This window comes from Halomonas bluephagenesis, from assembly GCF_054790765.1.
Map to the genome: position 1 here is coordinate 691586 of NZ_CP133631.1, position 115343 is coordinate 806928.

General features: G+C 54.2%; 94 protein-coding genes, 3 tRNA genes and 2 pseudogenes (1 of these 99 cut by a window edge). 29 read left to right on the forward strand and 70 right to left on the reverse strand.

Features of this window, described 5'->3' with window-relative positions; genetic code table 11:
- Positions 1-504, forward strand: the 3' portion of a protein-coding gene (locus REH51_RS03090) for an EAL domain-containing protein (RefSeq protein ID WP_498936822.1). It extends 1404 nt beyond the left edge of the window; 504 of the gene's 1908 nt are visible here — the last part of the coding sequence; its start codon lies off the left edge, out of view; the stop codon is at positions 502-504.
- 53 nt (positions 505-557) lie between these two features.
- Here the strand turns inward: REH51_RS03090 and REH51_RS03095 are convergent, their stop codons facing one another.
- The 22 genes and pseudogenes from REH51_RS03095 to REH51_RS03200 form a co-directional block, all read right to left on the reverse strand.
- Positions 558-881 (reverse strand): hypothetical protein, encoded by a 324-nt coding sequence (locus REH51_RS03095; protein WP_009721723.1) that lies wholly within the window; start codon positions 879-881, stop codon positions 558-560.
- A 102-nt stretch (positions 882-983) separates the two neighbouring features.
- Entirely contained in the window at positions 984-9566 is an 8583-nt protein-coding gene (locus REH51_RS03100) for an immunoglobulin-like domain-containing protein (protein ID WP_498936824.1), read from the reverse strand.
- Complete coding sequence (locus REH51_RS03105) at positions 9557-10207, reverse strand: immunoglobulin-like domain-containing protein (RefSeq protein WP_498936826.1); 651 nt, start codon at positions 10205-10207, stop codon at positions 9557-9559. The genes REH51_RS03100 and REH51_RS03105 overlap by 10 nt, the downstream gene beginning before the upstream one ends.
- Positions 10198-11490 carry an immunoglobulin-like domain-containing protein gene (locus tag REH51_RS03110; RefSeq protein WP_498936828.1) on the reverse strand — a complete coding sequence of 431 codons (1293 nt, stop codon included), beginning with the start codon at positions 11488-11490 and terminating at the stop codon, positions 10198-10200. The genes REH51_RS03105 and REH51_RS03110 overlap by 10 nt, the downstream gene beginning before the upstream one ends.
- Positions 11481-12773 (reverse strand): immunoglobulin-like domain-containing protein, encoded by a 1293-nt coding sequence (locus REH51_RS03115; RefSeq protein ID WP_498936828.1) that lies wholly within the window; start codon positions 12771-12773, stop codon positions 11481-11483. The genes REH51_RS03110 and REH51_RS03115 overlap by 10 nt, the downstream gene beginning before the upstream one ends.
- Positions 12676-13416, reverse strand: a complete 741-nt coding sequence (locus REH51_RS03120) for an immunoglobulin-like domain-containing protein (protein WP_498936830.1) — start codon at positions 13414-13416, stop codon at positions 12676-12678. The genes REH51_RS03115 and REH51_RS03120 overlap by 98 nt, the downstream gene beginning before the upstream one ends.
- Positions 13407-13925, reverse strand: coding sequence for an immunoglobulin-like domain-containing protein (locus REH51_RS03125; RefSeq protein WP_498937699.1), 519 nt, complete (start codon positions 13923-13925; stop codon positions 13407-13409). The genes REH51_RS03120 and REH51_RS03125 overlap by 10 nt, the downstream gene beginning before the upstream one ends.
- A gap of 56 nt (positions 13926-13981) precedes the next feature.
- Positions 13982-14056, reverse strand: a pseudogene (locus REH51_RS03130) (immunoglobulin-like domain-containing protein); the annotation flags it as partial.
- 76 nt (positions 14057-14132) lie between these two features.
- A pseudogene (locus tag REH51_RS03135) lies at positions 14133-14420 on the reverse strand (immunoglobulin-like domain-containing protein); the annotation flags it as partial.
- Positions 14360-14698, reverse strand: coding sequence for an immunoglobulin-like domain-containing protein (locus tag REH51_RS03140; RefSeq protein WP_498936832.1), 339 nt, complete (start codon positions 14696-14698; stop codon positions 14360-14362). The gene REH51_RS03140 and the pseudogene REH51_RS03135, both read right to left, overlap by 61 nt.
- Positions 14689-15339 carry an immunoglobulin-like domain-containing protein gene (locus REH51_RS03145; protein ID WP_498936826.1) on the reverse strand — a complete coding sequence of 217 codons (651 nt, stop codon included), beginning with the start codon at positions 15337-15339 and terminating at the stop codon, positions 14689-14691. Before REH51_RS03145 ends, REH51_RS03140 begins: the two co-directional genes overlap by 10 nt.
- Positions 15330-18548 (reverse strand): beta strand repeat-containing protein, encoded by a 3219-nt coding sequence (locus REH51_RS03150; RefSeq protein ID WP_498936834.1) that lies wholly within the window; start codon positions 18546-18548, stop codon positions 15330-15332. The genes REH51_RS03145 and REH51_RS03150 overlap by 10 nt, the downstream gene beginning before the upstream one ends.
- On the reverse strand, positions 18539-24409 hold the full coding sequence (locus REH51_RS03155) for an immunoglobulin-like domain-containing protein (RefSeq protein ID WP_498936836.1): 5871 nt from the start codon (positions 24407-24409) through the stop codon (positions 18539-18541). The genes REH51_RS03150 and REH51_RS03155 overlap by 10 nt, the downstream gene beginning before the upstream one ends.
- Before the next feature lie 190 nt (positions 24410-24599).
- A complete protein-coding gene (locus REH51_RS03160) occupies positions 24600-26423 on the reverse strand; it encodes an ABC transporter ATP-binding protein (protein ID WP_498936838.1) in 1824 nt (607 codons plus the stop codon).
- Complete coding sequence (locus REH51_RS03165) at positions 26420-27442, reverse strand: hypothetical protein (RefSeq protein ID WP_009721719.1); 1023 nt, start codon at positions 27440-27442, stop codon at positions 26420-26422. The genes REH51_RS03160 and REH51_RS03165 overlap by 4 nt, the downstream gene beginning before the upstream one ends.
- Complete coding sequence (locus tag REH51_RS03170; RefSeq protein WP_009721718.1) at positions 27435-30626, reverse strand: UDP-N-acetylmuramoyl-tripeptide--D-alanyl-D-alanine ligase; 3192 nt, start codon at positions 30624-30626, stop codon at positions 27435-27437. Before REH51_RS03170 ends, REH51_RS03165 begins: the two co-directional genes overlap by 8 nt.
- A 95-nt stretch (positions 30627-30721) precedes the next feature.
- Positions 30722-31354 carry a response regulator transcription factor gene (locus tag REH51_RS03175; RefSeq protein WP_009721717.1) on the reverse strand — a complete coding sequence of 211 codons (633 nt, stop codon included), beginning with the start codon at positions 31352-31354 and terminating at the stop codon, positions 30722-30724.
- The gene (locus tag REH51_RS03180; RefSeq protein WP_009721716.1) at positions 31354-32784 is read right to left on the reverse strand and encodes an HlyD family type I secretion periplasmic adaptor subunit; all 1431 of its coding nucleotides are present in this window, start codon (positions 32782-32784) and stop codon (positions 31354-31356) included. Before REH51_RS03180 ends, REH51_RS03175 begins: the two co-directional genes overlap by 1 nt.
- On the reverse strand, positions 32784-34961 hold the full coding sequence (locus REH51_RS03185) for a type I secretion system permease/ATPase (RefSeq protein ID WP_009721715.1): 2178 nt from the start codon (positions 34959-34961) through the stop codon (positions 32784-32786). The genes REH51_RS03180 and REH51_RS03185 overlap by 1 nt, the downstream gene beginning before the upstream one ends.
- A 106-nt stretch (positions 34962-35067) precedes the next feature.
- Positions 35068-36534 (reverse strand): TolC family outer membrane protein, encoded by a 1467-nt coding sequence (locus tag REH51_RS03190; protein WP_498936840.1) that lies wholly within the window; start codon positions 36532-36534, stop codon positions 35068-35070.
- 271 nt (positions 36535-36805) lie between these two features.
- Positions 36806-37684, reverse strand: a complete 879-nt coding sequence (locus tag REH51_RS03195; protein WP_009721713.1) for a DMT family transporter — start codon at positions 37682-37684, stop codon at positions 36806-36808.
- Complete coding sequence (locus tag REH51_RS03200; RefSeq protein WP_009721712.1) at positions 37681-37950, reverse strand: Rdx family protein; 270 nt, start codon at positions 37948-37950, stop codon at positions 37681-37683. The genes REH51_RS03195 and REH51_RS03200 overlap by 4 nt, the downstream gene beginning before the upstream one ends.
- Positions 37951-38031: 81 nt before the next feature.
- Between REH51_RS03200 and REH51_RS03205 the strand changes: the two genes are divergently transcribed.
- The 4 genes from REH51_RS03205 to ettA all read left to right on the forward strand — a co-directional run bounded on the left by REH51_RS03205 (position 38032) and on the right by ettA (position 42215).
- The gene (locus REH51_RS03205; protein WP_009721711.1) at positions 38032-39345 is read left to right on the forward strand and encodes an MFS transporter; all 1314 of its coding nucleotides are present in this window, start codon (positions 38032-38034) and stop codon (positions 39343-39345) included.
- A 173-nt stretch (positions 39346-39518) separates the two neighbouring features.
- Positions 39519-39956, forward strand: coding sequence for a PAS domain S-box protein (locus REH51_RS03210; RefSeq protein ID WP_009721710.1), 438 nt, complete (start codon positions 39519-39521; stop codon positions 39954-39956).
- Between the two features lie 164 nt (positions 39957-40120).
- On the forward strand, positions 40121-40333 hold the full coding sequence (locus tag REH51_RS03215; RefSeq protein ID WP_009721709.1) for a PA3496 family putative envelope integrity protein: 213 nt from the start codon (positions 40121-40123) through the stop codon (positions 40331-40333).
- A gap of 220 nt (positions 40334-40553) precedes the next feature.
- The gene (gene ettA, locus REH51_RS03220; protein WP_009721708.1) at positions 40554-42215 is read left to right on the forward strand and encodes an energy-dependent translational throttle protein EttA; all 1662 of its coding nucleotides are present in this window, start codon (positions 40554-40556) and stop codon (positions 42213-42215) included.
- Between the two features lie 96 nt (positions 42216-42311).
- Here ettA and REH51_RS03225 read toward each other — a convergent pair whose 3' ends face one another.
- The 5 genes from REH51_RS03225 to phaR all read right to left on the reverse strand — a co-directional run bounded on the left by REH51_RS03225 (position 42312) and on the right by phaR (position 45922).
- Complete coding sequence (locus tag REH51_RS03225) at positions 42312-42653, reverse strand: histidine triad nucleotide-binding protein (protein WP_009721707.1); 342 nt, start codon at positions 42651-42653, stop codon at positions 42312-42314.
- Positions 42654-42696: 43 nt separating this feature from the next.
- Positions 42697-43569, reverse strand: a complete 873-nt coding sequence (locus REH51_RS03230) for a phosphoribulokinase (protein ID WP_009721706.1) — start codon at positions 43567-43569, stop codon at positions 42697-42699.
- Positions 43569-44021, reverse strand: coding sequence for an acyl-CoA thioesterase (locus REH51_RS03235; RefSeq protein WP_009721705.1), 453 nt, complete (start codon positions 44019-44021; stop codon positions 43569-43571). The genes REH51_RS03230 and REH51_RS03235 overlap by 1 nt, the downstream gene beginning before the upstream one ends.
- Positions 44022-44073: 52 nt before the next feature.
- Positions 44074-45360, reverse strand: coding sequence for a phosphoribosylamine--glycine ligase (gene purD, locus REH51_RS03240; RefSeq protein ID WP_009721704.1), 1287 nt, complete (start codon positions 45358-45360; stop codon positions 44074-44076).
- Positions 45361-45457: 97 nt separating this feature from the next.
- Positions 45458-45922: a polyhydroxyalkanoate synthesis repressor PhaR gene (gene phaR, locus REH51_RS03245; RefSeq protein ID WP_009721703.1), complete on the reverse strand. Its 465-nt coding sequence runs from the start codon at positions 45920-45922 to the stop codon at positions 45458-45460.
- A gap of 134 nt (positions 45923-46056) precedes the next feature.
- Between phaR and REH51_RS03250 the strand changes: the two genes are divergently transcribed.
- Positions 46057-46767, forward strand: a complete 711-nt coding sequence (locus REH51_RS03250) for a 16S rRNA (uracil(1498)-N(3))-methyltransferase (protein ID WP_009721702.1) — start codon at positions 46057-46059, stop codon at positions 46765-46767.
- Positions 46768-46795: 28 nt separating this feature from the next.
- Here REH51_RS03250 and rloA3 read toward each other — a convergent pair whose 3' ends face one another.
- The 13 genes from rloA3 to hemH form a co-directional block, all read right to left on the reverse strand.
- A complete protein-coding gene (rloA3, locus tag REH51_RS03255; RefSeq protein ID WP_009721701.1) occupies positions 46796-47350 on the reverse strand; it encodes a retropepsin-like aspartic peptidase RloA3 in 555 nt (184 codons plus the stop codon).
- A 76-nt stretch (positions 47351-47426) separates the two neighbouring features.
- Entirely contained in the window at positions 47427-48683 is a 1257-nt protein-coding gene (locus REH51_RS03260) for a lytic murein transglycosylase (RefSeq protein WP_009721700.1), read from the reverse strand.
- 68 nt (positions 48684-48751) lie between these two features.
- Positions 48752-49198 (reverse strand): DUF3429 domain-containing protein, encoded by a 447-nt coding sequence (locus REH51_RS03265; RefSeq protein ID WP_009721699.1) that lies wholly within the window; start codon positions 49196-49198, stop codon positions 48752-48754.
- Between the two features lie 49 nt (positions 49199-49247).
- A complete protein-coding gene (locus REH51_RS03270; protein ID WP_498936842.1) occupies positions 49248-50669 on the reverse strand; it encodes a DASH family cryptochrome in 1422 nt (473 codons plus the stop codon).
- Complete coding sequence (locus REH51_RS03275; protein WP_009721697.1) at positions 50653-50829, reverse strand: DUF2256 domain-containing protein; 177 nt, start codon at positions 50827-50829, stop codon at positions 50653-50655. Before REH51_RS03275 ends, REH51_RS03270 begins: the two co-directional genes overlap by 17 nt.
- A 299-nt stretch (positions 50830-51128) precedes the next feature.
- Positions 51129-51533, reverse strand: a complete 405-nt coding sequence (gene mnhG / locus REH51_RS03280) for a monovalent cation/H(+) antiporter subunit G (protein WP_009721696.1) — start codon at positions 51531-51533, stop codon at positions 51129-51131.
- On the reverse strand, positions 51526-51795 hold the full coding sequence (locus tag REH51_RS03285; RefSeq protein ID WP_498936844.1) for an MrpF/PhaF family protein: 270 nt from the start codon (positions 51793-51795) through the stop codon (positions 51526-51528). The genes mnhG and REH51_RS03285 overlap by 8 nt, the downstream gene beginning before the upstream one ends.
- Complete coding sequence (locus REH51_RS03290) at positions 51795-52268, reverse strand: Na+/H+ antiporter subunit E (protein WP_009721694.1); 474 nt, start codon at positions 52266-52268, stop codon at positions 51795-51797. Before REH51_RS03290 ends, REH51_RS03285 begins: the two co-directional genes overlap by 1 nt.
- A complete protein-coding gene (locus REH51_RS03295) occupies positions 52265-53866 on the reverse strand; it encodes a Na+/H+ antiporter subunit D (RefSeq protein WP_009721693.1) in 1602 nt (533 codons plus the stop codon). The genes REH51_RS03290 and REH51_RS03295 overlap by 4 nt, the downstream gene beginning before the upstream one ends.
- Positions 53863-54210 carry a Na+/H+ antiporter subunit C gene (locus REH51_RS03300; protein WP_009721692.1) on the reverse strand — a complete coding sequence of 116 codons (348 nt, stop codon included), beginning with the start codon at positions 54208-54210 and terminating at the stop codon, positions 53863-53865. The genes REH51_RS03295 and REH51_RS03300 overlap by 4 nt, the downstream gene beginning before the upstream one ends.
- Positions 54211-54228: 18 nt before the next feature.
- A complete protein-coding gene (locus REH51_RS03305) occupies positions 54229-54660 on the reverse strand; it encodes a Na+/H+ antiporter subunit B (RefSeq protein WP_009721691.1) in 432 nt (143 codons plus the stop codon).
- Positions 54653-57001: a putative monovalent cation/H+ antiporter subunit A gene (locus REH51_RS03310; RefSeq protein ID WP_498936846.1), complete on the reverse strand. Its 2349-nt coding sequence runs from the start codon at positions 56999-57001 to the stop codon at positions 54653-54655. The genes REH51_RS03305 and REH51_RS03310 overlap by 8 nt, the downstream gene beginning before the upstream one ends.
- Positions 57002-57193: 192 nt before the next feature.
- Positions 57194-58276 carry a ferrochelatase gene (hemH, locus tag REH51_RS03315; RefSeq protein ID WP_009721689.1) on the reverse strand — a complete coding sequence of 361 codons (1083 nt, stop codon included), beginning with the start codon at positions 58274-58276 and terminating at the stop codon, positions 57194-57196.
- Positions 58277-58388: 112 nt separating this feature from the next.
- On the opposite strand from hemH, the gene REH51_RS03320 reads away from it, so the two are divergent.
- The gene (locus REH51_RS03320) at positions 58389-59969 is read left to right on the forward strand and encodes a cryptochrome/photolyase family protein (protein ID WP_009721688.1); all 1581 of its coding nucleotides are present in this window, start codon (positions 58389-58391) and stop codon (positions 59967-59969) included.
- Positions 59966-60364, forward strand: coding sequence for a thiol-disulfide oxidoreductase DCC family protein (locus REH51_RS03325; RefSeq protein ID WP_009721687.1), 399 nt, complete (start codon positions 59966-59968; stop codon positions 60362-60364). The genes REH51_RS03320 and REH51_RS03325 overlap by 4 nt, the downstream gene beginning before the upstream one ends.
- Positions 60365-60392: 28 nt before the next feature.
- Here REH51_RS03325 and REH51_RS03330 read toward each other — a convergent pair whose 3' ends face one another.
- The 9 genes from REH51_RS03330 to rnr form a co-directional block, all read right to left on the reverse strand.
- The gene (locus REH51_RS03330; protein ID WP_009721686.1) at positions 60393-60695 is read right to left on the reverse strand and encodes a DUF6482 family protein; all 303 of its coding nucleotides are present in this window, start codon (positions 60693-60695) and stop codon (positions 60393-60395) included.
- Positions 60696-60835: 140 nt separating this feature from the next.
- Complete coding sequence (locus tag REH51_RS03335; protein ID WP_498936848.1) at positions 60836-61129, reverse strand: hypothetical protein; 294 nt, start codon at positions 61127-61129, stop codon at positions 60836-60838.
- 66 nt (positions 61130-61195) lie between these two features.
- Positions 61196-62584, reverse strand: a complete 1389-nt coding sequence (gene dnaB, locus REH51_RS03340) for a replicative DNA helicase (protein ID WP_009721684.1) — start codon at positions 62582-62584, stop codon at positions 61196-61198.
- 332 nt (positions 62585-62916) lie between these two features.
- The gene (gene rplI, locus REH51_RS03345) at positions 62917-63363 is read right to left on the reverse strand and encodes a 50S ribosomal protein L9 (RefSeq protein ID WP_498936850.1); all 447 of its coding nucleotides are present in this window, start codon (positions 63361-63363) and stop codon (positions 62917-62919) included.
- Between the two features lie 15 nt (positions 63364-63378).
- Positions 63379-64230, reverse strand: a complete 852-nt coding sequence (locus REH51_RS03350) for a hypothetical protein (RefSeq protein ID WP_498937701.1) — start codon at positions 64228-64230, stop codon at positions 63379-63381.
- Positions 64231-64242: 12 nt separating this feature from the next.
- Positions 64243-64470: a 30S ribosomal protein S18 gene (gene rpsR / locus REH51_RS03355; protein WP_009097135.1), complete on the reverse strand. Its 228-nt coding sequence runs from the start codon at positions 64468-64470 to the stop codon at positions 64243-64245.
- A gap of 33 nt (positions 64471-64503) precedes the next feature.
- Positions 64504-64887 carry a 30S ribosomal protein S6 gene (gene rpsF, locus REH51_RS03360; RefSeq protein WP_009721681.1) on the reverse strand — a complete coding sequence of 128 codons (384 nt, stop codon included), beginning with the start codon at positions 64885-64887 and terminating at the stop codon, positions 64504-64506.
- A gap of 212 nt (positions 64888-65099) precedes the next feature.
- Positions 65100-65897: a 23S rRNA (guanosine(2251)-2'-O)-methyltransferase RlmB gene (rlmB, locus tag REH51_RS03365; protein WP_498936852.1), complete on the reverse strand. Its 798-nt coding sequence runs from the start codon at positions 65895-65897 to the stop codon at positions 65100-65102.
- 2 nt (positions 65898-65899) lie between these two features.
- On the reverse strand, positions 65900-68305 hold the full coding sequence (rnr, locus tag REH51_RS03370; RefSeq protein ID WP_009721678.1) for a ribonuclease R: 2406 nt from the start codon (positions 68303-68305) through the stop codon (positions 65900-65902).
- Positions 68306-68550: 245 nt separating this feature from the next.
- Between rnr and REH51_RS03375 the strand changes: the two genes are divergently transcribed.
- The 3 genes from REH51_RS03375 to REH51_RS03385 all read left to right on the forward strand — a co-directional run bounded on the left by REH51_RS03375 (position 68551) and on the right by REH51_RS03385 (position 68982).
- Positions 68551-68637 (forward strand) — tRNA-Leu (locus REH51_RS03375).
- A 129-nt stretch (positions 68638-68766) separates the two neighbouring features.
- Positions 68767-68853: transfer RNA gene (locus REH51_RS03380), tRNA-Leu, on the forward strand.
- Positions 68854-68895: 42 nt separating this feature from the next.
- Positions 68896-68982, forward strand: a tRNA-Leu gene (locus REH51_RS03385).
- A gap of 177 nt (positions 68983-69159) precedes the next feature.
- Here the strand turns inward: REH51_RS03385 and REH51_RS03390 are convergent.
- The gene (locus tag REH51_RS03390; RefSeq protein ID WP_009721676.1) at positions 69160-70023 is read right to left on the reverse strand and encodes a DNA/RNA non-specific endonuclease; all 864 of its coding nucleotides are present in this window, start codon (positions 70021-70023) and stop codon (positions 69160-69162) included.
- A 60-nt stretch (positions 70024-70083) separates the two neighbouring features.
- A complete protein-coding gene (locus tag REH51_RS03395) occupies positions 70084-70359 on the reverse strand; it encodes an Lrp/AsnC family transcriptional regulator (RefSeq protein WP_009721675.1) in 276 nt (91 codons plus the stop codon).
- A gap of 258 nt (positions 70360-70617) precedes the next feature.
- Between REH51_RS03395 and REH51_RS03400 the strand changes: the two genes are divergently transcribed.
- Complete coding sequence (locus tag REH51_RS03400; protein WP_009721674.1) at positions 70618-70932, forward strand: high-potential iron-sulfur protein; 315 nt, start codon at positions 70618-70620, stop codon at positions 70930-70932.
- Between the two features lie 80 nt (positions 70933-71012).
- On the opposite strand, the gene REH51_RS03405 is transcribed toward REH51_RS03400, so the two are convergent.
- The 5 genes from REH51_RS03405 to REH51_RS03425 all read right to left on the reverse strand — a co-directional run bounded on the left by REH51_RS03405 (position 71013) and on the right by REH51_RS03425 (position 79327).
- Positions 71013-72575 (reverse strand): SpoVR family protein, encoded by a 1563-nt coding sequence (locus tag REH51_RS03405; protein ID WP_009721673.1) that lies wholly within the window; start codon positions 72573-72575, stop codon positions 71013-71015.
- Between the two features lie 20 nt (positions 72576-72595).
- Positions 72596-73885, reverse strand: a complete 1290-nt coding sequence (locus REH51_RS03410; RefSeq protein WP_009721672.1) for a YeaH/YhbH family protein — start codon at positions 73883-73885, stop codon at positions 72596-72598.
- A gap of 18 nt (positions 73886-73903) precedes the next feature.
- Positions 73904-75826 (reverse strand): PrkA family serine protein kinase, encoded by a 1923-nt coding sequence (locus tag REH51_RS03415; RefSeq protein WP_498936854.1) that lies wholly within the window; start codon positions 75824-75826, stop codon positions 73904-73906.
- Between the two features lie 279 nt (positions 75827-76105).
- Entirely contained in the window at positions 76106-77149 is a 1044-nt protein-coding gene (locus REH51_RS03420; RefSeq protein ID WP_498936856.1) for a threonine aldolase family protein, read from the reverse strand.
- A gap of 156 nt (positions 77150-77305) precedes the next feature.
- Positions 77306-79327 (reverse strand): oxidoreductase, encoded by a 2022-nt coding sequence (locus REH51_RS03425; protein WP_498936858.1) that lies wholly within the window; start codon positions 79325-79327, stop codon positions 77306-77308.
- Between the two features lie 192 nt (positions 79328-79519).
- On the opposite strand from REH51_RS03425, the gene REH51_RS03430 reads away from it, so the two are divergent.
- Positions 79520-80437, forward strand: a complete 918-nt coding sequence (locus tag REH51_RS03430; RefSeq protein WP_009721668.1) for a DMT family transporter — start codon at positions 79520-79522, stop codon at positions 80435-80437.
- A 42-nt stretch (positions 80438-80479) separates the two neighbouring features.
- Positions 80480-82048 (forward strand): carbon-nitrogen hydrolase family protein, encoded by a 1569-nt coding sequence (locus tag REH51_RS03435; RefSeq protein WP_009721667.1) that lies wholly within the window; start codon positions 80480-80482, stop codon positions 82046-82048.
- 50 nt (positions 82049-82098) lie between these two features.
- On the opposite strand, the gene REH51_RS03440 is transcribed toward REH51_RS03435, so the two are convergent.
- The 4 genes from REH51_RS03440 to REH51_RS03455 all read right to left on the reverse strand — a co-directional run bounded on the left by REH51_RS03440 (position 82099) and on the right by REH51_RS03455 (position 85205).
- The gene (locus tag REH51_RS03440) at positions 82099-82398 is read right to left on the reverse strand and encodes an MGMT family protein (protein WP_009721666.1); all 300 of its coding nucleotides are present in this window, start codon (positions 82396-82398) and stop codon (positions 82099-82101) included.
- Positions 82399-82425: 27 nt separating this feature from the next.
- Positions 82426-83031 (reverse strand): FMN-dependent NADH-azoreductase, encoded by a 606-nt coding sequence (locus tag REH51_RS03445; protein WP_009721665.1) that lies wholly within the window; start codon positions 83029-83031, stop codon positions 82426-82428.
- 180 nt (positions 83032-83211) lie between these two features.
- Complete coding sequence (locus tag REH51_RS03450) at positions 83212-84663, reverse strand: alanine/glycine:cation symporter family protein (protein ID WP_498936860.1); 1452 nt, start codon at positions 84661-84663, stop codon at positions 83212-83214.
- 122 nt (positions 84664-84785) lie between these two features.
- Positions 84786-85205, reverse strand: coding sequence for a secondary thiamine-phosphate synthase enzyme YjbQ (locus tag REH51_RS03455; protein ID WP_009721663.1), 420 nt, complete (start codon positions 85203-85205; stop codon positions 84786-84788).
- Between the two features lie 171 nt (positions 85206-85376).
- Between REH51_RS03455 and REH51_RS03460 the strand changes: the two genes are divergently transcribed.
- Both REH51_RS03460 and REH51_RS03465 read left to right on the forward strand, forming a co-directional pair.
- A complete protein-coding gene (locus REH51_RS03460; protein ID WP_009721662.1) occupies positions 85377-85946 on the forward strand; it encodes a lipocalin family protein in 570 nt (189 codons plus the stop codon).
- A 17-nt stretch (positions 85947-85963) separates the two neighbouring features.
- A complete protein-coding gene (locus REH51_RS03465) occupies positions 85964-87037 on the forward strand; it encodes a tartrate dehydrogenase (RefSeq protein ID WP_009721661.1) in 1074 nt (357 codons plus the stop codon).
- A gap of 61 nt (positions 87038-87098) precedes the next feature.
- Here REH51_RS03465 and wrbA read toward each other — a convergent pair whose 3' ends face one another.
- Complete coding sequence (wrbA, locus tag REH51_RS03470; RefSeq protein ID WP_009721660.1) at positions 87099-87698, reverse strand: NAD(P)H:quinone oxidoreductase; 600 nt, start codon at positions 87696-87698, stop codon at positions 87099-87101.
- 331 nt (positions 87699-88029) lie between these two features.
- Between wrbA and REH51_RS03475 the strand changes: the two genes are divergently transcribed.
- The 6 genes from REH51_RS03475 (at position 88030) to REH51_RS03500 (ending at position 93048) form a co-directional block, all read left to right on the forward strand.
- Positions 88030-88470 (forward strand): hemerythrin domain-containing protein, encoded by a 441-nt coding sequence (locus REH51_RS03475; RefSeq protein WP_009721659.1) that lies wholly within the window; start codon positions 88030-88032, stop codon positions 88468-88470.
- 193 nt (positions 88471-88663) lie between these two features.
- A complete protein-coding gene (locus REH51_RS03480; RefSeq protein WP_009721658.1) occupies positions 88664-89647 on the forward strand; it encodes a succinylglutamate desuccinylase in 984 nt (327 codons plus the stop codon).
- Positions 89648-89888: 241 nt separating this feature from the next.
- The gene (locus REH51_RS03485; RefSeq protein WP_009721657.1) at positions 89889-90659 is read left to right on the forward strand and encodes an ABC transporter ATP-binding protein; all 771 of its coding nucleotides are present in this window, start codon (positions 89889-89891) and stop codon (positions 90657-90659) included.
- A 15-nt stretch (positions 90660-90674) separates the two neighbouring features.
- On the forward strand, positions 90675-91376 hold the full coding sequence (locus tag REH51_RS03490; protein WP_498936862.1) for an ABC transporter permease: 702 nt from the start codon (positions 90675-90677) through the stop codon (positions 91374-91376).
- 1 nt (position 91377) lies between these two features.
- Positions 91378-92109 carry an ABC transporter permease gene (locus REH51_RS03495; RefSeq protein ID WP_009721655.1) on the forward strand — a complete coding sequence of 244 codons (732 nt, stop codon included), beginning with the start codon at positions 91378-91380 and terminating at the stop codon, positions 92107-92109.
- A 168-nt stretch (positions 92110-92277) separates the two neighbouring features.
- Entirely contained in the window at positions 92278-93048 is a 771-nt protein-coding gene (locus REH51_RS03500; protein ID WP_498936864.1) for a transporter substrate-binding domain-containing protein, read from the forward strand.
- 58 nt (positions 93049-93106) lie between these two features.
- On the opposite strand, the gene REH51_RS03505 is transcribed toward REH51_RS03500, so the two are convergent.
- Positions 93107-93256, reverse strand: a complete 150-nt coding sequence (locus REH51_RS03505; RefSeq protein WP_009721653.1) for a hypothetical protein — start codon at positions 93254-93256, stop codon at positions 93107-93109.
- A gap of 142 nt (positions 93257-93398) precedes the next feature.
- Between REH51_RS03505 and REH51_RS03510 the strand changes: the two genes are divergently transcribed.
- From REH51_RS03510 to REH51_RS03520, 3 genes are all read left to right on the forward strand, one after another.
- Positions 93399-94196 (forward strand): transporter substrate-binding domain-containing protein, encoded by a 798-nt coding sequence (locus tag REH51_RS03510; protein ID WP_498936866.1) that lies wholly within the window; start codon positions 93399-93401, stop codon positions 94194-94196.
- 79 nt (positions 94197-94275) lie between these two features.
- Entirely contained in the window at positions 94276-95424 is a 1149-nt protein-coding gene (iadA, locus tag REH51_RS03515; RefSeq protein WP_009721651.1) for a beta-aspartyl-peptidase, read from the forward strand.
- 108 nt (positions 95425-95532) lie between these two features.
- On the forward strand, positions 95533-96357 hold the full coding sequence (locus tag REH51_RS03520; RefSeq protein WP_009721650.1) for a TraX family protein: 825 nt from the start codon (positions 95533-95535) through the stop codon (positions 96355-96357).
- Here the strand turns inward: REH51_RS03520 and REH51_RS03525 are convergent.
- From REH51_RS03525 to purE, 4 genes are all read right to left on the reverse strand, one after another.
- Positions 96335-97138 (reverse strand): diguanylate cyclase domain-containing protein, encoded by an 804-nt coding sequence (locus tag REH51_RS03525; RefSeq protein ID WP_498936867.1) that lies wholly within the window; start codon positions 97136-97138, stop codon positions 96335-96337. The genes REH51_RS03520 and REH51_RS03525 overlap by 23 nt on opposite strands.
- A gap of 3 nt (positions 97139-97141) precedes the next feature.
- Positions 97142-97978, reverse strand: coding sequence for a PAS domain S-box protein (locus REH51_RS03530; protein WP_498936868.1), 837 nt, complete (start codon positions 97976-97978; stop codon positions 97142-97144).
- 158 nt (positions 97979-98136) lie between these two features.
- Complete coding sequence (locus REH51_RS03535; protein WP_009721648.1) at positions 98137-99276, reverse strand: 5-(carboxyamino)imidazole ribonucleotide synthase; 1140 nt, start codon at positions 99274-99276, stop codon at positions 98137-98139.
- Between the two features lie 12 nt (positions 99277-99288).
- Positions 99289-99801 (reverse strand): 5-(carboxyamino)imidazole ribonucleotide mutase, encoded by a 513-nt coding sequence (purE, locus tag REH51_RS03540; protein WP_009721647.1) that lies wholly within the window; start codon positions 99799-99801, stop codon positions 99289-99291.
- Positions 99802-100019: 218 nt separating this feature from the next.
- On the opposite strand from purE, the gene REH51_RS03545 reads away from it, so the two are divergent.
- Positions 100020-100292, forward strand: a complete 273-nt coding sequence (locus tag REH51_RS03545) for an XRE family transcriptional regulator (RefSeq protein WP_009721646.1) — start codon at positions 100020-100022, stop codon at positions 100290-100292.
- 93 nt (positions 100293-100385) lie between these two features.
- Here the strand turns inward: REH51_RS03545 and chrA are convergent, their stop codons facing one another.
- Together chrA and ilvD are read right to left on the reverse strand one after the other, a co-directional pair.
- Entirely contained in the window at positions 100386-101585 is a 1200-nt protein-coding gene (gene chrA / locus REH51_RS03550; RefSeq protein ID WP_009721645.1) for a chromate efflux transporter, read from the reverse strand.
- 530 nt (positions 101586-102115) lie between these two features.
- The gene (gene ilvD / locus REH51_RS03555) at positions 102116-103792 is read right to left on the reverse strand and encodes a dihydroxy-acid dehydratase (protein WP_234667721.1); all 1677 of its coding nucleotides are present in this window, start codon (positions 103790-103792) and stop codon (positions 102116-102118) included.
- 152 nt (positions 103793-103944) lie between these two features.
- Here ilvD and recC point away from each other — a divergent pair, with 152 nt between their 5' ends.
- Genes recC through recD form a run of 3 tightly spaced genes read left to right on the forward strand, consistent with a single transcriptional unit; the run spans position 103945 to position 113665 of the window.
- Positions 103945-107577: an exodeoxyribonuclease V subunit gamma gene (recC, locus tag REH51_RS03560; RefSeq protein WP_498936870.1), complete on the forward strand. Its 3633-nt coding sequence runs from the start codon at positions 103945-103947 to the stop codon at positions 107575-107577.
- Positions 107574-111305: an exodeoxyribonuclease V subunit beta gene (recB, locus tag REH51_RS03565; protein ID WP_498936871.1), complete on the forward strand. Its 3732-nt coding sequence runs from the start codon at positions 107574-107576 to the stop codon at positions 111303-111305. Before recC ends, recB begins: the two co-directional genes overlap by 4 nt.
- Positions 111302-113665 (forward strand): exodeoxyribonuclease V subunit alpha, encoded by a 2364-nt coding sequence (recD, locus tag REH51_RS03570; protein WP_498936873.1) that lies wholly within the window; start codon positions 111302-111304, stop codon positions 113663-113665. Before recB ends, recD begins: the two co-directional genes overlap by 4 nt.
- A gap of 149 nt (positions 113666-113814) precedes the next feature.
- On the opposite strand, the gene REH51_RS03575 is transcribed toward recD, so the two are convergent.
- Positions 113815-113982, reverse strand: a complete 168-nt coding sequence (locus tag REH51_RS03575) for a hypothetical protein (protein ID WP_498936875.1) — start codon at positions 113980-113982, stop codon at positions 113815-113817.
- 376 nt (positions 113983-114358) lie between these two features.
- Complete coding sequence (locus REH51_RS03580) at positions 114359-115219, reverse strand: DUF4365 domain-containing protein (protein WP_009721637.1); 861 nt, start codon at positions 115217-115219, stop codon at positions 114359-114361.
- Positions 115220-115343 lie beyond the last annotated feature (124 nt).

Below are 115343 nucleotides of genomic sequence, written 5' to 3' on the forward strand. Positions count from 1 at the left end.
GCTGTGGTTAAGAAAGCCCTTGAGCAACTTGCTGGCAACCCCGCACAAACCCTTGGTATTAACCTTTCAATTGCCTCCATCACCAATGCTGAATTTGTGATTGAGCTAAGAATGCTACTCGAAAAACAACCTCAACTAGCCAAACAGCTGTGCTTTGAAGTACCCGCTATTTTGAATACCCATGCTATTGGCAGCCTTCGCGGCTTATGTACGGCGCTAAGGCCGTTAGGTTGTCAGTTCGGAATTGAACATGTCGGCGCAGAATTTACCAAACTTGCCGATTTACACGACATCGGCCTTGCCTACCTAAAAATAGACAGTAGCTTGATTGGTGGGATTCATACGTCTTATGAACAGCAAACCATCGTGCGAGGAATGGCCACGCTATGCCACTCCCTCGGCATTCAGGTGATTGCGGAAGGTGTGACTGAACAAGCCGAATTGGAGAGTCTCTTCGGCGTGGGCGTAGACGGAGCCACCGGACCAGGCGTGCGCCTGAACTAAAGAGTAGTAGTTTTGTAACTGCCAGCAAACGGCGCGTCTAACGACGCGCCGTATTAAATCAGTTCATCTTCATCGCCTAGCAAATTAATATCGTTCTTCGCCCGCAACGACTTACGCTCCATCACCTTTCTTTGTGCCGCCGCAGGCAAGTCAGTAAAACTCAGCAAGCCCTTCTCTAGCAGCACTTCCAGCATATCTTCCACCACCCGCACAAAGGCCAAGTCAGACGCAATAAACTGCGCCGACTGCCCTGTTTGCTCAGCTAAAAAAGCAAACACCTCCGGCGAATCTTCATTAATAGTGTCATTACACTCAGGCGATGGCTCTTTGCTGAGCATCACGATCTCCCCTTCGGCATTGCGTTTGATGTAAAGCATAGCGGCTTCCTCTGTAGGTAAAAGCGCTTGAGTATAGCGAAATGGCGTTCAGAGTGGATATAACAAGGCCGCCCGTAGGCGGCCTGTTTGGGTGGGTGAAGGTTATTCGATATCTAGCTTGCCTGTATTAATCATGTGCTGGATAACATCTTCTGGGCTTCCACCGTCAAAGTCAGCGAAGCTCTTACCTTCTAACCGAATAACTTGATCGGCGTTATCTTTGTCACCCGCTAAATCACCTTTAGAGTTAAGGTACAGCACTGTGTCGTCACCGTCCTCTTCTGCAACAATATAAGCATCTAGCGAGTCACCGTTTTCATAATCCAATAGCTCACCAATATCCAGTTTATCGCCTTCACCCGAATTGAAGTCCATCACTGTATCAATGGCGGGACTATCCGCAGTACCTTGGTCATTTAACTCCCACTTAAAGGTGTCAGCGCCTAGGCCACCGAAGAGCAGATCGTTACCTTCGCCACCAACCAGCAGATCATCACCGCCTTGGCCGTAGAGAATATCGTTTCCTTTACCACCATACAGCTCATCATTTCCGCCGCGCGTATCGCCCTCGACATTGAACTCAGCGTGACCGGCCTTGATGTAGTCATACAACTGCTGTTCGGTGGGCGCCTCCCCACCATTAGTGACTTTTAAATATTCTCTTAATGCAGCCATGCCTGAGCCAGCAGGTAACTCTCGACCCTCCCAGTCCAAGGCATCGGTGTTAATGGCGTCGCCAAAGATGATGTCGTTGCCATCGCCACCATTCACAACGTCATTGCCCAACTCAGCCAGTTCTGTGTTGGTCGAGCCACTTACTAGAGCGGCATTTAGCTCGTCGGCACTATTGACGATATTTACTTCGCCTTGTGGCACATAAGGCGTGAGTTTTATGTCGTCAATATAAAGCGTGGCATCACCATATGTAGTCGCGTTATTGACGCTATACACAATACGGTATTCGCCTTGCTCTAGCGCGCTGCTCGCAGCTGATCTCCAATTATATGAGAAACCTAACTCTCCCCCCTGGCCTTCAACATCAGTCCAGCTGTTACCATCCAGCTTTTGCAGTTTCCACGCTGCACTATCGAAATAGTCACGCATAATGTAGGAGAAAGAAATACCTGCATACTCCCCTGTACCAACATCAAACTGGGGGGTAGCAACTGTATAAGCAACATTGTTCACCGACGTATCACTAATTTCCATATAGCGATTCGAGCTTCCTTCTCGGCTCAACGTGCCGCCTGATGAAGGCGTGCTCCAGCTGTTGGCATTATTCCAACCACCGTTGTTACTAAAATCGGCTAATACCTCCTCCGGAATCCCGTAAGGTGCCTTAACTAAGCTCACCTTGTCCGTGTTATCGAAGTACTTAAGATTATTAACGGTAACGCCATCGCCAATACCAATGGCATGTACCGAGCTTACCCCACTCAAAGGAACGAAGGCTTCAATAGCATCCCGCATATCCTTCTCGTCCGTGACATTTCCAGCGCCGTTATTACCACTATTACTAAATGTTGGATCGCCATCCGTCAGGAAGTAGGTTAAGTTTTTATAACCATCACTCTCGCCCGGTTGCAGCGCAAACCAGTTAGAAGCCTCAATAAATGCTCCCTCGTAATTAGTGCCACCAAGACCTTGTAAACCCTCGGTTTTGGTACGGCCAATTGCAGCCAACAGCTCGTCAATGTTTTGCTCTGTGAGATTCTGAATGTTCGCTTTCAGCTCGATATTTGACTCAAAAGCAATCAGCGAAACGTTAATTACGCCATCATGATCTTTAAGCTGTTCAGCCAGCTGCAACAGCGAGTCCTTAACCAATTTCATTCTGGAAGCAGAGTAAACACTGTCATTAATCCCATCAGGATTACTGTTAACGCTGCCTCGTCCATTTAAGTCGTACTGCATAGAACCTGACGTATCGACAACAAGCGCGACATTGTAGTTTTTTCCAGGCTGAACATTGACATCCGCCCCGCCTTCGTCAGCTACAATTATGTCGTCGCCTTGACCACCTTCAACGGTGTTATCTCCGTTATTGCCGGTCTCAAGCCCACCTTTATACAGAGTGAGACTAGTGGGAACGTCTACGTTCTCGAAGTTACCATTAACCTCGATAACTTCAGCAGTAAGATCAGTGTCACCATCTGTTGTAACGCTAACCGAGCCCTTACCGTTCACATCCAATTTGACTACGTGTTCCTGACCATCAATCAATACTATTGCTGTCGGGAAGTCATCCCCAGTGAAGGTATATTGACTTGCATCCGGTGGGTTGGATGTCTCGATATCAAAGATGACCTCAGACGGACCGCTAATACTGGTCGCCTCACCATTCATTACCTCTTTATAGGCAATTGAGTGAATTAGATAGTCATCATCAAAACCAACTGCTGTGAACTCGGCTCTGCTAAACGCTTCTTCACTTCCTGGCTTAAAGGTATATGCGTTATCAACCCGATCAGACCCGCCAGGTGCATTCTCACTTTTCGTGAAGTTGCCCGCAGCATCGTAGTAAGTCACTAAAGCATCCGTTGACGTACCACCACCCGATACAACTGCCGAGCCAACCGAGTTTCCATCCTTATCGAAGAATTCAACCTTGGCTTTTTCGTTGTTGTTTCTCCAAGCAAACTGAACATCAAAGCTTTTCACTTCGTTGTTAAAGTCAACGACGATTGCCTCACTTCCTACGCCTGTAACGTAGCCTAGCTCGGTGTCATCAGCACCACCAGAAGTACTGCCTGCCACGCCAAACCCATCATGGTTTGTGTTGATGACTTTTGTCAGCGTTCCTAATTCACCATCCGCTTTATAAGCAGTCACGGTGAAGCTATCAGTGTTATCAACGTTCCCCACATTGATCACGGAGGTTTTAGTCACAGTGGCATTAATACTGACGGTGGTGGTGTCAATGGTGTCATTCACCGTCACGGTGGCGGTGTCGTCCACGTTGAGGTTTTCGAACTCGTCGCCACCGCTTTGCACACTGGCGTTGACGGTAATGCTTTCACCGTCGATATAAACATCGTCGCCCTGAACAGCGAACTCCGTCGAGGTCGCCGTGGTCATGCCGACACCAAAGGTCAGCGTGGCGCCGTTATCCAGCGCAATCACGAGCGGCTCGTCGGTCGGGGCGCTGCTCAGCGTGCCGCTGAGTGTGGCGGTGCCGGTGCCTTCATTAACCGTGACGTCGTTCAGCGTCAGGGTGGTCTCGGTGTCGTTGTCGGTGACCGTCGTGGTGACGTTGGTGTCGCCGGCCACCTCCAGGTTCTCGAGCGCGCCGGGGGTGCCGGCATTCGCTTCGCTGGCAGTGGCGATGCTGTTGGTGATCGCGTCCGTGACGTAGGCGTCATCGGCCGGCGCGTCAACGGTGATCTCGCCCGCACTGCTGTTGGCCGCAATGGTGATGACTTCCCCATTGGCCAGGGTCACGGTGATGGCGTTATTCGTCGTGACCGGAGCGCCGTTGGCGTCGGTCAGGGTCGCGGTGTAGGTGATCTGGCCGCCTTCGGCGACAGAGGCCGTTGCCGTCAGACCCACGGTCACGGTGTCGACGGTGTCATTCACCGTCACGGTGGCGGTGTCGTCCACGTTGAGGTTTTCGAACTCGTCGCCACCGCTTTGCACACTGGCGTTGACGGTAATGCTTTCACCGTCGATATAAACATCGTCGCCCTGAACAGCGAACTCCGTCGAGGTCGCCGTGGTCATGCCGACACCAAAGGTCAGCGTGGCGCCGTTATCCAGCGCAATCACGAGCGGCTCGTCGGTCGGGGCGCTGCTCAGCGTGCCGCTGAGTGTGGCGGTGCCGGTGCCTTCATTAACCGTGACGTTGTTCAGCGTCAGGGTGGTCTCGGTGTCGTTGTCGGTGACCGTCGTGGTGACGTTGGTGTCGCCGGCCACCTCCAGGTTCTCGAGCGCGCCGGGGGTGCCGGCATTCGCTTCGCTGGCAGTGGCGATGCTGTTGGTGATCGCGTCCGTGACGTAGGCGTCATCGGCCGGCGCGTCAACGGTGATCTCGCCCGCACTGCTGTTGGCCGCAATGGTGATGACTTCCCCATTGGCCAGGGTCACGGTGATGGCGTTATTCGTCGTGACCGGAGCGCCGTTGGCGTCGGTCAGGGTCGCGGTGTAGGTGATCTGGCCGCCTTCGGCGACAGAGGCCGTTGCCGTCAGACCCACGGTCACGGTGTCGACGGTGTCATTCACCGTCACGGTGGCGGTGTCGTCCACGTTGAGGTTTTCGAACTCGTCGCCACCGCTTTGCACACTGGCGTTGACGGTAATGCTTTCACCGTCGATATAAACATCGTCGCCCTGAACAGCGAACTCCGTCGAGGTCGCCGTGGTCATGCCGACACCAAAGGTCAGCGTGGCGCCGTTATCCAGCGCAATCACGAGCGGCTCGTCGGTCGGGGCGCTGCTCAGCGTGCCGCTGAGTGTGGCGGTGCCGGTGCCTTCATTAACCGTGACGTTGTTCAGCGTCAGGGTGGTCTCGGTGTCGTTGTCGGTGACCGTCGTGGTGACGTTGGTGTCGCCGGCCACCTCCAGGTTCTCGAGCGCGCCGGGGGTGCCGGCATTCGCTTCGCTGGCAGTGGCGATGCTGTTGGTGATCGCGTCCGTGACGTAGGCGTCATCGGCCGGCGCGTCAACGGTGATCTCGCCCGCACTGCTGTTGGCCGCAATGGTGATGACTTCCCCATTGGCCAGGGTCACGGTGATGGCGTTATTCGTCGTGACCGGAGCGCCGTTGGCGTCGGTCAGGGTCGCGGTGTAGGTGATCTGGCCGCCTTCGGCGACAGAGGCCGTTGCCGTCAGACCCACGGTCACGGTGTCGACGGTGTCATTCACCGTCACGGTGGCGGTGTCGTCCACGTTGAGGTTTTCGAACTCGTCGCCACCGCTTTGCACACTGGCGTTGACGGTAATGCTTTCACCGTCGATATAAACATCGTCGCCCTGAACAGCGAACTCCGTCGAGGTCGCCGTGGTCATGCCGACACCAAAGGTCAGCGTGGCGCCGTTATCCAGCGCAATCACGAGCGGCTCGTCGGTCGGGGCGCTGCTCAGCGTGCCGCTGAGTGTGGCGGTGCCGGTGCCTTCATTAACCGTGACGTTGTTCAGCGTCAGGGTGGTCTCGGTGTCGTTGTCGGTGACCGTCGTGGTGACGTTGGTGTCGCCGGCCACCTCCAGGTTCTCGAGCGCGCCGGGGGTGCCGGCATTCGCTTCGCTGGCAGTGGCGATGCTGTTGGTGATCGCGTCCGTGACGTAGGCGTCATCGGCCGGCGCGTCAACGGTGATCTCGCCCGCACTGCTGTTGGCCGCAATGGTGATGACTTCCCCATTGGCCAGGGTCACGGTGATGGCGTTATTCGTCGTGACCGGAGCGCCGTTGGCGTCGGTCAGGGTCGCGGTGTAGGTGATCTGGCCGCCTTCGGCGACAGAGGCCGTTGCCGTCAGACCCACGGTCACGGTGTCGACGGTGTCATTCACCGTCACGGTGGCGGTGTCGTCCACGTTGAGGTTTTCGAACTCGTCGCCACCGCTTTGCACACTGGCGTTGACGGTAATGCTTTCACCGTCGATATAAACATCGTCGCCCTGAACAGCGAACTCCGTCGAGGTCGCCGTGGTCATGCCGACACCAAAGGTCAGCGTGGCGCCGTTATCCAGCGCAATCACGAGCGGCTCGTCGGTCGGGGCGCTGCTCAGCGTGCCGCTGAGTGTGGCGGTGCCGGTGCCTTCATTAACCGTGACGTTGTTCAGCGTCAGGGTGGTCTCGGTGTCGTTGTCGGTGACCGTCGTGGTGACGTTGGTGTCGCCGGCCACCTCCAGGTTCTCGAGCGCGCCGGGGGTGCCGGCATTCGCTTCGCTGGCAGTGGCGATGCTGTTGGTGATCGCGTCCGTGACGTAGGCGTCATCGGCCGGCGCGTCAACGGTGATCTCGCCCGCACTGCTGTTGGCCGCAATGGTGATGACTTCCCCATTGGCCAGGGTCACGGTGATGGCGTTATTCGTCGTGACCGGAGCGCCGTTGGCGTCGGTCAGGGTCGCGGTGTAGGTGATCTGGCCGCCTTCGGCGACAGAGGCCGTTGCCGTCAGACCCACGGTCACGGTGTCGACGGTGTCATTCACCGTCACGGTGGCGGTGTCGTCCACGTTGAGGTTTTCGAACTCGTCGCCACCGCTTTGCACACTGGCGTTGACGGTAATGCTTTCACCGTCGATATAAACATCGTCGCCCTGAACAGCGAACTCCGTCGAGGTCGCCGTGGTCATGCCGACACCAAAGGTCAGCGTGGCGCCGTTATCCAGCGCAATCACGAGCGGCTCGTCGGTCGGGGCGCTGCTCAGCGTGCCGCTGAGTGTGGCGGTGCCGGTGCCTTCATTAACCGTGACGTTGTTCAGCGTCAGGGTGGTCTCGGTGTCGTTGTCGGTGACCGTCGTGGTGACGTTGGTGTCGCCGGCCACCTCCAGGTTCTCGAGCGCGCCGGGGGTGCCGGCATTCGCTTCGCTGGCAGTGGCGATGCTGTTGGTGATCGCGTCCGTGACGTAGGCGTCATCGGCCGGCGCGTCAACGGTGATCTCGCCCGCACTGCTGTTGGCCGCAATGGTGATGACTTCCCCATTGGCCAGGGTCACGGTGATGGCGTTATTCGTCGTGACCGGAGCGCCGTTGGCGTCGGTCAGGGTCGCGGTGTAGGTGATCTGGCCGCCTTCGGCGACAGAGGCCGTTGCCGTCAGACCCACGGTCACGGTGTCGACGGTGTCATTCACCGTCACGGTGGCGGTGTCGTCCACGTTGAGGTTTTCGAACTCGTCGCCACCGCTTTGCACACTGGCGTTGACGGTAATGCTTTCACCGTCGATATAAACATCGTCGCCCTGAACAGCGAACTCCGTCGAGGTCGCCGTGGTCATGCCGACACCAAAGGTCAGCGTGGCGCCGTTATCCAGCGCAATCACGAGCGGCTCGTCGGTCGGGGCGCTGCTCAGCGTGCCGCTGAGTGTGGCGGTGCCGGTGCCTTCATTAACCGTGACGTTGTTCAGCGTCAGGGTGGTCTCGGTGTCGTTGTCGGTGACCGTCGTGGTGACGTTGGTGTCGCCGGCCACCTCCAGGTTCTCGAGCGCGCCGGGGGTGCCGGCATTCGCTTCGCTGGCAGTGGCGATGCTGTTGGTGATCGCGTCCGTGACGTAGGCGTCATCGGCCGGCGCGTCAACGGTGATCTCGCCCGCACTGCTGTTGGCCGCAATGGTGATGACTTCCCCATTGGCCAGGGTCACGGTGATGGCGTTATTCGTCGTGACCGGAGCGCCGTTGGCGTCGGTCAGGGTCGCGGTGTAGGTGATCTGGCCGCCTTCGGCGACAGAGGCCGTTGCCGTCAGACCCACGGTCACGGTGTCGACGGTGTCATTCACCGTCACGGTGGCGGTGTCGTCCACGTTGAGGTTTTCGAACTCGTCGCCACCGCTTTGCACACTGGCGTTGACGGTAATGCTTTCACCGTCGATATAAACATCGTCGCCCTGAACAGCGAACTCCGTCGAGGTCGCCGTGGTCATGCCGACACCAAAGGTCAGCGTGGCGCCGTTATCCAGCGCAATCACGAGCGGCTCGTCGGTCGGGGCGCTGCTCAGCGTGCCGCTGAGTGTGGCGGTGCCGGTGCCTTCATTAACCGTGACGTTGTTCAGCGTCAGGGTGGTCTCGGTGTCGTTGTCGGTGACCGTCGTGGTGACGTTGGTGTCGCCGGCCACCTCCAGGTTCTCGAGCGCGCCGGGGGTGCCGGCATTCGCTTCGCTGGCAGTGGCGATGCTGTTGGTGATCGCGTCCGTGACGTAGGCGTCATCGGCCGGCGCGTCAACGGTGATCTCGCCCGCACTGCTGTTGGCCGCAATGGTGATGACTTCCCCATTGGCCAGGGTCACGGTGATGGCGTTATTCGTCGTGACCGGAGCGCCGTTGGCGTCGGTCAGGGTCGCGGTGTAGGTGATCTGGCCGCCTTCGGCGACAGAGGCCGTTGCCGTCAGACCCACGGTCACGGTGTCGACGGTGTCATTCACCGTCACGGTGGCGGTGTCGTCCACGTTGAGGTTTTCGAACTCGTCGCCACCGCTTTGCACACTGGCGTTGACGGTAATGCTTTCACCGTCGATATAAACATCGTCGCCCTGAACAGCGAACTCCGTCGAGGTCGCCGTGGTCATGCCGACACCAAAGGTCAGCGTGGCGCCGTTATCCAGCGCAATCACGAGCGGCTCGTCGGTCGGGGCGCTGCTCAGCGTGCCGCTGAGTGTGGCGGTGCCGGTGCCTTCATTAACCGTGACGTTGTTCAGCGTCAGGGTGGTCTCGGTGTCGTTGTCGGTGACCGTCGTGGTGACGTTGGTGTCGCCGGCCACCTCCAGGTTCTCGAGCGCGCCGGGGGTGCCGGCATTCGCTTCGCTGGCAGTGGCGATGCTGTTGGTGATCGCGTCCGTGACGTAGGCGTCATCGGCCGGCGCGTCAACGGTGATCTCGCCCGCACTGCTGTTGGCCGCAATGGTGATGACTTCCCCATTGGCCAGGGTCACGGTGATGGCGTTATTCGTCGTGACCGGAGCGCCGTTGGCGTCGGTCAGGGTCGCGGTGTAGGTGATCTGGCCGCCTTCGGCGACAGAGGCCGTTGCCGTCAGACCCACGTCACGGTGTCGACGGTGTCATTCACCGTCACGGTGGCGGTGTCGTCCACGTTGAGGTTTTCGAACTCGTCGCCACCGCTTTGCACACTGGCGTTGACGGTAATGCTTTCACCGTCGATATAAACATCGTCGCCCTGAACAGCGAACTCCGTCGAGGTCGCCGTGGTCATGCCGACACCAAAGGTCAGCGTGGCGCCGTTATCCAGCGCAATCACGAGCGGCTCGTCGGTCGGGGCGCTGCTCAGCGTGCCGCTGAGTGTGGCGGTGCCGGTGCCTTCATTAACCGTGACGTTGTTCAGCGTCAGGGTGGTCTCGGTGTCGTTGTCGGTGACCGTCGTGGTGACGTTGGTGTCGCCGGCCACCTCCAGGTTCTCGAGCGCGCCGGGGGTGCCGGCATTCGCTTCGCTGGCAGTGGCGATGCTGTTGGTGATCGCGTCCGTGACGTAGGCGTCATCGGCCGGCGCGTCAACGGTGATCTCGCCCGCACTGCTGTTGGCCGCAATGGTGATGACTTCCCCATTGGCCAGGGTCACGGTGATGGCGTTATTCGTCGTGACCGGAGCGCCGTTGGCGTCGGTCAGGGTCGCGGTGTAGGTGATCTGGCCGCCTTCGGCGACAGAGGCCGTTGCCGTCAGACCCACGTCACGGTGTCGACGGTGTCATTCACCGTCACGGTGGCGGTGTCGTCCACGTTGAGGTTTTCGAACTCGTCGCCACCGCTTTGCACACTGGCGTTGACGGTAATGCTTTCACCGTCGATATAAACATCGTCGCCCTGAACAGCGAACTCCGTCGAGGTCGCCGTGGTCATGCCGACACCAAAGGTCAGCGTGGCGCCGTTATCCAGCGCAATCACGAGCGGCTCGTCGGTCGGGGCGCTGCTCAGCGTGCCGCTGAGTGTGGCGGTGCCGGTGCCTTCATTAACCGTGACGTTGTTCAGCGTCAGGGTGGTCTCGGTGTCGTTGTCGGTGACCGTCGTGGTGACGTTGGTGTCGCCGGCCACCTCCAGGTTCTCGAGCGCGCCGGGGGTGCCGGCATTCGCTTCGCTGGCAGTGGCGATGCTGTTGGTGATCGCGTCCGTGACGTAGGCGTCATCGGCCGGCGCGTCAACGGTGATCTCGCCCGCACTGCTGTTGGCCGCAATGGTGATGACTTCCCCATTGGCCAGGGTCACGGTGATGGCGTTATTCGTCGTGACCGGAGCGCCGTTGGCGTCGGTCAGGGTCGCGGTGTAGGTGATCTGGCCGCCTTCGGCGACAGAGGCCGTTGCCGTCAGACCCACGGTCACGGTGTCGACGGTGTCATTCACCGTCACGGTGGCGGTGTCGTCCACGTTGAGGTTTTCGAACTCGTCGCCACCGCTTTGCACACTGGCGTTGACGGTAATGCTTTCACCGTCGATATAAACATCGTCGCCCTGAACAGCGAACTCCGTCGAGGTCGCCGTGGTCATGCCGACACCAAAGGTCAGCGTGGCGCCGTTATCCAGCGCAATCACGAGCGGCTCGTCGGTCGGGGCGCTGCTCAGCGTGCCGCTGAGTGTGGCGGTGCCGGTGCCTTCATTAACCGTGACGTTGTTCAGCGTCAGGGTGGTCTCGGTGTCGTTGTCGGTGACCGTCGTGGTGACGTTGGTGTCGCCGGCCACCTCCAGGTTCTCGAGCGCGCCGGGGGTGCCGGCATTCGCTTCGCTGGCAGTGGCGATGCTGTTGGTGATCGCGTCCGTGACGTAGGCGTCATCGGCCGGCGCGTCAACGGTGATCTCGCCCGCACTGCTGTTGGCCGCAATGGTGATGACTTCCCCATTGGCCAGGGTCACGGTGATGGCGTTATTCGTCGTGACCGGAGCGCCGTTGGCGTCGGTCAGGGTCGCGGTGTAGGTGATCTGGCCGCCTTCGGCGACAGAGGCCGTTGCCGTCAGACCCACGTCACGGTGTCGACGGTGTCATTCACCGTCACGGTGGCGGTGTCGTCCACGTTGAGGTTTTCGAACTCGTCGCCACCGCTTTGCACACTGGCGTTGACGGTAATGCTTTCACCGTCGATATAAACATCGTCGCCCTGAACAGCGAACTCCGTCGAGGTCGCCGTGGTCATGCCGACACCAAAGGTCAGCGTGGCGCCGTTATCCAGCGCAATCACGAGCGGCTCGTCGGTCGGGGCGCTGCTCAGCGTGCCGCTGAGTGTGGCGGTGCCGGTGCCTTCATTAACCGTGACGTTGTTCAGCGTCAGGGTGGTCTCGGTGTCGTTGTCGGTGACCGTCGTGGTGACGTTGGTGTCGCCGGCCACCTCCAGGTTCTCGAGCGCGCCGGGGGTGCCGGCATTCGCTTCGCTGGCAGTGGCGATGCTGTTGGTGATCGCGTCCGTGACGTAGGCGTCATCGGCCGGCGCGTCAACGGTGATCTCGCCCGCACTGCTGTTGGCCGCAATGGTGATGACTTCCCCATTGGCCAGGGTCACGGTGATGGCGTTATTCGTCGTGACCGGAGCGCCGTTGGCGTCGGTCAGGGTCGCGGTGTAGGTGATCTGGCCGCCTTCGGCGACAGAGGCCGTTGCCGTCAGACCCACGGTCACGGTGTCGACGGTGTCATTCACCGTCACGGTGGCGGTGTCGTCCACGTTGAGGTTTTCGAACTCGTCGCCACCGCTTTGCACACTGGCGTTGACGGTAATGCTTTCACCGTCGATATAAACATCGTCGCCCTGAACAGCGAACTCCGTCGAGGTCGCCGTGGTCATGCCGACACCAAAGGTCAGCGTGGCGCCGTTATCCAGCGCAATCACGAGCGGCTCGTCGGTCGGGGCGCTGCTCAGCGTGCCGCTGAGTGTGGCGGTGCCGGTGCCTTCATTAACCGTGACGTTGTTCAGCGTCAGGGTGGTCTCGGTGTCGTTGTCGGTGACCGTCGTGGTGACGTTGGTGTCGCCGGCCACCTCCAGGTTCTCGAGCGCGCCGGGGGTGCCGGCATTCGCTTCGCTGGCAGTGGCGATGCTGTTGGTGATCGCGTCCGTGACGTAGGCGTCATCGGCCGGCGCGTCAACGGTGATCTCGCCCGCACTGCTGTTGGCCGCAATGGTGATGACTTCCCCATTGGCCAGGGTCACGGTGATGGCGTTATTCGTCGTGACCGGAGCGCCGTTGGCGTCGGTCAGGGTCGCGGTGTAGGTGATCTGGCCGCCTTCGGCGACAGAGGCCGTTGCCGTCAGACCCACACGTCACGGTGTCGACGGTGTCATTCACCGTCACGGTGGCGGTGTCGTCCACGTTGAGGTTTTCGAACTCGTCGCCACCGCTTTGCACACTGGCGTTGACGGTAATGCTTTCACCGTCGATATAAACATCGTCGCCCTGAACAGCGAACTCCGTCGAGGTCGCCGTGGTCATGCCGACACCAAAGGTCAGCGTGGCGCCGTTATCCAGCGCAATCACGAGCGGCTCGTCGGTCGGGGCGCTGCTCAGCGTGCCGCTGAGTGTGGCGGTGCCGGTGCCTTCATTAACCGTGACGTTGTTCAGCGTCAGGGTGGTCTCGGTGTCGTTGTCGGTGACCGTCGTGGTGACGTTGGTGTCGCCGGCCACCTCCAGGTTCTCGAGCGCGCCGGGGGTGCCGGCATTCGCTTCGCTGGCAGTGGCGATGCTGTTGGTGATCGCGTCCGTGACGTAGGCGTCATCGGCCGGCGCGTCAACGGTGATCTCGCCCGCACTGCTGTTGGCCGCAATGGTGATGACTTCCCCATTGGCCAGGGTCACGGTGATGGCGTTATTCGTCGTGACCGGAGCGCCGTTGGCGTCGGTCAGGGTCGCGGTGTAGGTGATCTGGCCGCCTTCGGCGACAGAGGCCGTTGCCGTCAGACCCACGTCACGGTGTCGACGGTGTCATTCACCGTCACGGTGGCGGTGTCGTCCACGTTGAGGTTTTCGAACTCGTCGCCACCGCTTTGCACACTGGCGTTGACGGTAATGCTTTCACCGTCGATATAAACATCGTCGCCCTGAACAGCGAACTCCGTCGAGGTCGCCGTGGTCATGCCGACACCAAAGGTCAGCGTGGCGCCGTTATCCAGCGCAATCACGAGCGGCTCGTCGGTCGGGGCGCTGCTCAGCGTGCCGCTGAGTGTGGCGGTGCCGGTGCCTTCATTAACCGTGACGTTGTTCAGCGTCAGGGTGGTCTCGGTGTCGTTGTCGGTGACCGTCGTGGTGACGTTGGTGTCGCCGGCCACCTCCAGGTTCTCGAGCGCGCCGGGGGTGCCGGCATTCGCTTCGCTGGCAGTGGCGATGCTGTTGGTGATCGCGTCCGTGACGTAGGCGTCATCGGCCGGCGCGTCAACGGTGATCTCGCCCGCACTGCTGTTGGCCGCAATGGTGATGACTTCCCATTGGCCAGGGTCACGGTGATGGCGTTATTCGTCGTGACCGGAGCGCCGTTGGCGTCGGTCAGGGTCGCGGTGTAGGTGATCTGGCCGCCTTCGGCGACAGAGGCCGTTGCCGTCAGACCCACACGTCACGGTGTCGACGGTGTCATTCACCGTCACGGTGGCGGTGTCGTCCACGTTGAGGTTTTCGAACTCGTCGCCACCGCTTTGCACACTGGCGTTGACGGTAATGCTTTCACCGTCGATATAAACATCGTCGCCCTGAACAGCGAACTCCGTCGAGGTCGCCGTGGTCATGCCGACACCAAAGGTCAGCGTGGCGCCGTTATCCAGCGCAATCACGAGCGGCTCGTCGGTCGGGGCGCTGCTCAGCGTGCCGCTGAGTGTGGCGGTGCCGGTGCCTTCATTAACCGTGACGTTGTTCAGCGTCAGGGTGGTCTCGGTGTCGTTGTCGGTGACCGTCGTGGTGACGTTGGTGTCGCCGGCCACCTCCAGGTTCTCGAGCGCGCCGGGGTGCCGGCATTCGCTTCGCTGGCAGTGGCGATGCTGTTGGTGATCGCGTCCGTGACGTAGGCGTCATCGGCCGGCGCGTCAACGGTGATCTCGCCCGCACTGCTGTTGGCCGCAATGGTGATGACTTCCCCATTGGCCAGGGTCACGGTGATGGCGTTATTCGTCGTGACCGGAGCGCCGTTGGCGTCGGTCAGGGTCGCGGTGTAGGTGATCTGGCCGCCTTCGGCGACAGAGGCCGTTGCCGTCAGACCCACGTCACGGTGTCGACGGTGTCATTCACCGTCACGGTGGCGGTGTCGTCCACGTTGAGGTTTTCGAACTCGTCGCCACCGCTTTGCACACTGGCGTTGACGGTAATGCTTTCACCGTCGATATAAACATCGTCGCCCTGAACAGCGAACTCCGTCGAGGTCGCCGTGGTCATGCCGACACCAAAGGTCAGCGTGGCGCCGTTATCCAGCGCAATCACGAGCGGCTCGTCGGTCGGGGCGCTGCTCAGCGTGCCGCTGAGTGTGGCGGTGCCGGTGCCTTCATTAACCGTGACGTTGTTCAGCGTCAGGGTGGTCTCGGTGTCGTTGTCGGTGACCGTCGTGGTGACGTTGGTGTCGCCGGCCACCTCCAGGTTCTCGAGCGCGCCGGGGGTGCCGGCATTCGCTTCGCTGGCAGTGGCGATGCTGTTGGTGATCGCGTCCGTGACGTAGGCGTCATCGGCCGGCGCGTCAACGGTGATCTCGCCCGCACTGCTGTTGGCCGCAATGGTGATGACTTCCCCATTGGCCAGGGTCACGGTGATGGCGTTATTCGTCGTGACCGGAGCGCCGTTGGCGTCGGTCAGGGTCGCGGTGTAGGTGATCTGGCCGCCTTCGGCGACAGAGGCCGTTGCCGTCAGACCCACGTCACGGTGTCGACGGTGTCATTCACCGTCACGGTGGCGGTGTCGTCCACGTTGAGGTTTTCGAACTCGTCGCCACCGCTTTGCACACTGGCGTTGACGGTAATGCTTTCACCGTCGATATAAACATCGTCGCCCTGAACAGCGAACTCCGTCGAGGTCGCCGTGGTCATGCCGACACCAAAGGTCAGCGTGGCGCCGTTATCCAGCGCAATCACGAGCGGCTCGTCGGTCGGGGCGCTGCTCAGCGTGCCGCTGAGTGTGGCGGTGCCGGTGCCTTCATTAACCGTGACGTTGTTCAGCGTCAGGGTGGTCTCGGTGTCGTTGTCGGTGACCGTCGTGGTGACGTTGGTGTCGCCGGCCACCTCCAGGTTCTCGAGCGCGCCGGGGGTGCCGGCATTCGCTTCGCTGGCAGTGGCGATGCTGTTGGTGATCGCGTCCGTGACGTAGGCGTCATCGGCCGGCGCGTCAACGGTGATCTCGCCCGCACTGCTGTTGGCCGCAATGGTGATGACTTCCCCATTGGCCAGGGTCACGGTGATGGCGTTATTCGTCGTGACCGGAGCGCCGTTGGCGTCGGTCAGGGTCGCGGTGTAGGTGATCTGGCCGCCTTCGGCGACAGAGGCCGTTGCCGTCAGACCCACGGTCACGGTGTCGACGGTGTCATTCACCGTCACGGTGGCGGTGTCGTCCACGTTGAGGTTTTCGAACTCGTCGCCACCGCTTTGCACACTGGCGTTGACGGTAATGCTTTCACCGTCGATATAAACATCGTCGCCCTGAACAGCGAACTCCGTCGAGGTCGCCGTGGTCATGCCGACACCAAAGGTCAGCGTGGCGCCGTTATCCAGCGCAATCACGAGCGGCTCGTCGGTCGGGGCGCTGCTCAGCGTGCCGCTGAGTGTGGCGGTGCCGGTGCCTTCATTAACCGTGACGTTGTTCAGCGTCAGGGTGGTCTCGGTGTCGTTGTCGGTGACCGTCGTGGTGACGTTGGTGTCGCCGGCCACCTCCAGGTTCTCGAGCGCGCCGGGGGTGCCGGCATTCGCTTCGCTGGCAGTGGCGATGCTGTTGGTGATCGCGTCCGTGACGTAGGCGTCATCGGCCGGCGCGTCAACGGTGATCTCGCCCGCACTGCTGTTGGCCGCAATGGTGATGACTTCCCCATTGGCCAGGGTCACGGTGATGGCGTTATTCGTCGTGACCGGAGCGCCGTTGGCGTCGGTCAGGGTCGCGGTGTAGGTGATCTGGCCGCCTTCGGCGACAGAGGCCGTTGCCGTCAGACCCACGGTCACGGTGTCGACGGTGTCATTCACCGTCACGGTGGCGGTGTCGTCCACGTTGAGGTTTTCGAACTCGTCGCCACCGCTTTGCACACTGGCGTTGACGGTAATGCTTTCACCGTCGATATAAACATCGTCGCCCTGAACAGCGAACTCCGTCGAGGTCGCCGTGGTCATGCCGACACCAAAGGTCAGCGTGGCGCCGTTATCCAGCGCAATCACGAGCGGCTCGTCGGTCGGGGCGCTGCTCAGCGTGCCGCTGAGTGTGGCGGTGCCGGTGCCTTCATTAACCGTGACGTTGTTCAGCGTCAGGGTGGTCTCGGTGTCGTTGTCGGTGACCGTCGTGGTGACGTTGGTGTCGCCGGCCACCTCCAGGTTCTCGAGCGCGCCGGGGGTGCCGGCATTCGCTTCGCTGGCAGTGGCGATGCTGTTGGTGATCGCGTCCGTGACGTAGGCGTCATCGGCCGGCGCGTCAACGGTGATCTCGCCCGCACTGCTGTTGGCCGCAATGGTGATGACTTCCCCATTGGCCAGGGTCACGGTGATGGCGTTATTCGTCGTGACCGGAGCGCCGTTGGCGTCGGTCAGGGTCGCGGTGTAGGTGATCTGGCCGCCTTCGGCGACAGAGGCCGTTGCCGTCAGACCCACGGTCACGGTGTCGACGGTGTCATTCACCGTCACGGTGGCGGTGTCGTCCACGTTGAGGTTTTCGAACTCGTCGCCACCGCTTTGCACACTGGCGTTGACGGTAATGCTTTCACCGTCGATATAAACATCGTCGCCCTGAACAGCGAACTCCGTCGAGGTCGCCGTGGTCATGCCGACACCAAAGGTCAGCGTGGCGCCGTTATCCAGCGCAATCACGAGCGGCTCGTCGGTCGGGGCGCTGCTCAGCGTGCCGCTGAGTGTGGCGGTGCCGGTGCCTTCATTAACCGTGACGTTGTTCAGCGTCAGGGTGGTCTCGGTGTCGTTGTCGGTGACCGTCGTGGTGACGTTGGTGTCGCCGGCCACCTCCAGGTTCTCGAGCGCGCCGGGGGTGCCGGCATTCGCTTCGCTGGCAGTGGCGATGCTGTTGGTGATCGCGTCCGTGACGTAGGCGTCATCGGCCGGCGCGTCAACGGTGATCTCGCCCGCACTGCTGTTGGCCGCAATGGTGATGACTTCCCCATTGGCCAGGGTCACGGTGATGGCGTTATTCGTCGTGACCGGAGCGCCGTTGGCGTCGGTCAGGGTCGCGGTGTAGGTGATCTGGCCGCCTTCGGCGACAGAGGCCGTTGCCGTCAGACCCACGGTCACGGTGTCGACGGTGTCATTCACCGTCACGGTGGCGGTGTCGTCCACGTTGAGGTTTTCGAACTCGTCGCCACCGCTTTGCACACTGGCGTTGACGGTAATGCTTTCACCGTCGATATAAACATCGTCGCCCTGAACAGCGAACTCCGTCGAGGTCGCCGTGGTCATGCCGACACCAAAGGTCAGCGTGGCGCCGTTATCCAGCGCAATCACGAGCGGCTCGTCGGTCGGGGCGCTGCTCAGCGTGCCGCTGAGTGTGGCGGTGCCGGTGCCTTCATTAACCGTGACGTTGTTCAGCGTCAGGGTGGTCTCGGTGTCGTTGTCGGTGACCGTCGTGGTGACGTTGGTGTCGCCGGCCACCTCCAGGTTCTCGAGCGCGCCGGGGGTGCCGGCATTCGCTTCGCTGGCAGTGGCGATGCTGTTGGTGATCGCGTCCGTGACGTAGGCGTCATCGGCCGGCGCGTCAACGGTGATCTCGCCCGCACTGCTGTTGGCCGCAATGGTGATGACTTCCCCATTGGCCAGGGTCACGGTGATGGCGTTATTCGTCGTGACCGGAGCGCCGTTGGCGTCGGTCAGGGTCGCGGTGTAGGTGATCTGGCCGCCTTCGGCGACAGAGGCCGTTGCCGTCAGACCCACGTCACGGTGTCGACGGTGTCATTCACCGTCACGGTGGCGGTGTCGTCCACGTTGAGGTTTTCGAACTCGTCGCCACCGCTTTGCACACTGGCGTTGACGGTAATGCTTTCACCGTCGATATAAACATCGTCGCCCTGAACAGCGAACTCCGTCGAGGTCGCCGTGGTCATGCCGACACCAAAGGTCAGCGTGGCGCCGTTATCCAGCGCAATCACGAGCGGCTCGTCGGTCGGGGCGCTGCTCAGCGTGCCGCTGAGTGTGGCGGTGCCGGTGCCTTCATTAACCGTGACGTTGTTCAGCGTCAGGGTGGTCTCGGTGTCGTTGTCGGTGACCGTCGTGGTGACGTTGGTGTCGCCGGCCACCTCCAGGTTCTCGAGCGCGCCGGGGGTGCCGGCATTCGCTTCGCTGGCAGTGGCGATGCTGTTGGTGATCGCGTCCGTGACGTAGGCGTCATCGGCCGGCGCGTCAACGGTGATCTCGCCCGCACTGCTGTTGGCCGCAATGGTGATGACTTCCCCATTGGCCAGGGTCACGGTGATGGCGTTATTCGTCGTGACCGGAGCGCCGTTGGCGTCGGTCAGGGTCGCGGTGTAGGTGATCTGGCCGCCTTCGGCGACAGAGGCCGTTGCCGTCAGACCCACGGTCACGGTGTCGACGGTGTCATTCACCGTCACGGTGGCGGTGTCGTCCACGTTGAGGTTTTCGAACTCGTCGCCACCGCTTTGCACACTGGCGTTGACGGTAATGCTTTCACCGTCGATATAAACATCGTCGCCCTGAACAGCGAACTCCGTCGAGGTCGCCGTGGTCATGCCGACACCAAAGGTCAGCGTGGCGCCGTTATCCAGCGCAATCACGAGCGGCTCGTCGGTCGGGGCGCTGCTCAGCGTGCCGCTGAGTGTGGCGGTGCCGGTGCCTTCATTAACCGTGACGTTGTTCAGCGTCAGGGTGGTCTCGGTGTCGTTGTCGGTGACCGTCGTGGTGACGTTGGTGTCGCCGGCCACCTCCAGGTTCTCGAGCGCGCCGGGGGTGCCGGCATTCGCTTCGCTGGCAGTGGCGATGCTGTTGGTGATCGCGTCCGTGACGTAGGCGTCATCGGCCGGCGCGTCAACGGTGATCTCGCCCGCACTGCTGTTGGCCGCAATGGTGATGACTTCCCCATTGGCCAGGGTCACGGTGATGGCGTTATTCGTCGTGACCGGAGCGCCGTTGGCGTCGGTCAGGGTCGCGGTGTAGGTGATCTGGCCGCCTTCGGCGACAGAGGCCGTTGCCGTCAGACCCACAGTCACGGTGTCGACGGTGTCATTCACCGTCACGGTGGCGGTGTCGTCCACGTTGAGGTTTTCGAACTCGTCGCCACCGCTTTGCACACTGGCGTTGACGGTAATGCTTTCACCGTCGATATAAACATCGTCGCCCTGAACAGCGAACTCCGTCGAGGTCGCCGTGGTCATGCCGACACCAAAGGTCAGCGTGGCGCCGTTATCCAGCGCAATCACGAGCGGCTCGTCGGTCGGGGCGCTGCTCAGCGTGCCGCTGAGTGTGGCGGTGCCGGTGCCTTCATTAACCGTGACGTTGTTCAGCGTCAGGGTGGTCTCGGTGTCGTTGTCGGTGACCGTCGTGGTGACGTTGGTGTCGCCGGCCACCTCCAGGTTCTCGAGCGCGCCGGGGGTGCCGGCATTCGCTTCGCTGGCAGTGGCGATGCTGTTGGTGATCGCGTCCGTGACGTAGGCGTCATCGGCCGGCGCGTCAACGGTGATCTCGCCCGCACTGCTGTTGGCCGCAATGGTGATGACTTCCCCATTGGCCAGGGTCACGGTGATGGCGTTATTCGTCGTGACCGGAGCGCCGTTGGCGTCGGTCAGGGTCGCGGTGTAGGTGATCTGGCCGCCTTCGGCGACAGAGGCCGTTGCCGTCAGACCCACGGTCACGGTGTCGACGGTGTCATTCACCGTCACGGTGGCGGTGTCGTCCACGTTGAGGTTTTCGAACTCGTCGCCACCGCTTTGCACACTGGCGTTGACGGTAATGCTTTCACCGTCGATATAAACATCGTCGCCCTGAACAGCGAACTCCGTCGAGGTCGCCGTGGTCATGCCGACACCAAAGGTCAGCGTGGCGCCGTTATCCAGCGCAATCACGAGCGGCTCGTCGGTCGGGGCGCTGCTCAGCGTGCCGCTGAGTGTGGCGGTGCCGGTGCCTTCATTAACCGTGACGTTGTTCAGCGTCAGGGTGGTGACGTCGCTATCATCGACCGTGGTCACCGTAGCGGTGCTAGTCGTGTCGAGGGCTTCGTAGTTGCCACCGTCAGTGTCAGTGATGCTGAGGGTCTGGCTCTCATCGCCTTGCTGGAAGACGTCGTCGCCACGGCTGGCGAACGTGACGCTGCCTTCGGTGGTATTAGCAGCAATGACGATTTCTTCGCCGTTGGAGAGTGTGATCGTCAGGTCGGTGGCCGGGGCGTTGTTCACACGGGCGGTGACGGTGATGTCGTTGCCTTCGGTGACGGTTTCCGGCGCGTCTAGGGTGATGGTGGTGACGTCGTTGTCGTCGACCGTGCTCACCGTGACAGTGCTGCTAGTATCCAGGGCATCGTAGTTGCCGCCGTCCGCACCGGTGATGCTGAGGGTCTGGCTCTGCTCACCTTGCTGGTAGACGTCGTCGACACGGCTGGCGAACGTGACGCTGCCTTCGGTGGTATTAGCGGCAATGACGATTTCTTCGCCGTTGGAGAGTGTGATCGTCAGGTCGGTGGCCGGGGCGTTGTCCACGCGAGCGGTGACGGTGATGTCGTCGCCTTCGGTGACTTGCGCGGGGGCCTCTGGGGTGACAGTAGCCTCTAAGTCGGCATCTGCATCGGCGTCCGCATCGGCGTCGGCGTCGGCGTCCGCATCAGCATCGGCGTCTGCATCGGCGTCTGCATCCGCGTCGGCGTCTGCATCGGCGTCTGCATCGGCGTCTGCATCCGCGTCGGCGTCTGCATCGGCATCTGCGTCTGAATCGGCATCGGCATCGGCATCGGCATCGGCATCGGCATCGGCATCGGCGTCGGCATCGGCGTCGGCATCTGCGTCTGAATCGGCATCAGCATCAGCATCGGCATCGGCATCGGCATCGGCATCGGCATCGGCATCGGCATCGGCATCGGCATCTGCGTCTGCGTCTGAATCGGCGTCTGCGTCGGCATCGGCATCAGCGTCGGCATCTGCATCAGCATCGGCATCGGCATCGGCATCTGCGTCTGCGTCTGAATCGGCGTCTGCGTCGGCATCGGCATCAGCGTCGGCATCGGCATCAGCGTCTGCGTCTGCGTCTGAATCGGCATCAGCATCTGCATCAGCGTCCGCATCAGCATCAGCATCAGCGTCCGCATCAGCGTCCGCATCCGCGTCTGCGTCAGCATCAGCATCAGCATCTGAATCGGCATCAGCATCAGCGTCGGCGTCGGCGTCCGCATCGGCGTCCGCATCGGCGTCGGCATCGGCATCGGCATCGGCATCGGCATCAGCATCAGCATCGGCGTCGGCGTCGGCGTCTGCATCAGCATCAGCATCGGCATCGGCATCGGCATCAGCATCAGCATCAGCATCGGCGTCCGCATCGGCATCCGCGTCGGCGTCGGCGTCCGCATCGGCGTCAGCATCAGCGTCTGCATCGGCATCAGCATCGGCGTCCGCATCCGCATCGGCGTCCGCATCCGCATCCGCATCGGCGTCCGCATCAGCATCGGCGTCCGCATCAGCATCAGCATCAGCATCAGCATCAGCATCAGCATCAGCATCGGCATCCGCGTCGGCATCGGCATCGGCATCGGCATCGGCATCGGCATCGGCATCGGCATCAGCGTCCGCATCGGCGTCCGCATCCGCATCCGCATCGGCGTCCGCATCAGCATCAGCATCAGCATCCGCATCCGCGTCGGCATCGGCGTCCGCATCGGCATCGGCATCGGCATCGGCGTCCGCATCGGCATCCGCATCTGCATCCGCGTCCGCATCTGAATCGGAGTCGGCATCCGCATCTGAATCGGCGTCAGCATCCGCATCCGCATCAGCATCAGCATCTGAATCGGCGTCAGCATCCGCATCGGCGTCAGCGTCAGCGTCGCCATCCGCATCCGCATCTGCATCTGCGTCGGCATCAGCATCTGAATCGGCATCTGCATCTGCATCTGCGTCCGCATCCGCATCTGAATCGGCATCGGCATCGGCATCGGCATCTGCGTCTGAATCGGCGTCTGCGTCGGCATCGGCATCAGCGTCGGCATCTGCATCAGCATCGGCATCGGCATCTGCGTCGGCGTCTGCGTCTGAATCGGCGTCTGCGTCGGCATCGGCATCAGCGTCGGCATCGGCATCAGCGTCTGCGTCTGCGTCTGAATCGGCATCAGCATCTGCATCAGCGTCCGCATCAGCATCAGCATCGGCATCAGCATCAGCATCAGCGTCCGCATCAGCGTCCGCATCCGCGTCTGCGTCAGCGTCTGCATCGGCGTCAGCGTCAGCGTCAGCGTCGGCGTCGGCGTCGGCGTCGGCATCCGCATCCGCGTCGGAATCGGCATCGGCATCGGCGTCGGCGTCAGCATCGGCGTCTGCATCAGCGTCTGCGTCTGAATCGGCATCAGCATCTGCATCAGCGTCCGCATCAGCATCGGCGTCTGCGTCTGCGTCGGCATCTGCGTCGGCGTCCGCATCGGCGTCTGCATCCGCGTCGGCGTCGGCATCCGCATCTGCGTCGGCATCGGCATCGGCATCAGCATCGGCATCGGCATCTGCGTCGGCGTCGGCGTCAGCATCAGCATCGGCGTCTGCGTCTGAATCGGCGTCTGCGTCTGCGTCGGCATCTGCATCAGCGTCCGCATCAGCATCAGCATCGGCGTCCGCATCGGCATCTGCATCCGCATCGGCATCCGCGTCTGCGTCGGCGTCCGCATCCGCATCAGCATCGGCGTCTGCATCAGCATCGGCATCGGCATCGGCATCTGCGTCGGCATCCGCATCTGCGTCCGCATCCGCATCTGCGTCGGCATCAGCGTCTGAATCAGCATCAGCATCAGCATCAGCGTCTGCATCGGCGTCTGCATCAGCATCGGCGTCGGCGTCCGCATCAGCATCGGCGTCTGCATCGGCATCAGCATCGGCGTCGGCGTCGGCGTCCGCATCAGCATCGGCGTCTGCATCAGCATCGGCGTCGGCGTCGGCGTCGGCGTCCGCATCAGCGTCCGCATCAGCGTCCGCATCGGCATCGGCGTCGGCGTCGGCGTCGGCGTCGGCATCAGCATCGGCGTCCGCATCGGCATCGGCATCGGCATCGGCGTCTGCATCGGCGTCGGCGTCCGCATCAGCATCTGAATCCGCATCAGCGTCAGTATCATCTAGACCTGCCGCTGCAACGGCTAAGCCGCCACCATCAAACTCAACGAACTCGGCCCCTTCAAGGCCTCCTTCAGTGCTAAAACTAAGCGGGTCGGTTTCTTCAGCAATACGGGCAAGGCGCACAAAGCTGTTACCGCCGCCACCACCGCCGCCAGCGCCGCCGGCTGCGGTAGCATCCAGCAGATCAAGCAGGTCGCCATCCTCATCATCAAGAGCGGCGAGCAGTGCTTCTAAATCGTCATCTTGGGCGCTGGCATCGGTGGCTACAATCGCGTCAAAATCAAGCTCGGGAGTAACAGCAACTTCTTGGCCGCCCTCGACAACGTTAACGCCTGTTCCGTCGGCAAAGTCTAGTTCTACGCGACCATCCGCAGACGTGATGATCGTTTCACCCTCTTGAAGAACATCGCCAATGCGTAGTTCACGCAGGTTGCCGTCTTCATCACGTGCCCATGCCTGACCTGAAATCGCGATAACTGTTGCCATGTGCTGTATCCCACCCGCTGCTTCATTAAAGAGTTCGCCGCTTTAGTACGAGCCAATGAAAGTAAAATTTCATTAACGGCATTTTGCAGCAAGGCTAGTCTTGATGAAGGCAAATTCATATTGTACCGGTGGACAGTACGAACATAGCGATAGGAAGGAGCTGATGGACACTGAAAACTATAATGGTCTTTTAATACTCAACAGAGCGTTCCACCATGGCTTTATTCTGTTCATCAGCCAGATTGATGGCCTCGCAGGCTTTTACAAGACCGGCCATCATATTAAGTGCGCCCGAATCATTATGAAGGTGACAGCGTTGGCAAAATTCGTGCGCACGTGCAGCCAATGCAACGTAGTTAGCAGCCATGGTTGGTGAATTAAATTCAGACCAGCCTTGCTGAATATCAGTGCTTTCCCACTGACCGCTGATTACCTCAAGCACTTCCGCATGTAGCTTTGCTGATAGTGGCCAGTGTGCTCCCATCGTGTCGTATACCCAGCCCTGCCAGTCTAGTAGAAGCATATGATTGCCTATAACTGCCACGCGGGCGCTACTCGGATTTTGCACCGTCAGAGATTTGGGAAGCCTTTCCATCTCAACAATCATAAGTGGCCATAACTGCATGAAGTGCTCAACTTGAAAGCGTTGATTATCTTCTTGGGTCAGGTATGCAAAATGCGAGGCCTTAATTTTCCTCATGCGTTCAGGTAATGAGGCAAACGTTGCCGCGTATTGGGTGACGACCTTGTTCGACAAAGGGACATGACGCAAGCATTGACGCAGCTCATTCATCCAAGGTTTACGCTCTTCCGAATTTTTCCATTGGGGAGGCTTGTCCCCCAGCTCTAACAGCACAAAAGAGCACCAAGACAAACGACCATTGGCTCGCAAAACAGGCACAGTAGGAATGACACCATAGCAATAGCCACTTACTTCACTCAAAAGCGCGATTTCATGAAGCGCTTCATTTTCTCGAGCAGAGACATAGCACTTGAGCAATACATAGAGAGGGGAGCCATTGCTGTCAGTATCACGAACCAACACGTGTGCTATAGCCCGTCCATAAAGTAGGCGGCACTGAATAATTTCGGGGTCGCGGTGACAATAGTTACACTCACCCAGCCATGGCAATAGCCACAGTTTGAGCGTCGCTTGTTCAAAGCGTTGTACAAAATCTGAGATTGAAAAGAGAGAGACCTGTTGGGAGCGAGGCAAAAGCAGCATATTAATCTGCTGAAAATACTTGATGATGCCCAAGAAATTTACCAACCCATTGACGCTGGCCGCCATTAATTGGCGCATTCCTAGCAGCAGTATGAAGAGTGTCAAAAGTGGGCGCATTGTCCCATTGAGGTAATCCAGGACAATGATTAAAAACCCCAAGGCAAAGCTGACATTGATGACTGTCAGAACGTTGCCTTGCAGCGTATCCTGAATTTTCTGCACCCTTTCAAAGCGATAGTAAAAGCCAACGATCATCACCAATCCCAGCACACAGGAAACTGCCAATAGCGCTAACAGAGGGTGTAGAAAAGCGATCACAAGACAGAAGAGTACGGCAATGACCGTTGATGAGAGGGCTCCTATCACAACACCTAGTACACGCTTGCCAAGTAATCGGTGGTTGGCAACCAATCGGGTTTTATTCAAATGCCCCAGAATTGTGGCAGAAAGATGGGCAATGGCTTTTTTAACTAGCCATTGAAGAAAGGCATAGGCGCAAAAACAGAGTACTGCCAATACTATTAATACCGCTATCTTATTACCGTGGTTATTCACCGCGGGAACCCAACCATCTATGCGACTGCGCCCGGTTATCAACACTTGAAGCAATTGCCAGGGTAGTACCAAGCTTGCCAACAACATGATTTGACTTGCCACCTGCATCAACAGGATAGCCAATACACGCCAGCGAAACGGCCATAACACCGCACGCACCAGCGCCGCCATCAGGTCACGAACTTGATCCCCGTGGACCTCTCCCCTCTCATTGCGAGCCGTCTGGTTGCTCATCGATCAATCTTTGGTTCAATAAGTTGCATAAACACACGTAACTCGTCCGGTTGATCGGCTATCGGCATATACGTTGAAACGGCATGATGCAAAGCGGATAAAATGACCCCATTGTGACGCAGGCTACGCTGTTCAGCCTCCGCCCAACCATACACTGGCCATTGTTCATGATGGGCCAGCGCCGCCCCGGCCTCATTTAGTGAAGTGAAAAGTAACGGCAGAAACGCACTGCCATAAAATTCGCTCACTGCCACTACCTGGCTACCATCATGATAGCGCTTATCTTGAAGCTCCTTCGGGATGGAGCTATCTTCTTTTGAATCAAGCAGATAAAACAATCGCTGCCAAAATGGCGCTGCGCCGTAGCTTGCTTGCATCACCTCTTCAAGCGCCTCAACAGTAGCAGGCAAGGCATACCCCTCTTGCGCATCCCCTCTCAATAATGATTCCGACCAACGGGCCAATCCTTCATACACCCAACCTTGCTTGAACATCATGTGCGCATTTTGATATAAATGAAAAAGCTCATGGGCAGGGGTTAAGTTTCCTGCTGCATTCACTTGACCACCTAGGGCCATGCGAATATGGCAATCAGGCACAGTCGGACTGCGTACAACTTCATCATAAGCTTGTCCGCCACGTGATTGGTCAGCACGTAATATCACCATAATGAAGTCTGCACGCTGATAGCGGGGCATGAGCAAAGGTGGCGCAAGCTCCAATACTTCGCGATAGATTACATCGGCGGCTTTAAGCTGTACTTCCAAGTCATCAAGTCTTGTGGCGCTCAGCGTCCCTCCTTGATCAACGGCCTCGATAAAGAAGTGAACGCTATCTAAATAATCGGCATGATCCGGCTCATTTGCCAGTACATCAAGCGGTGTATCGCGCTGCAGGTAATAACATTCTCCCGCCTCTGAATGCGGCTGAGCAACCACTGGCGTTAGCCAGCCCATCATTGCGCAAAGAATTAGCAGAGCAACCCAGCCCCGCTGGAATGATGATAGGTGTTTAATCATGAGGTGGCTGTGAAAAAAGCGTGTGCAGCCCGGTGCTATGGGATGCCTTAGCAAGTACGCTATCGTGCGACATTAGATGGTCAGGCAGTGCTGACTCAAGAGCGTTGACATCCGCGAAGTGAAACACTCCAGAGGCTTCTCCACCCAATAGCGGCGCCAACGCTTGGCAATGTTGGCCACAGAGCAGAATTTTCCTAACCGATAGCGCAGCAAGAATAGGTGCGAGTTCCTGATGCAGGCTCTCTGCCTCTGACCCAAGCTCAAGCATATCGCCAATGATTAACAGCTTCTTACCTACATCCACAGGGAGTGCGGAGAAAGCCTCCAGCGCCATACGCATCGATAAAGGATTGGCGTTATACGTTTCATCGTACAGGGTGATTGGCATCCCCTGGCAGTCTATGGCCCGCACCTCGCCTCGCCCTGCCACCGCTTGAAAAGATGTCAGGCGGGATATAATGATGTCTAAAGGTAGGTGTTCGTGCCTGGCCACGGCTAATACCGCCATGGCATTCAGCAGCATATGACGCCCAGCAGCAGCCATGCTGAGTTCATATGCAGTGCCATCAAACATAATGCGCCCGCTATTCCCTGCAAACTCCAGCATGCGTATGTCTGCGTCAGGGTGTTCACCAAAACTAATCACCTGTAGGTGATAGCGCCTCGCCTGCTCAGCCAGGTAAGTATACTGAGGCATATCGCGATAGAGAATAGCGACCCCATTGGGAGGCATACTCTGAAAGATAAGCGCTTTCTTGCGGGCAATTTCGTCCAGCGAGCGGTGATACACCAGATGCGATGCCGCAATATTAGTAATAATGGCGACGTCTGGGCGAGCAAGATCCGTATTGCGAGCCATGGAACCGATGGCCATTTCAACCACCCAGTAGCGTGCTTCTTGCGGCATAGTCGCAATGTTCCAGGCAATACCAATCGGCAGGTTGGCACTGCCTTGCGTTTGCCCTACTGCACCGGTGTAGCTTAGTACATGAGCCAGCATCGCCACTGCCGTTGTTTTACCAGCACTACCGGTAATGCCGACAACGCGACCAGCATAACAACGTCGTTGCCACTGCCCTATGGCCAGCGTCGCTGCACGCACATCGGGAACTTGCAACACGGGCACGCCGATATCACGATACGCCTCGCTATCATCGCAAAGCACTGCGGAAGCGCCTTTGCTCACCAGAGATTTCACCGCGGCAAATGGCAAAAAACCTTTATCCATTTCCTTGCCCCGAGCGACAACCACCTGCCCCGGCTGAAAAGATTTTGGCCAGCAGCATAGCCCTTTTGCCAGCCACTCATTAGGCGGCACTGATGCCCATACTCCTCCGGTTGCTGAGGCGATGGCCTTGGCGTCCAGCCGATCCCCTACTCGCGGCTTTACACTGGCATAGCTTGCCTCACGCAGCATCTGCTGGTACGCCACCAGCCCCGATAAGTAGTGCTCTACATCGTCTATCCTTACGCGAAAGCTGTGATGACGAATAAAAAAGCCATCCACGATAGTCGCCGGCGCCTTAAAGTACATAGCAACTTCCGGCCAGAAAAAACCATTCAGAAGATAGTTCGCTCTGGCATGCAGTGCACGGTAAAACGCATTGACATCAAAACCGTTCAGCACATCGGTCAAACCTGGGCGTGTCTCCAGCTTGAGTAACGTTTTATGAAACGCCATCGACAGCTCAAGCAACGTTGGAAACGTAGTGGCCCGCTTGTGAATAAAATCGACATAGCCCGCTATATTGCGTACTGCAAACGCAAAATATTTACGTTCGGGACGATATGCCACCAACTCATTTGAGCAATACGCAAGCCAATGGTCGTGGGCGTTTTCGTGTCCATTAGCAATGAAGTAGTCAAACGCTTTGACCACACACTCCAGCCAACGACTATCGCGGGTATGATCGTAAAGCCGCATTAGGGCAAAGGCGGCTTCGCCATCGTAATAAATGATCCGCGCCTTTTCCTTAACCGATAAATCCTCAGCATTGAGCACATGCACAAAGCTACCATCGGTCTCCTGCATTCTCGAAATACCTAATGCCAGTGCATCCGCCAGACCAGCATAACGATCGTCCCCCGTGACCTGGTGATACTTCACCAATGCAAGAATGGCGACCGCGTTGGCTCCCAGTTTGATAATGTCGCCTGCATCCACCACATAGGCCGCGCCTTGGCGATGGATTACGAACTGGGAACATAAGCCCGAAAGCGCGCTGGCAATCTGCTGGCGTAATACACCGAGCTCCTCGTTACTTAAAAGCCCTTGTTCCGCACAGGCTTCATAACCTTCCAACAAGGCATAAGTACTACTAGCGTGGCGTAATGAATTATAAGTGTTAATGCGGCGGTCAAAACAGGGAAAATAGCCATACACATAGCGGCCATCTTCGTTCACCTGATTACCTAAAAAGCGAGTGGAGCGCGCGATTAGCTCCCCAGTGGATACCGCTGTTAGAGGTGGGACTTTTCGCCTGCCCCAGCATCTCGGCTGAGTATCCAGAGCATGCACGCTAACATTTTCGCCACTAACATCTACAAACACGCCGGTAGTCGAAAAGCTCCACACCGGCATATCATCGGCAAAGTCTGGCATCTGGCTTGAACCATGACGCGCTTTTATATACCGCTCTAGATGAGCTTGGTTGACGTCGGCATGTGCAACCTGATTCCCTGCGTACAAACAGGCATTAGCGTTAAGTTCCATCTCCGTTAGCAAGAGTCGAGGAAGTTTCTTGCCAACATAGGCTAAGCCGCTACGAAAATAGTTGCGCTTATAGCGTTTGATTTCTTGCTTTAGCGCCAGCCAATGCCACTCGCGCACCGCAAAAGGCCACTCTAACCGACACCACACCAAAGGATGCGGGAACTTTCGCTCAAGTCGTTCCAATGCCTCTTTCAACGTGGGGAGTAACGCGGCCCAGTTGCCTGCCTGCAAGCTGCTCACATCAAGCTGCACAGAGGCGACTTGTGCGCGCTCATAGCCATCGCTTGCCGAGATCAGTATTAGCTGAGCAAACTCTGCTGGCTGTGCATGCTTGTTTAACCACATAGGCATCACCGTTTCGCCAATGCCATCCAACGCATGCGCAAGGTCAACCGCCTGTATAGCTTTCCCAGCGCCTTGCTTACTTTGTAGAAGTGGGCCAAGCAGTGAAGAGCTTTTATTATCGGGCATTCAATTGCTCAAAAATATGGGCTAATGCAAAAGCCCGAAGTTTAGCGAATACGTATAAAACCTTTCGAAACACTGCTCACACTCAGACATATCAATTAGAGCCGTTCTGAAAAGCGCTCAGCAACAGGTGCTAACTTGAGTATTAACTGCAGGCGATCACGAACGGATAGCTTCTTAAATATGGCGCTTAGATGGGCTTTTACCGTACGCTCAGTGATGTCTAACTGGCGAGCGACTTCTTTGTTGGTTGCCCCGCGGGCAACCGCTAGCGCCACCCCCCGCTCGCGCTCCGTGAGCAAGTTCAAATATTCACTGTGCTGATGCCCTTCACCGTTCTGGCGGTTTTGCAGTGCCTTAAATGTTCCGCCCATCACTTTCGCAAGCAGCTCTTGCCCCACCCAAACCCCTTGATTGGTAACCACAAGGGCCACTTGGATAAGTACATCGGGTGCCGCCAGTGTGTGCACGTATCCGCGCGCTCCAAGGTCAAGCGCCTTCAGGGCCTCACGATCATTAGGCGCATAGCTGAGCAACACCACAACCGCCTTTTTTGCGATTACCGCCGGAATCAACTCATCCCAGTTTTCGACCATCGTTGTCAGCCATACCACATCACCCGACTGCACCTGATCCAACACTTTATTCGGCGTGGTGGCTACACTTTTAGGAAAAGCACTTTCCCAGCGAGCCTTCAGGCTACCATCCGTTGTTACAAACCAATGTTTCATTAGCGCTCCCCCATGGAATCTCGCCACGCCCTTAAAACAGGTTTTAGTAAGAACTGCATGACCGTTCTTTTTCCTGTCACAATATCTACCTGTGCTGTCATCCCTGGAATCACCTGAAGGCGCTCAGCAATACTTTCATCTTGCAAACTGCGAACACGAACCAAATAAAACGTATTGCCATCATCATCAGTAATCGTATCTGCGCTGATGTGATCAAGCTCAGCCTGCAAGCCACCGTAAATGGCATAGTCATAGGCAGTGAGTTTGATCGTCGCTGGCTGCCCCGGGTGAAGGAAAGCAATATCCTGGGGAGCAATGCGTGCCTCAACGAGTAGCTGGTCATCGCTGGGCACAATATCCAACACTTCTTGGCCTGGCTGGAGTACTCCGCCAATCGTATTGATATGAATACGCTGAATCACACCATCGACAGGTGAGCGTATTTCGGTAAGTCGCACTCTATCTTGAAGACCAGTGCCTGACTGCTGAAGTGCATTTAAGTCTCCTAACGTCTGAGCAAGCTCATTTCGCCACTCACTTCTACGTTCGGCACCTAGCTCAAGTAACTGCCCCTCCGCTTCTTCCACTCCCGCTTCCAGACGTGAAACAGCAGCGGCAGCTTGATTGCGCTCACCAGTGGCACGCGACACTTCACGCTGTAAGCGCAATACCTCAACTTCTGAAACAGCACCTGAGGCGAGTAGTGGGCGAGTTAAGTTAAGCTCTTGCCCTGCCATACTTGCTTCACGCTGGGCAGTATCACGACGTGCCTGCGCTTCCCGAAGTTCTTCTCGACGTTGCCGAATACGATCGTTGAGCACGTTTTCTTGTTCGCGTAGCTCTTCGCGGCGGCTTTCATACACTTCTCGTTCCTGCATCACGATACTAGGCACTTCTTGACGCAGCTCTTCAGAAGGCTCAAATGCAGTTCCAGCAGCTAACGCCCGCAGCCGTTCTGCGCGTGCTTCAAGTGCAAAACGCTGAGCACGGTTTTCGCGAAAATCAGAAACGAACCGCGTTGGGTCAATTTGCATTAACACTTCGCCAGCACTGACCACCTGCCCTTCCCGTACCATGATCTGCTCTATCACACCGCCGTCAAACGACTGAATGCGCTGCAATTGGCTTGCCGGAATAACGCGCCCCGCGCCACGGGTTACTTCGTCGATGGCAGCAACCGATGCCCAAACCACCAGCACAATGATGGTTAATAAAACAGTGTAGAGAAATAGCCGCGCACGAATGGGTTCTTGCTGCATACGCGCCCAGTCAGTATCACTCGCCCAATCACGACTGAGGTGCGCAGATGTGACACGGCGAGCAAAGAGTCGATCCATAAAAGGGCGAAATGGCTTCTGCCCTTTCTCAGAAAATCGGCCAATGGCCTCAAAGCCTTTTTGCTCACTCGTGGAGGTGGTTTTTTTCGCCATTATGACGCCCTCCCGATCTGGCCTTTGCGCAATGCCTCAACTACCGTATCGCGCGGACCATCCGCCACCACTTTCCCAGCATCCATCACAATGATGCGATCCACGAGGGATAGCAGCGATGTACGATGAGTGACAACGAGGATGGTTTTCCCTGGCGCGACATTCGTTAGGTTGGCTTTAAACGCTTCCTCACTGGCGTTGTCCATTGAACTGGTTGGCTCATCAAGCAGTAATATTGGTGGGTCTTGCACCACAGCCCTTGCAATGGCTACCGCTTGCTTTTGCCCGCCTGAAAGCGCCTGTCCTCGCTCACCCACCTCAAGATCAACGCCTTTGGGATGGCTATTAACCAATGATTCTAGACCCGCAATTTCGATCGCTCTGAGTAGCGCCTCGTCATCAACCCGGTCGTTTCCACCACCAGCGACAATATTATCCCGCAGCGTGCCAGCAAACAGGCTGACATCCTGAGGTACATAGCCAATATGACGACGAAGCTGGAGGGGATCTAGCTGACGAATATCAACGCCATCCACCAGCACCGCGCCGGATATGGGCTGATAAAAACCAAGTACCAGCTTATTCAGCGATGATTTTCCACAGCCAATACGGCCGAGCAACGCGACTTTTTCACCGGCTTTGATAGAAATCGAGACATCACGCAATGCCTCTCTTTCTTCATTGGGATAGCGCAAGGTGACTTTCTCTAAGCGGATGCTGCCGGTAAAACTGGGCTTTTCTACGTAAGCCTTGCCTTCATGGCGTTCCACGCTCTTGGCCATCACGCCATTTAAAGATTCCAGGGCAGTTGAGGACTGATGATATTGAGCCAGTAAAGCAGCCGCTTGGCTAACAGGCGCCATCGCTCGAGAAGAAAGCATATAGGCAGCAATCAACCCACCTTGGGTCAAGTTGCCTTCAATAATTTGATAGACCCCGATGATAATGACGCACACAGCTACGCTGTGCTGAGCCCACTGAGCAACGCTTGAAACCGAGGAGCTTACCATTTTGAGCTGAGCCCCGGTTCTGGATAGAAAAGCAGATGCTTTTTCCCAGTGTCGCTGAATACGGCTTTCCGCTCGCAACGCCTTAACGTTTTCTAATTGGGAAACAGACTCCACTAATAAGGCGTTACGTTGAGCACCCACCTCCCAAGTCGTTTGTGAAAGCTCATGCAGCTTGCCTTGTGCTGCAAGGGCATATAAAAGCACGAAAACAATCCCTATGAGCACTGGCAAGACAAGCCAGGGGTTGATCAGTGCAATGATGGCCGCAAAAAGCAGTACAAAGGGCAAATCCACTATGCCAAGAATGGTTGCAGAGCCGATAAACGCCCGCACCGATTCAAACGATTGAAGCGTTGAGGTAAACGAACCTGTTGACGCTGGCCGCTCCTCTAAGCGCAACCCCAACGTTTTCGCCATAATAGACGATGAGAGTTTTACGTCTGCCCGACTGGCTGCTAAATCAACAAAGCTGCTACGCATTAAGCGTAACGCTAGGTCAAAGCACAGTACGATAAAAATACCGATTGCCAGCACCCAGAGTGTTTCAGTGGCCTGGTTGGGTACGACACGGTCATAAACGTTCAGCACAAATAGCGGCATCGCCAGCGCGAACAAATTGATCGCGACTGAACCTAAAACGATGTCGCGATAAAGACGACGATTTTCACGAATAACGCCCCAAAACCAGTGCTGGTCACCGCGTTTTTTAACACCCGGTTCGGAGGCACTATCAACTCGAAATTTTGGACGCACATAGATGGCTTCACCGCTGTAACCAGCGTGAAGTTCTTCTAGTGATACTTCCGTGTCAGCTTCTGACAACTCAGGAAAAATCACTTTTGCTTTTTGCTGCTTGAGATCCAACCCAAGCAACACACAAGCACGCCCCGGCTCCAGCAATAAAATTGCGGGAAATAGGGCAGGATTTAGTCCCGAAAGCTTACTTTTCACAATATGCGCAGTAAGCCCTGCTCGCGAGGCGGCTCGCCCAAAGACAGAAGGAATTAACTTCCCTTGCTCTAAAGGCAGGCCCGCTTTTAAGGCCTCTGATGACACTTCGTGCTGATAATATGAAGCAACTGCCTTTAAACACTCCAGTAACTCATCGTGTTTTTCCTGATCACTGCCGTGGTCAGTCCGAGATACTTCCAGCTTACGTTGCGTCACTGAGGCCTCGTCATCCTAATGAATTGGTCGGAAAAATCATTCACTGAAGTTTCACCAGTGGGCATGCCCACAATGCGGCGACCTAATGGCCGCCGCTCACCAGCCACTAAATGCCACGGGTAAAGTCTTCAAGCGTGAAACCACGCGGCCCATCGACGGCGCACGCCATCTCTGCACGAGAAGAGATGTCTTCATAGCCAAGCTCATCAAGACTAGGAATATCATCACGGGCGACTTGTAGGGTTTGCATTAGCTGCCCCATCGCCGCCAGCGTCCGTGCTTGAGCCAGCGTTAAGTCAAACTGCGCATTCGCATAGGCACGGCTTGCTTCAAAAAACTCGTTCTCACTGTCCAGTACGTCTAAAAGCGTCCGCTGGCCAATATCAAACTGCTGCTGATAAGCACCACGCACACGGTCAATTGACTGCCGGTGTTCGTTTAAGTATTCCAATTGCTCGTTGAGGCGCTGCGTATCGTTATAGGCGATTTGAGTTGTTTGTCTGACATTGGTGCACGCCGTTTCGCGCTGGCTATCAGCCTCTTCAATTCTTGTGGTAGGCGCATTGAAGGCAGCATAGTCAGAGCCACCGCGATAGAGGTTCATGCTCGCGACAAGCTGAATGCTGTGCTCATCACGACGACCACCAACGGCATCATCTTGGTTATTAGTACCTGTGCGCCCTTGAATATCTAAGCGAGGCATAAAGGCAGCACGAGCGCCCTCACGCTCAGCGCGTTGCACGGCAATATTCTCAATCGCCGCATGAAACTCAGGGTTACCCTGGAACGCCAGCTCAATAGCTTGACTGACATCGGTAGGCAACTCAGCGGCAAGAGACGGCGCGGGCGTCATGTTTTGGGCTGGCAGCGCACCAACAATTCGCTGGAAGCGTGCAGTAACATCGTGAAGGTTTGACGCTTCAGACATTAAGTTTGATTCGGCCAACGCTAAGCGGCCACTAATCTGCTCAAGGTCAACCCCCCGCCCTGCACCAGAAAGTGCCCGCTCTTCAATCTGAGCAAATACTCGCTGGTGTTCACGGTAGTTATCCTGCGCTAAGCTTACCAACTCGCGATAGCGCAACACATCTAGATAGGTACGAAAAGCGTCAAGGGCAACTTCTTCACTAGCACCCAAAAGTTCGAAATAGGCGACTAACCGAGCACGATCTAAGCGCTCAACTTCACTGCGAGTGGCAAAGCCATCGAAAACCATTTGGGTTAAGGTCAGCTCAGCAAAATCACTATCGTAACTACCGCGACCATCATTTTGCTGATCTTGCCTGCCGACACCAGCGCTGACATCAATCGAGGGCAAATAGCCGCCCTGGGCAACTCGGATATCACTTCCAGAGGCACTAAAATTAGCCCAGGATGCATTTACCTGTGGATTGGTAACAATAGCTTGTTGAATGGTGCTCGACAGATCGGTGGTACCAGGCGCGTAAAGCGTTGCTGGTAACGACTGAGCCAAAACAGTGAGAGGAAGACAAGCCAGAGTAGTGACCGTAAGCGGTCGAATAGCGCGCTGTAAAAACAAAGTTTTTAGTGTCGTTTTAATACCGTCTTTCATCGCCATAGATCCCTAATGAATATTTACGCTGCTGAAGAAATAGCTGCTAAACGCCACCAACCCTGGGGCACCCTTGACTCTTTTTTACTTCGCCCTCTGGTCAATACCTCATACTAATTAGTATTGATACGACTCAGTGATACGAATTAGCGCATTTACCTAGCTTAATTTAATGGCATTAGCTGCAAAGCCGATGCTATGAAGCCAAAGTTAACAAAATTTTACAATACAAATCCTAAAAAAACATTACTTAGCAGCTTTTTGCTTGGTATCAAATACTAGGCTTCGACTGCAGTTGCTGCAGTGCTAGCCCCAGTAGAATCAGCATTAACCCGACAAACGTGGATGCTAACAGCGGCTCATCGACCACCAAATAGAGCAGCAGCAAGGAAACCGGGGGCGAAAGAAAGATCAGATTAGACACCTTGGCCGTGCGAGACACCTTTCGAACCGCCATTTGCCACAGTATAAACGCCACCCCCATTTCGAAAAGTCCGACGTAGATACCCGCTCCTAGGGCTTGCCAGCCATGCCAGTTGAGTCCGGGGCCAACTAACAGTAGCAACGTTAACACTGGCAAACCGACGCTAAAATTCTGCCATTGGGCGATTAAAGGCGCTCGCTCATCTCGCGCATTCAGCAGCCAGTAGAGCGCCCACAAAAGCGTTGAGACAAGTGCAAACACGACTCCAAGTGGGTCTGCGAAAACAACATTGAAGACATTGCCGCGGGTTGCTATTACCCAAACACCTGCGTAGGCAATAAGTCCTGCAATTACATCCATCCTTGTGAGCCGCTGCCCTAGGATCGGCACCGCCAGAAGCGCCATTGCCAGCGCCCAGGTATAATTCAGTGCCATGGCTTCTTGGCCTGGCAGCCGGTCGTAAGCGGCAAACAGCACCAGATAGTAGGCAACAGGATTCATCAACCCAGCCCAGGCTGCGGTACGCCAGCCATGGCGAAGGGCTTCTTTTAAATGCCCTTGCCTCACCACCAGCACGAACATGAACGCCCAAGACACAAGGGCCGCGAGCCACATCAACTCAAGCGGGCTCATCCAGGTAAGAGCGACCTTAAAAGCGGTAGCAACTGTCGACCATAGCGCTACGGCCCCAAGGCCATACAGCACGGCTTGACGGTCTTGGTTCATCGGTCGATATGCCCCAAATCTCGGGCTGGCTCGATCTTATCCCGCACGCGTTGCTTTAAAACTTTGATATCCGGAAAGCCGCCATCGCGTTTTCTTTCCCACAGCAATGTCTCGTCGCACCATATTTCAAAGGTGCCACCATGGGAGGGGGACAGAGCAACTTCTGCAAGGCTTTCGCCAAAGGTTGAAAGAAGCTCTTGAGCATACCAAGCGCTGCGCAACAACCACTGACACTGTGTGCAGTAACATATTTGAATGCGTGACATACAGGGGTTCCTAAACGTTTTAATGTGGCATCCTTGCTTTTCATTCTGTCACCTTATATTAGCAACTGCCAAGGAGACGCCATGGCCGAGCATCATGTTTCTCAAACCCGCGTGTACGAGTGGCTGACAGGTGATGATGACAGCCGAATGTGCGATGACATTGCCGACGAGGCATGCCATGAACAACCGCGTAATTTTTTTCTGCATCTTTGCGCCTCGTTAGGCAATAAACTCGCGGATGAACTCTCCAGCGCCCGCTTAGTATTGCCTTGGTTAATGGGCATTATTGGCGCCCCAGTATGGATGGTTGGTCTGTTGGTACCCATCCGCGAAGCGGGAGCCCTGTTACCACAACTGTTCGTGGCTGGCTTTATTCGCTTAAAACCAACGCGTAAATGGGTATGGGTAGCAGGCGCGCTGATACAAGCGCTGGCGGCATTAGCGCTAGCCCTGTTAGCGCTAGTGGGCAGCGGCTCCCTAGGGGGCGCGATGGTACTAAGCGCGCTAGTTTTGCTATCGCTAGCGAGGGGACTCTCATCAATAGCAACGAAAGACGTACTGGGTAAAACTATCGCCAAGCGCCGCCGTGGAATTCTGATGGGATGGAGTGGCAGTGTAGCAGGCGCCGCAACCTTGGTGGCTGGTGGTGTTTTAATGTGGTTTGGCGACCAACCCGGCAACGTGGCACTCGCTATCTTACTGGTTGTTGCCGCTGCAGGATGGCTACTCAATGCCGTGAGTGCAGCACGTATCGCGGAAGTGCCCGGCGCGGTTGAAGGCGGGGAGAATGCATGGGATAGCATTAAGTTAGGGCTTTCCTTACTCAAAGAAGATCGCAATTTTCTAAACTTCAATCTGGCTCGTGCCCTGCTTCTCTCCAGCGCACTCGCTCTGCCCTATTTAGCCCTGCTAGGCCAACAGCAAAGTGGCACCAACCTCGGCGGCCTTGGCCTGCTGGTAGTGGTATCGGGCGTTGCTGCGATGGTGGCAAGCCCTGTATGGGGAAAGCGAGCTGACCAATCAAGTCGCCGCGTGATGCGAGATGCGGCTATCGGCACCGTCTTTTGCTGCCTACTGGGCGCAAGTCTGGCTTGGCTACCTGGCCCATGGAGTCAAAGCGTTTGGCCCTATGCGATTATTTACGCCCTTTTGGTTATCGTTCATCACGGCGTACGACTAGGCCGTAAAACCTACTTGGTCGATATTGCCACTCAAGAGAACCGCGCATTGTATGTTGCGTTATCTAACACCTTAACCGGCGTATTGATGCTGGTAGTCGGCGGGATAATCGGTGGGTTGGCTCAGTGGCTTGGTAGCGCCCCGCTGCTGTTAATACTCGCGGGGACAGCATTCTGCGCAATGTTATCGGCCCAACGGTTACCTGAGGCAGAATAGCGCTGTCGATTGCAATGCTTCCCAACGCTCGCCATGATGGTAGGTAATTAGCGGTGATTAGCTGGGTTTTTGCTATTCTACCTTTATTAAGCAACATGAAATGCCGCTTAGCTACGCGTTGATTGACAGCGCCATAGCTACGGAAGAACGAGAGCAGCAACAGGAACCCATTGATGAAACGATCTCCTTTGATCAGCCCTGAGTTACTCGAACGTATTGTTGACGCTTCCGAGGATGGCATCGTCGTTGCAGAGCAAGAAGGCGACGAAAACATCCTTATCTACGTCAACAAAGGGTTCGAACGTCTCACCGGCTACAGTGCAGATGAAATTCTTTATCGCGACTGCCGTTTTTTGCAAAATGAAGACCGTGACCAAGATGCGCTGACCTCTATCCGGGAAGCGTTGAAAGAGGGTCGCCCTTCTCGCGAAGTGCTGCGTAATTACCGCAAAGACGGCACCATGTTCTGGAACGAGCTCTCCATTACACCCGTTTATGACGAAGCTGATAAATTGATGTACTACATCGGCGTACAAAAAGATGTGACTGAACGCGTAGAAGCACAGCAAGCATTAGCAGCGCTTCAAAAGCGCCAAGAACTGGCAGAATAAATAAAAATGTCAATAAAGCATCCGTAGGGGCTTGAACTTCAACCTGAGTGGCGGTATATAGCGGCTAAGCGCATAAAAACGCTAGGCGCTTCTTGTTTCAGCTATCGATTGAAAGAAGAAGCCGTTGTGATGCCGGTGCGCCGGCTTGGGTTGGAGGGCATACCATGAGCCGTGACCCCTTAAATCGTGAATCTTATACCAGTGATGTAATCGATGCTGATGAGTTCGATAACTTAGACGCTGTTAACGATGACCATTACGGTAAAAGCAAGCCCAGCAAAGCAGATACGCTTCGCGCCCGCCGCCAAGTAGAAGCATGGCTTGAGGAGCGCCGTTTGCAGCGCGCTATTGAAGATGATTGGGATGAAGAGGAATAACCTCATCACCTCAACCGCTTTTATTGATTGGCAGCTTAGTTACGACGCCTAATTACTAAAAGTAATTGCCGCGCGCGGAGCATTCACTAGGTTGCTGATCAACATATCAAAAAGACTTGTCTTCTTCGCTTCTGGCCTTTACCCGCGCTGAGCACTATCATCTTAGCCCTACGCCAGCAAACAGCTGCGACTCTTTTCTCCAACAACCTAACGGATTTCCATGGCGCAATACGTATTCACCATGAACCGGGTTGGCAAAGTTGTGCCGCCCAAAAAGCAAATTCTCAAGGATATTTCGCTATCGTTCTTCCCTGGCGCCAAAATTGGCGTGCTGGGCTTGAACGGTTCCGGTAAATCCACACTGCTACGCATTATGGCCGGTGTCGATAAAGAGTTTGAAGGTGAAGCTCGTCCGATGCCTGGCATTAATGTGGGCTACCTACCCCAGGAGCCTCAGCTTGATGACGAAAAGAACGTTCGCGATACGGTAGAAGAAGCCTTAGGCGCCATAAAAGAAGCCCAGGAAAAACTGGATGCGGTGTATGCCGCTTATGCCGAGCCTGATGCAGATTTTGATGCCCTAGCAAGCGAACAAGCACGCCTTGAAAACATTATTGAAGCCGCCGATGCGCATAACCTCGAGCGCAAGCTGGAAGTCGCTGCAGAAGCGCTGCGCCTGCCGCCTTGGGATGCCAAAGTAGGCAACCTCTCTGGGGGCGAGCGCCGCCGTGTGGCATTGTGCCGCCTGCTGCTTTCAAGCCCCGACATGCTCCTACTCGACGAGCCTACTAACCACCTGGATGCTGAATCCGTTGCTTGGCTAGAGCGCTTCTTGCACGATTATAACGGCACCGTCGTGGCCATTACCCACGACCGTTACTTCCTAGACAACGTTGCAGGATGGATTCTGGAGCTTGACCGCGGCCAGGGCATTCCCTTTGAAGGCAACTACTCTCAGTGGTTGGAGCAGAAAGAGCAACGCCTGAACCAGGAAGCCAAACAGGAAGTATCGCGTCAGAAAGCCATCAAGCAAGAGCTTGAGTGGGTACGCAGTAACACCAAAGGACGCCAAGCAAAGAGCAAGGCGCGCCTTAATCGCTTTGAAGAGATGCAGTCTGGCGATTTCCAAAAGCGTAATGAAACGAACGAGATCTATATTCCACCTGGCCCGCGCCTGGGTGACAAGGTCATCGAGTTCCATAACGTGACCAAACGATTTGATGACAAACTACTCTACCAGGATCTCTCTTTTACCATTCCTCAAGGGGCGATTGTAGGGATCGTGGGCGGTAACGGTGCCGGTAAATCGACACTGTTCAAACTAGTTACCGGCCAAGAACAGCCGGATGCTGGCGAAGTAGTGATTGGCGAGACTGTCGATATCGCCTATGTTGAGCAGCTACGTGATGCGCTAGACGACAAGCAAACTGTTTGGGAAGCTGTCTCTGACGGGCAGGATATTCTAAACATTAACGGCTATGAAGTTTCTTCGCGCGCCTATGTTGGTCGCTTTAACTTTAAGGGCAACGATCAGCAGAAACGTCTAGACCAGCTTTCTGGTGGTGAACGCGGTCGCCTTCAGCTTGCCCAAACGCTGAAGCAAGGCGCGAACGTACTGTTGTTAGATGAACCTTCAAATGATCTGGACATTGAGACCCTACGCGCCTTGGAAGAAGCGCTGCTGGCCTTCCCAGGCTGCGCAATGGTGATCTCTCACGACCGTTGGTTCCTCGACCGTATCGCTACGCACATCCTCGCCTTTGAAGGCGATTCAGAAGTCGTCTTCTTCGATGGTAACTACACCGAATACGAAGAAGACCACAAAAAACGCGTGGGTAACGACACGCCTAAGCGGATGAAGTATAAGCGCATCGACGCCTAATCAGCATCGTAGCCACACCGCTAGAAACGCATAAAGCCCCTTGATAGGGGCTTTATGCGTTTAGGTATGCGCGCATAATTCGGCATTCCGCCTCTATCAGCCTGCAGGCCAAGTAAACTGCCGTCCACCCATCAAATGCATGTGAATATGGTAAACGGTTTGGCCACCCATTTCGTTGCAATTCATCACCACACGATAACCGTCTTCTGCGAAGCCTTGCTGCTTAGCCAGTTGTGCAGCAGTATGCTGTAAACGCCCAACCAGTGCTAAGTCTTCTGGGGCAATATCGTTAAGCGTAGCAATATGCTTTTTAGGAATGATCAACTGATGCGTTGGCGCCTGAGGATTAATGTCATTGAACGCCAACACATGCTCATCTTCAAACACAATATCTGCAGGAATTTCGCGGTTTATAATTTTGCAAAACAGGCAATCCATACGGCCTCCTTCATTTTTGTAAGTAGCGAAACATGCTAACTAGCTAGCGAAAACGGCGCTGGGAAAGCAAATGGCGAACCAGAGGCGCTAAAATCAGCTCCATCGCTAGCGACATCCGCGCACCTGGCACAACCAACGTGTGCGGACGAGTCATAAATGAATCTTTTATCATCGCCAATAGCCAAGGAAAATCCACGGTCGATGGATCTCTAAAGCGAATCACCACAAACGATTCCGCATCAGTAGGGATATCCTGAACCTCAAAGGGGTTCGACGTATCGACGGTGGGCACACGCTGGAAATTAATATGGGTACGGGAGAACTGCGGCTGAATGTAGCGCACGTAATCATCCATGCGCCCTAATATGGTATCGATAACCGCTTCCTGGGAATATCCGCGCAGCTTGGTATCACGATCAATTTTTTGAATCCATTCAAGATTCATGGTCGGCGCAACACCCACTAATAAATCTACGTGACGAGCAATATCATACTCTTGTGTCACCAAGCCGCCATGCAGCCCTTCGTAAAAGAGTAGATCAGTACCACAAGGTAGCGACTGCCACTCGGTGAACGTCCCTACCCGATAACCCGCCTCAATTTTTTGCTTATCTTCTGCATGAATATAGTGACGGAACGTACCCGCTCCATGTTCACCGTACTCAATAAAGAGCCCTTCAAGCCGGTCGAGCAGATTGGCTTCTACTGCAAAGTGAGAAAGCTCATCTTTGCGCTCGGGCTCATCACGGAAAATCCGCTGTAGATCATCACGGGTATAGCGGTGAAAGGCATCGCCGTCCACCATGGCAGCGTGCACATCTTCACGCAGAAACATGCGCTCAAAGCTGCGACGCACCGTGGTGGTACCCGCACCTGAAGAACCTGTGATGGCAATTATTGGATATTCCCGCGACATTAAGCACCTCTCTCCTGAGCTATCGCCCGAGCTATCGCCTGCACAACGTCATCAGGCACTTTGACAGGCCGCCCTGAAGAAAGGTCTAAAAGAAGTTGGTTAACCCGAGCCGTTGCCACCACCTTACCGGTTTCTGCATGACAAATACGCTGATAAACCGCCAACGCTTTGCCTTGTGGCTCAGGGACAGCGGTTTCAATCATTAAAGCATCTGGCCATCGCGCCTCGCTCTGGTACTGAACCGCTAAGTCGACAACAACACTCGGGTACCCTTTCATGTCCCACTCAGGCAAACCTAGCGCAGCGAACGCATGCACGCGGGCTTCATGTAGCAGCGATACCAAAGCATCATGCCCCAGGTGGCGGCCGTAATTCATATCCGTGACGCGCACCGTCAAAGGGTGCCGATGAATAATTGCTGCCGTGGGGAAATCCAGCGTGACACGCTCCATGCCTAGCTCCTTGTCGGTGATGGTTCAGCGCCAGCGGGATCACCGCTGATCACTATTTTTCCCGGGCGATAGCACGGAAAGCGATATCACGGCGGAACTCAGCGCCCTCCCAGTGAATCGCTTTGACACCCTGATATGCTTGCTGTTGAGCAGCCGATACCGTGCTGCCTAATGCCGTTACACACAGCACTCGCCCACCTGCGGTTAAGATACTGCCGTCAGCAGCCTGTGTAGTACCTGCATGAAATACCTTGCACTGCGCTTGCTCTGCCTGTTCCAAACCGTGAATGACATCGCCTTTGCGGTAACTGCCGGGATAGCCGCCTGCCGCCATCACAACACCCACTGCCGCGCGGGGGTCCCACTGACACTGCTTATCAGCAAGCTCACCCTTAGCGCCAGCCAGACAAAGCGCGGCTAAATCTGACGTTAACCGCATCATGATCGGCTGAGTTTCAGGGTCACCAAAACGGCAATTATATTCAATAACCTTAGGATTGCCTTCAGTGTCAATCATTAGGCCCGCATACAAAAAGCCAGTGTATGCATTACCCTCTTCTGCCATGCCGCGCACGGTAGGGAGAATAACCTGCTCCATAATACGCGCGTCGACCTCCGGCGTTACCACCGGCGCTGGGGAGTAGGCTCCCATACCACCCGTATTGGGACCAGTGTCGCCGTCATAAGCACGCTTGTGGTCTTGGCTAGTTGCCATGGGCACCACATTTTCGCCATCGACCATGACGATAAAACTAGCTTCTTCGCCTTCCAGGAACTCTTCAATAACAACGCGTGCACCTGCATCGCCAAACGCATTCGCCTCTAACATATCGCGAATAGCCGCTTCAGCTTCAGCTTCACTCATCGCCACAATAACGCCTTTACCTGCCGCCAAGCCATCAGCTTTGATAACGATAGGTGCGCCCATTTCAGCTAAATAAGCCAAGGCAGGCTCTACTGCCGTAAAAGTTTGATATGCAGCTGAAGGAATCTGGTGACGTGCAAGAAAATCTTTAGTAAACGATTTAGAGCCTTCCAATTGTGCAGCGCGTTGAGAAGGGCCAAAAATTGTTAGGCCCGCCGAGTGAAAGCGATCGACAATCCCTTCAACTAACGGCGCTTCTGGCCCCACCACTGTCAGCGCCACTTGCTCGCGCTGGGCAAACGCAACCAACGCGTCCAAATCTGTTGCTTCAATAGTCACGTTGGTCAATTTAGGCTCGGTGGCAGTACCTGCATTACCTGGCGCTACGAACACCTGCTCGACGTCACTAGACTGCGCTAGTTTCCAAGCCAATGCATGCTCGCGGCCACCGCCACCTATCATTAAAACGTTCATTATCATCCTTCTCAAACGGGAGTGCGTAGCTGAGATTAGCTGAGAGCGTAATTAAGTTATCCGGCAATATTATGCCACAACGACTCAACCAGCGACTTCAGGTGCTTTTATCCGGTGTGTCGTCGTCATCTGTTTGATTAGGCTGATTAAGCGTTTTTTGCCAAAAACGCATATTTTCTTCTGCCAGCTCGCGCATAAACTCCATGGGAGAGTGGCGTATCGCTTGTTGCCACTGGCTTTGCATGCGCTTTTGCTGCTCTAGCATAAGCTGGGTACCCTGCTCTAAATAACGTGCCAGCGGTAAAGGCGATGACATATCGTACACACGGATCAGCTGAGCGAGCAGATCATTGGAGAAAACCTCGGCTTCACTATCGGCCTGCTCTTGTTCGATAATGATCGACAGCAAAATGGTCCGTGTTAGGTCTTCACCGCTTTTTGCATCCTCAACGCGGAAGGGCTCTTCTTCGATGATCAAACGCCGCAGATCCTCAAGCGTCACGTAACGACTTTGTTGAGTATCGTATAACCTACGGTTGGCATATTTGCGAATTACGCGCACAGCGCATCTCCTTAAACGCGGTAGAGGCTTTGTCGCCGTTGCTGCTATTGTGCCTGCAACATGCGCCTATGCAAGCCAGCTTAACGGATTAGTACCATTAAGCGTGTCTTCCTTATGACCAATAGACGACAATCATGAATCTTATTCTGCTTGACCCGAGCGAAGTGAAGGGAGCTTATGCTTACCTTACTGACGCACGACGTATCACCCATTTACGCGAGGTACACCGCGCCTGTGTAGGAGACCACTTCACCGTCGGCCTGCAGGGCGGCCAGATGGGGAAAGCGCAGCTAATCGAACTGCATAATACTCAGGCAACGTTTACACTGGAAAGCCTAAATGAGCCGCCCCCGCCGCTCCTGCCAGTCCATTTAGTATTGGCGCTTCCTCGGCCCAGGATGCTGGCACGTACCTTAGAACATGTCACGGCCCTTGGCGTAAAAAATATTACACTGCTTCACACCAAACGGGTGGAAAAAAGCTACTGGCAGTCCCCAGAACTCCGTGCGGAAAAAATTCACCATCACTTAGTATTGGGTCTTGAGCAAGCGCGCGACACACAATTGCCTAGTGTGACGTTGTGCAAAGGCTTTCGCCCTTTTCTAGAAGAACAGTTACCAGAGCAACTAAAAGACCGACGCGGCTTGGTGGCGCACCCTGGCATGCCAAATGCCTGCCCACGAAACATTGACGGACAAATACTGCTCCTTGTTGGACCAGAAGGCGGGTTTATACCCTGGGAAGTTGAAAAACTGCTAGAGGCAGGCTGCGAGGGCATGCATTTAGGCCCTCGCATCTTACGAGTGGAAACTGCCGTCACCGCACTGTTATCGCGACTTTTTTAATCGCCGATTAAACTAGCAAATGGCGTGATTAGGACTGTTCATCTGCTGGGTCGTGGGGGACGTAGGCCGCGTTTTCCCCACACTCAGGGGTTTGAAGAAAGGTATTGCGCACATCTAATAACCCTAAATGGCTAATAGTGCGGCGCCCCAAGAGCAGCGGATAGAGCATCTCTTCACGATCTCGCAGACTAAATTGCTCTTCATACACTGTGTCGCCCATGCAAACGTCCATTAGCACCACCGGACGCTCATCACGACCACCGGCGCCACGCACCTTTTGCTCTCGGTAGAGAGGCCGCTCGATCTGATCACTAAACGTTTCACCGCTCTCTTGATCCTCGAGCTTCAGACGAAATCGAACCCACTCCTCACCATCTTTCTCAAACATTTCAATATTGCGAGCATCTAATGACGAGGTCAGTGCTCCGCTGTCTAGTTTAGCTTTTACGGCGATACCCCACGGCTCAATTGAAGCATTTTCAACCCAACCAAACACCTTATCATCTGCCTGGGCAGCCGTGCTCACTAACAGTGTACTGGCCATTGCGCTAGCAGCCAGTACGCCTAAAAAAGTTTTCCCCATTACATTTCGTCCTTAGTGAGAAATTTGTATAGCCTGAAAAATTTGCATAGCTAAAGAGACTCATCGAAACGAAACATTAGCGCAGTCGTTCTAACAGCGCCTGAGTGGCAAAACCGTCGGGGGTCAACCCCTGATCACGTTGGAAAGCACGCAAGCCTTCACGCGTATTAGGCCCCATGATGCCATCCGCAGTCCCCACGGAGTAACCAGCATTATTTAAGCGCTGCTGCAGGGTACGAACATCATCACGTGTCAGCGGCGCCTGATCTCTGGGCCAAGACTGAGCAATGCCGTCACGACCAGCAATAGCATCCGCCAAGGTAGATACGGCCAAGGCATAACTCGTTGCGTTGTTATAGCGCAGAATTGCCCGGAAATTAGGCCCTACCAAAAATGCTGGGCCGTTTGCTCCTGCGGGCACAATCACCGCAGCGCTATCGAACATAGGGAGTTCACCATTCATTGAGCGCACACCTTGCGCTGCCCATTCAGCGCTGCTGCGCCGTTGTGTTTGTGAATAATCGAAGGAGTCAGGCAAGTTCACTTCAACGCCCCAAGGCTGACCAGCTTGCCACCCTGCCTTCGCAAGGTAGTTAGCCGTAGAAGCCATAACATCAGGAATACTGCCCCAAATGTCTCGACGGCCGTCATTGTCGCCATCCACGGCATACGCTTCAAAACTGCTAGGTATAAACTGCGTGTGCCCCATGGCGCCAGCCCAGGAGCCTTTCATTTGTTCAGCGGCAATGTCACCTTGATCGATAATACGTAGCGCAGCCAACAGCTCGCCCCGTGCAAAATCACGCCGACGCCCGTCGTAGGCAAGTGTTGCCAGCGACTCAAGCGTCGAGAAATCGCCAAAATTGCTGCCATAGTTACTTTCGATACCCCAAATAGCAACGATGATTTCCGCAGGAACACCGTAACGCTGCTGCATTTGTCGCGCAGTATCACGGTGGGCGGCAAGCTTTTCTAGGCCGTTATTGATCCGTGTGCTGGAAACCGCTGTATCTAAGTATTGCCAGATGGGACGAACAAACTCTGGTTGATACCGGTCAAGCTCAATCACCCGTTCCCGGTAGCGAAGCCCATCAAAAGCAGAGGCAAGGGTAGCCTCGCTAATGCCCTGCTGAGCAGCATAGCGGCGAAAATCAGCCAACCACTGATTAAAGTTGGCATAGCTAACTTGTTCTGCCGCTTGAGCATCCACTTCACTCATCAATTGCTGATTAGCAACTGCGCTAGAACTTAGCACCGCACTGCCCGCGGCTAGTGCAAAGGATAAATACAGCGCAGGGCGGATACTCATTGAATCTTTAATTTTCAAAGACATAGCATTAATCTCTTGGCAATCCTTGGCGTGCTTTCGATAATGGCTCAGAAACAGCACAGATGCTAGTCTTACCCGCCTAGCCGAAGTAAAACAATCAGATGAAACGCCACCACTACACCAGTCAGCACACAACGGAGTTTAAGGTACCAATGAGGAAATCCTTCTCGGCCATCACGACTGAGGTCGTAGCCACCAATTAGAATAAAACCTGCCACCAGCACCCACAGCCCGGTAACCACGTCGAACAATAACGCAGGCCAAGCGATTAAACTGGGCACCATCGCAATGATCAAACGTCGGCGGTTTCCTGGACGCGGCACTTGCAGAGCAGCTCCCCAATGGACGCCCCCTAGAAAAGACAAAATAACCGCACTGTAGTAGCTAAACCCATACACCGCCGTTACCTGCCAAACAGAGGGTGCCCACCAGGCGAAGAGCCCCCCGGCAATAAAAGGGATTAAGCCTGCAAGCCCAAGCAGCCAAGCAACGTGGCGGTCATTACTTAACTCACTCATATTGTACAACCCACCTTTTGAGCTCTGTCGTCCATTTTCGAGTGAAACATTACTCATCTGATTCTTGAAGTTCCGTTTTAGCCACTAGCCATCGTTGCCACTCACTTGGCTCTACGTAAGGCGCATCAAACTTAGAAGATGCTACGCGCCAGGGCTGGTGACGCCCCTGCCCTAATGGCAGCGCCTCCAATTCAGGCAGCCAGTACGCAACGTATAGCCCCTGGGGATCGTAATGCCCTGCTTGCTTCAGCACATTAAAGTAACGGTCTTGGCGGGGGGCACGACCAACACCAGCGATATAACGCCAATTGCCCCAGTTACTCGCCACATCGTAATCAATCAGGCAGTGTTCAAACCACCGCGCACCAAGGCGCCAATCGACGTTTAGATCCTTCACTAAGAAACTGGCGACATTTTGGCGCGCTCGGTTGGATATCCATCCGGTATGCTTCAGTTCTAACATGGCAGCGTCTATAAATGGCACGCCGGTTGTAGCATTACGCCACGCGTTGAACGCATTGTTAGCAGGCGGCAACGCTTCACGACCAAATAATACAGCGCCTTCTAACTGAGCCGCTCGGTGAAAGTAATCTCGCCACAATAGTTCAAAAATTATCCAATAACTGGATTCACAGCTTCCGTGAACGGCCTCCCAGTTTTTTACTTCTTGACACGCTTGGCGAGCGGATAAACAACCTCGCGCCAGCCATGGTGAAAAACGTGTGGAAAAATTAGCCCCCAATAAGCCATTACGGGTTTTCTTGTACGATTCCGCGCCGTTTTGCCGCCAGAGATACTGTTGCAAACGATCACTAGCCGCTGACTCACCTCCCACAAATACAAAGCCCTGGCGATTATCAGGCTGCCAGACAGCACTCTCTTCGCATACTGCCTTGAGCGGGGGAAACCCTCTGGGAGCTGATTCAGGCCATGGAGGAAGTGTTATCGGCGCGGGTTGCGGTGCCAGAAACTCACAATGTTTTTCAACACGCCGTCGAAATGCCGAAAAATTAGGCGGCAACTCACTCAATGCAAAGGGAAGATCGTCTGCAGCAATTAAATAGCCACTATCAGCACAAAAAAACTGACACGCAGGCGGGAGTTGTTCAGCGACGCGCGCAATATGCTGTGACTCTTCATACCCCGAATGCGCTGCCACGCGCACTTCTCGTGCACTCAGCATGTCAGCAGTCTCTAGAACAATACTGGCAGGGTCGCCAATGCGAACTAACAAATCACTGCCACGCTGCAGCAGCTCACCACGTAGCTCCATCAAGCTTTGCCATAAAAAGCGTAATCGAGCAGGGCCCAGCCTGGGAGTGTCATCGCCCGCACTCGAAGGCTCAAACCATCGCTGGTCCAGCACATAGAGACAAAGGAGCTGTTCTGGGGGAGCATCAAAATGTAACAAGGGGTTATCAGCTATCCGCAAATTATCCTGAAGCCATACAATATCAGTCGTGCTGTTCATGCACTTGCCTCCTTGGTGTGCTGTGCTGCTTGGCTTCGCGACGGCATCGTTCACTGCAATAGCGCACTTCGTCCCAGCAGCGCGCCCACTTTTTCCGCCAAGTAAAAGGACGCTGGCATTGAACACAGTCTTTTTGCGGTAAATCTTGCTTGCGTTGCATAGAGGTTATCTCGCTGCCCGACACTTACTCGCCACGCGTCAAAAACATGGACACATTATCTTATACAGTATAACTATTGTACATAAATCAGCGTACATGTTTTTGACGTTATGCTTTTCCCCTAACTCCCCCCTGCTCTTTCCCCAGTTTTTTCCGGACTTTTCCCAACGACTTTTCTCACAGCGCTTCAAATAAAAAAAACCATCCAGATGGATGGTTTTTCGAAAAGGCAATGCAACAGCAATGAACAACTATGAAAAAAGTATTAGTCGAAATACAACACAGAAAATTATGGTCAATCAATCAGGGTCTGTGGTTCGTGGATGACGCTTAGCATTTTCATGGGTTTCTAGACCGCTTTTAAGCTCGTGAGTGAGTGGATCATAGTTAGGCCTCAGCTCATCTTTTACTGTACCGCTCCAAAGGCGCGAGCCCACAAAGTAACCTGCCCTACCGATGACATGGGCAGCAATCGGTGCTGTGATTAAAATAAAAACAATAATCGCAAACGAACGCGCAACCACGCCAACTTCAGCAAAGTGCATGGCCGATGCCAGCATAATTAAAATAACCCCTAGCGCTGCAGCCTTAGTGGTCGCGTGCATGCGGGTCAGTAGATCCGGTAGCCGCAGCAAACCGATGGCAGCCAGCAACATAAAGCTCGACCCCGTTATCAACAGCGTGCCTTTGATAAACTCAATCATCTCGCGGCCCCCCACGTTCCAGAAAGCGTGCAAAACCAATCGCCGCTAAAAAGCCCATTAAGGCAATCACGATTGCCGCATCAAGAAAACTCGCGACGCCTGATTGAATAGCATAAACGCCAACCAGCCCCACTACGGTTGTAGAAAACAACTCAAGTGCAACGACGCGATCGGGCAAGCTAGGCCCACGCACGACACGCACAAAGGTCAGTACAAGCGCCAACCCCATAATTATCTGGCTTATCAGAATAACGTTATCCATTAACGAAATAGCTCCAATGCACGGTGCTCCATCTCTTTTAAGTTATTTCGAAGCTCTTCTTCATCATCCAAAAACATAGCGTGGATATAGAGCACCTTTCGATCGTCAGAGACATCAAGGCTCAACGTACCGGGTGTTAGCGAGATCAAATTAGCCACCATGGTAATTTCCATCTCGCTCTGTGCAGAAAGGGGAAATGCAATAACGCCGGGCTTCATATGCCAAGGAGGCGTCAGTATATCGAAGGCGACCCGCAGGTTAGCCTGCACTAGCTCCTTAATAAAAAAACCAACGAATCCAATAATCCGCGGCACACGAGCCGGATAGCCTTTCAACGCTTCGACTTGAGGTTCAATTAACAGCAACGCTATGTAGCCAAAAATCATCCCCACCAGCAGATTGAGGCCGGTAAAATCACCACTCAGCAGTACCCAGGCTAGCCCGAGTAAAAGGTTCCAGATCGCACCGGTCATGGGGAGTCCTCCGCACGGTCACCTATTTGCTCCGCCTGCAACTCAATCGGGTCAATTAGCGCTGCTTCAGCGCTAGCAGACACACCCAGTACGGCCTCAATGTAACCCGATGGAGACATTAGCTGATCACCGATAAGGGTCATCACCTGCATAATAGGCTCAGCAAAAACGCCTATTAATAACGACATCATGGCCAGCACAACGACCGGCGTATACATCATCCACAGGTTTGGTTTTAGTAATCGACCGTCATCACCGACGGAGGTTTGTGAAGCAGGTACATTGTTTTCTTCTGGCAAGGCTTTCCAGAACACTTCGTTCCAAATTTTCACCATGGAGTAAAGCGTCATGAGCCCTACTGCCAGTGCAAACCCTGTCGCCACATACGCCCCAGCTTCCAGGCCAGCACGAACCAGCACAAACTTAGCAAAGAAACCCGATAGAGGCGGAATGCCTGCCAACGAAAACGCTGAAATAAAGAACGCCACGGCTAACCAAGGGCGCTCGCGATAAAGTCCGCCCATTTTTTTAAGCTGATAAGAGCCTTGCAAATGATGGGTAATACCACTGATCAGGAACAGGTTCGTTTTGACAATAATGTTATGCACGATGGCGAACACACCACCCGCAATCGCTAGCGGTGTATACAGCGCCAAGCCAAGGATCATGTAGCCAATCTGGCTCACAATATGAAACGAGAGAATACGCCGGAACTCATACTGAGCAGCGGCACCCAGCACGCCAGTGACCATTGTCAGCACAGCCCCCCATAGCATTATGTCCTGCAAATAGCCCATTGTTTGATCAAAGATAAGGGTGAACACACGGAATAACGAATACACCCCTACTTTTGTCAGCAAACCAGCAAACAGCGCCGATACGGCTACTGGCGGCGTGTGATAGGAAGCAGGCAGCCAGAAAAAGAGCGGAAAGGCGGCGGCTTTAATACCAAAAGCCACCATAAACATAACAGCGAGCACTTCGACCATGCCGCTATGCTCAGCCTCATCCATTCGCAGAGCAATGTCGGCCATGTTTAGCGTGCCTACCGTGCCATACAGTAGCCCCACGGCCGTTAAGAAAATCACTGAAGCCAGCAGGTTCAACGTGACATATTTAATAGCGCCTTCCATCTGGGCTCGCTCACCGCCCAGAATTAACAACGCAAACGACGCCACCAGCATTACTTCAAACCAAACATACAGATTGAAAATGTCGCCAGTTAAAAAGGCACCTGCAACCCCCGCTAACAGCAAATGCATCAGTGGGTAATAGCCAAATTTTTCGTGACCACGCCCCGTGGTGGCCAACGAATAAATGCCCATCGCCAAACCAATGATGCCCGTCATTAAAATCATGACGGCACTCAACATATCGGCAATTAGCGTGATCCCAAATGGAGCCGGCCAACTGCCCATCTGCATGGTGATGTAACCATCAAACAAAACAGCAACAAACAACCATACACACACAAGCAGCAGCGCAACGTTACCCGCTACCGCAATAAAACGTTGGACGGGGCGAGAGCGCCAAAACAGTAATGAAAGAGCCCCAGAAAGCAGTGGCAGCAGGACGGGGAGAGCAACTTCAGGCCTCACGTGTCGGTATCCTTCATTTTGTCCAAATCATCTGCCTTTACAATTTCATAGGCACGGCGAATTAACACGACAGCAAATGCCAGCACCCCAAATGCAATAACAATCGCCGTCAGTACAACGGCTTGGGGCAACGGGTCTGCTACCTCACCTAACGGCTGTAGCATTCCTTCCGGTATTAGCGGTGGCGCTCCGCGCGTCATGCCTGCCGTAGTAAAAATCAGCAAGTTGGCCGCATTCGAAAGCAGCAGCAGGCCAATCACCAATTTCACAATAGAGCGACGTAGCATCATAAAAATAGCGGCGGCGTAGAGTAGCCCAATCGCTAGTGCCATTAGCGGTTCCATACAGGCCCTCCTGATACATTAAGGTTCATCCTTATCCACCTCCATCAGCGCCATCACCATTCCCATCACCGAACCAAGAACGGCAAAGTACACGCCTATATCGAAAATCAGCGGTGTAGACGCTTTGAAATCAATGACAGGAATAGTCCACCACTGAGCGGTTAAAAACGGTTGGCCCATAAACCAGGCAGGCACCACTGAAATCATGCCCAGCAACAGCCCAATCCCAATTAAGTCGCGAGGGTCGACCATGCGCAGCACGTCTTTGGTGGCACTTACCCCAAAGGCAAACAGGTAAAGCGTGAAGGCCCCCGCCGCCACGAGCCCAGCAATAAACCCACCCCCTGGTTCATCGTGTCCACGTAGCAGCAAGAAAATTGAAAACATCAGCTGTAGCGGCATCAAAAACCGCGCTGCCGTATTGAGAATAATCGTGCCTGATTTAACCATCGTACGGCTCCTTAACACTGGGTTTTTCGCCTTCTGTCGCTTTGCTTTCATCTCCGCCGTGGCGCAGTTTAAGCATGGCGATAACCCCAATAGCAGCAAGAGCAAGCACAAACATTTCGCCTAGCGTATCGAGGGCACGATAGTCCACCAAGATGACGTTCACAATGTTGCGACCATAAGCCAGAGGAGCACTATTTTCGATCATATAGGCTGAAATCGGCTCAAACTGATCGATACTCCAAGCGGTCATAATCAGTAGGAAAATTAGAATTCCCATTGTTGCCGCCACGGCACCATCTCGAATACGTTCCAAGTTTGTGGAAAGGTTTGAAAAACGCGGCAAACGGAAGAGCACCAAAACCAACAAGATAACGGTGAGGGTCTCAACTAGCAGTTGGGTAATGCCCAAGTCGGGCGCACTGAAGAGAATGAATATAAGTGCAATCGAGAATCCCATAATGCCGACCGAGACCACTGCACCAAGACGTGAACGAGAAATGGTCGCAAACAACGCTCCCATTACCATGGTGCCAGCGACAATTACCTCATGGAAGCGCACGTCCAGCGTCAGCGCCAGTTGAGGCGCATGGCGCACAAGTATTGAGTTACCAATCAAGGCAATCAGCACCACCAGCATGACGAGAATATAGTTGCGCATATAACCGTTTTGCAGCAGGCGTGTTTGCCATTCAGAAAAGCGCACAATACCGTTCATTAAACCTTCGTAACCCGCTTCGGGGCCATGCCGCATCACTGGTGCCAGCATTGCTAGCTTGCTACGCACACCATCCCAGCGCTTAAACAGTAAAAAGCCTAGTCCAAGACTAACAATCGACATGATGAGCGCCATGTTGATGCCATACCAAAGCGATAATGAAACTGGCAGCGGCTCACCTGCCACCGCCGTCGCGGCCGACGTAAGCAGCGCATCAGCCCCCAACATAGCTGGCGCCAGCCCTAACACAAGCGAACCAAGCGCTAGTACAGCGGGGCCAATCAGCATACTAAACGGCGCTTCATGGGGTATTTTTGGCGTTTCAAGTTGCCGTCCATAGAAGGGCCGGAATGCAATAATGGCAGCCACTGCAATCGTCAAAATAGCGGCCAGAAAAGCAAACAGGACTAACAATATCTTGAAACGCTCGGCCCCAAGCGCCGCCTCCAGCATTAGCTCCTTACCAATGAAGCCGAATAATGGCGGCACGCCCGCCAACGACAGTGTCGCAACACAGGCAATCACCGCAGTAACTGGCATGGCAGATTTCAACCCGCCCATGGCAGTAACGTCCTTGGTGCCTGTCTCATGGTCCAAAATACCGGCGACCATAAACAGCGCCCCTTTGTACATCGAATGGGCAAGCAAGAAAGTAACAAATGCCGTCATGGCGTACTCAGAACCAATGCCCAACAGCATGGTTAACGTGCCAAGCGCCATAATGGTGGAATAAGCCAACAGCTTTTTGATATTGGTGTGATGAATCGCTAAAAAGGCGCCTGTCAGCATCGTGATCGCACCGACAACCGACAGTATTCCTACCCACAGGGCTGTACCACCCAGCTCAGGCTGTAAGCGAGCCATTAAGTAAATACCCGCTTTCACCATAGTGGCCGAGTGCAGGTATGCTGATACAGGCGTTGGCGCCGCCATGGCGTTGGGCAACCAAAAATGAAAAGGGAACTGGGCCGATTTTGTGAATGCTCCCAGCAGCAAGCAAATGAGCATAGGGGCATAAAGCGAATGTTCACGAAGATCGCTCTCCATTTGGCCTATCTCATAAAGCGACCAGCTTCCGCTTGCTACCCCCAATAACACCAGGCCTGCCATCAGCGCCAATCCACCGGCAACTGTCACAAACAAACCCTGACGAGCTGATTTTCTTGCCTCAATATCGGTATGGTTAAAGCCAATTAATAAATAAGACGTGATGCTGGTTAATTCCCAAAATACGAAAAGCGTAAGCAATCCGTCAGCGAGCCCCAGCCCCAACATAGAGGCCATAAAAGCCACAAGCGCTAAATGAAACCGCGCGATATCGGTATGGCCTTTGAGATAACCACCAGCATAGATCAACACGAAAGTGCCGATAACGGTAATCAACAGCCCAAATAACAGTGACAGCCCATCAAGCAGGAAGCTCAGGCTAATGCCTAATGATGGCACCCAAGACCACTCCAACAGAAGCGGCCCCTCACTCATAACAATAGGTGCCTGACTTAACAGCCAAGCAGCCATCAAAGCAGGGAACAGTGCCAGCACTAGGCTTGTCCGTTCTCCAAACCAGCGGTTGAGCAAAGGCGACGACGCTGCCAGCACAAAGCCCATTAACACAGCGAATTGCATCCGGTGGTTTCTCCCTATAAGAACGTTTCAGTTAACCCTAAGGCAGCAGCAAGACCGAACGGCCCTAAGCGTTGAATAAATGTGATTTTTAATGCACAGACCTTATACCAAGGTTGACCAAATTTCTAGAAATCTAGGTCCCATAAAAAAGCCGCCTTAGTTAAGCACCTTGGCGGCTTGTAACAAAACGCATTATTTAGAAGCAGGAAGCCAACCGGCCAACTCATTGTTAACGACCGCTAACAGCGCATCGATGTGGTCGTCACGATCATTCAAGCAGGGAATATAACTAAACGTCTCGCCCCCTGCTTCCATAAAGCTATCGTGAATTTCCTCTTTGATCTCTTCCAGGGTTTCAACACAATCGGAAGAGAAAGCAGGCGACATAATCGCAATATGTTTGTGCCCCTGCTTGGCAAGCTCAGCCACATGATCAACGGTTTGTGGGCCTACCCACTTTTCAGGGCCAAACTGAGATTGGAACGCTGTATCCACTTCCTCTTTGCTCAGCCCCAGTTTTTCACGCATCAAGCGCGTCGTTTTCTGACATTGGCAATGGTAGGGGTCACCTTCTAGTAAGTAACGTTCGGGGACGCCATGGTAGCTTGCTACCAGCTTAGTCGGACGCGTTTCAAAACCGTCGTAAGCTTCTTGCACTGAATTCGCCAGCGCCTGAATATAGGCGGGATGCTCAAAATAAGCGGGCACCGTACGAATATAAGGCTGCCATTTCATTTTCATCAACGTACGAAATGCCTGATCATTTGCCGTTGCGGTCGTAGGCGAGCCGTACTGGGGATAAAGCGGGAAGAAAACAATCCGCTCACAGCCCTTCTCTTTCATGCGGTTGAGGACACTTTCAGTCGACGGATTGCCATAGCGCATACAGAAATCAACTTCGACATTATCGCCATATAGCGCCTTCAAACGCGCAGCCATTTTTTCTGTTTGGGCACGCGTTGTCGTCAGCAAAGGGCTCTCATTCTTTTCATTATTCCAGATGCTTTTATAAGCATTTCCAGATGAAAAGGGCCGCTTAGTCAAAATAATCAGCTGTAAAAGCGGCTGCCACTTCCAGTTGGCGTAATCGACGACACGTTTATCAGACAAAAACTCGCTGAGATAGCGCCGCATAGACCAATAGTCAGTTGCGTCCGGGGTGCCCAAGTTAGCCAACACCACGCCCACTTTTGCAGGGGGAACAGCAGGGTGATCACTTGGAGCATGGGCCAAGCGCCCTTCTCCCGGCTGATCTTTCACAACGCTATCGACCATGTCGCTAACTCCTCGGATACTTTAAATAGTTGGCAAAATCTTAACACTTTTCGGCAAAGTTGCGGCATAAAGTTATACTATCAACATTATTTGTATAACTGCAGGCCAACTCATGTCTAAGCCTTTACTACTCGTTCTTGGTGACCAGCTTTCGCTTTCATTGGCGACCCTGCGCGACGCACCAACTAACGCAGTGGTCGCCCTTTGCGAGGTCGCCGAAGAAGCGCGTTATGTGCCTCACCATATACACAAGATCGGCTTGTTTATGGCCGCCATGCGACACTTTGCTCAGGCGCTGCGCGATAAAGGCTATAACGTTCACTACAGCCGTATTGATGACGCCGATAATACCCAGTCACTCATCGCGGAAGCCGAACGCATTGCGACTCAGTACGGCTGCAATGAAGTGTGCGTGGCAAGACCTGGTGAATGGCGGCTTTGGGATGCCATGCAGCAGCGTCAAGAGGCTTCCTTACCCTGGCGAATAATCGAAGATGACCGTTTTTTCACCTCACCTGATGACTTTTCCAACTGGGCTAAAGGACGTAAACAGCTTCGCTTAGAGTATTTCTATCGAGAGCAGCGCAAACGAACGGGGCTGCTGATGGAAGGCGATACACCCGCAGGTGGTAAATGGAACTTTGATCACGATAACCGTGATCCGATTCATGCATCGCTCAGCTTTCCCTCACTTCCCACCCATTGCCAAGATGCGTTAACCCAGGAAGCGCTCAATGATGCCAAGCACCATTTTAGCGAGCACATGGGGTCTCTGGAGAACTTCAACCTACCCGTCACCCGCCGACAGGCGCTGGTGGATTTAAACCACTTCCTTGATAAGGGGCTGGCCGACTTTGGCCGATATCAGGATGCGATCAGCGACTCAGAACCGTTTCTTTATCACTCCAGGCTGTCGGCGGCGCTCAATATCGGTCTGCTAACACCCCATGAAGTCTGTGAAGCCGCTGAGCAACAGTACCTAGCGGGCCATGCTCCTATCAATGCAGTTGAAGGGTTTATTCGTCAAATACTCGGTTGGCGAGAGTATGTGCGCGGGCTCTATTGGACACAAATGCCGGCTTATAAGCGCGAAAACCAGCTTGGCTTTGAGCGCGAGCTGCCGGCCTTTTATTGGGATGGCAATACCGATATGCGCTGCTTGCAGCGCGCCATTCAAATGACCATCGACAACAGCTACGCTCACCACATACAGCGCTTAATGGTGACCGGCAACTTTGCCCTGCTGTGTGGTGTTAAACCTGAAGCGCTCTGCGACTGGTACTTAGCGGTTTATGCCGATGCCTGCGAGTGGGTTGAGCTGCCTAACACTTTGGGTATGGTGCTGCATGCTGACGGCGGTCTAATGGGCTCCAAGCCTTATTGCGCCTCCGGCAAATATATCGACAAGATGTCTGACCATTGCCAGCACTGTCGCTATTCCCCGAAACAAGTAACTGGCCCAAAAGCGTGCCCATTTAACAGCCTTTACTGGCATTTTCTGGAAACCAACGCTGAACAGCTGAACCGCAACCCACGCATGAAACTGATCTATGGGTCACTCTCACGCATGAAAGATGAAAAGCGTGACGCGATGCGTCAGCAAGCTGAACAGTTTCTTGCCTCACTACCGACCAGCCAAAGCTACGGCCAAGCTCTCCACACGCAAGGCTATTTCTCCAAGGATACTCAATGAGCCGCTTCTCTACGCTTCGTGCAAAGCCACCTGTCACGCTTTACCACGATGGCCACTGCCCTTTTTGCCGCGTGGAAGTCGCGTGGCTTGCAAAGCATCGCCATCAAGAACGCGTCACGCTAGTGGATATTCAGAGTAGTGATTTCAATGCAGCCGATGTAGGACGCAGATTTGACGACATGATGGGGCTGCTGCATGTCAAAGACAGTCAAGGAAATTGGTATATCGGCATGGATGCCAGCCGGGCCCTCTATGCAGTACTGGGCTACCGGTGGCTAGTGTGGCTTTCTTGCTTACCAGGCCTGCGAGGAGTAATGGATGCAGGCTATCGTTTTTTTGCCCGTCGCCGCGTTCGGCTGGGCCAGTGGTGGGATAAGCGTCACGCTAACAAATGAAGACGCCAATGTTAAAGTGCTAACAATGCTAGAACACTAGTGGCATACGCGACGTTAGTGGCGAACTGTAATGAGCATCGCGTCCAATCACTTCATCCTGGGGTACATGCTGCACTAAGTAAGCACGGTGAATACCAGCACGTTTTAGCTCAAGATAAACATCATCTAGTGAGCGAAACAACATTGGCTTACCACGTTGGGTCAGCATATGACGCTCACCCTCAACATCTTCGAGCTCTACTTGGTAAAAGCGGCTACCCGAATGGGTAATAACGCGTATTTCAAAATTATCGTGACCCGCAACAAATTGCTTTAGTTCTTTTAGTTCCATGGTTCCCTCCTATGATTGTTCATCATCATGGGGCACAGCATGACGGTACCCCATGACAATTTTATTACCTTGGCACTAACTGCCTATGACGGCAACATCACAAAAGAGTTCCTGACCAAAACGTCAACTTATTCGTCGAATTATTGATACTCAGACGGGTCGATTGCTTTACCTAACGAGTTGCGGTCTATCCAGTTACCACCTTTAGTTTCCTTGTAACGGAAAACCACTTTATCGCCCACCGTTACCGGCAGCTCTGAATCCTCGGTTTGGTAGCTATATTTTTCCCCTTCAACTACCAGGAAGTAACGATAGAGGTCAGGCATTCCCAACCACTCTTTAAATGGCCCTTCTCGCTCTAGTGACTGCAGTTCCCCACGGCCTTCCAACTTAGGAAGACGCTTACGGTTAACACGTCTAAAACCACCTGCCATTTGCTACTCCTGTCTATCTGCTTCGTCGGGGAGAAGCATTATACGTTCTCCCCCCCAACGCTCAAGTTAATCGCCGAACGCTTCGCCGTAGCTGTCGGGCGCAAGGTCTTCGAAGCGTGTGTATTTACCAATAAATGCCATATGTACCGTACCGATAGGCCCGTTACGCTGTTTACCAATAATCAGCTCAGCAATCCCTTGGTTGTCAGGGTTGTCGGGGTTATACACTTCATCTCGGTAAACAAACGCAATGACGTCGGCATCCTGCTCAATCGCCCCCGACTCCCTCAGATCCGACATGACAGGACGCTTATTGGGGCGCTGCTCCAACGAACGGTTAAGCTGTGAAAGTGCCACAACAGGGCATTGAAACTCTTTTGCCAGCCCTTTCAGCGAGCGTGAAATCTCCGATATCTCACCGGTACGGTTTTCAGAAAAACCAGGAATCTGCATCAGCTGAAGATAGTCAATCATGATCAGCGCCATATTGCCGTGCTCCCGCACCACTCTACGCAAGCGCGAGCGCATTTCGTTAGGTGATAGCGCGGCAGTGTCATCTATAAACAATTGCTTGTCTTTGAGCAGGTTGACCGCCGACGTCAATCGGGGCCAATCTTCATCTTCCAATTGCCCCGAGCGCACTCGGGTTTGATCAATTCGGCCCAGCGAAGAGAGCATACGCAGCATCAGCGATTCCGCAGGCATCTCCATGGAGAACACCATCACAGGCTTATCACTAGCAATAACCGCATGCTCAACCAGGTTCATGGCAAAGGTGGTTTTACCCATTGACGGACGGCCAGCAATAATAACCAAATCTGAGGGCTGTAAGCCTGAGGTCATTTCATCGAGGTCACGAAACCCCGAGGAAAGCCCCGTCATTTCACCTTTTAGATTGAACAGCTCATCAATGCGATCAACGGCTTTGGTGAGTAGCTCGCTCATGCCGATAGGACCACCGGTTTTCGGTCGCTCTTCGGCAATCTGAAATACTAATCGCTCAGCTTCGTTGAGCAGCTCATCAGCAGGCCGACCCTGAGGTGAAAACGCCCCATCAGCAATTTGATTGGCCGCACGGATTAACTTACGCAGCGTCGCCCGTTCGCGAACGATATCGGCATAGGCACGAATATTACTGGCGGAAGGCGTATTGCGAGCCAGCTCAGCTAAGAATGCCAAACCGCCCACGGTATCCAGTTGATCACGGGCTTCTAACGCTTCTGATAGCGTTATAACGTCCAGCGGCTGCCCAGATTCGGCCAAATGAATCATCACATTGAATACCAAGCGATGTTCATAGCGGTAAAAATCATCCGCCACCAACCGCTCCGAGACATTATCCCAGGCCTGGTTATCCAACATTAGCCCACCTAGCACCGACTGCTCCGCCTCAAGAGAATGCGGCGGCAGCTTTATCGCTGCCGTTTCCTGATCAGCAGAAGGCTGGTCCTGCATAGTGAGCTCCTTAATAAAAAAGCGTAGCCAATGACGATGACTATCTTAGCGGGACAATCTCAAACCCACCATAAGCGACTGCCCCACGCCAAGCGACGTTCAAAAAAACTCGACCAACCCTGCAAACATTTTTGACCGATGCTTAGAAACTATATGATTTAAAACGATAAATAATTTAAAAAGAAAAGTAGCTTAAAAGACAAGCTGCTTGAATGACAAAAATCTTAAAAAAGAGAATTTAAAAGACAAGGTTCTTAAAAGACAAGGCTCTTAAAAGACAAAGGGCGCGGGAAAACCCGCGCCCTTTGAGGCGTCAGCGTTGGCGAGAGCGTTTACTCTGCGACAACAACCACGCGGACAACAGCATCTACATCTGCATGCAGGTGTAGAGAGATGTCGTATTCGCCAGTTTGACGAATCGGGCCCTGCGGCATACGTACTTCGCTCTTGGCAACTTCGATGCCAGCAGAGGAAATAGCGTCGGCCAAGTCACGAGGACCGATAGAGCCGAACAGCTTACCTTCATCGCCTGCTTTAGAAACCAACGACAATTCGATGTCGTTAAGCTGCTCAGCACGCGCTTCAGCTTCTGCTTTACGCTCAGCGGCTTTGGCTTCAAGCTCAGCACGCTGGGCTTTGAATGCTTCAACGTTATCTTTGGTTGCCGGCACGGCTAGGCCGTAAGGAACCAAATAGTTACGACCATAACCGGGCTTTACAGTGACTTTGTCACCCAGGCCGCCCAGCTTACCAATGTTGTCGAGCAGAATGACTTCCATCTCGTAAACCTCTTGTCAGTTGCTGCGGGCAAGGCGTGCGCGAACGTTCGCGAATGTATCAATCAGCCCCAACAGCAGCACAATGAGAATCGTGGGCCAGGTCGTGATCAGCAGCACATAAAATGCCACCAGCCACAGCCCGTTCATCCCCTTTATTCCAATAAACCCATGCACTAGCGCAATGCCAGCTACCAGCAGTGGAATCCAACCAAGCATTGCCAAAGCGTGCGCTCCCAACACCATACCCACCACACCAAGCACGACTAAAACAGCGAGCTCTTTGGGCGATAGGCGCAGTGCGTGAAACTCTTCGCGGAAGCCGCCTGGGTTATAAAGCCCAGCTTGCCAGCTTCGCGCCAACGCTAAACACGCAATAGCGGCCAACAGCACCACCAGGCCTGTTACACCACCGATCACCATAGCGGCGAGCGTGGGCGCATCAATACCTTGGTTAGCAAACTCTGTCAGCATGCGATCAATCTCGGTAGAGCTTTCTCGCAGTTGCTCCAGCATTAACTGTGTTCCACCTGGCGGTATAAAAATGCCGAGTTGAACCATACCCGCTGCCGCTAATGTGCCAACGATTAACGCTTCACTCCAACGCATCCTCTCACGCAGGATAACCGCCATCAGAGTTACTAGCAGTACGCTAGCAAGTGGAATGACGTCACCTTGAGACCACCAAAAACCCGCAGGTAGTGCAGCAGCGATGATTACCGGAAGCGCAGGTGCAAAACCTTTGCGTAGGGTAACTAACGCGGCGATGGCTGCCCCTAACCAGAACAGCCAAGGCACTAGCGTCGCTAGCGCCGCCCCGCCAATGGCATAGGGCGTGCTCCGCATGAGCCATCTCGCCAGTGCCAGCATCACGTTAAACGCTTACTGATGGCTATCGGAGTAGGGCAGCAGTGCCAGGTAACGCGAACGCTTGATAGCAGTCGCCAACTGACGCTGATAGCGTGCTTTGGTGCCGGTGATACGGCTCGGAACGATCTTGCCGGTTTCGGTGATGTAAGCCTTCAGCGTGTCGAGATCTTTATAGTCGATCTGCTTGACGCCTTCAGCAGTGAAGCGGCAAAACTTACGGCGACGGAAAAAACGTGCCATGGACTAGCTCCTTAAAACGTGCAGTGGATGGAATTAGGCAGTTTCTTCTTCAGCTTCTTCAGCGCGCGGTTTGTCTTCGCGACGCGGACGCTTTTCTTCTGCCGGCTTCATCATCGGAGAAGCTTCGGTGATCGCTTCTTTGCAGCGAACAACCAAGCTGCGAATGATGGCGTCGTTGAAACGGAAGATGTTCTCGATTTCTTCGAGAGTCTCGCCGGTGCACTCAACGTTCATCAGCACGTAGTGGGCTTTGTGGATCTTGTTGATCGGGTAAGCCAAGTGACGACGGCCCCAATCTTCCAAGCGATGCACAGTGCCACCGTTTTCGGTAACAATGCTGGTGTAGCGCTCGACCATAGCCGGCACTTGCTCGCTCTGATCCGGGTGGACCATAAACACGATTTCGTAATGACGCATGGAATCTCCTTGCGGTTTGGCAGCTTCCGGTGTGTATTGACACAGCTGTATCAATGACGACAGGGAAGCAAGGAGTTAACTGAAATGCCCTTTACTCACCGCGAACGATGTCATTTGGGGCATCAAGCAGAACTGTTTTTCGTATTAACTGTTAACCAATACGAGCGCCCGCTTAAAGTTAAACGGGCGCAGGCATTCTAGTGGGCTAGTGCTTAACTTGCAAGCTGCCGCTGCCGAACGGCTTCAAACAAACATATGCCCGTCGCGACCGATACGTTCAGGCTAGACACCTGCCCTGCCATAGGCAGGTTTGCCAAGTTATCGCAAGCCTCCCTGGTTAATCGACGCATGCCCTTCCCTTCAGCACCCATGACTAACGCCGTAGGGCCGGTCATATCAATTTCAAACAGGCTGGCGTCTGCTTCACCTGCGGTGCCGGTAATCCAGACACCGGCATCTTTTAGCTTGGCCAAAGTACGAGATAGGTTAGTGACTTGGTAAACCGGCACTACCTCAGCGGCACCGCAGGCAACTTTTCGTACAGTTGCATTTAGCGGAGCGGCTTTGTCTTTGGCTACGATCACCCCATGAGCCCCCGCAGCATCAGCACTACGTAGGCACGCACCAAAGTTATGCACATCGGTAACACCATCCAACACCAACAGCAGCGGCGGTGCAGACGCCTGCCAGGCACGCAGCTTTAACCACAACGACTCTTCCCCTTCAGGAACCAGTGGCGGGCAAAATGCCACGACGCCCTGATGAGCTGCACCCTGAGTGAGCTGATCCAGCAGGTCACGGGGCTGCTCTTTAATGCGCGCACCACGGGACTGAGCACTCGCGACCACTTCTTTCAAGCGGTTACCCGCTCCCTGCTGTACCCACAATTCACGGGGCGTTTCGCCCCGCTCAAGTAGGCTTTCCAAGGCGTGAACGCCATACACTTGGTCTAGCCCATCCGGAGTACGAACAGCCGGACGCGAGCTACGTCGAGACGACGACGATTTCATGCTCAACCCTTATTCGGTGATGGTTTACGCGGGCCATTACGCGTGCGTCTTGGCCCACGGCGCGTCGGCTGCTTGTCTGTTGATGCTGCCGCCTTGTCAGCGCCACCTTCTTTTCCAGCACCACCTTCTCCACCACGACGTTTGCGCGGCTGGCGGCGTGGCCGAGGTTTCTCGTCAGCAAGGCCAAAGTCGATCTTACGATCATCCATGTCTACCCGCGCAACCTGAACCGTAAGCCCGTCTCCCAGGCGGTACGTCGTGCCAGTGCGCTCACCTTTGAGACGATGCTTCTCTGCTTCGTAGTGGTAGTAGTCAGAAGGCAGCGAGGTGACATGCACCAACCCTTCGACATAGAAATCATCCAGACGCACAAACAAGCCAAACTGAGTCACCGAGGCGATAGTACCGTCGAAAGTTTCGCCCAGCTTATCGGACATAAACTCACACTTAAGCCAACTTTCAACATCACGAGTTGCTTCATCAGCCCGCCGTTCGGTCATCGAGCAGTGTTCACCCAGCTCAAGCATTTGCTCGAAGGTATAAGGACACCACTTGCTTGGCGGATCAACCGGTGCACCTTCTACCCGGACCACCGTATTGGTTTGGCGCGGCCCACGAATAACCGAGCGAATGGCACGGTGCACCAACAGGTCGGGATAACGACGAATCGGCGAAGTGAAGTGCGCATAGGCCTGGTAAGCCAAGCCAAAGTGTCCCTCATTCTGAGGCGAATAAACCGCCTGATTCATTGAACGCAGCATGACGGTTTGAATGATGTCAGCATCCGGGCGATCAATAATCACTTCCCGTAACGCTTGATAATCCTGGGGCGTCGGCATATCGCCACCGCCAACAGAAAGCCCGAGCTCACTCAAGAACAGACGCAGCTTGTCAAGGCGCTCTGGCGTTGGGCGCTCGTGAATACGATACAGAGCGGGCAAGTCGTGCTTATCCAGGAACCGCGCGGTGGCCACGTTGGCCGCCAGCATACACTCCTCAATTAGCTTATGAGCATCGTTGCGGGTGCGCGGCACAATTTTTTCAATCTTGCGCTCATCATTAAAGATAATCGCCGTTTCGGTGGTATCAAAATCAATCGCACCACGCTCTTCCCGGGCACTACGCAGCAGGCCATAAAGCTCGTGCAGATTTTGCAGCGGCTTCACCAGCGCCTTGTGTTCATTGCGTAGCGCTTCGCCCTCGTCACTCTCGTTATCGAGAATGGCTGCCACCTTGTTATAGGTCAGGCGAGCGTGGGAGTTCATTACCGCTTCATAGAACGAATAGCGGCTAATGGCACCCGTCTTGGAGATATTCATTTCGCAGACCATCACAAGACGATCTACTTGGGGATTTAACGAACACAAGCCATTTGAGAGAAGCTCAGGCAGCATCGGCACAACTTGGCCCGGGAAGTACACCGAGTTACCCCGTGTACGCGCTTCATCATCAAGCGCGGTTCCAGGACGCACATAGTGCGACACATCGGCAATCGCCACCAGCAGCTTCCAACTACCCGACTTGGTCTTCCATGCACACACCGCATCGTCAAAGTCTTTGGCGGACTCATCGTCAATGGTGACCAAAGGAAGCTCACGCAGATCGACTCGGTGTTGCTTATCTTCCTCTAACACTTCTGCTGAAATACCGCTGGTTTGATCAAGCACTTCTGGCGGAAATTCCGCTGGGATATCGTAGCTACGAATCGCGATATCTATTTCCATGCCGGGGTCCATTCGCTCACCCAGCACTTCGATAACTTCGCCGACCGGCTGAACACGCGTAGCCGGTTGCTGGACGATTTTCGCAGATATCACCTGCCCGTCTTTCGCGCCAGCACTCGCGGTATGAGGAATGATAACTTCTTGAGTAATGCGTGGGTTCTCAGGAATCAGCACACCAAACTCAGGTGAGTTGCTACGGTATACACCCACAATCGTTTGCGTGTTTCGCGCAATCACATCAGCGATAGTGGCCTCGTCACGACCACGACGGTCGCGGCCACTAACACGCGCCAGCACATAATCACCGTGAAAAACACGGCGCATCTGACGTGGAGGCAACACTAAGTCCGGTTTTTTGCCATCTTCACGAAGCAAAAACCCAAAGCCATCTCGGTGGCCAAGCACTTTGCCCTTAATCAGATCTAGCTTGTCGATCAGCGCGTAGGCTCCTCGACGATCGCGCAGCACCTGACCATCACGCTCCATGGCAGCCATACGACGACGAACAGCTTCAAGATGATCTTCATCTTCAATGCCGAGCATGCGGCTCATGTTTTCGTGGGTTATTGGCTTGCCGTACGTTTCCAGGGCAGCTAATAAATACTCGCGGCTGGGCGCAGGATTATCATACTTTTGCGCCTCGCGCTCGGCGTGCGGATCATCACTCAACGTCCAGTACTTCATGCGATCAACATCCTTGATAGCGTTTGCGGGAGGCGGACAGCTTGCGCAGGCGCAGTGCGCTGCGGGCGAGGGGATTCAGCCACTGATTGGCTGAAAAACGTCATGTTTTGTTTGGTCATAGCTGCATTATAGCGCTGCCAGTTCAATCACCCAACCACCTAGCGCGGCAATTGTGCGATTTTAGTGATAAAAACAGTAACCGGGTCTTGCATTTAAGCGAGGCCTCGGTATCATACGCGCCACTTGCCCAGATGGCGGAATTGGTAGACGCGCTAGCTTCAGGTGCTAGTGTCCGTATGGACGTGGAGGTTCAAGTCCTCTTCTGGGCACCATCCTATATCGTGTTACCCCCTTTTCATGATGTAAAATGGTGCAGCGGCAAGCAGTAGTATTGGAAGTAGTGCTGAAAAATAGTACTGGACAATAGTACTAAAAAAAGCATCAGCAAAATGTTTGTATTCGCCCAGGTGGCGGAATTGGTAGACGCGCTAGCTTCAGGTGCTAGTGTCCGTATGGACGTGGAGGTTCAAGTCCTCTCCTGGGCACCATACGAATACAAACAGCAGTAAGATCAGTAGCAAAAATGATGTGCCCAGGTGGCGGAATTGGTAGACGCGCTAGCTTCAGGTGCTAGTGTCCGTATGGACGTGGAGGTTCAAGTCCTCTCCTGGGCACCACTTCAATGGTTTAATTCACATCATCTTTGATCAACATCCCACCATCTGCTTTTAGTAATTCATCTGCAATGCTTCCCTCTTAACGTTCTCACTGTTTATCTATAGAAACCCTAGTTTAAAAAATCTTACTTAAAAAACCGCTCAAGCGAATATCTTCGCTCTCACGGTATTTTTGCATTACTGGAAACGCCCAGGACGTCGCGCGACCTCTTCTAGCGCCCAGCCTTGAGTACGCAGTTGCCCTTCCAACACAGCTTCACGCTCTGCCGACAAATCAGGGAAGAAGTTCAGCCCTGTAAGCGACTCGATCTCATCGATAGTAACCAGATAATCGTCTAACGGCTCATTACCACGAACGTCTTGCGGCATGATAAAGGCAAGCGCCAGCGGTGCCTCTTCATTCGGTACAACGATGATCTTATAAAATGCTACTGGCACTTCCACAAAACCAACGCGATTAAATACATTGTCCATGAAGCGCTCTGGAAAAATGGGTCCAGTAATCACCTGCAAACGATCAAAGCGCGGTGCAAAATGATCCATCACTGATTCTTCAAGACGCTGCCACAGCTGGCGATTCAAATTAGGCCGCTGAGGCGTCATATTACTCATCAAGAAGGTATCGATCTGAGCATGACGGCCGTGTACCGCTGCAATGGCGTAGTTAGGTGCTAAGTGCCCGCGATCATAGCCACTGCCGGAATAGCTATCCGTACCTATTGGCCATAACGTGCGCCAGTCAGCTTTAAAATTAGGCCGCGGCCCAATACGAGTATCATCGGACACCGCTTCAACCTGATAACTGACCCAAAGTGGATTTGCCCGTATATCTGACCACCCCGCCAAGAAACCATCGTTTCTTAGCACACGGTGAAACGTTGTTGGATGCAACCCATCCCAAGTAGGCACCCCCATCCATGTATAGTCATCCTGATGTTGACGCCCCTGAAACTCCCAAAGCCCCGTTCCCACAATGACAAAAAGCACAGCGATACCGAGGCGTTTTCCCTGACGACGCCAGCGCGAAAGCGATTTTCCCAACAGTCTTACTCCCTATAGTAATGATTCTGCATCCTGCTTTTATGTCAGGTAATTTATCAGTTACCAGCCCAGGGAAAACATCGTTTCTAGGTCGTGACGGGAGTGCACCTGCATCGCATTCAGCGTTTCGGTATCGCTAATGCCCTCTACAGCGTTTAGACGCTCCGTGACCAGTTCAGCAAGGCTTTCAAAATCAGGGGTACGGGCAATAGCGACCAAATCATAGCGACCACACGTCGAATAGACTTCACTGATACCGTCTACATCAGCAAGGCGCTCAGCGACAGCTTTTACCTGACCTTTTTCAGTATTGATTAAAATCACAGCGTTTTGCATAGCACCCCCAACAACAGCGTTAATAACAATCTAATCGGCAAACCAGAGGCGAGTATAACAGGCTGTTTGCTAGGGCCAAGCTCCGCTCAATGGCGTGGCCAATTGTCGCGCTCCTCATAAGGTTATTCGCACTAATTTTGAGCATGCGCTAGCATGGACTGGAGAACTCCGGTTTATAAGATTTGTCGGAGTATTAGAGGTGGTTCACCACCCAATAACATAAGCAAAAACGTCAAACCGTGACGATAAGGAGACACCATGGCTAATCAGAGCCGTCGTAAGTTCATGCGTAACAGCGTAATGGGCCTCGCCGCCCTGCCATTTGGTGCTGGCATCCTGTCGAAGACTGCTTTTGCCCAGGAACTGCCTCGCCTTGATCCATCTAATTCTACCGCCCAGGCACTTAACTACGTTGAAGTAGCCAGTGACGCAAGCGATCACCCGGCCTATGAGGAAGGCGAACTGTGCTCAAACTGCATGTTTTTTAATGCAGAAAATGAAGGTTGCCAGCTGTTCCCGCAAAATAGCGTCGAGCCTGACGGCTGGTGCCAGTCCTGGACTGCCCAAGGCTGATGTTAATAGCCGACTAATTTTGGCGACACAATCAGGCTTGAACATTACCCCGCGCTTGCCGCGGGGTAATTATTTAGCTCTTAACTAACGTCGTTGCTCTCCTCTTCAATCGGCCACCGGTAACGACGCGTAACACGCCCCTCCTCCATTGAGACCAAGTGCACCGGAAACCCCCATAGCTGCTGCAAATGGCGAATCACCGGATATACGCTGCGACCAAGAGGCCGACGGCTATCTTGTACATGGTGTAAGGTCAACGAACGATCCCCCCGTATAGCCGCCTCGACAACTTGAATATTTGGCTCACGCACCGATAAGGCGTATTGGGTTGAAAGTGCCTCGCGTACTCGCCGATAACCTCGCTCATTATGAATTGCCGCCACTTCCAGTGTTTCCATCTGATCATCATCGACAATTAGGAACAGCTTGAGATCGCGCATCACTTTGGGGGATAAGAACTGCTGTATAAACGACTCATCCTTGAAATTGCGCATAGCAAACTCGACGGTATCGCGCCACGGACTACCGGCAATATCAGGGAACCACTCTCGATCTTCATCGGTTGGCGCGTCACAAATCCGTTTAATGTCCATAAAGATCGCAAAGCCCAGCGCATACGGATTAAGTCCGCTGTAGTGCGGGCTATCAAAGTCTGGCTGATTGATAACCGCTGCATGGGATTGCAAGAACTCCAGCATCAGGCCTTCATTCACCTTGCCTTCATCATATAAGCGGTTCATTAGCGTATAGTGCCAAAAGCAAGCCCACCCTTCGTTCATCACCTGTGTTTGCCGCTGGGGATAAAAATACTGCGCTAGCTTACGCACGATACGCACAATTTCACGCTGCCAGGGAGCCAGAAGCGGCGCGTTTTTTTCAATAAAGTAGAGCAAGTTCTCCTGGGGCTCGGAGGGATAAAGCCCTCCGCTATGCAGGCCAAGCGGATCTTCATCACTATGCAGACTACCCGGTAGTGGAGAAACGCCATTGGGCGCATCAGGAATCGTGCTCCATAACATATTGACCTGGGTTTGCAGGTAAGCCTCGCGCTCTTCTTGGCGCCTTACCTCCTCTTCAGCAGAAATAGGTGAGGGTCGCTTGTAGCGGTCTACACCATAGTTTTGTAGTGCGTGACAGGCATCTAACAATTGCTCGACCGCATGAACACCGTGGCGCTCTTCACACTGGGCAATATACTTACGAGCAAATACTAGGTAATCAACGATGGAATCGGCATCGGTCCAGGCGCGGAACAAGTAATTACCTTTAAAGAAAGAGTTATGCCCATAGCAGGCATGCGCAATGACCAATACCTGCATCATTAACGTGTTCTCTTCCATTAGATAGGCGATACATGGGTTGGAGTTAATCACCAACTCATAGGCGAGGCCCATCTGGCCGCGCTTATAGGCTTGCTCGACGGCAAGAAACTGCTTACCAAACGACCAGTGGTGATAACCTACCGGCATCCCTACGCTCGCGTAGGCATCCATCATCTGTTCGGTGGTAATCACTTCTATCTGATTGGGATAAGTATCTAGACGGTACTCATCGGCGAGCCTGGCGAGTTCTTCATCGAACCGTTCCAACACACTAAAATTCCAGTCGGAACCGGTCGCTATTGGCTTGCGGGCTACACTCATGGCGTACTCCTCGGTTCGCGTTACTGCTCTTGACTCAACCGACGTTTAAACAGTTCACGGAAGACGGGGTAGATATCCCCAGCATCAACAATTTGGCGCATCGCAAACCGTTCAGGAAACTGCGCGGCGACCGTTTCATATTCATGCCACAGCGACTGATGCTCATGAGGAGTAATTTCCACATACGCGTAGTACTGCAACTGCGGCATGAGCTGTTTAACCAGTAAGTCCCGGCAAATGTTCGAGTCATCATCCCAGTTGTCGCCGTCCGATGCCTGGGCGATATAGAGGTTCCACTGCTCGGCGGGGTAGCGTTTTTCGATGATTTTATTTACCAGGGTGAGCGCGCTGGAAACGATAGTGCCACCGGTTTCACGGGAGTAGAAAAACTCCTCCTCGTTTACCTCCCGAGCAGCCGTGTGGTGGCGCACAAACACTAGCTCTACTTTTTCGTAATGCTTTTCCAAAAACAGATAGAGCAATAAGAAAAACCGCTTAGCGATGTCTTTATGGTTTTGAGTCATGGAACCAGAAACGTCCATCACACAGAACATCACCGCTTGGCTCGAAGGCTGAGGCTGGGCCGACAGCTGGTGATAGCGCAGATCATAGGTATCGATAAACGGTACCCCTTCAATGCGCTTCTCCAACCGCTCTATTTCTGCCTTTAGCTCAACAATTCGTGCTGGGTTGCGCAACACCGGATCCTTACGCTCTTCCGCGGCGAGCGCCTCTTGAGCCTCTTTCAACGCACGCTTAATGGGTGCGCGCATAGCGATACGGCGCGCGTAGGCTTCGCGCATTGATCGGGTAATGCTAATTCGTGACGGCACCCCATCACGCGCCAGCCCCGCACGCACCATTTTTATCTCTTCAAGTGACTTCAATGGCTTTCGTTGCAAATGGGGCAACTCAAGACCATCAAACACAAACTCCAAAAACTCCTCGCGGCTTAGGGTGAATGCAAACTCGTCGTCACCTTCTCCTTGATTGGAAGCCCCCCCTTCGCCCGCGCCATCTCCGCCGCCCTGTCCGTTAGGGCGGCGAATTTTATCCCCCTCTAAAAACTCTTTATTCCCCGGCGAGACGATTTGTCGTGCTCCCCCTGGCCCGTGCTGAAACACGGGCTCAGAGATGTCCTTGGTAGGAATAGATACCTTCTCACCCCGCTCCATATCGGTAATGGAGCGGCGGTTAACCGCCTCCTCCACCGAACGCTTTATATGCTTGCGATAACGTTCCAAAAAGCGCTGCCGATTGACCGCGCTTTTATGCTTAGCGTTAGGCCTTCGATCAATAAAGTAGGTCATATGCCCTCCGATTATCCGCTACTGGGACTTGCGCACGCGTAGATACCACTCTGAAAGCAGCCGAACTTGTTTTTCGGTATAGCCACGATCAACCATGCGCGCCACAAAGTCCTCGTGCTTCTTCTGGTCTGACTTCGACGCCTTAGCATTAAACGAAATAACCGGTAACAGCTCTTCAGTATTAGCAAACATCTTATGTTCGATAACGCCTTTGAGCTTTTCATAAGACTGCCAGCTGGGGTTCATGCCATTATTTTGCGCACGCGCCCGCAATACGAAATTAACCACTTCGTGACGGAAGTCTTTCGGGTTAGAGATGCCCGCTGGTTTCTCAATTTTTTCCAGTTCGTCATTCAGCGACTGACGGTTCAACAATTCGCCCGTTTCGGGGTCGCGATACTCCTGATCCTGAATCCAGAAATCCGCATAGGTCACGTAGCGATCAAAGATGTTCTGCCCATACTCGCTGTAGGATTCCAAGTACGCCGTTTGGATTTCCTTACCAATGAAATCGACATAGCGCGGTGCCAGAAACTCTTTGATAAAGCCAATGTAGCGTTCAAACACCTCAGAAGGCAGTTGCTCACGCTCTAGTGCTTGCTCTAGCACATACAGCAAATGCACAGGGTTCGCGGCGACTTCAGTGCCGTCGAAGTTAAACACTTTAGAAAGTATCTTGAAGGCGAAACGAGTAGATAAGCCCTGCATGCCCTCATCTACACCTGCCGCATCACGATACTCCTGGATCGACTTCGCTCTAGGATCGGTATCTTTCAGGTTCTCGCCGTCGTACACACGCATCTTAGAATAGATGCTCGAGTTTTCGGGCACTTTTAGCCGCGAGAGCACTGAGAATTGCGCCAACATACGCAGCGTATCGGGGGCGCAGGGAGCTGCGTTAAGTGAGGAGTCTTCAAGCAATTTCTGGTAAATTTTGATCTCTTCGGAGACCCGCAGGCAGTAAGGCACTTTGACGATATAGACACGATCTAAAAACGCCTCGTTATTGCGGTTGTTGCGAAATGCCTGCCATTCCGATTCGTTAGAGTGGGCTAAAATCACACCGTCAAAAGGAATTGCCCCCATGCCTTCTGTGGGGTTGTAGTTGCCCTCCTGGGTGGCAGTAAGCAGCGGATGCAGCACCTTAATCGGCGCTTTAAACATCTCGACAAATTCCATCAGCCCCTGGTTAGCTCGGCAAAGCCCGCCAGAGAAGCTGTAGGCATCCGGGTCATCTTGAGAGTAAAGCTCTAACTGGCGAATATCGACTTTACCCACTAATGACGAAATGTCCTGATTATTTTCATCGCCAGGCTCGGTTTTAGAGATGGCAATTTGATTCAACCGCGAGGGATAAAGGCGTACCACCCGAAATTGGGAAATATCGCCGCCCGCCTCTTTTAAACGCTTAGCCGCCCAAGGTGACATCACGCTGCGTAGATGACGCTGGGGAATGCCGTATTCCTTCTCTAGCAGTTCGCCATCTTCTTCTGGCGAAAACAGCCCTAGCGGTGACTCGTACACCGGCGAGTCTTTAATGGCATAGAACGGGATACGCTCCATCAGCAACTTCAAACGCTCAGCTAACGACGACTTACCGCCCCCCACTGGCCCGAGTAGATAAAGAATCTGCTTACGCTCTCCCAGCCCCTGAGCCGCGTGACGGAAGTACGCCACAATTTGCTCAATGGCTTCTTCCATACCATGAAACTCAGCAAATGCAGGATAGCGGCGAATCACCTTGTTCGAAAAAATGCGTGATAGACGCGGGGCTTTCGCCGTGTCGATCACTTCAGGCTCGCCAATGGCCTCCAGCATACGCTCTGACGCGCTGGCATAAACCTTTGGGTCACGGCGACAAAGCGCCAGATACTCCTCTAGGCTCATGTCCTCTTGCTGAACGCGGGCAAATCGGTCTTGAACGTGATCAAAGATGCTCATGGAACTCTCCTGTGGCCCATCCCCCAGCAGCTACCGCCAAGCCCAAACATCAAGCGGTGTGCAATACGAGGTGTTGCTCTATCAGCGTAGTCAGCATTAGCAAAAAGTGATGACTAAACCTTCAACGCACAATTTTTAATAATTTGAGCACAGCGGAAGAGATTAAGTTGCGTTGAATACGTGATCATCATAAAAACGCTATTCAAAACGCACAGCGCCGCCTGACAGGCGGCGCAATAGCGGGAAACAACGCATCTAACAGACGTTGCTTAGAAAGTATTACTCCAGCACTTCTTTCACATCTGCCAACAGTTGATCCAGCAATTCAACGGTCGTGTTCCAAGCGCATACAAAACGCGCACCACCCGCTCCAATAAAGGTATAGAAAGTCCATCCTTTGGCTTTCAACGCCTCGATTGCATGAGGAGGAAATTCAACGAAAACACTATTGGCCTGGGTCGGAAACATCAGTGAAACGCCAGGTAGCGCCTGTAACCCTTCTGATAAATAACGCGCCATGGCATTGGCATGTTCAGCGTTGGTTAACCACGCACCGCTTTCCAATAACCCAAGCCACGGGGCGGAAACAAAGCGCATTTTAGAAGCCAACTGGCCTGCCTGCTTGCAGCGATAGGAAAAATCCTCAGCCAAATCGCGGTTAAAAAACAGAATCGCCTCACCAAACGCTAGTCCGTTCTTGGTTCCCGAAAAACACAACGCATCGACGCCTCCCTGCCACGTTAGCTCTGCGGGACTGGCATTGAGACTGGCACAGGCATTTGCGAACCGTGCGCCGTCCATGTGCAGGCGCAAATCATGCTTATCTGCCATAGCGCGTATTGCTAATAACTCTTCCCGAGAGTACACCGTGCCAACTTCTGTCGCTTGGGTAAGCGACACCACCTTAGGCTTGGGATAATGAATATCGCTACGCTTAGTGACCAGCGCTTCAATGCCCTGTGGCGTTAGCTTCCCGTTAGCCCCCGGAGAGGTCAGCAGTTTCGCACCGTTAGAAAAGAACTCAGGGCCACCACATTCATCGGTTTCAATGTGGGCCAATTCATGACAAATAACGCTGTGATAGCTGCGCCCCATTGCGGAAAGTGCCAGTGAGTTTGCTGCAGTACCATTGAACACAAAAAAAACGTCGCAATCGTAGTCAAACATTTCACGAAAACGATCTGCGGCGCGGGCAGTCCAACGATCGTTGCCGTAGGCCAAATCATCGGCTTGATTGGCTTCCAGCAGGTATTCCATTGCCTCTGGGCAGATACCTGAGGTGTTATCACTGGCTAAAAATCGTGGGGTACACTCCGAGGTCATGACGATAGTCCTTTTATCTGACGGTCGTACGGCGCAAGCTGGGTGCCACTCGCGCCTTAAATTGTTAACTGTGGTTAACAGCTACCTTGATCGACCAGTCTATCGCCATTTCAACGTTTACGTCACCCGCCCAACTCGCTTGGTTATATCATTTAACTACAGGGCAGCGGCAAGTCGTGTGCCTTGGTCGATGGCCCGCTTAGCGTCTAGCTCCGCTGCTTCATCGGCACCGCCAATCACATGAAAGCGTGCTCCCGACTGGCTTAAAGGCTCGATAAGCTCGCGAACTGACTCCTGCCCAGCACACACCACGACAGTGTCTACCGCCAGCACTTGTTCTTCACCATCCCGGCGAATGTGCAGCCCCGCATCATCAATTTTCAAATACTCGCAGCCAGTCAGCGTTTTAACGCCCCGCTGCTTTAGTGACGCGCGATGCACCCAGCCCGAGGTTTTGCCCAGGTTCTTACCCGGCTTAGAGCTTTTGCGCTGGAGCATAACAATGTCACGAGTAGAAACCGGCGGCATTGGCGGCTTTAGGCCGCCACGATCGCCCACGGCAAGGTCAACGCCCCACTCATCACACCAAGCTGCTACGTCCATTTCAGGATGCCCCTGATCGGCGAGCAGCTCTGATACATCAAACCCAATACCGCCGGCACCGATCACTGCCACACGCTGGCCCACTCGCTCGGGACGCTCAATGGCCTCAGCGTAGCTAAGCACACTGGCATGATCGGCACCTGGTAGTGCAAGTTCACGGGGGGTAACGCCGGTGGCAATCACTACCTCGTCAAACTCAGCTAATGTATCGTGGCTAGCCGCCGTATTGAGGCGAACGTCCACGGCGTATTTTTCTAGCATCACCCGGAAATAGCGCAGAGTTTCGTTAAATTCCTCTTTACCAGGAATTTTACGGGCGTAATTAAACTGCCCCCCTAGCTCACTGCGTCGCTCAAACAGCACCACATGATGCCCCCGGCTGGCAGCTGCCACAGCGGGAGCAAGCCCCGCTGGGCCACCGCCGACAACCGCTACCCGCTTTGGCGTTTTCGCGGGTTCAAGGGTTAACTCGGTTTCATGGCACGCCCTTGGGTTGACCAAGCATGACGTGAGTTTGCCCATAAAGGTGTGATCTAGGCAGGCTTGGTTACAGGCGATACAGGTATTGATTTCGTCTGAAAGACCCGCCTCAGCTTTACGCACCCATTCAGGGTCAGCCAAAAACGGGCGCGCCATCGACACCATATCCGCATGCCCATCTGCCAGCACGCGCTCGGCAACCTCGGGCATATTGATACGGTTGGTGGTGATCAACGGGATGGATAGTGCTGCTTTAATACGTTTGGTAACTTCGGTAAACGCTGCACGAGGTACGCTGGTTACAATGGTTGGCACCCGGGCTTCGTGCCAGCCAATACCGGTATTGATCACATTCGCGCCCGCGGCTTCAATGGCCTGACCAAGCTGCACCACTTCTTCCCACGTACTACCTTCTTCCACCAGATCAATCATCGACAGGCGAAAAATCATCAAAAAGCGCTCGCCCACTGCCGCGCGAATGCGTTTCACAATTTCAATCGGGAAGCGAATACGTCGCTCAAAATCACCGCCCCACTCATCATCACGCTGATTGGTGCGACGACAAATAAACTGGTTGATTAAGTAACCCTCTGAGCCCATTACCTCAACACCGTCATAGCCCGCCTGCTGGGCAAGCTGCGCGCAGCGTACATAGTCGTCAATCTGTTGCTCAACCTCATCGCCTGAAAGTGCCCGAGGCATAAACGGGTTGATCGGTGCCTGCAACGCAGAAGGGGCTACCAACTCTGGCGAATAGGCATAGCGCCCGGCATGGAGAATCTGCATACACAAATGCCCACCCGCGTCATGAACAGCATCAACAACGCGCTTATGCTCAGCTAGCTGAGACTCATCGGTAAGTGCATTCGCCCCTTGAAACACAGCGCCTTCAGCATTAGGAGCAATACCACCCGTCACAATCAGGCTAACACCCGCGCGAGCACGCTCGGCATAAAAGGCCGCTAGACGCTCAAAACCATTGGGGGCTTCTTCTAAATTGGTGTGCATTGACCCCATCAATACACGATTGGGCAGCGTTAAATGGCCAACGGTCAGCGATCGGAACAGATGCGGGTAAGCGGGCGTCTGGTTCATCACGGTACTCCTTTATATTGTTAAGAACATTCAAACAAGCGTATGACATACGCTGCCCGACGTACAGTCCTTTACACCCCTCAATCTGTCACCTTTTGGCCGCCTTGCAAAACCATTACCCATTGTGGCAAAGCACTTGCTCCTCTTGCGAAAGCACGTCACATTACCAGGCTAACGATAAGGGAACCCGCTATGCCATTGATTTACTTTTTACCTCCACTGGCCACGGTATTGATTTGGTCAGGGAACATGACAATTAACCAATTAACCGTGGGTGCCATTGCCCCCAGCAGTATCGCTTTTCTACGGTGGCTGCTGGCACTGGCAGTAATGACACCGTTTGTACTCCCTGCGGTATTACGTCATCGCGATGAAATACGCCGCCACTGGCCAAAACTGGCGCTGCTGGGATTACTTGGCATGGGGCTGTGGCAAGGGTTGGCCTATGTGGCCGCGGAAACAACGACCGCCACCAATATGGGTATTTTGGCTGCCATGGTGCCGCTTCTCACCGTATTGTTAAGCGCTCTGATCTTGCGCGAGCCGCCTACGCTTGGCGGTGTTGTCGGAGGTGTTTTGGCATTCATTGGCGTCACGGTATTGCTTGGGCGCGGCAACCCTTTGTCTCTGTTGCAATTACAGGTAGCCGCCGGTGACGCATTAATGGTAGTTGCCGCCACCTGCTACGCCCTTTACGGGGTAATGCTAAAGCGCTGGGCGATGAACCTACCCCCTTGGGTAATGCTCTATGCCCAGGTCTGCTTTGCGGTTTTATTCCTATTGCCGCCCTATTTAATGGGTCCCATGACACCGGTAGATAGCCACAATATATGGCTGATCCTTTACGCAGGCATTCCCGCCTCCATCATTACCACTTTTTTATGGATGCGCGCGGTGCGCCAAATCGGCGCGAACCAGTCGAGTATATTTATCAATTTGATGCCGCTATTTAGCGCCCTGATTGCCATGGCGTTTTTAGGGGAGCAGATCGCAGGGTTCCACTTTATGGGTGGGCTACTCATCCTTGCGGGGGTCATCATGGCGCAAACGCTGACACGCCCCCTGGTGCGTACTATCACGGCAGATAAAACGAGCAACGCACAGCAATGATACAATGGGCTAACTTCATTCGACGGCCGGGAACCCCTGAATATGTCCCTAGAAGAACTGCACCTTAATCTTCGCAACCTCACCAGCGATGACTACGAACAGCTCAAAACACTGATGGACGCGGTGTATCACGACATCGGCGGGGCGTGGCCAAAGCACACCATTGACAAGCTCATCCAGGAATTCCCTGATGGCCAAATTGCCATTGAGGACGATGGCATGCTGGTGGGCGTAGCGCTGACGGTACAAGTCGATTATGACGAGTTTTCCAACCCGCATAAATATGACGATCTGATCGGCCATCGCGAAACCATCCTTAACGATCAAGATGGCGATGCCATGTACGGGCTGGATGTGCTTATCCACCCCGACTACCGTGGCTACCGCTTGGGTCGGCGTTTATATGAAGCACGCAAAGAACTGTGCCGCTCGCACAACCTGCGTGCCATTCTGGCGGGTGGCCGCATTCCCGAGTACCACCAGCACGCTCAAGAACTTACCCCAGCAGAGTACATCGAAAAAGTCTCTCGTAAAGAGATTTACGACCCGATTTTATCGTTCCAATTAGCTAACGATTTCCAAGTAAAACGCTTACTGCGTAAGTACCTGCCAGAAGATGAGCAGTCTCGCGGCTATGCCACTCTTTTGGAGTGGAACAACATCCTGTTCGAGCCTGCTGAGAGCGTGCTAGATACCCGCCCGACTCAGGTACGAGTGGGAGCTGTACAGTGGCAGATGCGTGAGTTCGCTTCAGTGGAAGCGGCCCTTCAACAAATTGAGTACTTTGTTGACGCACTATCAGATTATCAAAGTGACTTTGCGGTATTTCCGGAGCTATTTAACGCACCGCTGATGGGTCTACAAGACCGCTCAGCCCAACAGGATCAAATGGGCGCGATTCGCTTTTTAGCGGGCTTCACTGAGCGTTTTAAAACCGAACTGTCGCGGATGGCGGTGTCGTATAACATCAACATCGTCGGTGGCTCCATGATTGAAGTCGGTGACGATGACCGGCTATACAATATTGCCTACCTGTTCCACCGAGACGGCGAAATCGAAAAGCAGTCGAAGCTGCATATCACGCCACAGGAGCGCCGCGACTGGGTAATCGAAGGCGGTGATAACCTCCAGGTCTTCGACACCGACGCAGGCCGCGTGGGCATTTTGATCTGCTACGACGTTGAGTTCCCGGAACTTGGCCGACTGCTAGCCGATCAGGATATGGATATTCTGTTTGTACCGTTCTGGACAGATACCAAAAATGGCTACCTGCGAGTGCGCCACTGCGCCCAAGCGCGTGCCATTGAAAACGAGTGCTATGTGGTGCTGTGCGGCAGCGTCGGCAACTTGCCTTCGATTGAAAACCTGGATATCCAGTATGCACAATCGGCGGTGTTCTCGCCGTCGGACTTCGCATTCCCCCACGATGCAGTGCTGGCGGAAACCACGCCTAACACCGAAATGATTTTCTTCTCGGATCTCGACCTGACCCGCCTCACGGTTGTCCGTGCCGAGGGCTCAGTGACCAACCTGAAAGACCGCCGCAAAGATCTATTTGACCTTCGCTGGCGCGACTGGTCCTGGAAGTCTGGGGCTAATCTGGAAGAGTAAACCAACAACGCCGCCCGAATGGGCGGCGTTGTTTTTAAAGCGCTTCTGGCTCAATCAGGCCACACAAGATGAGCGGGTACTCGCCCTTTACTATCAAACATGACGCCTTCATTACGCAGTTTCTGATGCTGACAATCAGCTCCGCCGTGATCGGCCAGCTTCAGCGAAGCTGCAATCACTCGGTGCCAGGGCAGTTGATGCCCCTCAGGTAAATGACGCATCGCCGAGCCTACCATGCGAGGCGTAGCCCCCTCGGTCATTGCCGCGATACGCCCATAGGTGGTTACCCGCCCAGCAGGAATCTGATCAACAATAGTATAAATCTGTTCGAGCAGTTCTGGGCGTGGCATTGTTATCTCTCATAAATCAACGTTTTACTAGAGTGTTTCGACCAGTTGATCGATGGCTTGGAACGCTTCTTTTAGCGCAGCATCACGCTGAGCGTCGCCCATATTCAATCCTTCCGCAAAGACCACATCCACATCGCTAATGCCCATTAAACCGAGCATGGTTTTTAGATGTGGCGTCTGGCTATCTAATTCAGTCCCCGCGTATTGGCCACCGCGAGCAGCTAAAATAATCGCACGCTTACCTTCAATCAAACCTTGCGGACCGTTTTCAGTGTAGCGGAAGGTTTCACCAGCGCGCAGCACGCGGTCAAACCACGCTTTCAACTGGGAAGGAATACCCAAATTATACAGCGGGACCGCCAATACCAGGACATCATTCGCCCGTAACTCTGCCAACAATTCGTCAGAGTGGGCTGCCAATGCCTGCTGTTCAGTGCTGCGCTCTTCTGCTGGCGTCTGCCATGCACCAAGTTCTTCAATCGCAAGGTGCGGTAACGCGTTAGCTACCACATCACGATGGGTAACCATTACATCGCGCTCTTCCGTTTTAGCTTTAAAATGGTTGGCTAACGCATTGGACTGGCTGTTCTCGCCTAGAATAGAAGAAGTTACAAGCAGTGCACGAGTGGTCATTGAGAATTTCCTAACGTATCAGTGGGAGCAATGAAGGCTATTTTACGGCGCTTTTCAATTAACAAAAGCGCAACGTTTCTCCTATCTCATTCGAAAAAATCGAATTAAAAATAATAAAAAGCCCCGCTCTGCTGTGCTCGCAGTAGCGGGGCTTTCGTCTATCACGTCAAAAAATAGCGCTTATTTCCGCTTTGGCCACGCGTTAGGATCTACCTTGTTTACCAATTTAGGAAATTTACTTGGATCAAATACAGGCTCTTGACCCGCTTTCAATTGAGCGTCGTAATCACGGAACAGTGCGAAGGCAATCGGCGACAGCAGCAGAATAGCCACTAAGTTAATCACTGCCATCATACCCATGGAAAGATCGGCAAAATTCCAGATAGCACCCAAACTGGCAACCGAGCCCACCATCACCATGCCCAGAACTGCCAAACGGTAAATCAGTACGGCAACAGGCGCACGACGGCCTGCCAAGTACTCAATATTAGATTCACCGTAAGAGTAGTTAGCAATTACCGAGGTAAATGCAAACAGCAAGATCGCAACGGCAATAAACATACCGCCCCAGTCACCCACATGGCTAGAGAGTGCCATCTGGGTAAGTTGAATACCGTTGTTTTCCTCGCCAGCTAGCAGTTCAGGCCCGGCCATAATGATGATGGCCGCAGTGGCGGTACAAATGACCAAAGTATCTAAGAACACGCCCAGCATTTGAATAAAACCCTGGGCAGCGGGATGATCTGGCCGTGTACTGGCAGTCGCGGCAGGATTAGGCGCCGAGCCCATGCCGGCCTCGTTGGAAAACAAGCCACGCTGAATACCGTTCATAATGGCTTGGGAAATGGCGTAACCCATTGCGCCACCGGCCGCCTGCTCTAAGCCAAAGGCACTTTTAATAATGGTCATAAAGGCCGCGGGCAAGTCGCTAATATTGAGTGCAACCACCGCCAGTGCTAATACTAAGTACAAGAGTGCCATCAGCGGCACCACTAGCTCGGCCACTTTAGCAATCGACTTTAGGCCGCCAAAGATAATGGGGGCAACTACCGCCATTAGGACTAACCCCATGGCCCAGGTGGGAATGGCAAATGCCTGTTCCATGGCCTGGGCGATGGAGTTGGCCTGTACGCTGTTAAACGCCAACCCAAACGCGATAATCAAGCAGATCGAAAACAGTACTGCCAGCCAACGTAATCCCAAGCCACGCTCAATATAACGGGCAGGACCACCACGGAACGTGTTATCACCGTGATCGACTTTATAAGCCTGTGCCAGAGTGGACTCCACAAAACTTGTCGCCATACCCACCATGGCGGTCATCCACATCCAGAAAATCGCGCCGGGACCACCAAAATAAATCGCTACCGCCACACCAGCTAGGTTACCAGTACCTACCCGTGCTGCCAGGCTGGTGGAAAGTGCCTGGAAGGAAGAAATGCCGCCGTTAGATTGGCGCGAACTGCGCAACAGTTTGAACATGTGCCCGAAATAACGTACTTGGATACCGCGGGTCATGACGGTGAAGTAGAGGCCAGCACCGATTAGCAGGTAAATCAGCACACTGCCCCATAGTAACCCGTTGCCGCGATCAACCATCGCCGTCAACAGGGGGGGAATAGTAAAATCCATAGGTAACACGCCTTTTTTACAGTTATTAAAACAGTGGAGGCGCATCATTCTTCACGGCTGCACCAAAATGGCAAGAAAAATGGAAAAATAGTGTGTTTACTAGGCCTACGTTCGAATTATCACTAGCGACCAGTTAGCGTCACTAAAATGCGGCGCGCACCTCCTTGCTCTCGGTGCTCACCTAACCACAACCCCTGCCAAGTGCCCAGCGCCAAACGGCCATCACGTATGGCTAGCGTAAGCTGAGTACCCAGCAAGCTTGATGCCACATGGGCAGGCATATCGTCTGGCCCTTCCAGCGTATGACGGAAATAGTTCAGCCCTTCGGGCACTAAGCGGCGAATAAAGGCATCTAGGTCGTGACGGGCGTCAGGATCAGAATTTTCATTTAGAGTAAGCGAAGCAGAAGTATGCATTAGCTGCAGGTGCAGTAGTCCTTGACTGCACTCAGCCAAGCACGGCAGTGCCCTGGCTACTTCATTTGTAATCAGATGAAAGCCCCTGGGCATTTCCGGTAAGTGAATCTCTTGTTGATGCCACATAAACACTCCTTTGTTGCCGGGATTGTAAGAGGTTATTGAGTACAGAAATACCATAGCCTATTTCCGCCTACTTCCGGCAAAAGAGACGCCAAAGGCAACCGTTCATAGCGCTTATTTCGCCATACTGATAGATTTAACACTTATATACCATGCTGTAATTAGGAGCGTGCAATGCTCACTTCCGCACGAATATCTGGGAAGAAGGCGGGAAAAGTCGCTGGGTTTATGGCCTTCAGCAGTCTTGTATTAACGGGCTGCACCGGCATTCCTGACGGCACTGAACCCGTCACAGGCTTTGAACTTAACCGCTATTTAGGTCAATGGTATGAAATCGCCCGCCTGGATCACTCCTTTGAGCGTGACTTAGACTGCGTAACGGCTAGCTACAGCCTGCGTGACGACGGCGGCGTGCGCGTTATCAACCGTGGGTACAACCTTACAGAACAAGAATGGAATGAAGCCGAAGGCCGTGCTTACTTTATTGACGATGAAAACGTCGGGCGGTTAAAAGTCAGTTTCTTTGGCCCTTTCTACGGCGGCTACAACATTCTAGAACTGGATAATGACTACCAATGGGCGCTGGTGTCAGGCCCGAACCGCGACTACCTATGGATTCTCTCCCGCACGCCAACCATGGATAGCGCACAGAAAGAGCGCCTGCGCCAACGCGCTACCGAGCTTAACTTCCCCACCGATGAATTGATTGACGTCGTACAAGATCAAACCTGCCCCGAACGCTAATAACAGAAGGAGCCACTATGGCCCACCGCATTGCAGTCATTGCTGGCGACGGTATTGGCACCGAAGTGATGCCCGAAGGCATTCGCGCCCTGGAAGCTGCCGCAAAGCGTTTCAACATTGACCTAGCATTCACAACGTTTGAATTTGGCAGTTGTGACTACTACTTAGAGCACGGCAAAATGCTGCCCGACGACTGGTTCGAGCAGCTCAAGGATTTTGATGCGCTGTTTTACGGTGCTGTCGGCTGGCCCGATAAAGTACCTGACCATATTTCGCTATGGGGCTCGCTACTGCAGTTTCGCCGCCAATTTGACCAGTACATCAACTTGCGCCCCTGCAAACTCATGCCCGGCATCAAAAGCCCATTAGCAGGTCGTGAGCCAGGCGATATCGACTTTTACGTGGTGCGCGAAAACACCGAAGGAGAATATTCAAGTGTCGGTGGCAAGATGTTCGAAGGCACCGAGCGTGAAATTGTCCTTCAAGAGACGGTGATGAGCCGCGTCGGCGTTGATCGGGTGCTGAAATATGCGTTTGACCTTGCTCAAACCCGCCCGCGCAAAAAACTCACCTCAGCCACCAAGTCCAACGGCATCTCAATCACCATGCCCTACTGGGATGAGCGGGTTGCCGAAATGGCTAAGCAGTATCCCGACATTGCAGTGGATAAATTCCACATCGATATTCTGACCGCTAACTTTGTACTCCACCCAGACTGGTTTGATGTGGTGGTCGGCAGCAATCTGTTTGGCGATATTCTTTCAGACCTTGGCCCCGCCTGCACGGGCACCATCGGCATTGCGCCTTCTGCCAATATCAACCCAGAAGGCAAATTCCCCAGCTTGTTTGAACCGGTTCACGGCAGTGCACCAGACATCGCAGGCAAAGGGATTGCCAACCCCATTGGCCAAATCTGGTCAGGTGCCATGATGCTAGAGCACCTGGGCTATCAAGAAGCCGCCGATACGATGGTAAAAGTTATTGAAGATGTATTGAGCGAAGGCAATAACCAAGTGCTCACCCGCGATATTGGCGGGCAAGGTAATACGTTAAGCCTAGGCCAGGCGATTGCTGAACGTATTGGCGGCTAACAAAAATGCCTCACTGTAAAAACAGTGAGGCATTGCGCTTCTAGGGTGTTGGTAGACGGGGTTAGCTCGCCAGCTTCGCAGCAATTTCCGCGACATGCTTACCTTGGAAACGGGCAATTTTCAGTTCGCGATCGTCTGGCTGACGTGAACCGTCGCCGCCAGCTAGCGTGGCAGCGCCATAGGGTGTTCCACCGCTCACCTTGGAGATATCAAACTGCTCTTCAATACCATAGCCAATCGGCACAATGACCATGCCGTGGTGGGCCAGCGTCGTCCAGGTGGAGGTAATAGTCATTTCATCACCGCCGCCGGTCCCGGTAGAGGTAAACACACTAGCCACCTTGCCACGCAGCGCGCCATTGGCCCACAGCCCACCGGTTTGATCTAAGAAAGTACGCATCTGACCCGCCATATTGCCAAACCGCGTAGGGGTGCCGAAAATAACCGCGTCGTAATCCGCAAGCTCCTGAGGAGTCGCCTCTGGCGTAGTGAAGTCCTGCTTACCACCTGCATTTTTGAATGCTTCTTCTGGCATGGTTTCGGGGACACGCTTAACAGTAACCTCAACCCCATCAACGCTTTTCGCGCCCTCCGCCACCGCAGCAGCTAACGTATCTATATGGCCGTACATGGAATAATAAAGAACCAATACCTTTGTCATTACTCACTCCTTGCAGTGTTGTCTAATCATGTTATCTGGTAGTGCTGTTAATAGTGCTAACCATTAGGGCTGTGTCTCACATGTCTTAGGCTTACCGAAGTTTGTTAACAACATAGCTCAGCTCAGCGTAGAAAAAAGCGAATGTTTTCGATGCCCTCCTTCGATTTTGTCGATGGACACCCCCCGTTCTCGCCTTGCGCTTTCAGCGCTTCAGCACTAGCTTTTCTACATCTATCTATTTTGCATTCATCTTGTTCAACAGTTTCCGCTACCAAAACAGCATCGGAGAAAGACCCCGAAGAATCCCCTAAGAGCAGCCACGGAGACAGGCATGACGATTTTCGAAGTATTACGAAAAGATCACGACATCCAGCGGGATTTATTGTCACGCCTGGTAGAAACCCAAGGCGATAGCGAAGAGCGCGATAAGCTCTATCAAAAAGTGCGTGCCGAACTTAAATACCATGCCAACGCCGAAGAACGCTCACTCTATATCCCCATGATGGATATCGATCTAACCCAGGAAAAAGCTCGCCATAGTGTCGCAGAGCACCATGAAATTGATGAAATGTTAGAGCTCCTCGACGATACCGAATACAGCGCAACGAACTGGTTAACCCACGCCAAGCAGTTACAGCATTTAGTCACCCACCATCTGGATGAAGAGGAACAAGAGGTGTTTCAACTGGCAGGCCGTGGCCTAAAAGAACAGCAAAAGTCGTCGCTTGCCACACAATATCAATCAGAAATGAAGCGACAACGCTCAGAATAAACGAATAAATTTAGCAAAAGCTAAACATGAAAACGCTTATGCAATACTGCGCATAAGCGTTTTTTTATCGATGAATTTTCATGTTCGCACCTGCGTTTTTCATGCTATCGACGTCCCCCCCTGTGGTTAAGCTTCATCATGTTAAAGGTACAGCATTACAAAAAGCTGACGCTCCCTGCTCAAGGAAAACTTCATGCTTGGCCAATGGCTTGATTGGACACTCGATGACAAACACCCTTCTCCGCGGTCAGGCCGCTTTGGCAGCGGCACCTACCAATTGCATGCACCGGGTATCTTAGAGATAACTCCGGCAGCCATTCACCCAGCGGCTCACGCCTGCGTGTTTTCAGCCGCGATACACGGTAACGAAACAGCCCCCGTGGAACTACTGGGTAACTGGCTATCTGCGGTAGAGGCAGGCACGGTAACCATTGGAGCCCCCGTGCTAGTGATTTTAGGCAATATTCCTGCCCTAAAGACCCAGCAACGGTTTATTACGACTAACCTCAACCGCCTATTTCAGCGCGAATTGTCCGACACAGGCGAAGAACCTGATCGGGCTCGCGAGCTAATGTCTGCAGTAGATGCCTTTTATGATCGTCATCAGGCACTTCCCAAACTTCACTACGATTTACACACGGCTATTCGCGGCAGCCTCTACACTCGCTTCGTCGTAGAGCCCTACGCGGAAACCGTGATCGACCCAGAGCACTGGGAATGGCTCGCAGCGGCGGATATGCAAGCGGTGCTACACCAGCACCAGCATAGCTGGACGTTTTCTCACTATAGTAAGCACTTCCACGCAGCCCAAGCCTTCACCTTCGAGTTAGGCCGAGTTGCACCGTTTGGAGAAAACGATATGGCTGCATTAGCGCCAATGTTAACGCTTATTAGCGCTCTTAGCGCTGGGGAACAGCCACCTAAAAAGCCTGCTGAAACAATGACGTTTTTCCAAGTTCAACATGAACTAATGCGTCAGGCGGAAACATTTAGTCTCTGTTTTGACGAAGACGTCCCCAATTTCAGCCGCTTTGAGCCGGGCACTTGTCTCGCAAAAGATAGCGTAGCGGGTGATTTTATTGTTGGAGACGCGCCACTGCATGTGGTATTTCCGAATGCAAAGGTAGAAATTGGCGCGCGGGCAGCGCTGCTGGTTGTTCCTACCCACGCCAGCTAACGATTCACACGCTATTACCAAGCAAAAACTGTTAAAAACTGCTTTAACAACAATAACGTAGAGGCTATTCCAGGCTTAGCAATGTGCATTAAAACGAACGTTTTTCTTATTTATCACATAAGGAAAGCACGCAATATGCGCAAGGCCTGATAGAATCGCCCCTTTTTTCGCGCCAGCCGCCTATCAAGCACGTGTTTTAAACCTGTTGCTGCTGCGGCAACCCTGTACTGGAGCCACTGTTATGGCTGATACGCCTACTCCCCTTGAAGTGCGCAATATAAAAAAGCGCTTTGGCGACACAGAAGTCCTTAAAGGCCTCTCTCTCGAAGCCCAAAAGGGTGATGTCATCACTCTGATTGGTGCATCGGGGTCTGGCAAAAGTACCTTCTTGCGCTGTATGAATCTCCTGGAACAGCCCGACGAGGGTGAATTGTTCGTCCATGGCGAACAGATTCGCTTTAAAACGACCAAGCATGGCCGCGAACCTGCTGATTGGAAGCAAGTCGTGCAAATGCGTGCCAAACTGTCGATGGTGTTCCAGAGTTTTAACCTATGGGCTCACATGACGTTGCTTGAGAACATCATCGAAGCGCCTATTCATGTCCTGGGAAAACCCAAAAAAGAAGCCATCGAGCATGCACGTGCACTGCTCGAACGCGTTGGGCTTAGCGCACGCGCCGATGCCTATCCGGCACAAATGTCGGGTGGGCAGCAGCAGCGTGGAGCGATTGCCCGAGCGCTCGCGATGGACCCAGAAGTGATGCTGTTCGATGAACCGACGTCTGCCCTTGACCCAGAATTGGTTGGCGACGTTTTGAAGGTAATGCACGGCTTAGCCGATGAAGGGCGCACCATGGTGGTGGTCACTCACGAGATGAGCTTTGCCCGCGATGTATCCAGCAAAGTGATTTATCTGCACCAAGGTTTGGTAGAAGAAGCTGGCGCGCCTGCTGAAGTGCTAGGCAACCCGCAATCACCGCGCTTAAAGCAGTTCCTAGCCCCCAAATATTGATCAGCGAGGCACACCATGCTTGATTTGCAAGGTTATGGCCCCCGCCTGATCGAAGGGGCGGGCGTTACACTTCAATTAGCAGTTCTGTCGCTTATTCTAGCCATTGTACTTGGCTTGTTAACGGCGACTGCCAAAATGTCACGCAACTGGTTCCTACGGCGCACAGCGACGGTGTACACCACCGTGATTCGCGGCGTGCCGGACTTAGTGCTAATGATGTTGCTATTCTTTGGTGGTCAAATCGGCGTTAACGCCATTAGCGACATGCTCTACTACAACTATGAAATTGATATCTATATCAATTTCAACGCTTTCGCAGCGGGTGTCATCACCATTGGGTTCATTTTCGGTGCCTACATGGGTGAAACCTTCCGCGGTGCTTTCATGGCAGTTGATAACGGCCAGATTGAAGCGGGAAAAGCGTACGGTATGAGTAATGCCTTGTTATTTCGGCGTGTTCGCTTTCCGCAAATGATGCGCCATGCACTCCCCGGCTTATCCAACAACTGGATGGTACTGCTTAAAACGACCGCACTCGTATCAGTAATTGGCTTGACTGATATGGTTCGCGTGGCCGCAGAAGCTTCTCGAGCCACCCATGAGCCCTTTGCTTTTCTACTTCCTGTAGCGGCGGTTTATTTGCTAATTGCCAGCGTATCCGAGTGGATTTTCGTTCGGCTACAAAAACGTTACGACATCGGCTTGGGGGGGCAGTGAGATGCTAGATATTTCTGCGTGGTTCAACGACCTGCTAGCTGGCAACCTGATTTTCACCCCCACCACCTTAGGCTACTACTGGGAAGGGTTAGTCACGACGACCCAACTGGTATTCCTTTCTTTGGTAGCGGGATTAGTGTTGGCAGTACCGCTTGCCATTATGCGCAGCTCGAAGCATAAATGGATTAGCTTACCTATCTACTTTTACACCTATGTCTTTCGTGGCACACCACTACTGATTCAGCTATACATCATTTACTACGGTGTGGTGTTTATCGATGGTATCCAGGAAACATTTTTGTGGCCAATCCTGCGGGAAGCTTTCTACCCTGCCTTGATCGCTTTCACGCTTAACACGGCAGCATATACCACCGAGATTTTCCGAGGGGCGATCAAAGCCACATCCAAAGGGGAAATTGAAGCAGCCAGGGCCTACGGCATGTCACAAAACCTGATGATGCGGCGTATTATTCTGCCCAGCGCCTTCCGGCGCGCTCTGCCCGCCTATGGCAACGAAGTCATCTTTATGCTGCATGCCAGCGCCATTGCCAGTGTTGTCACGCTAATGGATCTGACAGGGGCTGCGCGCTTTGTTTATGCCCGTTTCTATGCACCGTTTGATGCCTTCTTATTTGTAGCAGCGATCTACCTTTGTCTTACGTTTGCTATTCTGTATTTCTTCCGTTTCCTGGAGAAAAAGCTGCTGGCCCACTTACGGCCGCAAAACACCTAGTATCAAAAGTACCTGAAAACAAAAGTATCTAGCGATAAAAGCAGCCTCGTTTGTTGTACCGTCAAACAAACGTTGGTTCATAGCAACGTTCCCTCTTTTCGTAAGCCCCAACCTAGGGTACGTTAAAGGGGATCACATCTAGTGAACCTGTTTCTACGGAGTATAAGAATGAAAAAATTACTAACAGTGTCTGTGCTTGGCTTAGCCATTGCGGCGGGCTCTTCCGCCCCGGCGCGGGGCTACGACAATGTACGCATTGGTGTCGACGTTCCCTACGAACCAATGGAATTCCGCACAGCCGATGGTGAGCTGACCGGTTTTGATATCGACCTTGGCAACGCACTTTGTGAGCGCATCGGTGTAACCTGTGAATGGGTTGAGCAAGAGTGGGACGGCATTATTCCTGGCCTTATGTCGCGTAACTACGATGCCATCATGTCCTCCATGACGATCAACGATGAGCGTCGCGAGCAGGTGTTGTTCTCAGACCCCTACATCACTATGCCGTCTGCCTGGTTCGCACCAAGCGGCCTGGACATCAGTGAAGCCAATGAAGAAACCTTGGCAGGAAAAACTATTGGCGTGCAGCGCGGTACGCTGCAAGATAATTACGTGACCGACAACTTCAACAGCGTTGCCAGCATCAGCCGCTATTCCACCGCTGATGATATGGTGCTGGATATGGAAGCACAGCGTTTGGACATCGTGTTCCTCGACTTCCCTATCGGCCAGTCTACGCTGCTAGAAAGTGAAGAAGCAGAGTACGTTGTGATTGGCGAGCGCATTAGCGAGCCAAAAGAGTATTTCGGTGACGGCTTTGGCATCGCTTTCCGTCAGCGTGACGAAGCACTCGCTGAGAAATTCAATGAAGCCCTTGCTGAGCTTCAAGAAGACGGCACTTACGACGAAATTTTCGCTCGCTACTTTGGCGAAGAGTAAGCGCTAGCAGCATGTGTATGCCTCCCCATCTCGGGGAGGCTTATACCGCGAGAAGCCATCATGCATACACATCACTTTTCAGCGCCAATGCAGTTGCAATTGCCAGCTCTATGCGCGCTCCGCCCAGGTACCAGCGGCGATATCGCTTGCTTTTATCTGAGCGAATGGTTCGACGAATAGCCTTCCCCTCTTGGCACGCCCGTGCCATCTCACGCCCCTGCGCGTGATCTTTGTAATGCGGAAATAACGCATTACGACCCTGCGCTTAGCGCACCCCACATGCTTTAGCTCATAAAAAAATCGCCGCTAGGCATGTTATCAATACCTAAAAATCGCTTCAGGAGACTACTATGCGTTATGCAACGCTTCCCCTTGCCGCTATCTTAGCGGTTGGTTTTTCGACGACTTTTGTTCCTACTGAAGTCGAAGCCCGGGACTACGACGAAATTCGTCTTGGTGTCGACATCCCTTACGAACCCTTTATGTACCGTGAAGCAGACGGCACGCTTACTGGCTTTGAAATCGAGCTGGGTAACGCAGTTTGTGATTACCTAGAAGCAAGCTGCACCTGGGTCGAGCAGGACTGGGACGGCATTATCCCTGGCCTTCTCGCCCGTAATTACGACGCCATTATGTCATCCATGGCGATTACCGATGAACGCGCCCAACGCGTGCTGTTCTCAGAGGCCTACTACACAACGCCCAGCGCTTGGATCACCACGCAAGAGCGTGACATCAACATTGAAGCCCGCGCTAGCCTAGAAGGCCTAACCGTTGGTGTTCAGCGGGCGACGCTGCAGGATAACTACGTCACTGAGCTCTACGGTGACATACTGGAAATCCGTCGCTATACCGGCGTAGACGATGTGGTGACCGACCTTATGGCCGGGCGTTTAGACCTCACCTTTATGGACTACCCGATTGCTGAAGCCGCTATTGAAATTGATACGCCAGAGAGTGATTTCCAACGTATTAGCGACTTTATCAAACAGCCTGAGCATATCTTTGGCAAAGGGGTAGGTGTGGCGTTTCGTCCTCGGGATGAAGCCCTAGCAGAGCGTTTCAATGAAGCATTAAGCGCGCTGAAAGAAGACGGCACCTACGACGAAATTATGAACCGCTACTTCAACTACGATGTGCGCTTATAAGTACAGTTTGTAAGCACAACCTCTGCGCCGACCGATGGTCGGCGCATATTTACCACCTGTTGATTCCCCTGGGAAGCACATGCTGACTCTTGTTAAAAACGCCCAGCTTTTCTCGCCAGAACCCCGCGGCCTGTGCCATCTGCTTATCGCTGACCAGCGTATTGCAGCGGTAATAGATGCGTCTGAACCGGTGAACCTAGGGCCATTAATTACCACCGTCGATCTTGAAGGGCGTCGAGTAATTCCTGGCTTAGTCGACCCCTTGGTACACTATATTGGTGGCGGCGGTGAAGGAGGTTTTGGCAACCGAACGGCAGAACTCAGTTTAGAAGATGCCTGTGCCTCAGGCGTCACAACACTGATTGGCGCCCTAGGCACCGATGCACTAACCCGCACCCCCGCCAATTTAATTGGTAAAGCACGAGAACTCGCCGCTGGCGGTTTAACCGCCTACGCTTACACCGGTTCTTATCAACTTCCCCCGGTAACGCTCACCGGCTCCATTGCCAGCGATATTCTCTATATTCCAGAGTTTATAGGCGTGGGCGAAGTCGCCATTAGCGATCACCGAGGTTCTCAACCGACGACCCAAGAGCTAACGCGGCTTGCCTCCGATGCGCGTACCGCAGGTTTGCTGGCCGGAAAATCAGGGATTGTCTTCATCCACACGGGCGATGCCGACACTCACCTGGAACCGTTGCGCAACGTTGCTAAACAAAGCGCAATTCCGCTTTCACAGTTCTACCCTACCCATATCAACCGTACCGCTGAATTATTTGAAGATGGCCTGCGCTTTGCTCGCGAAGGCGGCTTTATCGACTTCACTACCAGCACGACACCAGAATTATTAGCAGGTGGCGAAGTGCCTGCGTCAGAAGCCGTTGCCAAAGCGCTGAGTGCGCGTATTGACCCGCGTCAGATAAGCCTATCTTCAGATGCCAATGCCTCGCTGCCAGAATTTGACGAACAGCGCCGCTTTGTTGGCTTAAAACCCGGTAGACTAAGCAGCTTGTTCGAGGTACTCGGTGAATGTATCAATGAGCACCATGTCAGTTTTGAACATGCATTAAGATGCGCATCGACAACTGCTGCCGATACGTTAAAACTGCCCCGCAAAGGGCGCCTCGCAGTAGGAACGGACGCCGACTTTATCGTGCTTGCCGATAATCATTGGGCCATTGATCAAGTATGGGCGTTGGGCAAATCTATTTACGATAGTAACGCATGATGTCAAAAAGCCCGGCTAGAGCGCTCTGCAACAACACCTAAACGTATACCGAACTTGCTCAGTCAAACCGAGTCTGTAATCCAGTAAGGAAATTTACAAGGAAGTCTCATGGCTGAACAAACCACTGCAAACGTCTCCTCTGAGGCGGCTTACGCCCGCGATGCACGCCCTTCTTCCCACTGGACTGCCTGGGGGCAATGGCTGGCGCTATTTACCATGACCGTGGATCACCTCACCCGCTATGTGTTGCCGGGTGACTGGGACTTAAGCTGGGCAGGCTCTTCTATTGGCCGCATTGCGTTTCCGTTGTTTGCAGCGATGGTGGCATGGCACGGGCTGTTTAATACTCGCAACCCGCTTCGCTACTCACGCCGCATACTGGTGATTGGCCTAGCAGCTCAGTTGCCTTATATGCTGATGCCGCGCACGTCTGACGACTTTATCCTTAACGTCTGCTTCACACTTGCCTGCGGCCTAGCACTGGGTGCGTTGGTTCGCCAAGGTTGGCAGCACTATCAGCAGCAGACCCTTGGGTTAGCGTGGCTAATGCTTGGCACAGCGGTAGGCGTGACCGTTTGGTATCTGCTGGGTTTCTGGGTGGAGTACGGCCATAACGGTTTGCTGCTGATTCCGCTATTAATGTTTGCCATGCAGGCGCTTAGTGAAACCCGCGATGCGCTGAAATCGCGCTTGTGGGCAGGTTTAGCCGCGTTTCCAGTACTTTGGATAGCCGGTCAAATGAATGCTTCAGATATGGCAAAGTCGTTCACCGTAGGTACCTGCGTGGTGGTGCTAATGCTGGCGGCGGGTGCTGCCCAGCGCGTTCCTCCGGTGGCATTGGCCATGCCACGCCGCCTATGGCTTGCCTGGTATCCAGGGCACTTTGCTTTAATTGCGCTGTGGCTGCTGCTTAGCGGCCAACTGACGGGGTAATTCCTGGCTCCGTGACACGCTTATTCAATTCCTCGCTCATCCAGGGTTGGTAGCGGCGCAGCCGAGCCCGACCCTCGGTTTTTGCTTGGTACATGGCGATATCCGCCTGCTTTAAAACGTCACCATGATCACACTCAGTCGCATTAAAGCAGGTGTACCCCATACTCGGCGTTACCGTTAACCACCGGCTCTCCAGCCGGTACTGTTCTGATAATACCTGCTGTACATTACGCATATAACGCTCAGCTTGCTCATCCAACTGCTCTAAAGAAACCTCTTCAAATAACGCTAGCAGTACGAACTCATCACCGCTTAGTCGGGCTGCCATGTCCTCTTCGTTTAAACATAGCTCTAAGCGCCGTGCCACCTGCACTAATAAATCATCGCCTGCCGCATGACCCATGGTATCGTTAATCAACTTGAAACGATCCATATCTAAAAACATCACCAATCCACAGCGCTGCTCACTGCGCCGCTCATTACACAGGCTTTCTAAGCGTTCAATAAATAGTCGTCGATTAGGTAAATCGGTTAAGGCATCATAATAAGCTTGACGATATATGATCGCTTCGTTGCGCTTGCGCTCAGTAAAATCTTCGATAATTGCCCCCCCGCCAATCATTTGGTTACTGGCGCTTAGCACTCCGTTAAAAAATGCCCTTAACGGTATACCTTCCGTTGCTCTAGGCAGTCGATAAGTACCTTCGTAATAGCCCGTGCCTTTTTCTAATGCATCATTAACTGCTTGCGCGACATCATGATCTGCCGAACGGGCCAGCATTCGTTAGCCAATAAGCTGTGCACGTCCCACGCCTAAAATAGCTAACAACTTGTTGTTACAGTCGGTGATAGTGCCTTGCTCATCAAAGTGTAAAACACCGAGCGGAGAGTGCTGAAAAATAGAGCGATAGCGATTTTCACTTTCGCGTAGCTGCGCTTCTCGCGAGGCCATGCTTACTCGCAGTGCAATGTTGTCATGAATAGTGCGACTAAAACGGCGGCTAGTGGTGACAATCAAGCCTAAAAAAAGCACCAGCATTAATCCGATCAAAACAGAGAGTGGTGACCCCTGCAGTAAAAATTGCAATTTCAGAGGCAGCAAAATTGGTATCACGAACCCTATCGATACCCACCAAACCGAAGAAAGCGTAGTAACGCCCCCAGCAGAAATACCCGCTAAAACAATCGAAAGCGCCGCGATTTGCTCTGGATGGTCATTACTAAAGAGTAAAACGCCTGTTGCTCCCCAGACGCAACCAGACGTAATTGCGCCGACAGCAAACCAACCCAACCAGCGGCGGTGCTGTTGGTGCGCAGCCGGCAAACGCATAAAGCGCTGTGCAAGCAACAAACGAAGACCAGAAATCGCGGTAAGCGCTATAAACCAGCCAATTAACACGCTAGCATCCACTACCGGCCACATCGCGGCGACCAATAGTCCACCGGCAACCACGCTGCTTAACACAGGCTGCCCAAGATTGTCGTAAAGCAAGCGTACTTTTTCACCGCGCAAGCGCAATTGTGTTAGATGATGTTCAAGTTGATAGTCACTACGCAGACCGGAGGCTGTCGCTGCTTCTGTTGCGAACGCCGCACCAGAAATTGTCGCGGGGGGTGGCATATAAACTCCCTTTCAATGAGCTGGCTTATAAACCAATCTTATTCGTTCATTCAAACTATTCCTTTGGTATCTCTTTTAGCACGTTTACCAAGTAAAAGTAGCCTAAACATGCAATAAAAAAGCCGCTCCATTTGAGCGGCTGTTAAGCAATGCAATACCTACAGTGAGCTTTCGAAACTCCATGCCACTGGCGGCGCATCAGGCAGCAGTGCCTGACAAGCGCGCACTTTTTCAAGCAACTCGGCATGCGTGTCAGCGATGACATTGACATGCGCGAGCTTACGCCCTGCCCGCTCTTCTTTGTCATAGCGGTGCAAGTGAGTATTGCCAATCGCCAGCATTGCGGCGTTGTCACCTTCCTGGCCAATCACGTTCACCATGCAGGTAGGCGCAATGGCTTGGGTGCTGCCAAGTGGTAGGCCTTGCACAGCGCGTAGATGGTTTTCAAACTGACTGGTGACCGCACCGTCCATGGTCCAGTGGCCAGAATTGTGTACCCGTGGGGCCATCTCGTTAGCTAACAGGTTGCCATCACGCGTCTGGAATAATTCCAACGCCATCACACCAACGTAATCCAGCTCATCTAACAGCATGCGAATGTAACTGTCGGCAGTCTCTTGAACGCTGGCAGCTAAATCCGGCAGCGGCGCAACGGAATAGCGCAAAATGCCGTCTACGTGCTGATTTTCCGCCATAGGGTAAAACACAACATGCCCATCACGCCCCCGCACGGCAATCATCGAGACTTCCCGCACGAAATCGACAAACGCTTCAACGATCAACTGGCGGTGACCAATACTGGTCCATGCCTCTTGAGCCTGCTCCGGCGCTTTCAGGACCGCTTGGCCTTTACCGTCATAGCCCTCAGTGACTGATTTGGCGACAACGGGGCAGCCCAACTCATTGGCTGCCGCCTCAAGCTGTTCTGCGCTCTCAACAACACGGTAAGCAGGCGTGGGAATGCCTAAGCGGTCAAATAAGGCTTTTTCTTCGACACGGTTTTGGCAAACCGCAATCGCTCGGCTTCCTGGGTAAACGGGTTTGTGCTGTTCAATTTGCTCGACCAGCGCTACAGGCAGATGCTCAAACTCGTAGGTCACTACATCGACCTTATCGAGAAATTCCGCCAAATGCTGGTTATCAGGGTCGACAATCACGTCGCCAATGCCCGCGCTGGGGTTGCCGGTCATGTCTAAAAACGTGAAGCGATTACCTAGCGGGTAGCCAGCCAATGCCAGCATGCGACCAAGCTGACCTGCACCTAACACACCGATGTTCTTTGAGATGCCAGAGCTCATTACCAGGACTCCTTAGTTCGCTTCCGCATCGGGGCGCGGGTCTGGGTTATCCAGCACCATTTGAGTTTGCTCAGCGCGGAAGGTCTCTACTGCTTCCCGTACAGCGGTGTCTTGCAGTCCGACAATCTGTGCTGCCAACAAGCCTGCATTGGTCGCGCCCGCTTTACCAATCGCCAGCGTGCCAACAGCGATGCCACCTGGCATCTGGGCGATTGAAAGCAACGAATCCAAGCCTTTAAGTGCTTTGGACTCTACCGGCACACCCAGCACAGGCAGCGCCGTTTGAGAGGCCACCATGCCCGGCAAATGGGCGGCACCGCCAGCCCCAGCCACAATGACTTGCAGGCCACGTTCAGCGGCACTTTTAGCGTAATCGAACAGCAAGTCAGGGGTGCGATGAGCGGAGACTACGCGGGTTTCATAAGGAACGCCCAGCCGCTCTAACATCGCCACCGCGTGTTCCATGACGGGCCAATCAGATTTCGACCCCATGATCACGCCCACTTTGGGTGCGCTGTTCGACATGCAAAAACTCCTCGGCCAAAGGGCCTACTAAAGCAATCAAGCGTTTAATGTGCCGTGTGCCGCAAGCGGCTCACCAGGAAATTAGAAGGCGCATAGTTTACCAGAGCTAATCGCTTAGAGCGCGTTTGTAAATAGATCGAAATTTTAATCAAAGTAGCATTGAAAAGCGCGCGACTTGGCGGCATTGTGTGTTTGTCATTTCAGACTGATGGAGTCACATGAGTACGGCATACTCAACTGCTCACGCAGAAACGCTAGATCCTCCGCGAAGCAGCCCTGACCTCGATGTCAGGGATTTAGAAAAACGTACGCGCCTCATGCGTATCATAACCCGCCTGATCGCCGTATCAGATCTGGGAAGCCGCGAAATCGCCCGCCGGGCGGGGCTTCCAGTGCAAAAGATCAGCGACCTGCTCGCCGGAAGGCTAGAGCATTTAGGCATTGACGAACTCAATGTCCTACGTCGCACGTTAGAGCTGGAGACGCCATAGCAATAGCTGCTATCGAAATTTTACTTCCTCAGCGTTTTATTCTTCATAAATCCGCCCCAGCGACCGGGGCGGCATTATTGCTCTATCACTGATCTACAACGATGACCCCACAGCTACGCCACCCAGCGCCACGATAATCACCACCATCCACGCAGGTAGCTTCCAAACGGTCAGCAGTAAAAAGCCCGTCAGCGCCAGAACAAATTCATAAGGCCCAATAATCGCACTGGTCCATACCGGTTGATACAGCGCCGCGCCTAAAATACCCACCACTGCCGCATTAGCCCCGCGCATCAATGCCTGGGCGCTCTGCCAGCGGCGAAAGTGATTCCAAAAGGGCAACACCCCCACCAACAGTAAAAAGCCAGGAATAAAGATCGCCAACAACGCCAGTAGCGCACCAACAACACCATTCATACCGGGCAACAGCGCGCCTAAGTACGCTGCAAAGGTGAATAGCGGCCCTGGCACCGCCTGGGCAGCCCCGTAGCCTGCCAAAAATTCATCTGCGGTAATCCAGCCGGATTGCACCACTTCCGCTTCCAACAGCGGCAACACTACATGCCCGCCGCCAAATACCAGCGCGCCAGAACGATAAAATGCATCCGCCACCGCTAGCCATGCAGCGCTACCAGCCAACAACGGCAGCAAACCCAGCAGCGTCGCGAATAGCACTAACGCGATAGTGCCTGCACGGCGGGATACCGGAAACTGCAGTGGCTCGCTTGCCGTAGCAGCGGCAACACTGCGGCACAGTGCCAACCCGGCTATACCGCCTAGCACAATAGCGGCGACCTGCCCCAGCGGCCCACTGACCATTACCACGACAAACACCGCCGACAACGCAATTCCCACCCGGGTTTGATCGGGGCATAGGTTACGCGCCATGCCCCACACCGCGTGGGCAACAATGGCCACAGCCACCACTTTTAAGCCATGAATGATGCCGCTGGCAATCGGGCCATCCAACACCGCCGCGCCAAACGCAAACAGCACCAGTACAATGGCGGAAGGCAACGTGAACGCCAGCCATGCCATGACCGCGCCCCAAGGCCCGGCGCGCATTAGCCCCAAGGCAAAGCCAACTTGACTACTGGCCGGCCCCGGTAAAAACTGACACAACGCCACGAGATCAGCGTAGGCGCTTTCGCTTAGCCACTTGCGGCGCTCCACAAATGCCGTACGAAAATAGCCTAGGTGTGCCACCGGCCCGCCAAACGAGGTCAAACCTAAGGCCAAGAACGCCCAAAACACTTCGCTTACCCGCCCGCTCAGATGATTCTTTTCAGCCATAGCGTAAGATTCCCCGTGTGAATAAAGGGTCCAACATAACGATTAAAACTGACACGGTGATGACAATGTGCACCATCACTCAGCCGGATAAGCCGCCCTCGCGGGTGCGCTAACGCTTACGCCGCGCTACAAAACCTAATCAATGCATATTTTGTAGTGCGGCGTAACGAATCTTGCGAGGCATGAGCAAATAAGGAACCCGCGGGAGGCGACGGAAGATGCCAAGCCGCTAACTAACCACGCCCTCGCGGGTGCGCTAACGCTGACGCCGCGCTACAAAACTTAATCAATGCATATTTTGTAGTGCGGCGTAACGAATCTTGCGAGGCATGAGCAAATAAGGAACCCGCGGGAGGCGACGGAAGATGCCAAGCCGCTAACTAACCACGCCATCGCGGGTGCGCTAACGCTGACGCCGCGCTACAAAACTTAATCAATGCATATTTTGTAGTGCGGCGTAACGAATCTCGCGAGGGACGAGCGAATGAGGCACCCGCAAATTGAGCCAGCCACCTCTATAGCGACGTGCGTTAATCAGTAACGGCGCCGGTACTGGCAGAACTGACCAACTTGGCATACTTCGCTAGCACGCCTTTGCGGTAGCGCGGTTCTGGCTGCTCCCAAGCGGCACGGCGACGCATCATTTCTTCATCGCTGATGTCCACCTCAATGGTGTCGGCTTCTGCATCAATGGTAATGGCATCGCCGTCCTGAACCAGCGCCAGCGGGCCACCATCAAAGGCTTCCGGCGATACATGGCCTACCACAAAGCCATGGCTGCCGCCGGAGAAACGCCCATCGGTAATCAGCGCCACATCATTACCCAAACCACGCCCCATAATCGCAGACGTTGGCGTGAGCATTTCGCGCATGCCAGGGCCGCCTTTCGGGCCTTCATAGCGAATCACCACGACATCGCCCGCCACCACGGTACCGTCGTTAATGCGCGCCTGGGCCTCTTCTTCAGAGCCGAACACCCGCGCCGAACCGCTAAAACGCGTCCCTTCCTTACCAGTAATTTTGGCCACTGCACCTTCCGGTGCCAGGTTACCAAACAGAATACGCAGGTGGCTTTCGGCTTTAAGCGGGTTGCCCAGCGGCGCAATAATCTGCTGATCAATGGGATACGGTTCAACATCTGCTAAGTTTTCGGCCAGCGTTTTACCCGTCACCGTTAAGCAGTCGCCGTGCAGTAGCCTGGCATCCAGCAGGATTTTCATCAGCGGCTGAATTCCGCCAATCGCCACCAGCTCGCTCATCATATAGTGGCCGCTGGGGCGTAAGTCGGCGAGCACCGGGACACGCTTACCGATCTCAGTAAAGTCGGCAAGGGTCAGTTCAACACCAATGGTGCGCGCCATGCCTATCAAGTGAAGCACCGCGTTAGTAGAACCACCCAATGCAATCACCACGGTAACCGCATTCTCAAACGCTTCGCGGGTCATAATGTCTGAAGGTTTGATATCACTAGCCAGCAGCGCCAGCACAGCCTCGCCTGCCGCTTTACAGTCGTCGCGCTTTTCTTGGGAAATGGCGTTCTGCGCCGAACTGCCCGGCAGGCTCATGCCCAACGCCTCAATAGCAGACGCCATGGTATTCGCGGTATACATACCGCCACAGGAACCCGGGCCAGGGATGGCGGTTTCTTCGATGTTTTTGAGCTCGATCAGATCGATATCACCACGGGAGTGCGCACCCATCGCCTCAAATACCGAGACGATATCGGTATGGCCTTTACCGGGCATAATGGTGCCACCATACACAAACACGCTGGGGCGATTCAGACGCGCCAAGCCCATCACACAACCCGGCATATTTTTGTCACAGCCGCCAATAGCCACCAGTCCATCAAAGCCTTCGCAGCCCGCCACGGTTTCAATGGAGTCCGCAATCACTTCGCGGGAAACCAGCGAGTACTTCATGCCTTCGGTCCCGTTGGCGATGCCATCAGAAATAGTGATGGTATTAAAGATAACCCCTTTACCACCCGCCGCATCGGCACCGTCACGGGCGAACTCTGCCAACTCACCAATGTGGCTATTGCACGGGGTCACCATGCTCCAGGTAGAGGCAACGCCCACCTGGGGCTTGGTAAAGTCATCATCATTAAACCCCACCGCCCGCAGCATCGCGCGGCTGGCCGCCTTGCCAGGGCCGTCCACCACCTGGGCTGAATGGCGGCGGGTATTATTAGTAGGCTCGGTCATGGGGAATTCCTCTTTGCTTGACTCACATCGCTTTACGCACGGTATCCGCATAGCTTGGCGATATAACGCGCATCCCGCAAGACACTTAACTTATGGCACCATAGCGCTACGCGCTATTCCCAATGCCTAATGCCGTGAAGGAACACCACCGCATGTCTGCCAATTCACACTGCTCACCAACACCGTTCTCGCCAACGTCGCTTACTCCTGGCTTTATGGTGGTGCACGCTAACCGTCTGGAAGACTTGCGCGGGCTGGCGGTGCAATGGATGCGCTTGCACCCGTTGGGGCCGCTGGAAAACGAGACTATTCTGGTGCAGAGCAACGGCATTGGGCAGTGGTTAAAGCTGGCGTTGGCGGAAGACCCGGAAAATGGTGGTGCGGGCATCGCCGCCGCGCTGGATGTCATGCTGCCTGCGCGGTTTTTATGGCAGGCCTACCGCACGGTGCTCACCCACGTTGACCAGGACGGCGACGCGGTGCCAGAAACCTCGCCGTTTGATAAATCGCGCTTGGTATGGCGACTACTGCGCCTGCTGCCCACACTAGCGGGGCAGGAAGTGTTCGCGCCGCTGGCCCAGTTTTTAGAAGTCGAACGCGACCAGCGCAAGCACTACCAACTAGCCGAGCGGCTGGCGGATTTATTCGACCAGTATCAGGTCTACCGCGCCGACTGGCTGGATGCCTGGGCCAACGGTGACGACGTGCTGATTACCGCTCGGGGAGAACCCCGCCCGCTGGAAGAGCACCAGCGCTGGCAGCCTGCGCTATGGCGCATTCTGCGTGAGGATGTCGCCGCCACCCAAGGCGATGCAGGCCTCAACAGTAGCCGCGCCCAGGTGCATCGGCGCTTTTTAACAGCCTCTGAACAGCTGGAAGGCCAGCCCTGCCCACGCGGCCTGCCTAGGCGGCTGATTATTTTTGGTATTTCATCGCTGCCCCAACAAACCCTGGAAGCGCTGGCAGCACTCTCTCGCTGCTGCCAAATCGTGCTGTGTGTCCACAACCCCTGCCAGTTCTACTGGGCGGATATCATCGAGCATAAAGATTTACTGCGCGCCAACCGCTACCGTCAGCGGCGCAAAACCGGCATGCCCGAAGCACTAGATGTGCTGGGCACTGGCGACGCCGACGATGCCCTGCATCTGCACGCCCAGCCGCTACTCGCCGCCTGGGGCAAGCAGGGCCGCGACTACCTGCGCCTGCTGGATGAACACGACGATTCGGGCAATTATCAAACCTTGTTTGAGCAGCAGGCGCTGCGTATTGATATGTTTGAGCCGTTTAACGGTGTTGATCGCGACTGCCTGCTCAGCCAACTGCAAGATGATATTCGCGAACTGCGCCCCGTGGCGGAAACCCAAACTCACTGGCCCGCGCTAAGTTCGGCAGATGACTCCATGGTGTTTCATATTGCCCACGGCCCTCAGCGGGAAGTTGAGATTCTTCACGACCAGTTGCTGGCCGCCTTCAGTGCCGACCCTGACCTTCGCCCGCGGGATATCATCGTCATGGTGCCAGATATCGACCGCTACGCGCCGCATATCGCCGCAGTGTTTGGCCAACTACCAAGTGACGACCCACGGCATATTCCCTATACGCTTTCCGACCAAGCCAGTCGCCACCGCCTGCCACTAATGATTGCCCTGGAAAAGCTGCTGCGCCTACCTGAGCTGCGTCTTTCGGTCAGCGACTTACTGGATCTGCTCGATGTACCCGCTCTGTGCCAGCGCTTTGGACTGGAAGAGCGCGACCTACCGGTACTCGAGCGCTGGATGGAGGGTGCAGGCATTCGTTGGGGGCTGAATGCCAAGCAGCGCCAGACACTTGAGCTACCCGGCGGGTTAAGCCAAAACACCTGGGCGTTTGGCCTGCGCCGCTTGCTGCTCGGCTACACCGTGGGCAAAGGCCACGCTTGGCAAGGAATCGAGCCGTTTGACGATATCGGCGGGCTGGAAGCGGGCCTTGCCGGGCCGTTAGCCACCTTGTTGGAAAAGCTCGAAGAAACCTGGGAAACCTTCTGCCAGCCCACCGATGCGGCCAACTGGGTAGCGCGACTACGCACGCTGCTGGAAACCTTCTTCCTGACTGACGAGGCCCAAGAAAGCGTAATGCTCACCAAGCTGGAAAACGGTTTGCAGCAAATGCTGGAAAGCAGCGAGGAAGCCCAGTTAAACGAACCGCTGCCGCTCTCCATGGTGCGCGAACACTGGCTGGGACAGATTGATGAACACAGCCTTTCCCAGCGCTTTCTAGCCGGTGCGGTCAACTTCGCCACGCTAATGCCCATGCGCGCCATTCCGTTTAAGCGCGTGTGCCTGCTGGGCATGAACGACGGAGAGTACCCCCGCTCTCAGCCACCGCTAGATTTTGATTTGATGGGTAGTGACTACCGCCCCGGTGACCGCTCTCGCCGGGAAGATGACCGCTATCTGTTTTTGGAAGCGCTGCTCTCCGCCCGCGACCAGCTCTACATAAGCTGGGTCGGCAGAAGCCAAATCGACAACACACCGCTACCGCCTTCGGTACTGGTCGGCCAACTCCGTGACCATCTGGAAGCAGGCTGGCAGATCAAGAACGGCACGCCACTGCTGGAAGCGCTAACCACAGAGCACCCGCTGCAGCCGTTTAGCCGCGCTTATTTTGCTAGCAACCCGCAAGTCTCGCGACTGTTTACCTATGCACATGAATGGCGCGAGGTACACGCACCGCGCACGCCTCAAGCTGCCCAATCCTCACTTCCCCCACCGGAAAACATCCCCACCAGCCTGACGCTTGGCCAGTTAGGCCAATTCCTGCGCGAGCCAGTACGCGCCTTCTTCAATACCCGGCTGGGAGTATATTTCGAGCAGGAAGCGATTGCCGAGCTGGACGAAGAACCGTTCGCCCTGGATGGCCTGCAAAACTGGCAGTTGCAAGACCAACTGATCGCCGCCCAGCGCCACGCCATTGACCGCGGCGAGCCACGCATTGAAGCACTGCACGCAGCCCTTGAGCGTTTTCAGGGCCAAGGCGTATTGGCCATGGGTGCCTTTGGCGAGCGCATGCGCGATGCCTTAGCAGAACCCATGGAAGCCCTGTTCAGCGACTACGAAGAAGCCCTGGGCGCTTGGCCGATTGCGCTAGGTGACCCAGCAGCCATTCACCTGGAAGGTAGTAACGGTATTACGCTGGAAGATTGGCTGGGGGAGCTACGCCAGGATGAGGCGGGCAACCGCTGCCGCCTTTTATTACTCAGCAGCAGCCTGGTCAAGAACGGCAAGTACCAGTGGCATCTGCTGCTGCGCCACTGGGTTGCCCACCTCGCGGGTAACCTCAGCGGTCCGATGACCACGCAACTGCTCTCCAAAGCGGGCAACATCACCCTGGAACCTATCGCTGCCGACACCGCCCGCACGCACCTGGAAACCCAGTTAAGCGCCTGGCAACACGGCTTAGAAGTGCCATTACCGCTGGCCCCCCAAGCCGCCTTTGCTTGGCTAACAAAACTGGGCACACCTGACATTGCGATTGAAAAAGGCAGGGAAAGCGACGCCTACGCCGCGGCCGAAAAAGTCTATGAAAGCGGTTACAAAACCACTGGCGAAGCCGATCAGAGCCCTTATCTCGGCCACCAATGGCCCCGCTTCGAGCGGCTATTTTTCGACCGCATCGAAGCATCTTATAATGGCCAAACACACACCTTCGCCACGCTGACGGAAGCGCTTTATGCGCCGCTGTTCAAGACCGTGAAAAAGCCAGACACTACAAAAGCCTCAAGCGGTAAAAAAGGAGCTGCCCAATGAGCCAGAACGCCTCTCCAATGCCGCTTAACCCTCTTACGCTACCGCTTCACGGCAGCCGCCTGATTGAAGCCAGTGCGGGCACGGGCAAAACCTTTACCATCGCGCTGCTCTACGTGCGCCTGGTGCTGGGCGGGCAGCACAGCGAAGACGACAGCGCCTTTGTACGCCCGCTCACCCCGCCGGAAATTCTGGTAGTCACCTTCACCAATGCCGCCACCCAGGAACTGCGCGAACGCATTCGCCACCGGCTGGTGGAAGCTGCAGCGGTATTTAGGGCCACTGATGATGCTGGTTCGGATTCCTTGCTCATCCAACTGCGCAGCCAATACCCCGAGGCCACTTGGCCCGCCTGCGCTCGCCGCCTGGAGCTAGCCGCCGAATGGATGGACGAAGCCGCGGTTTCCACCATCCACAGCTGGTGCTATCGCATGCTGCGCGAACACGCCTTTGATAGTGGCAGCCTGTTCTCGCTCAACCTGGAAAACGACCAGCGCGAACTGGAACAAGAAGTGGTGCGCGACTACTGGCGCACCTTCTACTACCCACTGGATGCCGACGCCCTGGGCAGCATTACCAGATACTGGAAATCGCCGGATAAACTCCACGAAGATGTACGCAAGTTGCTCCACGAAAGCGACGCACTCGGCAGCCAACGCCCCGCGCCAGCCGACACATTAAGCGCTGCCGACGCCGAACGCAGCGCACGCCTTGAAGAACTAAAAGCTCCTTGGCGAGCGTGGGTACATGAACTACGGCAGCTTTTTGACGATGGCCAAACAGCCAAGCACTTTGCCCCTGGCAAAATGCGCAAAGATCATCGAGGAAAATGGCTGGATAAAATTCAGCAATGGGCGGAAAGCGACCTTGTCAGTCCTGATATGGATAAGAAGGCCACTGCATGGAAGCGACTGACACCGGCGGGCATTGCTGAAATCTGGAACGGAGAGCCACCGAACCACCCAGCGTTTGGGGCGTTTGAGGCACTGCCCGCCGCCCTCAACGCCTTGCCCGAACCGCGCAACGACCTGTTGATTCACGCCGTGCAGTGGTGCAAAGTGCGTATGGAGCGGGAGCAAGAACGCCGTGCCGAGATGGGCCCCAACGACCTGCTCACCCATTTAGACCGCGCCCTGCAAGGCCCCAACAAAGATGCCCTGGCAGCGCAGATTCTGCGCCAGTTCCCCGTCGCGCTGATTGATGAGTTCCAGGACACCGACCCGATTCAGTACCGCATTTTTAACGCGGTCTATGACGTCGCCAACCCACGCCGCGACGCCGCCATGCTACTGATCGGCGACCCCAAGCAGGCCATCTACGCCTTTCGCGGCGCGGATATCTTCACCTACCTGCAGGCTCGCCAAGACACCGCCGGCCGCCACGTCACGCTAGGCACCAACTTCCGCTCCAGCCGCGCCATGGTGGGAGCCGTCAATCACTGCTTCCACTACGCCGACCAGCACCCGGCTGGGGCGTTTCTATTTCGCGAAGACGGTGGCGAAAACCCGCTGCCGTTCTTATCGGTAAATGCCAAAGGCCGCGACGAACAATTGGTGCACCAAGGTAAGCCGCTGCCCGCCATGACACTTTGGCCGTTAACAAGCGAAGAACCACTTTCCAAAACCGCCTACCAGACCGAGATGGCCGAACGCTGCGCCTCTTATATGGTGGAATTGCTCACGGCAGGCCAAAGCGGCAATAAAGAAGGCAAAAGCGGTTTTCAGAAAGGCGATGACCTAAGCCCGCTAAAACCTTCCGATATGGCAGTACTGGTCAACGGCCTGCAGGAAGCCCGTGCCATTCGCTTAGCGCTGGCCAGCCGTGGAGTAAAGAGTGTTTACCTTTCCGACCACGACAAGGTGTTCAGCTCGCCCATGGCCAAGCAGGTAGAACGCTGGCTGCGCGCCTGCGCCGAGCCGTTAGCCAGTTCCCGCAAAGCCGAAGCCCATCTGCGAGCCGCCTTGGCCACGCCAGTATTGGGGCTAAGCCTAGCCGACCTTGATCACCTGCAACAAAACGAACTGGCCTGGGAAGCGCGGGTGGAGCAATTCAGCCACTACCATCGCCTATGGCAGCGCCAGGGTGTGCTGCCCCTGGTACGCCGCATGATGGTGGATTTCGACATTCCCGCCCGCCTACTGGGGGAATTCGAAGAGGGTGAGCGCTTGCTCACCGACCTGCTGCACTTAGGCGAACTGCTGCAGCAAGCCAGCGCTGAACTGGACGGCGAACACGCGCTGATTCGCTTTCTGTATGAATCCATTGCCGACCCGGAAGGCCACGGCGACAGCCACAAGTTGCGCCTGGAAAGCGACGCGGATTTGGTCAAGGTGGTCACCATCCACAAATCCAAAGGCCTTGAGTACCCGCTGGTATTCCTGCCGTTTATCGCCAACCACCGCCCAGTGAGCGATAAAGACATACCGCTGCGCTGGCACGACGCCCAAGGCAATCTTCAGCTCAGCCTAAGCGCCGATGAAGAAACGCTGGCTACCGCCGACCGCGAACGTTTAGGGGAAGACCTGCGCAAGCTTTATGTGGCGCTAACCCGCGCCCGCCACGCGACTTGGCTGGGGCTAGCCCCACTTCAGGGGTTAGAAAATAGCGCCCTCGGCTACCTGATTAGCGGCGGAAAAACGCTTGTACCGGCGGAGCTAACCACCGCGCTGGAAGCGCTGGCACAAGGCAGCGAGATTGCTGTCAACGAGCCACCGGCACCCACTGCCCAGCGCCTTGCACTCTCTGCACAAAGCGCCGAACAAAGCGCCACGCTTGGGCACGCCCGCACGCCCACGCGCCCGGCCAAGGAACACTGGTGGATTGCCAGCTACTCGGCGCTGCGCCTTTCCGGCACGCTCACCGCCCCCACGGCCACGCCACTGGAGCCGACCACCGCCCAGGAAGCTACCGCGTTTGAAGTATTGGATGAGCCGCAGGAACTATCCCAGCTGGCCCAGCAGGAAACATTTCATCTGCATAAATTTCCCAGAGGCCCAGGGCCGGGAACATTTTTGCATGGCTTACTGGAATGGGCAGGCAGGCAAGGCTTTGCAGCCGCTGCTAACGATCAAGATTCACTCAACGATATGCTATGGCGGCGCGTACAGCTGCGCGGCTGGCAAGCATGGCAGGAACCGCTAGCAGGCTGGCTTTCAGCGCTACTCACCACACCGTTACCGCTGGCCGCGCCAAACCAACAAAGCGTCACACTGACCGAACTCAGCAGCTACCAAGTGGAACTAGAGTTCTGGCTAGCCGCCAAACGGGTCAACACCCAGGCGATTGATGCCCTGGTAAGCAAGCACTTACTGCCAGGGGTTGAGCGCCCAGCGCTGGATGCCGATACCCTAAACGGCATGCTGAAAGGCTTTATCGATTTAGCCTTCGAGCACCAAGGGCGCTTTTACGTGCTGGACTGGAAATCGAACTATTTAGGGCCCAGTGATAGCGATTACGAACCGGACGCCTTGCGCCATGCGCTGCTGGCCAAGCGCTACGACCTCCAGGCCGCGCTTTACCTGCTGGCTATGCACCGGCTGCTAAAAGCGCGCCTGCCCAACTACGACCCGCACCAGCACTTGGGTGGCTCAATGACGGTATTTCTACGCGGCAGCCGCAGCCCAGGGCGCGGGGTATTTTCCGAGCCCGCCCCGGTTGAACTGATCGAAGCACTGGATAGCCTGTTTGCAGGCGCATCGTTTTCAAGCCCCGCACAGGAAGCGACGGTATGAGTAAGCCCAAAGACACCCACACCTTCGACCTGTTTGGCGATGCCGTTGAAACACAGGATGCCCAGCCTTCACTGGCCCCCGCGCCAGTGAGCGCTCACCCTGCGTTAAGCGATACCACTGAATTGCTAACCCTATGTGAGCGCTGGGTAGCCAGGGGCTGGCTGCGCGATTTAGACCGCGCTCTGGTGCGCTTTTTAGCGGCAGAAGCACCGGATGCCCCCGCGCTGCTGCTGTTAGCCGCCGCCCTGGCCAGCCACCAGCTAGGCCGAGGGCATGTGTGTCTGGACTTAACCGCCACGCTTAACGCACCAGATTTCGCCCTTTCGCTACCACCAGAAGGGGATGATTTAACCGACTCGCCACCTCTGCCCAGCGATGTGCTGGCAACGCTTACGCTAAGCGAATGGCAAGCCGCGCTGCACCACCCACTGCTCACCAGCGAAGGCCCCGGCAACACACCGCTGGTGGTAGTGACTAATCACTCAGGTTCAGACACGCGACTCTACCTACGCCGCTACTGGCAGTACGAGCAAACCCTGCACCAGCAAATCGCCAGCCGCCTAGAAGATGAAAACACCGCACACACACAGGCAGTGAATGATAACGCCACGACGGCAACTGATAACCGTTGTAGGAGGCCAATTTATTGGGCGATGGGTGACGATAGTCACCCCGGTCTTCTCCCCCAGGCCCTGAATATTCTGTTCAAGCCAAGCGGCAATCTCGACTGGCAAAAAACCGCCTGTGCGCTGGCCGCCCGCAGCCGCTTCGGCATTATTACCGGCGGCCCCGGCACCGGCAAAACCACCACCGTGGTGCGCCTGCTCGCCCTGCTGCAAACGCTGCAACTGGCTCACTCACCCAGCCAACCGCTGCGCATTCGCCTAGCCGCCCCCACCGGCAAAGCCGCTGCCCGCCTGAATGAATCCATCGCTGGGCAAGTCAGCCAACTTCCCTTCAAAGGATTAACCACCTTATTGGAAGGAGCTTTGTGGGAGGGAGCTTTAGCTTTGGTTCGACACGTCGACGAAGATGAGGCCCCAGAGCAGCTTCAAGCCGCCATCCCAACTGAAGTCACCACGCTCCACCGCTTACTAGGCGCTCGCCCCGACACCCGCCACTCCCGCCACAGCGCCGCCAACCCGCTAGCGTTAGATGTACTGGTCATCGACGAAGCCTCTATGGTGGATATCGAAATGATGGCCGCCGTGCTGAGCGCCCTGCCCGCCAATGCACAGTGCGTGCTGCTGGGGGATAAAGACCAGTTGGCATCGGTAGAGGCTGGCTCGGTACTCGGCGATTTATGCCGCCGTGCCGAAGCCGCCCACTACACCCCAGAAACCGCCCAATGGCTGGAAAGCGCCACCGGCCAGCCGCTGCCACCCGAGTACCTGGATGCTGACGGCCAGCCGCTCGACAAAGCCATTACCATGCTGCGGGTAAGCCACCGCTTTAACGAACACAGCGGCATCGGCCAGTTGGCCCAGGCGATTAACCAGCCCAGCCATGCCCAAACTGATTGGGAAAAACAGCAGGCCGTTAGCGCCGTGCTGCGCCACGGCTACCCAGACTTACACCACCTAACGCTTGCTGAGGACACCGCGCTGGATAAGCTGGTGATTCACGGCAGCGCGGATAAGTTTCTCAATGGAGGTGAAGGCCGCACCAACCACAAAAATGAACCCATCGCCCCGCCCACTGGCTATCGCCATTACCTAAAGGTGCTGAACGCACAGCGCCCGCGTGGGGAATCGTTTGAGGACAACCCAGCGGCCTATAACGCCTGGGCTTCTGAGGTACTAAGCGCCTACAGCCACTTTCAACTGCTGTGCGCGCTGCGCAAAGGCCCCTGGGGAGTAGAAGGCTTAAACCTGCATATCGCCAAAACCCTGCGCAGCGAAAAGCTGCTGTTTGGCAGTGACTACACGTTAGAGAAAGGCTGGTATGAAGGCCGCCCGGTACTGGTCACCCAAAACGACTATGGCCTAAAACTAATGAACGGCGATATCGGCATCACCCTGGCCGTGCCGGATCCCCGCAATCCGCAACAGAAACTGTTGAGAGTGGCCTTTCCTTCATCAAGTGCCACGAGCGATGCCGATAAACCCATCCGCTGGGTACTGCCCTCCCGCCTACACGCGGTAGAAACCGTATTCGCGATGACGGTACACAAATCCCAAGGCTCGGAGTTCTTACACACCGCCCTGCTGCTACCGCCGACGATCAACCCGATTCTCACCCGCGAGCTGGTCTACACCGGCATCACCCGCGCCCGCGACTGGCTCACGGTGATGGAAGCCAAACGCGGGGTGTTGAATGAGGCGGTGACGAGGGAAGTGATGAGGGTGAGTGGGATGTAGAAGGTTGTCATCAAAACCGACATTAGCGGTGCTGGTAATGTCGGTCTTCGGCCAGGAGCGGATGTTAAAGAGTTTTCAGATTAATGATGTTCACAACATCTATTCCACGCCCCCTTCCCTAAAACGCGGAGCGTGGCGGTCTGGAAATGTCAGTTTCCGTCCTTGAATTTTGCTTTACAATTGCCGCTCATGCACATGGTACAGTAGTGCTCTCTATCCTCATGCTGGGTACCCTCAGCGATGATAATGCCGCAGCCGTTGCAGAACAGGATGCCAATCCCGTCTTCGAATTTCACAATTGCATGTTCGTAGTCCATAAAGTTCTCCGCGAAGACCCCATCCTGCAAGAACGGGTAGTAATAGCTTGTCAGCAAAAGCCGATCTTTATCTGATATTTCCTTCGATGGCGCTATCAGGCGTCAGTTCAATTTCCTCTCGACCATCAGGTTGATACAGATAATAACAACGCACCTAAACAGCAGAGGCTAAGCAATTCTCTCCCTGGCAACAGATGCATTCAGTGCCATGATTCTCGGATATGCAACTCTGCATCACCAAAGTTGGCTTGGCCGCTATCGGCCAGGAACGGGATTTTAGGCGGAACTGATATAACGCCGAGTTCAGTTACAAATACTGGCACGACATTTTAGGTACCAAAATTCGTGACAGTATTTTATCAATGGAAACGAATTATTATGTAGATAGCCTCAAGGTTGATGCTAGTTCTTGGAGCTCTTTTATGGCAACTTCTTCACGGTGAAACATCAGTTGTACTAGTAAGCAAGCGCAAGAGTCTAATAAAAACTGACTCATGCCAACTGAATATCCACTAACTTTTTCCAATTGATCTACCACTAATAAAAAGCTTGCTGCATATCTAGACTTTTCAACTGCACTCATATCTTCTGAATCTTCATGATCGTCAATCATTTCTCCAGCGATATTGGCGAGTTTCAGATATGTCTCGTTATTCAGATGAAGATTCACAGGATCCATGAGTTTAAGTCTAACTAACAGCTCCAAACAAAATAGCCTGTATTTAGGAATATCATTCCACGTATCTTCTCCCATTTCATTTGGCTGAGTAATTTTGACAATCCTATCGTAATGTCTAATTCGAGCCATCCACATCAATTTTTTTGCTGCTTCAGCATCAAAGTTTTCGTTACAGTTGATTGCAATATCACTATCTTTAATAAATGGTAAATTCCAATATTCAACCTCATCCTCTGGAACGCAAAATTTATATTCACCTGACTTTTTGTTGTGGCGAACAAGAATTGTAAGATCATTTCCAATAATCCAATTTCGAACAGTTAAGCAATCTTCGTAAATTGTCCAATCAGACTTATGTTGATCATTTTTTTCAGATGTTTTTACTTGAACGTAGATCCTGAAAGGCTCAATAACACCAGCGTCTTCACCAAATACGAAAAAGTCTTCGCCATAATCCTTTGACATCTCTGATATAGCAAACCCTGCTTCAGAAAATATCATTCTAACCTTAAGTTCGCCTAAGTCACCCAATTTATGATTGTTCGTTCTTTTTGCCATGTTAATCCTTGTTAGCCGATTGAAGTCTAGGATGAATAACGAGACTGTAGAAAAAACCGATTTCGAGCCGTCTCCACCTCCTATCATCTTAATTTATTTACTCAGCCGGTCATCTGACTGAGTA

Excerpts from the sequence above, each read along its gene's own strand:
- REH51_RS03095 (WP_009721723.1), bottom strand. The coding sequence starts at position 881 with ATGCTTTACATCAAACGCAATGCCGAAGGGGAGATCGTGATGCTCAGC.
- REH51_RS03155 (WP_498936836.1), bottom strand. The coding sequence starts at position 24,409 with ATGGCAACAGTTATCGCGATTTCAGGTCAGGCATGGGCACGTGATGAA.
- REH51_RS03160 (WP_498936838.1), bottom strand. The coding sequence starts at position 26,423 with ATGAGCAACCAGACGGCTCGCAATGAGAGGGGAGAGGTCCACGGGGAT.
- REH51_RS03165 (WP_009721719.1), bottom strand. The coding sequence starts at position 27,442 with ATGATTAAACACCTATCATCATTCCAGCGGGGCTGGGTTGCTCTGCTA.
- REH51_RS03170 (WP_009721718.1), bottom strand. The coding sequence starts at position 30,626 with ATGCCCGATAATAAAAGCTCTTCACTGCTTGGCCCACTTCTACAAAGT.
- REH51_RS03175 (WP_009721717.1), bottom strand. The coding sequence starts at position 31,354 with ATGAAACATTGGTTTGTAACAACGGATGGTAGCCTGAAGGCTCGCTGG.
- REH51_RS03180 (WP_009721716.1), bottom strand. The coding sequence starts at position 32,784 with ATGGCGAAAAAAACCACCTCCACGAGTGAGCAAAAAGGCTTTGAGGCC.
- REH51_RS03190 (WP_498936840.1), bottom strand. The coding sequence starts at position 36,534 with ATGAAAGACGGTATTAAAACGACACTAAAAACTTTGTTTTTACAGCGC.
- REH51_RS03195 (WP_009721713.1), bottom strand. The coding sequence starts at position 37,684 with ATGAACCAAGACCGTCAAGCCGTGCTGTATGGCCTTGGGGCCGTAGCG.
- REH51_RS03200 (WP_009721712.1), bottom strand. The coding sequence starts at position 37,950 with ATGTCACGCATTCAAATATGTTACTGCACACAGTGTCAGTGGTTGTTG.
- REH51_RS03205 (WP_009721711.1), top strand. The coding sequence starts at position 38,032 with ATGGCCGAGCATCATGTTTCTCAAACCCGCGTGTACGAGTGGCTGACA.
- REH51_RS03210 (WP_009721710.1), top strand. The coding sequence starts at position 39,519 with ATGAAACGATCTCCTTTGATCAGCCCTGAGTTACTCGAACGTATTGTT.
- REH51_RS03215 (WP_009721709.1), top strand. The coding sequence starts at position 40,121 with ATGAGCCGTGACCCCTTAAATCGTGAATCTTATACCAGTGATGTAATC.
- ettA (WP_009721708.1), top strand. The coding sequence starts at position 40,554 with ATGGCGCAATACGTATTCACCATGAACCGGGTTGGCAAAGTTGTGCCG.
- REH51_RS03225 (WP_009721707.1), bottom strand. The coding sequence starts at position 42,653 with ATGGATTGCCTGTTTTGCAAAATTATAAACCGCGAAATTCCTGCAGAT.
- REH51_RS03230 (WP_009721706.1), bottom strand. The coding sequence starts at position 43,569 with ATGTCGCGGGAATATCCAATAATTGCCATCACAGGTTCTTCAGGTGCG.
- REH51_RS03235 (WP_009721705.1), bottom strand. The coding sequence starts at position 44,021 with ATGGAGCGTGTCACGCTGGATTTCCCCACGGCAGCAATTATTCATCGG.
- purD (WP_009721704.1), bottom strand. The coding sequence starts at position 45,360 with ATGAACGTTTTAATGATAGGTGGCGGTGGCCGCGAGCATGCATTGGCT.
- REH51_RS03250 (WP_009721702.1), top strand. The coding sequence starts at position 46,057 with ATGAATCTTATTCTGCTTGACCCGAGCGAAGTGAAGGGAGCTTATGCT.
- rloA3 (WP_009721701.1), bottom strand. The coding sequence starts at position 47,350 with ATGGGGAAAACTTTTTTAGGCGTACTGGCTGCTAGCGCAATGGCCAGT.
- REH51_RS03260 (WP_009721700.1), bottom strand. The coding sequence starts at position 48,683 with ATGTCTTTGAAAATTAAAGATTCAATGAGTATCCGCCCTGCGCTGTAT.
- REH51_RS03265 (WP_009721699.1), bottom strand. The coding sequence starts at position 49,198 with ATGAGTGAGTTAAGTAATGACCGCCACGTTGCTTGGCTGCTTGGGCTT.
- REH51_RS03270 (WP_498936842.1), bottom strand. The coding sequence starts at position 50,669 with ATGAACAGCACGACTGATATTGTATGGCTTCAGGATAATTTGCGGATA.
- REH51_RS03275 (WP_009721697.1), bottom strand. The coding sequence starts at position 50,829 with ATGCAACGCAAGCAAGATTTACCGCAAAAAGACTGTGTTCAATGCCAG.
- mnhG (WP_009721696.1), bottom strand. The coding sequence starts at position 51,533 with ATGATTGAGTTTATCAAAGGCACGCTGTTGATAACGGGGTCGAGCTTT.
- REH51_RS03285 (WP_498936844.1), bottom strand. The coding sequence starts at position 51,795 with ATGGATAACGTTATTCTGATAAGCCAGATAATTATGGGGTTGGCGCTT.
- REH51_RS03290 (WP_009721694.1), bottom strand. The coding sequence starts at position 52,268 with ATGACCGGTGCGATCTGGAACCTTTTACTCGGGCTAGCCTGGGTACTG.
- REH51_RS03300 (WP_009721692.1), bottom strand. The coding sequence starts at position 54,210 with ATGGAACCGCTAATGGCACTAGCGATTGGGCTACTCTACGCCGCCGCT.
- REH51_RS03305 (WP_009721691.1), bottom strand. The coding sequence starts at position 54,660 with ATGGTTAAATCAGGCACGATTATTCTCAATACGGCAGCGCGGTTTTTG.
- REH51_RS03310 (WP_498936846.1), bottom strand. The coding sequence starts at position 57,001 with ATGCAATTCGCTGTGTTAATGGGCTTTGTGCTGGCAGCGTCGTCGCCT.
- hemH (WP_009721689.1), bottom strand. The coding sequence starts at position 58,276 with ATGGTCGATAGCGTTGTGAAAGATCAGCCGGGAGAAGGGCGCTTGGCC.
- REH51_RS03320 (WP_009721688.1), top strand. The coding sequence starts at position 58,389 with ATGTCTAAGCCTTTACTACTCGTTCTTGGTGACCAGCTTTCGCTTTCA.
- REH51_RS03325 (WP_009721687.1), top strand. The coding sequence starts at position 59,966 with ATGAGCCGCTTCTCTACGCTTCGTGCAAAGCCACCTGTCACGCTTTAC.
- REH51_RS03330 (WP_009721686.1), bottom strand. The coding sequence starts at position 60,695 with ATGGAACTAAAAGAACTAAAGCAATTTGTTGCGGGTCACGATAATTTT.
- REH51_RS03335 (WP_498936848.1), bottom strand. The coding sequence starts at position 61,129 with ATGGCAGGTGGTTTTAGACGTGTTAACCGTAAGCGTCTTCCTAAGTTG.
- dnaB (WP_009721684.1), bottom strand. The coding sequence starts at position 62,584 with ATGCAGGACCAGCCTTCTGCTGATCAGGAAACGGCAGCGATAAAGCTG.
- rplI (WP_498936850.1), bottom strand. The coding sequence starts at position 63,363 with ATGGAAGTCATTCTGCTCGACAACATTGGTAAGCTGGGCGGCCTGGGT.
- REH51_RS03350 (WP_498937701.1), bottom strand. The coding sequence starts at position 64,230 with ATGCTGGCACTGGCGAGATGGCTCATGCGGAGCACGCCCTATGCCATT.
- rpsR (WP_009097135.1), bottom strand. The coding sequence starts at position 64,470 with ATGGCACGTTTTTTCCGTCGCCGTAAGTTTTGCCGCTTCACTGCTGAA.
- rpsF (WP_009721681.1), bottom strand. The coding sequence starts at position 64,887 with ATGCGTCATTACGAAATCGTGTTTATGGTCCACCCGGATCAGAGCGAG.
- rlmB (WP_498936852.1), bottom strand. The coding sequence starts at position 65,897 with ATGAAATCGTCGTCGTCTCGACGTAGCTCGCGTCCGGCTGTTCGTACT.
- rnr (WP_009721678.1), bottom strand. The coding sequence starts at position 68,305 with ATGAAGTACTGGACGTTGAGTGATGATCCGCACGCCGAGCGCGAGGCG.
- REH51_RS03395 (WP_009721675.1), bottom strand. The coding sequence starts at position 70,359 with ATGCAAAACGCTGTGATTTTAATCAATACTGAAAAAGGTCAGGTAAAA.
- REH51_RS03400 (WP_009721674.1), top strand. The coding sequence starts at position 70,618 with ATGGCTAATCAGAGCCGTCGTAAGTTCATGCGTAACAGCGTAATGGGC.
- REH51_RS03405 (WP_009721673.1), bottom strand. The coding sequence starts at position 72,575 with ATGAGTGTAGCCCGCAAGCCAATAGCGACCGGTTCCGACTGGAATTTT.
- REH51_RS03410 (WP_009721672.1), bottom strand. The coding sequence starts at position 73,885 with ATGACCTACTTTATTGATCGAAGGCCTAACGCTAAGCATAAAAGCGCG.
- REH51_RS03415 (WP_498936854.1), bottom strand. The coding sequence starts at position 75,826 with ATGAGCATCTTTGATCACGTTCAAGACCGATTTGCCCGCGTTCAGCAA.
- REH51_RS03420 (WP_498936856.1), bottom strand. The coding sequence starts at position 77,149 with ATGACCTCGGAGTGTACCCCACGATTTTTAGCCAGTGATAACACCTCA.
- REH51_RS03425 (WP_498936858.1), bottom strand. The coding sequence starts at position 79,327 with ATGAACCAGACGCCCGCTTACCCGCATCTGTTCCGATCGCTGACCGTT.
- REH51_RS03430 (WP_009721668.1), top strand. The coding sequence starts at position 79,520 with ATGCCATTGATTTACTTTTTACCTCCACTGGCCACGGTATTGATTTGG.
- REH51_RS03435 (WP_009721667.1), top strand. The coding sequence starts at position 80,480 with ATGTCCCTAGAAGAACTGCACCTTAATCTTCGCAACCTCACCAGCGAT.
- REH51_RS03440 (WP_009721666.1), bottom strand. The coding sequence starts at position 82,398 with ATGCCACGCCCAGAACTGCTCGAACAGATTTATACTATTGTTGATCAG.
- REH51_RS03445 (WP_009721665.1), bottom strand. The coding sequence starts at position 83,031 with ATGACCACTCGTGCACTGCTTGTAACTTCTTCTATTCTAGGCGAGAAC.
- REH51_RS03450 (WP_498936860.1), bottom strand. The coding sequence starts at position 84,663 with ATGGATTTTACTATTCCCCCCCTGTTGACGGCGATGGTTGATCGCGGC.
- REH51_RS03455 (WP_009721663.1), bottom strand. The coding sequence starts at position 85,205 with ATGTGGCATCAACAAGAGATTCACTTACCGGAAATGCCCAGGGGCTTT.
- REH51_RS03460 (WP_009721662.1), top strand. The coding sequence starts at position 85,377 with ATGCTCACTTCCGCACGAATATCTGGGAAGAAGGCGGGAAAAGTCGCT.
- REH51_RS03465 (WP_009721661.1), top strand. The coding sequence starts at position 85,964 with ATGGCCCACCGCATTGCAGTCATTGCTGGCGACGGTATTGGCACCGAA.
- wrbA (WP_009721660.1), bottom strand. The coding sequence starts at position 87,698 with ATGACAAAGGTATTGGTTCTTTATTATTCCATGTACGGCCATATAGAT.
- REH51_RS03475 (WP_009721659.1), top strand. The coding sequence starts at position 88,030 with ATGACGATTTTCGAAGTATTACGAAAAGATCACGACATCCAGCGGGAT.
- REH51_RS03480 (WP_009721658.1), top strand. The coding sequence starts at position 88,664 with ATGCTTGGCCAATGGCTTGATTGGACACTCGATGACAAACACCCTTCT.
- REH51_RS03485 (WP_009721657.1), top strand. The coding sequence starts at position 89,889 with ATGGCTGATACGCCTACTCCCCTTGAAGTGCGCAATATAAAAAAGCGC.
- REH51_RS03490 (WP_498936862.1), top strand. The coding sequence starts at position 90,675 with ATGCTTGATTTGCAAGGTTATGGCCCCCGCCTGATCGAAGGGGCGGGC.
- REH51_RS03495 (WP_009721655.1), top strand. The coding sequence starts at position 91,378 with ATGCTAGATATTTCTGCGTGGTTCAACGACCTGCTAGCTGGCAACCTG.
- REH51_RS03500 (WP_498936864.1), top strand. The coding sequence starts at position 92,278 with ATGAAAAAATTACTAACAGTGTCTGTGCTTGGCTTAGCCATTGCGGCG.
- REH51_RS03505 (WP_009721653.1), bottom strand. The coding sequence starts at position 93,256 with ATGGCACGGGCGTGCCAAGAGGGGAAGGCTATTCGTCGAACCATTCGC.
- REH51_RS03510 (WP_498936866.1), top strand. The coding sequence starts at position 93,399 with ATGCGTTATGCAACGCTTCCCCTTGCCGCTATCTTAGCGGTTGGTTTT.
- iadA (WP_009721651.1), top strand. The coding sequence starts at position 94,276 with ATGCTGACTCTTGTTAAAAACGCCCAGCTTTTCTCGCCAGAACCCCGC.
- REH51_RS03520 (WP_009721650.1), top strand. The coding sequence starts at position 95,533 with ATGGCTGAACAAACCACTGCAAACGTCTCCTCTGAGGCGGCTTACGCC.
- REH51_RS03525 (WP_498936867.1), bottom strand. The coding sequence starts at position 97,138 with ATGCTGGCCCGTTCGGCAGATCATGATGTCGCGCAAGCAGTTAATGAT.
- REH51_RS03530 (WP_498936868.1), bottom strand. The coding sequence starts at position 97,978 with ATGCCACCCCCCGCGACAATTTCTGGTGCGGCGTTCGCAACAGAAGCA.
- REH51_RS03535 (WP_009721648.1), bottom strand. The coding sequence starts at position 99,276 with ATGAGCTCTGGCATCTCAAAGAACATCGGTGTGTTAGGTGCAGGTCAG.
- purE (WP_009721647.1), bottom strand. The coding sequence starts at position 99,801 with ATGTCGAACAGCGCACCCAAAGTGGGCGTGATCATGGGGTCGAAATCT.
- REH51_RS03545 (WP_009721646.1), top strand. The coding sequence starts at position 100,020 with ATGAGTACGGCATACTCAACTGCTCACGCAGAAACGCTAGATCCTCCG.
- chrA (WP_009721645.1), bottom strand. The coding sequence starts at position 101,585 with ATGGCTGAAAAGAATCATCTGAGCGGGCGGGTAAGCGAAGTGTTTTGG.
- ilvD (WP_234667721.1), bottom strand. The coding sequence starts at position 103,792 with ATGACCGAGCCTACTAATAATACCCGCCGCCATTCAGCCCAGGTGGTG.
- recC (WP_498936870.1), top strand. The coding sequence starts at position 103,945 with ATGTCTGCCAATTCACACTGCTCACCAACACCGTTCTCGCCAACGTCG.
- recB (WP_498936871.1), top strand. The coding sequence starts at position 107,574 with ATGAGCCAGAACGCCTCTCCAATGCCGCTTAACCCTCTTACGCTACCG.
- recD (WP_498936873.1), top strand. The coding sequence starts at position 111,302 with ATGAGTAAGCCCAAAGACACCCACACCTTCGACCTGTTTGGCGATGCC.
- REH51_RS03575 (WP_498936875.1), bottom strand. The coding sequence starts at position 113,982 with ATGGACTACGAACATGCAATTGTGAAATTCGAAGACGGGATTGGCATC.
- REH51_RS03580 (WP_009721637.1), bottom strand. The coding sequence starts at position 115,219 with ATGGCAAAAAGAACGAACAATCATAAATTGGGTGACTTAGGCGAACTT.